This is a genomic window from Roseinatronobacter domitianus (assembly GCF_023336755.1).
Taxonomy (GTDB): domain Bacteria; phylum Pseudomonadota; class Alphaproteobacteria; order Rhodobacterales; family Rhodobacteraceae; genus Roseinatronobacter; species Roseinatronobacter domitianus.
This window is the reverse complement of sequence record NZ_JALZWP010000003.1, coordinates 1-110940: the sequence shown is the minus strand read 5'-3', so window position 1 is coordinate 110940 and position 110940 is coordinate 1. Positions and strand designations below refer to the sequence as shown.

The following is a 110940-nucleotide window of genomic DNA, read 5'->3' as shown; positions in this document are numbered from 1 at the left end:
ACTGTCAAGGTGCCGCGCGTTTGTAGGTCTTCGGTTAGGCCAGCACGATAAGAAGCGTCCAGCCCATCAGAGACCCAGTAGCTGTCCAGCCGGTCGGGCAGATTAGCGGCCCAAGCGAAGATTGTTTCAGGCTTGGCAGCGAAAGGGGTCGGGGCCAATGCGCCAACGCGTTCGGCCCAAAAGCGCGCATCCCGCAGCGGCAACGGTCCTTCGGGAAGGTCGGTCAATGCCACAACGGCCACGGGCCGGTCGGCGCGTTCGGCCTCTGCCAGCAGCTCGCCCACCCGTTCGGCACGGCGCGGCCAGTCGCGGGCGCTGGCCCAGCTTGCGTCCATCACAATCAGAAGCGGCGCATCGCCGGTGCGTGCGGCCTGAGGGTTCAGCATGGGGCCAGCAAAACCCACGATCAACGCAGCTACCGCAAGGGCGCGCAACAGCAACAGCCACCACGGCGTCTTGTCGGTCTCCGTGCGCTCATCGGTCAGGCCAAGCAATAGCGCCACACCGGGAAACCGGCGCACAACCGGCGCCGGTGGCACAGCGCGCAACAGCCACCACAGCAACGGAAGCGCGATCAAGGCCGCCAGCAGCCACGGGGTAGAAAAACCGACCGCGCCCATCATCGCCCCCCATCCAGCGCCTGCCACAGCGCCATCAGGGCTTTGGCTGGCGGTTGGTCGGTATGGTGGGTCAAAACCTGCCAGCCACTGTGACGCGCCAAGGCGGACAGCGCGTCTTTGCGCGCCGCCAGGCGATCACGGTAGCGGGTCTGCAAGTCATTCGCGCGCAGGGTTTCGTGACGTATAATACCGCTCATGGATTCGAAAATAGAGCGGCCCTGATAGGGAAACTGTTCTTCCACCGGATCAAGGATCTGCACCAGAACACCGCCAACCCCTTGCTCGACCGCCCGTGCGATAGCCTCTTCCAGCCCCTCGGTCGGGCCAAGGAAATCCGACAGGAACACGGCTTGCGAGCGTGCAGGCATCGCTGCCGGCGGGGGGGTGCCAAAATCGGTCGCGTCATCCGTGGCCAGCGACAGCGTCAACGGCTCCAACTGCGCGCGCCCCATCCGCGGCGGCAGGTCGGGCAACAGGCCCACACGCTCGCCGCCCTTCAGCAGCAACACAGCCAAGGCCAGCCCCAAAAGCCGCGCGCGGTCGGCTTTTGGGGCGCGATCCTTTGCGCCGGAAAACGCCATCGCCTGTGCGCGGTCCACCCAAAGCGTGACTGCCTGCGCCGCTTGCCATTCGGTCTCGCGCACGAAATGTGCATCGGCACGCCCAGAGCGCCGCCAGTCTATCCGCCCCGCACCATCGGACGCGGTGGCGGGGCGATACTGCCAGAACTCATCGCCTTGCCCGGCACGCCGACGTCCATGCGCACCGGGTAGCACAGACGCAGCCAAATGCTCTGCCTGCGCCAAAAGCGCGGGCAGGGGGGCGGCAAGCCCTTCGGCCCTTTGGCGCAGATCGGCCGTCACGCAGCCGCCGCCATGTCGGTGGCTTGGGCGGCGACCGTGTCGATAATTTGACCCAGATCGGCCCCCTGCGCGCGGGCGGCAAAACCCAGCGCCATACGGTGCGACAGCACCGGGCGGGCCATAGCGGCGACATCGTCCAGCGATGGCGCAAGCCGCCCCTGCAACAGCGCCCGTGCGCGCACTGTCAGCATCAGCGCTTGCGCCGCGCGCGGGCCGGGGCCCCAAGCAACCATGCCCTGCACGGCGTCATGAGCCTCAGCTTCACCCGGACGGCAGGCGCGCACCAGATCAAGGATGGCATCCACCACCCGTTCACCCACCGGCATGCGGCGCAGAAGCCCTTGCGCGGCGATCAATTCGGCGGCGCTGAAGACCTCATGCGCGGTGTCTTCGGCAGCCCCGGTGGTTGCAATCAAGATGTCGCGCTCGGTGTCGCGGTCGGGATATAGAACATCGATCTGCACCAGAAAGCGGTCAAGCTGCGCTTCGGGCAGCGGGTACGTGCCTTCCTGTTCCAGTGGGTTTTGCGTGGCCAGCACATGGAAGGGTGCGGCCAGCTTGTGGTGCTGGCCCGCGACTGTGACTTCGCGCTCTTGCATCGCCTGCAACAAAGCCGCTTGTGTGCGCGGGCTGGCGCGGTTGATCTCATCGGCCATCAGAAGCTGGCAGAAAATCGGCCCTTCGATAAAGCGAAACGCGCGTTTGCCGCTGTCATCCACGTCCAGCACTTCGGAGCCCAGAATATCGGCGGGCATAAGGTCGGGGGTAAACTGCACGCGGTTGCCGTGCAGCCCCATCACGGTCGAGAGCGTATCGACCAGACGTGTTTTCCCCAAGCCCGGAAGGCCGATCAGCAACCCATGCCCGCCGCAGAGCATGGCGGTCAAGGTCAGGTCCACAACGGTTTCCTGTCCGATAAAACGCCGGTTGATACTGGCGCGCGCCTCTGCCAATTTTTCCCCAAGGGCTTCGATCTGCTGGGGAAGGTCGGTGACATCTGTCATAGGGCGCGTCCTTTTGCCTTTGGGTTTCGCCCCGCTTCGGGATGAAAACTTGCGAAGTCATGTTACGTTACCCTCAGACATATCGCAAAGGCAGCCAATGGCAAAAACACCGATGCAACAAAATAACGTGACACCTTCGGCCAATGCGCTGGCAGATGCGGCGCGCGCTGCCAGCAAAGAGCGCGGATTGCCGCCGGTGCACCTGTGGAACCCGCCCTTTTGCGGCGATCTGGACATGCGCATCGCGCGCGATGGCACATGGTTTTATGAAGGCACGCCCATCGGGCGGCCCGCGCTGGCGCGGCTGTTTTCGACCATCCTGAAGCGTGAGGGTGACAAGTTTTTCCTTGTCACCCCGGTTGAGAAGGTCGGTATAACTGTCGAGGACGCGCCGTTCGTCGCGGTAGATTTTCGGGCCAAAGGGACAGGCGATGCGCAAGACCTGACCTTCGTGACCAATATGGGCGACGAAGCATTGGCCGGGCCGGACAACCCCCTGCGGGTGGAGCGCGACCCGGAATCAGGCGAACCTTCGCCTTATGTGCATATCCGCGCGGGGCTAGAGGCGTTGATCGACCGCAAAAGCTTTTACCGGCTGGTGGAGCTTGGCACCCATGCCGAGCGTGACGGCGTGTCATGGTTTGGGCTCTGGTCTGGTGGGCAGTTTTTCCCGATAATCCGGTCGGAAGAGTTGGTCTAGGCGCGCGACGATATCCGGTCTTGTCTTGCATATTGGCAGGTCGGGCGCGACACTTGCGCCAACCGGATGGAGGGGCGATGCTTTACCAGGATCTGATCGCCTTGAAACGCGACGGCGCGGCGCTGTCGTCTGACCAGATCGCGACCCTTGCGCGCGGGCTCAGCGACGGCAGCCTCTCTGACGCACAGGCGGGCGCGCTCGCCATGGCGATTGTTTTGCGTGGCATGGATGCTGCCGAGACAGCCGCCCTGACCTTGGCGATGCGCGATTCGGGGCAAAAGCTGCACTGGGATACCGGCCCTGTCATTGACAAGCATTCGACCGGCGGGGTGGGCGACACGGTCTCAGTCGTGCTGGCCCCGGCACTTGCCGCCTGTGGGGCGGTGGTGCCTATGATCTCTGGCCGGGGATTGGGGCATACGGGCGGCACACTGGATAAGCTGGAAGCGATACCGGGCTACATCGTTAACCCGGACCCGACGCGGCTGCGCGCGGTGGTTGCAGGTGCCGGATGCGCCATTGTGGGGGCCAGCGCCGAACTGGCCCCGGCGGACCGGCGGCTATATGCGATCCGCGATGTGACCGCGACCGTGGCGTCGCAACCGCTGATCGTGGCCTCTATCTTGTCAAAGAAACTGGCGGCGGGCGTCCAAGGGTTGGTGCTGGATGTGAAAACCGGCTCTGGCGCGTTCATCTCCAACCCGTCCGACGCACGGACTTTGGCCCAAACCTTGGTCGATGTGTCCACGCGCGCAGGCTGCCCGGCCCGCGCTGTGCTGAGCGATATGAGCCAACCTCTGGCACCGGCGGCGGGAAACCTTGTGGAACTGACTGTCGCGCTGGAGCTGTTGCGGGGCAATGCGGCAGCGGCACCGCGACTGCACGAGATGGTGCTGGTTCTGGGGGGCGAGGCGCTTACGCTTTCCGGGCTTGTGCGCGACGCCGCCGAGGGACGCGCGCGGATTGCGGAAACGCTTGGTTGTGGCGCTGCGGCAGAGCTTTTCGGGCGCATGGTCGCGGGCCTTGGCGGGCCTAACGACTTTGTCGAGCGTAGCGCTGTCTATCTGGAGCGCGCGCCTGTCATCCGTGCAATCCCAGCAGCCGTTGCGGGCCGGGTCGCGGGCTATGATACCCGCGCCATTGGTCAGGCGGTGATCGGCTTGGGTGGCGGACGGCGCGCGGCCAGTGACAAGATCGACCCCCATGTCGGCTTTTCCGCGATTGCGCCCATCGGAGCAGATCTCAGCATGGGCGATCCTCTCGGCATGGTTCATGCCGCAACCGATGCCGATGCTCAGACAGCCAGCGCCGCGTTCCAAACCGCCTGCCAGATTGCCCGGCAGGCGACCGAACCCGTCCTTGTGTCAGAGATTATCTGAACCGACGCGCAGCGGCTAAACTGACCGCCAGCAGCACAAGCAGCGCCCAGATCGGCACATCCCCCCAGCGGGCATAGGGCGTGGGCGGCAGGGCAGGCGGCAGCGCGATGTCGATAAACCCGTCCTCCCCCAAAACAAGCTGGCCAAGCGGTTGGCCATACCCATCAAAACCGGCGCTGACCCCGGTATTGGCGCTGCGTAACAAGGGCAGCCCTTGTTCGACCGCCCGCAACCGCGCTTGCGCCAAATGTTGATAAGGCCCGGAAAACGTGCCGAACCACGCATCATTCGTTACCTGCAACAGCCAATCGGGGCGGGGAGCGATGCGACTGTGGCGCGGAAAGATCGCCTCGTAGCAGATTAACGGCAAGGCGCGGCCCAAGGGGCCAAGGTCCAGCGCGCGTGGGCCGGGGCCGGGGCTGTAGCCTTGCAGGGCTTGGCCCGCCAAGCCGCCAACGGGGCTATCCGCGATCCACTCTGCAAACGGGATGTATTCGCCAAAGGGAACCAGATGATGTTTGTCATAGACCTGACCGACCTGCCCCTTGGTATCCAGAATCGCGAGACTGTTGAAATAGCGCCCGGCGTCCAGCCGTTGCACCCCGAAACCGATCTGCGTGTCGGGGCCATGTGTGCTTGCGGCATCCGCCATCATTCCAAAGGCCGCGCCCGGATAGTCCAGCAGGAACGGGACCGAGGTTTCGGGCCAGACAATTAACGCGGGCGGGTTTTGCGCGGGCGTCGCGGTCTGATCCAGCATCCGCTCGAAGAAGAACAGCGCGCGCGCCTGATCCCATTTCTCGGTCTGAGGCGCATTGGGCTGCACCAGCCGAACCACCGGCCCTGTTTGGGCCATGTCGGACGGGCCGCGCGCTGCGCCCCAAACCCATGCCGCCGCCAAAACCGCGATCATCACGCCGCTGCCCAGCATCCGCCCGCGCCATGTCTGCGCCAAGCCCAGCAGCGCCGCGACACCCAGCACAATGCCAGAGAGCAGTCCCGCGCCGCCAAGGCTGGCCAGTTGCACCAGCGGCGTATCGATCAGAACATGCCCCAGCATGGCCCACGGAAAGCCCGTCAGCACCCAGCCGCGCAGCAGTTCCAGTGCAAGGAATATAACTGCGACCAGCACCGGACCAAACCGGGCCGCCAGACCCGCGCCCGCCCAGAACAGCGCCATGCCACCGGCCATGAAGGCCAGCGCGAAAGGGGCCATCCAGCCATGAACGGCAGGGTTGATGAAGAAGGGCTGCACGATCCAGACAAGTGCCAACCCAAAATACCCAAGCCCGCCAAGCCATAGCCAGCGTGTCGCGCCGCGCGGGGTTGGGGGCATTAGGCTGAACAGCGCGGTCGCAGCCAGCAGCGTTGCCCACCACCAGCCGAGAGGGGCGTGCCCCAGCGCCATGACCGCGCCCAAGGCTGGCGCGGCAAGCCACTGGGGCGGCAGTCTCATTGGGGGGCGCTTTGCAGGCCTTCGGGCAAATGCACGCGCAAACGGCGGATGCGGCGTGGGTCTGCCTCGATCACCTCGAACTCCAGGCCAGAGGGGTGCTCTACCATCTCACCGCGCACCGGAACATGGCCCGAAAGCACGAAGACAAGACCACCCAACGTGTCGACCTCCTCATCCATGTCCTCATAGGCGAGGGTCATGCCCAGCACCTCTTCCAGTTCTTCTAGCGGTGTGCGCGCATCGGCCATGTATGTGGCCTCATCCACGCGTTGGATGGTGACTTCTTCTTCGGTGTCGTGTTCGTCCTCGATCTCTCCCACGACCTGTTCCAACAGGTCTTCGATCGTGACCAGCCCATCCACCCCGCCATATTCGTCGATGACCAGCGCCATATGCGTGCGGTCCGCCTGCATCTTGCGCAGCAATACGGAGAGCGTCATGGATGGTGGAACATACAGGATCGGGCGCAGCAAGGGTGCAAGGTCAAGGTCGTGATGTCCGTTGAACCCGTAGTGCAGCGCAAGATCCTTCAGCAGAAGCAGGCCCAGGGGCTTGTCGAGCGTGTCTTCGTAAACCGGTATCCGGGAATAGCCTGAATTGCGGAATTCCTGAACAATGTCCTTCAGGTCCGTGTCGACACTAAGCGCCACGATTTCCGCTTTGGGGACGGCCACATCCTCGACCCGCAGTCGTTGCAGATTTGCCAGCCCGGGAAGTGTTCGTCCCAGTCTTTCGCTCTGGCCCTCGACCTCGTCCGGGGAAAATGCATCGAACAGGCGGCTAAACAGCCCGCGCGGTTCGGTTCCGGTTTCCTCTTGCGCGCCATGCGCCGCGCTAGATCCGTCTGTTGTGTCGCCCATTGGTCCTTTCCGACATTAAAGAGGCATCTCGGCCCCGCCCTCATATGGGTTCGGTAGCCCCATGCTGGCAAGTATCGCGATTTCTGTTTCTTCCATCAGCGCGGCATCTTTGTCACGGATATGGTCATAACCCAAAAGATGTAACACCGAATGAACGATGAGATGTGTCACATGCGCGGAAAACGGTTTGCGTTGTTCTTCCGCCTCGCGGGCGCAGGTTTCAAAGGCCAACGCAATATTGCCCAGCGATTCGGGGTCGTCTACGTCGCCCTCTGGCGGCAGGTCGGGCGTATCGCCCTCGGTTGCGGCAGACAAATCCCATGCGGGCCAGCTTAGCACGTTCGTCGGTGTCGGTTTTCCGCGAAACTGCGCGTTAAGGTCTGCGATCCGCGCGTCATCGCAGGCCAGCAGCGCGATTTCATACTCGGCTGCGGGCAGGTCGACATGCGACAGGGTGGCGCGAGCCGCAGGTTCTGCCAAACCGTGCAAGGCGGATAAGTCCCAGTCTCCCGCTTCATGAACAAGGTCCAGCAGGTCAGCCACTTGTTTCCTCGTCTTTTTCGTAAGCGCGGATAATGCGGGCCACCAGCGGATGGCGCACCACGTCGGACGATGTGAAATAGCTGAAGCGAATGCCGTCTACCCCGTCCAGAATCCGTTCCGCCGCACGCAGGCCCGATTGCACGCCACGTGGAAGGTCGATCTGGCTGCGGTCGCCGGTGATGACCATGCGCGAGCCCTCGCCCAGACGGGTCAGGAACATCTTCATTTGCATTTCTGTCGCGTTCTGCGCCTCGTCCAGCAGAACAAACGCGTTCGAGAGCGTCCTGCCGCGCATGAAGGCCAATGGCGCAATTTCGATCCGGCGCTCTTCCATCAGCTTTTGCAACTGCTTGCCGGGCAGAAAATCATTCAGCGCATCGTAAAGCGGCTGCATGTAGGGGTCGACTTTTTCCTTCATGTCGCCGGGCAGGAAGCCCAGCCGCTCACCCGCTTCCACGGCGGGGCGGGATAGGATAATCTTGTCCACATGACCATCGGCAAACATCTGCACGGCGGCGGCAACGGCGATATAGGTCTTGCCGGTGCCCGCAGGGCCGATCCCGAAATTCAGCTCTGCGTCCAGCAGGGCGCGGGTATAGGCCTGTTGCGCTTCGGTGCGCGGGATGATCGTTTTCTTGCGCGTCCGCAGTTCCAGACGGCCCGCGCGGAACATTTCCATCTGTTCGGGCGCGGCCTCTTCGGGGTTGCCCAGCCGGATCAGCGCGGCAATATCGCCGTGATCCAGCGAACGCCCTTCTGTCAGCATCTGATACATGGATTGCAGCACTTCGCCTGCTTCGGCGCGCGCATCCCCCATGACGGCCAGTTGGTTGCCCCGCCGCACGATCTGCACGCCGAGCTGGCTTTCGATCTGTGTCAGGTTGCGGTCATACTCGCCACATAACTCCACCAGCAGGCGGTTATCGGCGAATTCTAGATGCACACTGGCATCGTCTGCCCCGGTAGCCGGGGTCATGGTGCTGATACCCAAGCGGGTCTCCCATTCATGGCGTTTGGCCTTGCATAATGCTGCCAAGCGTGCCGCCCAGTTGCAAGCACTCTTTCTGCGACGCGCAGGGTTTTGCCCACCAGATGGAAGGTGCGGCTATCGGTGCGCCCCAAGATGTGGCGCTACCATGTAAAACGCGCGGCCCGGTTGGGCCGCGCGCGTCATGTCGTTCTGTGATGGCTTATTCCGCCGGGACGGGCGTGGCACCGTTGGATGCGCTGAAATGGCGACGGTTCAGCAGCAGCACCAGCCAGATCATCGCGACTTGTGCTGCAATCGCCAGCGCCGTGATGGCCCAGAAAGCAATGCCAAACTTGTCCAAGATTCCGGCCTTGACCAACCCGTTATTCAGGAAGAATTGCAACATGACCGACAGCGCCACACCGGGGCAGACAAGCGCATAAGCACCGGCAGAGTTTTCCGACCCAAAGAGGAAACGGCCTGCATAGCCCTGCTTGACCAAGACCAAACCACCAAACAGCAGGATGGCGACTTGCGTGGCCAGCAACTTAGAGGTCAAAGCCAGCGTGGCCCCGGCGCCTTCGTCAATGCCGAAATGCACCCCGAACCCATGCGCTTGGCGCAGCATCAGAATGCCCAGCACTGTCAGAAGCGGGACGATGATAAGCAGCGTCGGCGCGGTTTCGGCATTTGCACCGTTTTCCATCATGGAACGCAGACCAAGGAACATGGCAACCACCGCGATCAGCGCGCTTGTCATCAGGAAGAAGGTCGAGATGGCAATTGACGTGCCGGCAACCGTGGCGCTTGTGCTCATCGCCGCAGGGGCGGACAGGCCGACACCAACCATGGCAAAGGCGAACGCGGGCAGGATTTGGCCAAAGTTATTGTTGGCCGCGCAGTTGAAGCCGCCTTCCGTCAGCACGCGGCCCAGAAAGCCACCATATTGTTTCAGGGCCAAAACACCGATGGCCATAAAGGCAACCATTGCCAACGGGAACAGGTATTCCACGATCGACCACAGGCCCGGAACAAAGACGAGACCCGCGATGAAGCCGCCATTGACGGCCATGGCCAGTGCCAAGGGCAGCGCCAGCATCTGGCTCTGCGCGTTGGTCTTGGCGAATGCCGCGAAGGCGTCGGTTTTGCGCCATGCGCTGTAGCGTTGCAGGTTCCAGATCAGGAACTTGATGTTCTGAAAGGCAAAGAACGCGATCCCGGCCACGGCGGTCACGATCATGGCTTGGGTCATGGGGGTGCCGCTGGCGAATGCGGCCATGATGTCTTCGAACACCGGGACGGTTTTGCCGGGATGCGGAATCCAGAACATCAACCACATGAAGAATGTCACCGTCAGGCCACCGGCGCCGACAGAGGCGAGGAAGTAGAGCGGCGAATAGGTATCGGATGGTTTGCGGGTCGACATGATGCCCTCCTATCATATTTACAAATATGAATATGAATATTTAAGGGGCAGAATGCACTGCGACGCACGGTCGCAGGATGCGTTTTTCGCAACGGTTCCGCACCGCTTTTGCGCGTTCATGCGTTCAGGGCTGCCGATGCGCGTCCACGACAAGACGTATTAGAGCCTTAGGAGGGCTGGAAACTGGGGCTTGCCCATTGAATTGAATGGAACAGAGAAAGCGCTCGCGCTGATCGCAACGTAATGCGCCGATAGTGTCGCCGTGGCCGAACGAATCGGTTCCGGGTCTCGGAGCCAGACCAAACCCGAAGGGCAGGTGTTCTTTAGCGGCCCTCGAAACTGGCGGGGCGCTTTTCCAGAAATGCCAGCACGCCTTCCTTGAAATCGCGGGTCTTGCCGGCTTCTGCCTGCAAGCGCGCTTCCAGCTCCAGTTGCGTGTTCAGCGGGTTCGACAGGCTGTCGCGCAGCGCGCGGCGGATGTTGCGATAGGCCACTGTTGGTCCATCAGCCAACATGCGTGCCCGTGCCATCCAGAGTGTCTCAAACGCGCCAGCGGGGGCGGTTTCCCAGATCATGCCCCAGTCCACGGCCTGTTGCGCTGTGATCCGTTCTGCAAACAGCATGGCCCCCATGGCGCGGGCAAAGCCCACCTGTCGTGGCAAGAACCATGTGCCGCCTGCATCCGGGATCAGCCCGATCTTGGAAAATGCCTGAATGAACACCGCATCGTCTTGCGCAATGACCACATCCGCCGCCAGCGCCAGATTGGCCCCTGCCCCTGCCGCTGCGCCATTCACCGCACAGATCACCGGCACAGGCGCGTCATAGATCGCGCGCAGCATCGGTTCGTATTCTTCGCGCAGCGTGCGTTCCAGGTCGATATCGGCGGCGCTGCCGCCATCGCCCAGGTCTTGCCCAGAACAAAACGCCCGACCTTCGCCGGTCAAAACCAGCACGCGCACCCGGCTGGCCAGGTCTTTCAGCGCATGGGTCAGTTCGGCCCGCATTTGGCGGTTGAGCGCGTTCATCATGTCGGGGCGCGCCAGCGTGACAATGCCGATGCCGCCGTCTTCGCGGGTTGTGATCGTCTGGTAATCCATGATGTCCTCACGCCTGATCTGGCGCGATAGTGGCGCAAAGCCGGGGCAGGTGAAAGCCCGGACCTTGCGTTAGTCGTTCAGCAACTCATTCAGCCTTTGCTTTTCTGCGTCGCTCAGGTCGGTAGTGTCGGGCTGTTGCCGGGCGCGGTTGCGAAGGTAGATCAACGCGCCACCCAGCGCGAACAGGAACAGCGTAGGCGCCGCAATCCACAAGATCACGTTGCTGCCTTCGGTGGTCGGGCGTAGCAAGACATATTCACCGAACCGATCCACCAGAAAGGCGACAACCTCATCATCGGTGTCGCCTGCGACAAGCCGTTCGCGCACCAAGATGCGCATGTCACGGGCCAGATCGGCATTCGATTCGTCGATGGATTCGTTGCGGCACACAAGGCACCGCAGCCCCGATGACAGGTCGCGCGCCCGCTGCTCCAGCACCGGATTGTCCAGAATTTCATCCGGCTGCACGGCCAAGGCTGGCCCGTTCAGGGCCAGCATCAGCGCAACGGCTATGAGATGCAGCGCCCTCATTCGGCAGGCACCGCGTTGGGCCCGACCCGCTTTTTGGCACCGGCAGCCACCCGGTAGCGGCGGTCGCTCAGCGACAACAAGCCCCCCAGCGCCATAAGCGCGCAGCCCATCCAGAGCCAGTTGGCAAATGGCTTGATATAGGTTCGCACGGCCCAGCCACCATTATCCTGCGGATCGCCCAGCGTTACATACAGGTCGCGGTGGATTTTGTAATTGATCGCGGCTTCGGTCGTGGGCATTCCGGCAATCGGGTAGAACCGCTTTTCCGGGCGCAACACAGATACGGGTTCACCGTCGCGCGTGGCCTCTATGATCCCCATGGTCGAGGTATAGTTCGGCCCTTGCACGCGTTCCACGCCAGCCAAGGTCAGTGTGTAGCCGCCTTTGTCGAAATTCTCGCCAATCTGCAACACGCGGATATCTTCGCTTTGCCACCCCTCTAGCGCGGCAACGGCAAAGACGGTCATGCCCAGCCCGGCATGCGCCGTGGCCTTGCCCCAATCCGCGCGCGGCAGGCGGGTCAGACGGGCCAGACGGTTCCCGATGCCCCCGCGCCCGGTGCGAAGCCACAAATCAGCGGCTGCTCCCATCACAACCCAAAGCCCCAGCGCGACACCAACAGGCACGATCGCAGAGTTGCCGGTCTGCATGGCCCAGACCAATGCGCCCATGGCCAGCGACAACGCAGCCAGCCCCCAAAGCGGGCGCATCACCCGCGACAGGTTGCCGCGTTTCCAAGGCATCATGGCACCAATCGGCAGGATCATGGCCAACGCGACCGCGAAGGGTGTGAAGGCGGCGTCAAAGAAGGGCGGACCGACCGACAACACACGGTCGAACACCATTTCAGACACCAGCGGCCACATCGTCCCGATGAACACCACGAAGGACGACACGGCCAGCAAGACATTGTTCATGACCAAGGCCGATTCGCGGCTGATGGTGGAAAACACGCCCTTCGCTTCCAGTTGTTCGGCGCGGAAGGCAAATAGCGTAAGCGCACCGCCCAAGAAGGCCGCCATGATCAGCAGGATGAAGATCCCGCGATCCGGGTCTGTGGCGAAGGCGTGGACAGATGTCAGCAACCCCGAGCGCACCACGAACGTGCCCATTAGCGAAAAACCGAAGCCCAGAATTGCCAGCAGGATTGTCCAGCTTTTCAGCGCCTCGCGTTTTTCCACCACGATGGCAGAGTGCAGCAATGCTGCCGCGAACAGCCATGGCATAAGACTGGCGTTTTCCACCGGGTCCCAGAACCAGTAGCCACCCCAGCCCAATTCATAATAGGCCCACCACGACCCAAGCGCGATGCCGATGGTCAGAAACACCCAAGCGGCCAGCGTCCAGGGACGCACCCAGCGTCCCCAAGCCGCATCGACCCGGCCTTCGATCAGGGCGGCCACGGCAAAGCTGAACGCCATAGACAGCCCGACATAGCCCAAATACAGAAACGGCGGATGAAACGCCAAACCAGGGTCTTGCAGAAGCGGGTTCAGGTCGGTGCCGTCAAAGGGTGGCTGGGCCAAACGGGTGAAGGGGTTTGACGTAAAGATGGTGAAGGCCATGAAGGCCGCCGTCACCGAAGATTGAACCGCCAACACCCGGGCTTGCAGGCTGCGTGGCAGGTTGCCGCCGAACCATGCGGCGGAGGCCCCGAACAAAGTCAGGGTTAACACCCAGAGCAGCATCGACCCTTCATGATTGCCCCAAACGCCCGACAGCTTGTATAGCAGCGGCTTCAGCGTGTGCGAATTATCCACTACAAGCTTGACGGAGAAATCCGATACGATGAAGGCGTATGTCAGCGCAGCGTAGGAGAGCGCGGTCAAAGTGAATTGAACGCTGGCCATGGGGGCTGCAACCCCCATCCAGGCGCGCCAGCCTTTATGGGCGCCGACCAACGGGATCACGGTTTGTGCCAATGCCACGGCAAAAGCAAGTATGAGGGCGAAGTGTCCGAGTTCTACTATCATGGGTCCGGTGATAACCTATGCGATGAAGCTAGCAAACAACTGATAGCATATGCGGATGCGGTCAAGGGTCACAGGCGCGTCAACGCAGGCTTGTCCAATGGTCGCAAGCGCCATGATCCAGTCTTGACCAAGCTCCAGACCCGCGCCAGCGTGATCCAAACCTTGGCACAAGGACGCCGCATGACCGACAATCCCAGCAGTATCGACGCCACGCAGACCCTGCTTGCCGGGCAATCCTATCTTGCCGACCGTGCGCTGGCGACCGTTCTGTTTCTGGCGCTCAAGCTCGGTCGACCTATTTTTCTTGAGGGTGAGCCCGGCACCGGCAAGACCGAAATCGCCAAGGCTCTCGCCTCAGCCCTCGGTCGTCGCCTGATCCGGCTGCAATGCTATGAAGGGCTCGACGCGGCCTCTGCGGTCTATGAATGGAATTTCGCAGCCCAGATGCTCGCCATTCGCAGCGCCGAAGCCTCTGGCGACAAGACCGACCTGCACGCGCGTCTTTTCGGCGCCGACTACCTGATCGAACGCCCCCTGCTCGAAGCAATGCGTCCGCAGCCCGGCGGTGCGCCGGTGCTGCTCATCGACGAAATCGACCGAACCGACGAACCGTTCGAAGCCTTCCTGCTCGAAGCTCTCTCCGATTTTCAGGTCACGATTCCCGAATTGGGCACGATTCAGGCCGCGACCCCGCCGATCGTCATTCTCACCTCGAATCGCACGCGCGAAGTGCACGATGCGCTCAAGCGCCGCTGCCTCTATCACTGGGTTGATTACCCAAGCTTCGACCGCGAGCGCGCCATTTTGCAAGCCCGCGCCCCCGAGGCCTCGGATACCCTCTCGCGTGAAGTCGTTGCTTTTGTGCAGCGCCTGCGCACGGAAGACCTGTTCAAGAAACCGGGTGTGGCTGAAACCATCGATTGGGCGAAATGCCTGCTCGCACTCGATGTGCTTGAACTCTCGCCCGAAACCATCGCCGACACGCTGGGTGCGATCCTGAAATATCAGGACGACATTGCCCGCCTGCAAGGGTCGGAAGCGAAGAAGCTCCTCGACGAAGCTCGCCAATCCCTGACCACTGTATGAGGTTCATCCTTGCTCAAATATCCCGGGGTGAATGGTCCCGCAGGGACCAGAGGGGCAGCGCCCCTCAACCCTGCCGGGGCGCAGCCACGGCCCTCGTAAAGGCATGGGGCGCAGCCCCTCCGCTGGATTAGCCATGGCGGAATATACCGAACTGGCGCTGCCAGAGGACGGCAAGCTTCTTGACAATATCACCCATTTCGCGCGGGCCTTGCGGCGAGCGGGTCTGCCGATCGGGCCGGGGCGGGTCCAAACCGCCATTCAGGCGATTGCAGCGGCAGGGTTCGACCGCAAGGCGGATTTTTACTGGACGTTGCACGCCGTTTTCGTCAACCGCCCCGAAGAGCGTCAGGTCTTCGCGCAGGTGTTCCGCCTCTATTGGCGCGATCCGCGGTATCTGGAGCATATGATGTCCATGATGCTGCCGGCGATCCGCAATGTGTCCGAAGAAAAAGCCGCCGCTGCCGCTGCCAAACGCGCCGCCGAGGCGCTTTTGGATGGGGCAGAAGCGCCCGATTTGCCCAGCCAGCCCAAGGACAGTGACGAGACAGAGATCGAGATCGACGCGTCACAAACGGCCTCGACCGAGGAACGCCTGCGCAGCCTCGATTTCGAACAGATGTCGACTGACGAAGCCGCGCAGGCCCGCCGGATGCTTGCGCGCTTGACCTTGCCGGTGAAACCCATCGCCACGCGTCGCCATGCGCCGGACCCGCGCGGGCGCAAGCCCGATTGGCGGCGCAGCCTGCGTGCCGCCGCGCGGGCAGGGGGCGAGTTGCGGCATCTGCACCGCCAGACGCCACGCACCCGATGGCCTGCTTTGGTTGTGCTGTGCGACATTTCCGGGTCGATGTCTCAGTATTCGCGCATGGTGCTGCATTTCGTCCATGCGGTCGCCAACCGTCAGGGCCAAGGCTGGGCCAAGGTCCACGCTTTCACTTTTGGCACACGGCTGACCAATATCTCGCGGCATCTGAAAACCCGCGACGTGGACAGCGCCCTGAACGCCGCCGGGGCAGAGGCGCAGGACTGGCAGGGCGGCACCCGAATCGGTGGCTGCCTGCGCGCCTTCAATGTCGATTGGTCGCGCCGCGTGTTGGCGCAGGGCGCAGTCGTCTTGCTCATCTCTGACGGGCTGGACCGCGACGATCCGGCCCTTCTGGCACGAGAGATGGAGCGGCTGCACTTGTTCGCACGTCGCGTCATCTGGCTGAACCCGTTGCTGCGTTGGGACGGTTTCGCCCCCCGCGCGCGCGGTGTGCGCGCCATGCTGCCGCATGTCGACGCATTTCGCGCCGCGCATTCCATCGCCTCGCTCGAAGCCTTGGCCGATGCGATATCCGACCCGTCCGACCATGGCGAGAAAGCCCGTTTGATGGCGACCCTCTCTGATTAGGCCGAGCTTGAGCGTCTTCGTCACGCAAGGGCTCTTTTCCTTTGTGGCTGTTTGCGTCACGATCCCTGCTATGATGCGCGCGTTCCTTGGCCTTGAAATTCCCCCGCATATCGGCGCGCAGCTTTTGCTGCAAAGCCACAAACTGCCCGTGGCGCGCAAGCAACCGCCAGAGAATTATCACCTGACACTGGTCTTTCTGGGGGAGCAGCCGTTCGACGTGTTGGAAGAGCTTGACCTTGCCTTGCAAGAGTTCCGCGCGCCCGCCCCAACGGTTCAACTTGCGGGGCTGGGGCTGTTTGGGGGCGCAAAGCCGCACAATCTGCACGCGGGTGTTGTGCCGAACCCGGCCTTGGCCCATCTGCAAAAGCGGCTGGAAACACTGGCGCGCGGCTTCGGGATGGACATCCCCCGCCGCAAATTCACCCCGCATGTTACGCTGGCCTATCTGCGCCCGGCGGATTTTGAGCTTGGTGAGTTGGAAATGGCGCTCGCGCGCGGGATGGGTTTTGCCAGTGATCCCTTCACGCCAGATGCGCTGGCGATGTTCCGTGTTCACCAAGGAAAACACGGCAACCGATACGATGTTGCTGCGGATTACCCGTTGTCGAACCGGTAGCTGTGCAGTGTCGCCCCGTGGCTGCGCAACCATGCGCGATGTGCTGCGTAATCCGGCATGATCCGGGCCACAGTGGCCCAATAGGCGCGCGAATGGTCCATGTGAACAAGATGCGCGGCCTCATGCGCGGCAACGTAGTCCTGCACGATGGGCGGGGCCATCGCCAGCCGCCAGCAGAACATCAGCCGTCCTTGCGCCGTGCATGACCCCCAGCGCGAGCGCGTGTCGCGCAAGGACACCGCAGCCACCGTGCGGCCCAGAGCCTGTGCATAATGGTCGGCCATCGGCACCAACCTGTCGCGCGCGCGGGTTTTCAGAAACGCCGCCACGCGCGCACCGGCGGGGCCAGTTTCCGGGACCAGCAGGCGGTCGTCCTTAAGCGTAACACTGCGGACCGGGGCAGGTGTCACCCGGTGCAAAATGCCGTCCACCGGCACCAGCCCGCCCGGTGCAATCGGCTGCACGCCCGGCGCGCGGGCGACAGCGGCGCGCAGCCAGCCTTCTTTCTCGGACAGGAATGCCAAAGCGTGCCGGTGCGCCAGCCCGCGCGGCACGTTCAGCGTGATTTTGCCATCCAGACCCGATACGCGCAGCGACATCTGCCGTGCGCGGGCCGATGCCTTTATCTGCACGCGCAGCGCAGGTTCCCCCGGCAAAACAACAGTTTCGGTTAGTTGCGGCATGTCGCACCGTTCAATAATCGGTCATGGGGCGCGCCAGAGGGCTTTACAGGCGCGCATCCTTATGGCACGGCACGCCCTTGCACGAAAGACTCGCATTCGAAGGGGCAACCTCATGACTAATCCTGACTGGGGCGTAAAGCGCATTTGCCCGGAAACAGGCAACAAGTTCTACGATATGAACAAGAACCCGATCATCAGCCCCTACACCGGCAAGACCGTGGTGATCGAAGCGCAGGAGCGCCGCGCAGACGAAGGCAATGCCGCGCTGAAAGCCAAGGCCAAGAAAGCCGCCGAGGATGACGATGATTCATTGCTGGTCGATGATGACGATTCGGCAGATGTCAGCGACGAGCTTCTGGAAGATGATGACGACGACACGGTCGCGCTGGATGATCTGGCCGATGTTGCCGAGAATGACGACGATTAATTTGTCGAAACCCGCGCGGGGTTACGATTTTCCGCTTGCACTGACAAAGCGGCTTTCGTAATACCCGCGCATCAAGGCAATGGCCTTGGTATTGGGGCCTTAGCTCAGCTGGGAGAGCGCCTGCATGGCATGCAGGAGGTCAGCGGTTCGATCCCGCTAGGCTCCACCAATTTTCTATGAATTTTAGGTTCTAGACCGCAGGCCGACGCAGTTTCGGCTTCGTCTGGTTTAGCCAATTCGCCGCGAAAATCACCGCGCCTCCAAGGAACACGAACGGATCCAGCGCTTCGGAATATAGCGCCATCCCGACCAGCGCGATGATGGGCAGGCGGAAAAATTCCATCGGGGCGACGATGGTGGCTGGGGCCAGCCCCAGCGCCGATGTCAGGCAGTAATGCGCGCTTAAGCCTGTCAGCCCCACCAGCACGATCCAGCCCCAGATTGCTGGGCTGGGCCATGTAAATCCACCCCACTGCGCCAAGGCCAGGCCGAACAGGGTTTGCAAAGCCGTCATCCAGAATAGCACGCATAGAACGTTGTCATGACGCATGATGCGTTTGGTCAGCAGCAGGTTCATGGCAAAAGCGATTGCGCACAGAACCCCCGCCAAATGCCCGCTGCTCAGCGGTTGCACGCCCGGTTGCGCCACGATCAAAATGCCGCTGAAGCCCAGAAGCGCGATCCATAAGCGGCGGCGGGTGAATATCTCGCCCACCACCAGCGGGGCCAGCACCGCCACCCAGATCGGAGAGGTGAATTCCAGCGCGACAAGCTGCGACAGTGGAATGACCATAATCCCATAAAACCACAGGTTTTGGCCGGTGAAGTGAAAGATGTTGCGCGCCAGATGCAGGCGCAGGCTGGTCGGGCAGATTGCGGACCAGATCGCGCCACGGTGCAGTGACAAGACCAGTGTGCCGATGATCGCAAAGCCGATCAGCGACCGCCAGAACATCAGCTCGAAACTGTTCAATTCTACTTGGATCGCGCGGCCCGATATGGCCATCAGCGTAAAGGAAGCTATCGCCCCGCACATCCACAAGGCGGCCTTGAAGGGCTGGGCTTCGGGCAGGGGCGGGGCTTGGACGGTCATGGCCGCCAAAAGCAGACAAATCCGCGCCGTCGTCAAGGGTCAGATGGACACTTCCGCCAGCAGCTTCTCGCGTGTCACTTGGGCAGCAGGGGCGGCAAGCCGCACTTCGCCCCGGTTTATCGCGACAAACTCATCGGCCAGATCATAAGCGAAATCGAAGAATTGCTCGACCAGCACGATGGCGATTTCGCCTTCATCGCGCAGCAATTTGATGACCTCTCCGATCTGCTTGATGATGTTGGGCTGGATGCCCTCTGTCGGTTCGTCCAGCAGCAGCACGCGGGGTTGCGCGATCAGCGCGCGTGCGATGGCAAGCTGTTGCTGTTGCCCGCCCGACAAATCGCCGCCGCGCCGCGTGCTCATCTGCTTCAGAACCGGGAACAGCTCATAAATGCGCTGCGGGATGCGGTGTTGATCCTTCGGCAAGCAGGCAAAGCCGGTTTCCAGATTCTCTGTCACCGTCAGCAGCGGGAAAATCTCGCGCCCCTGCGGGACATAGGCAATACCGGCCTTTGCTGCTTGGGCTGCGCTCAGATGGCGCAATTCCTGCCCGTCCAGCGTGATCGTGCCGCCGGAATAAGGGTGCCGCCCTGCAATGGCCTTTAGCAGACTTGTTTTGCCCACACCATTCGTGCCCATCACTGCCGTGACCGCACCGGGCCGTGCCACAAGGTCAATGCCATAAAGGATCTGTGACGCCCCGTAATGCAGCGTCAGGTTTTCCACGTTCAGCATGGCTTACCGCCCCAGATAGACATCGATCACCTCTTGGTTTTGGGTCACATGGTCCAAGCTGCCCTCGGCCAGAACTGACCCTTCATGCAGCACCGTGACCTTGCAATTCAGCCGCCGGATGAATTCCATATCATGCTCGATCACGACAACAGCGCGGGTTTTCGCCGCACGGGTCAGCAATTCTGTTGTGTGTTCACGTTCTGCCGGGGTCATGCCCGCCGCCGGTTCATCGACCAGCAAAAGGCGCGGGTCTTGGGCCAGTAACATCCCGATTTCCAGCCATTGCTTTTGCCCGTGGCTCAGATCGCCCGCGCGGCGGGGCAGGGCGTCGGACAAGCCAATTTCATCGGCCAGTTCGGCAATGCGCGCGCGCGCCTGCCGGTTGGTCTTGTAAAACAGTACGTTGAGCGGCCCGCGCTTGTTGCGCAGCGCCATGGCAAGGTTCTCGCGCACGGTCTGATCTTCGAACACCGTGGGTTTCTGGAACTTGCGGCCAATGCCCGCGCGGGCGATGGCCGACTCAGACATGCCCAGCAGGTTCTGCGATGCCTCACCCCATAGAACGCGCCCCTCATCCGGCCGGGTCTTGCCCGTCACGATGTCCATGAAGGTGGTCTTGCCCGCGCCATTGGGGCCGATCACCGCGCGCAATTCCGGCTCTCCGATGGAAATGGACAGGTTGTTGATGGCGCGGAACCCGTCGAAGGTGACAGATACGCCAGAGACTTCCAGAAGCGCACTCATGGTTTCCTCACCAGATAGTCAAACAGCCCACCAATGCCTTTCGGGAAGAACAGCGTGACCGCCACGAACCCAAGGCCCAGCAGCACAAGCCACCAATCGGTCCAGACGATTTCGTAAAAACCAAGGTTGATATTCGGCGCACCACCGCCGGTAAACCAGCTGGAGAGCAGGCTGACCGAAGCCGCGCCAATGACTGCGCCGTAAAGCCGCCCCCGCCCGCCGATGGCGACCCAAACGGCAAGGTAGATAGAGGTAATGGGTGCAATCTCGGCGGGGTTGATGATGCCCGCTTGCGGGTAATAGAGCGCGCCTGCAATGCCTGACACGATGGCGGTCGCGGTGAAGACCACCAGCTTGTAGCTTTCGACATGGTAGCCAAGGAAGCGCACGCGGCTTTCGTTGTCGCGGATGGCACGCACCACGGACCCGAACTTGCCCGACACCAGCCACGCAAACAGCAGATAGCCAAGGCCAAGCGCTAGCGCAGAGGCCCAGAAGAACCAGAGCGCAATGGTCGATTGCGGCAGGTGCAACAGGCCAGGAATGTTCTGCAAGCCCGACAGGCCGTTGTTGCCGCGCAGGCCAGTGTCGTTCTGGAACAGGTAAAGCGACAGCGCCAGCGTCATGGCTTGCGTCAGGATCGACAGGTAAACCCCGGTCACGCGGCTGCGGAACGCGAGCCAGCCGAACACCAGCGCCAGCAGGCCCGGCACCAGAACGATCAGCAGTAGTTGCAAAGTCAGGCTATGCGCAAACCCCCAGATGAAGGGCAGTTCGGTGCTGCCGACCACGCTGAAAATCTGGCTGGCGATGGCGTCCCGCACTTCGCCCTCGGTGGCGGGGATCGGGGCGTTGGCGAGTGAGTCCCGCACGATTCCTTCCGTGCGGGCATACATCAGCCACATGCCAATGCCGTAGCCACCCAAACCAAAGAACGCGAAATGCCCAAGGCTCAGGATGCCGCAATAGCCCCAGACCACATCCATCGCGACCGCGATCAGGCAAAGGCACAGCGTCATGCCCAACACTTTCAGGAAAGAGGTCGAGATGACGCCCGCGCCAAAGCCCTCAGCGAGCGCGCTGACGATTACCGTGAACAGCGCCAGTAGCCCCAGAAACCGCAACACCGAGGGGTTTTCGGCCAGAAAGCCTTTGCGCGGGGCGAGTGTTGTCTTTGCCATGGCGTCAATCCCCCGCCGCGCGGCCCTTGAGGGCGACAATGCCCTTGGGCCGGAACTGGATGAACAGGATCACGAACAGCACCATGAAGGTTTGCGCCGCCAGCGTGTTCGAGGGGTTAAACCACTCGATCCCCTTTTGCAGGAACCCGATCAAGGATGCGCCTGCAAGCGTGCCCCACACATTGCCCACGCCGCCGACAACGACCGTCATGAAACTTTGGACAATGTAGCTGGACCCCATTTCAGATGTGACCTGCGCGTATAGCCCGATGGCCACGCCCGCGATCCCGGCAATGCCCGACCCAAGCCCGAAGGTCAGCATGTTGATGCGGTCGGGATTGATGCCCATGCTTGCCGCCATGCCGGGGTTTTGGGTAACGGCGCGGACCTCTAGCCCCAGCCGTGTGCGTTTCAGGATATACAGCAGCAGCGCCAGAAAGATCAGCGCCAGCACGAAGATCGCCACGCGAATCGTGCTGATGCCCACAATGTCGTTGAAGCGCAGCGCCCCGCCCAGCCAGTCGGGTGCGGTCAAGGGGCGGGCTTGGGTGCCAAAGATGTTCTTGGCAAGCTGTTGCAAAGCGATGGAAATGCCGAAGGTCGCCAGCAGCGTTTCCAGCGGGCGGGTATACAGATGGCGTATCACGCTGCGTTCCATCGCCACGCCTGCACCGAATGTGACCAGAAAGGCCAGGGGCAGCGCGACCAGCAGGCTGATTGTGTAATCGGGGATGAACAGTTGCACCACATAGCCGGTATAGGCGCCCATCATGATGAACTCGCCATGCGCCATGTTGATGACACCCATAACCCCAAAGGTGATGGCGAGGCCAATCGCCGCGAGGAAAAAGATTGAGGCAAGTGACAACCCGTCCAGCACAAGGTCGGCGACCTGATAGCTGGCGATCAATTGGCTGGTGCTGTCGAGCGCCTCTTGCGCTGCGGTGGTGATCTCTGCGTCGTTCAGCGTGTAGCGTGTGTAGAACGTATGGGCGGCTAAGGCTCGCGCGGCCTCGTCCGGGGCGGCGCGCGGGGGAACGGTGCCCGCGGCTTCCAGCGTCTCATAGGCTGTGATCCGGGCCGCAGGATCGCTCAGCCGCCCGATGGGAACACCACCCACGCGGCCGTCCACGATGTTCTGCGCCAGAACCTCGCGCAGCATGGCTGGGGTTTGGGCGGGTTCGGCTAGCCCGGCGCTCACCAGCAGGTCATAGGCGGCGCTTTCGGTCAGGTCTTCGCCAACGGTTAGCACGCGCGCGACATTCACGCTTTCGGGCAATTCAGGGGCCACTTCGGTCACGGTTGCGGTCAGGCGGTTCAGCACCCCGCGCGCTTCAATGCTGGTATCGCCGCCAAGGGCTTGGATCGCGGCCAGTTGCACGGTGCGGTCTTCTGCGAATTGGGCCTGTAGAAGCAGTAGCAGACGTTCCTTGCGGCTCTGCAACGCGGCCTCGGTTTCGGTGGCAATACTGTCGAAAAGCGGCGTGATCTGACTGGCATCGGGGCTACGGCCAATGGCATCAAGCGCTGCCAAACGGCGCGCAGGGTCCGGAGCGTTCAGTTCCAGGGGAACAAGCGCGGCCGCAATCACGCGCTGCACACCCGAATTGGTGCGGATTTGCGTCACATCGCGGCTGGAAACTTCGGCCACGGCCTCACCGCTGTCAATGTCGGTCAAGCGCACAAGGTCACCCGCATCCTCTGCATAGAAGAACAAACCATCTTCGGGGCGCTGCACGACCTCTCGCTCGCTGTAGCGGCGGAGAAACTCGCCGATATTGGGATGGTCCTGCGCGATCAGCGCAGTGACAACGCTTTCGATGGTCCGCCGCGACGGGCTGGCAAGGTCCTCGGCAAAGGCTTGCAGCGCGGGTTGCAGCGTCTCTTGCGCGCGGGCATTGCCGGGCAGGGACGCAAAGGCCAGCGCGGTCAAGACCAACGCGCGGAAAATCAGGATGCGGAGGGGCATTGAAGGTCCATCAACTTGCAGGACGAAATCGGGCGCGCAGGGACAATCCAGCGCGCCCGCAGGGTTTTAGTAGTTCGAGGTCAGCTGCACGCAGGTCGAGGTTGCGGTGTTATACATGCCGCAGCCCAGTTCCTGCCAATCGCTTGTCAGAACAGCGCTTTCCGGAAGGAAATCGGTCCATGCGTCGCCTGGCACTTCTGTTGTCTGGCTGATGATGTCGAACTGGCCGTCTTCGCGGATTTCACCGATCAGAACGGGCTTGGAGAGGTGATGGTTGGGGTTCATCACCGCCATGCCGCCGGTCAGGTTGGGGAATTCCTGCCCCCACATGGCTTCGCGCACAGCATCCACATCGGTGGTGCCAGCCGCTTCAACCGCGTTCACCCACATATTGAAGCCGATGTAATGCGCTTCCATCGGGTCATTGGTCACACGGTCTTCGCCGGCAAACTCTTTCCAAGCGGCGACGAATTCGGCGTTGATCTCTGTGTCAGCAGACATGAAGTAGTTCCACGCGGCCAGATGCCCGGCCAGTGGCCCGGTATCCAAACCCGACAGTTCTTCTTCACCGACAGAGAAGGCAACGACGGGAATATCATCTGCGCTGACGCCTTGCGCGCCCAGTTCGGTGTAGAAGCCGACATTCGCGTCGCCGTTGATGGTCGAGATCACACCGACCTGCTTGCCGCCTGCGCCAAGTGCCACCACGTCCGACACGATGGTTGACCAGTCGGAATGGCCAAAGGGCGTGTAGTTCACGAAGATGTCTTCGGCCGCGATGCCTTTGTCGAGCAAATAGGCTTCGAGGATCGCATTTGTTGTGCGCGGATAGACATAGTCGGTGCCAAGAAGCGCGAAGCTCTCGACGCCAAGTTCTTCAAGGAAGTAGTCCACAGCCGGGATGGCCTGCTGGTTCGGCGCGGCACCGGTGTAGAACACGTTGCGCGAGGATTCCTCGCCCTCATACTGGACGGGGTAGAACATCAGCCCGTTCAGTTCTTCCAGCACGGGCAGCGCGGATTTGCGGCTGACGCTGGTCCACGCGCCGAAGATCACGTCGACCTCATCGACTGTCAGAAGCTGGCGGGTCAGTTCGGCGAATAGCGGCCAGTCAGAGGCTGGGTCGACGACCACCGCTTCCAGTTGGCAGCCGAGCACGCCGCCTGCGGCGTTTTGCTGCTCGATCAGCATCAACATCACGTCGCGTAGCGTGGTTTCGGAAATCGCCATGCTGCCCGAAAGCGAGTGCAGCACACCAACCTTGATCGGGTCGGCACAATCTTGGGCAAGGGCGGGGGCCGCGACCAGCGCAGTGCTGGTGGCAAGGGCGGCAAGCAGGGATCTGGAAGTCATGAGGGGCAGCGCTCCTATGTCAGGGCTATCGTGCCAAATCAGCTTTCGGGCATGGCCCGATTCCGCTATGCTGGCAAAACAGCATTTATTGTTGTCGCCGTCCGGTGGGCTGTGATCTGCCGAGATGTGGTCCACTGGGCGGTGTTTGACCCGTGTTTGGGCTGTCACTATGCAAAACGGTCTTGGGGCAGGTGCCAATGAGTCGCATTTGAGCCTGTGGTCTGACACGGTGCTGACGAGGCGCTTTGAATAAAAATTAGCCTTCGTGCACAATTACTTTGCACATGCAGAATTTGGTGCTGCATCGCAGTATGATTGGCGGATCTGCGGGGCGAAATGCAAAAAGCCCGACCAAGACGGCCGGGCTTTGCATGTGGGAAATTGCTGTAGGTTACACGACGTCTATATAAGAGCTAAGTTGCGCCGTGTTGGTCACGCCCATCAGCGTTACAATGTCGCCCCCCCCAAAGTCGAGCACAAGGTCGCCACCGATGACAGTGCCGTAGGTTGACAGCATTTGCGACACGGTCAGACCGCCGCCCCAGAGCCCATCGTCCAACTCCAGCCGGTCGTTTTCAGTGAAGTCAAAATCCTCAACGGTCAGGCCCTCATGGCCGTCCATGAACACGAAAGTATCCGCGCCGTCAAAGCCGCGCACAGTGTCATCTCCGGTGCCGCCGCTAATGCGATCATCGCCCAAGTTGCCACCGATATTGTCATCTCCGGCGCCGCCATAGATTGTGTCGTTGTCGATGCTGCCGTAAATCTCGTCATCACCGCCATTGCCGTAAATCGTGGTTTCGCCCAGGAAAATGCCACCATAAATCGTGTCGTTCCCAGCGCCGCCATTGATGGTATCTTCCCCGCCGCCGCCGCCGATGCGGTCGCCATTGTCAGACGCGTTCAGCACATCGTTGCCACCCATGCCCCAAATCGCATTCGAGCCGCTTTCGGCATGGATCGTATCATTGCCTGCACCGCCATACATGGTGTCATTGCCGGTGCCGCCGTAGATGAGGTCGTCATCCGCGCCGCCGCCTATGATGTCGTTATCCGCGCCGCCTAGCAGCGTGTCATTGCCCGCGCCACCCCAGAGGACGTCATCCCCGGTGCCACCCGTGATACTGTCAGCGCCATCGTTTCCGCGGATGGTGTCGTTCCCGCTTTCGCCGTTCAGCGTGTCATTCCCATCGCCGCCGATAAGGGAATCGAACCCGGCCCCGCCATCGACACTGTCATTGCCGGAGCCGCTATCGATAAAGTTGCCGGCGTAATTGCCTTGGATGGTGTCGTGGCCCGTGCCTGTGACCAAATCCTCAATGATCGTGCCGCGCGCGATGGCAAGGTTGCCGATCAGGCCGCCCACATCAGAGAAACTCTCTGGTCGCATGTCGATATTCGCACCACTCGTCAAATATGACAGGTCCAGCGTATCGTGACCGCCTGTGTCGGCAATGGTCAGCGCCATACCACCGCCATTGTAGATGGATGTAGACCCTTCCCCTGCCATTTCCGCAAAGACAGCACCAATATAGCCGCCAAGGTTGGAATTCGCGCCCCAAGTGGTGTTTCCGGCGGTTTGTGTGCTTGCGCCATACAGGTTTTGAATGGCCAGAATATCGGCCATCATTGGCGTAAGAAGCCGCGCAAAGGACGCGTTCACGGACGTGTTTTGAGTTTGATCGAAATACGACATGATGGACAATTGCCAACTGTCGTTCAGGAACGTTTCGTCGCTGCCATATGTGGCGTTGCCGTTGTAATTGCCCTGATGCCCCAATCCGAGCGCGTGCCCGATTTCATGCACATAGGTCTGGAACGAATAGCTGTCGATCGTGGTTCCGGAGGTGGCCAGCCAGTTGGTCGAGACGTTCACATCGACCGAGTCAATTGTCGTGCCGATGGTGAAGATCTGGGCGTAGGCGCCGGTGTCGTTGTCATCAAAATTGATGTCGGCAGAGCCGTTGACCACCACGAATTCCAGATCGGCCACCAGTTCCCAGGCTTCCATAGCCCAAAGCGCAAGCTGTTGCCCGGCAGATGTCAGACCGGTGATATTCGCCGTGATCTGGTTGTCGGATGCCGTGTCAAAGCTGCGTTCCGAACGGCCTGAATCGTTCCAGTAACCGTGGGTCAAATAGGTTGCCAATTCGTCCAGTGTGCCAAGTGAGGCTGGTTCCGCTTGGGTGAACGACAGTTGGTAGGTCCCGGTTACACTGTCATTCCATGATCCGGCGCTGAGGTAATACGTCCCGCTGGTTGTCGCGGTATAGGTCAACAGTGAATCAAGGCCAGCGCCACCATCATCATTGAACGTTATGAACGATCCGGACCCATCGTAAAGCCGCAGGAGGGCGTCAGATAGCGTTCCTCCTCCGCCCCCGCTCCCGGAGAGCGAAATCGCGTATGTCTCGCCGGCCTCGAAAGTCACGGCGACCCAGTCGCGATCCCCTGCAAAGCCGAGCGTGCCCGAAAACACATCACCAATGCCAATGGAATAGGGCGTGCTTGTGTCGCTCGGCGCATCTACCCCTTCGAAGATTGCTGCGAAATCCCCCCCATCGGGGTGGCGTGTCGGGTCGAAAGTCTGCGTCCCTGCACAAATCTGGCACATGTTTAATCCTCCGGGGGTAGGGCGGTCTCAATGACTTTTGCCTGTCGTCTAATTCGAAAGCAGCGCCATAATGGCGGCATCTGCGCGGATGAGGTTTTTGGCGTATCGTTCATACATTTGCGGCGTCAATGCGGCATCCATCACGCTTAATTCCAGGCTTGGCCCTTCGTGACGTTTACCCTCTGGCCCCTGTTGCCAGTCCAGATGCGCGGCGATCCAGTCCTGACCGCGCCCGTCTAAAACCACGGTCACCACCAGGTCGCCCTCACGATCTGGGGTGGCACCGGACTGCCTCAAAACGCGGATATCATAGCGCCCGCCCGAATACTGGGCGATGGATTGCGCCACGGATCGACATAACTCCTCAGGAGCCTTGCCGCAGGCCAGACCCAGAACAGGTGGGTTTTTAGAATGGGCATCAGCCATGTTGGGTCCAATCCAAAATGCAACAATAAAAGGCATGGCGAAGAGCACCCGCAGCGAAATACGAGACCGCCGCGGTGCTTGCCTCGTCCGCAATAGGTGAAACCCCTTTGCGGGCCTCGTGCTTGGTGGCTTTGCGACGCGCTGCATTCGATACCTTTTTTAAATCAGAAGAAAATTCGCATACGCGGCAAAGCTGTTCAAGCGCTTTAATCCTTTGACAGGATGTTTGGCTCTATCCTGCGAAGCCGCATCAATTGACAATTCGACGGTGATGTAATCCCTTGTCCCAGGGACGTCGCATTGCCTTACCTTTGGGGCAGCATAGGGCAAGTATCGTGGAGCAGTCGGGACCAAGCGTGATGACCGCAGAACGCAGGCACGCGTCTGGACAGCCTTCGTCCGCGAATGGGCCAAGCCCCGCTGGCAGTGTCACTTGGCGGCTTTTCATAGTGGTCGGTCTGGTCAGCATTTTCACCAACCTGCTGATGCTGACGGGGCCGGTTTTCATGTTGCAGGTCTATGACCGGGTGCTCTCCAGCCGGTCCGAAGCGACGCTTGTTGTGCTGTTCGCACTTGTGGCCTTTCTGTATGTGGTGTTCGGGGTGCTGGATCACGCCCGCGCGCGGATCGCGGCGCGGGCCGGGGCGCAATATCAATTGCATCTGGACGCAAAGGTGTTTCGCGCGGCCTTGGCAGGGGCTGTTATGCGCGGGACGTCGCGCCATCTGCCGGTGCGCGCCACGCAGGATGTTGCGTTGTTGCAGCAGATCACCGGCAGCCCTGTCTTTCTGGCGCTGTTCGATTTTCCCTGGGTGCCGTTGTTTATCGGCGTGATCGCGCTGTTGCACCCGCTTCTGGGCCTGTTTGCGGGTGGCGCGGCGCTGGCCCTGGCCGCGATGAGCTTTGTCAACATGCAGCGCAGCCGGGCGCGGCAGGACAATATTTTCGCCTCGCAACAGCGGGCAGAGGCGTTGGGCCGTCAGATCAGTTCCGAAGCGGGGCAAATGCGCGCCCTTGGTATGCAGGCAACTGCTTTGGACCGCTGGGTCGCGCTGCGTCGTCATGCTTTGTCAGAAGCCGTCGCAGGAAATGACAGCAGCGGCGGTTTCAGCGCTTCGGCGCGCGCGATGCGTTTGTTCTTGCAATCTGCCATGCTGGCGCTGGGCGCATGGCTGGTATTGCGCGCGGAATTGTCGCCGGGTGGGATGATCGCGGCCTCTATTATCCTTGGGCGCGCGCTTGCGCCGCTGGATCAGGTGATATCGGGTTGGCCGCAAGTGCAGGCGGCCCGCGCCGCCCGCGCACGTTTGCGCAGGCTGATGGCCGCCGCGCCGTCCGAAGCCCCGAAAACCATGCTGCCAAGGCCCAAAGGTCAGTTGGCCGTCAAAGGTCTGGCCCTGCGTATTCCGGGCTCGGCGGGGCGCAGCGGGCTCATTTTGCGCGATGTCTCTTTCGGGCTGCGGCCCGGTCAGGCCCTGGGCGTGATCGGAGATTCGGGTGCAGGCAAATCCAGCCTTGCAGAGGCCCTTGTGGGTATTTGGCCACCAGCCATGGGGGAAATCCGGCTCGACGGTGCGTTGCTGGAGCAATACGATGCCGCGCAACTGGGGCGCGCTATTGGGTATTTGCCGCAAAAGGTGTCGCTGTTCGCGGGCAGCTTGCGCGACAATATTGCCCGGCTGGACCCGGACGCGACCGATGAACGGGTCATTGCCGCCGCACAGGCTGCGGGCGCGCATGAGGTTATCCTTGCGCAACCCAATGGCTATGACACGATCATCGATTCCGACGGCGGCGGGCTGTCTGGCGGGCAGATGCAACGGGTCGCGCTGGCCCGTGCGTTTTACGGCGACCCCGCGCTTCTGGTGCTGGACGAACCGAATTCCGATCTGGACGATGCCGGGTCACGGGCGCTGAATTTGGCCATCCGCAACGCCAAGGCGCGCGGCGCGACCGTCATCATCATGACCCATCGGCCAAGCGCCATTGTGGAATGTGACGTTGTGTTGCGGCTGCTGGCCGGGACTGTCGCCGCGTTCGGCCCGATGGAAGAGGTTTTGCGCAAAACCACGCGCAACAGCGGTGCGATCCTGGGGCAGGGCGCGGGCGCTGCGACGACTGCGGCCTCCCCTGCTGCTGCTCTGGGGGCGGGACCGGCAAAACCACTCGTGGCCCGCTTCCCGTGGGACACAAGCGGGACGGGCGGGGCATGAGCGCGCGCGACCCATTTTCGCCAAGACGCCACCTGTTGCTTGCGGCGCTGACCCTTGCCGTGCTGGTCTTTGGCTTTGGGGCTTGGGCGGTGCTAAGCCGGATCTCCAGTGCAATCATCGCGCCCGGACAGCTAGAGGTCGAGCAGAACCGCCAGATCGTCCAGCACCCCGAAGGCGGGGTGGTTGCGCAGATCAATGTTGTTGAAGGCGCGCGCGTTGCGGCGGGCGATGTCATGTTGCGGCTGGATGGCACAAACCTGCAATCAGAGCTGAACGTGGTCGAAAACCGCCTGTTCGAATTGCTGGCCCGCCGCGCCCGACTGGAGGCCGAGCGCGACGATACCGCGACCATAACCTTCCCAGCGGAATTGCATGCAGCCAGAGCGGAGCGACCGGACCTTGCCACGCGGATCGAGGGTTTGATGAACGGGCAGCGCAGCCTTTTGGCCGCGCGCCGCGAAACCCGCGACGGGCTTATTACGCAACTGCAACAGCGTGCGGCCCAGATCGACACGCAGGTTGAAGGAATTACCGCGCAGATTGGCGCCACGGATCGGCAGATCACGCTTGTTGGCGAGGAGCGCGCGACGCAGGCTGACCTTCTTGAACGCGGGCTGGCACAGGCCGCCCGCGTTCTGTCGCTTGACCGCGAAGCCGCGCGGCTTGAGGGCGCACGCGGTGCCTTGCTCTCTGAACGCGGCTCTGCGGCAGAGCGTCAGGCGGAAATCGCGCAACAGATTTTGTCGCTTGGTGCGCAGACCCGCGAAGAGGCGCAAACCGAGCTGCGTGACATTGCTGCGACAGAGGTCGAACTGTCCGAACGCCGGCGCGCATTGCGTGAACAGGTCGCACGTCTGGATATCCGCGCCCCGGTGTCCGGCTTGGTCTACGGGTTGCAGGTGACGACCCCGCGCGCTGTGCTGCGCGCGGCTGAACCGGCCTTGTTTGTTGTGCCACAAGACCGGCCGCTTGTGATTTCGGCACGGGTCAACCCGTCCGATATTGACCAGGTCCGCGCGGGTCAGGACGCCGTTGTCATGTTCTCGGGTCTCAATCTGCGCGATCTGCCGCAACTCGGCGCGCTTGTGACCAAGGTTTCTGCCGACGCCTTCACCAATGCCGAATTGGCGCAAAGTTACTACCGGATCGAGTTGGAATTGCAGGACGAAAGCCGCGTGCTTCTGGCGGACCAGACCTTGCTCCCCGGTATGCCGGTAGAGGTGTTCTTGCAAACCGGTGATCGCAGCCCGTTGCAATACCTGACAGAACCGTTCCTGTCATATTTCGCGCGCGCGTTGCGCGAAGGTTAGGCGCTGGGGCCGAACCGCTCCAGCATGGCGCAAAACCGCTCTGATGCGACCGTTTCGGACATGGCCAGCAGGGAAAAGGCGGTGTATTCAGCGCGCCAGTGTTTCCCCAACCGAAGGCCAAGATGCAGCCCGTCATCGCCCTTGACCACGGACCGCGCGCCCGCCCGGCGCTGTTTACCCGTCCGCGCGACTTGCTTTTGGCATGGTCCCGCGCCGAGGTCGCCAATGTGCTGGACCGCGCCGAAGCCGCGCGCCGTGCGGGGGCGTGGGTGGCCGGATATATCGCCTATGAGGCAGGCTACGCCTTCGAGCCGCGGCTGTCCGGCATTCCGCATCACGACCCGCGCGCGCCGCTTGTGGCCTTGGCCGTGTTCAATGCGCCCGAACCTGCCACCGCGTTTCATGCACAGGCAGACGCGCAAATGGGCAGCCTGTCGCCCATTCTGCCCCGAACCACGCGCGGCGATTACGCGCGGTCTTTCGGACGGCTGATGGAGTATATCGCGGCAGGCGATTGCTATCAGGTTAACCTGACCTTCCCTTTGGCCGCGCACCTGACATCTGGCACAGGGCAGGGGCTTTATGGGGCGTTGCGGGCGCGGCAGCAGGTGGGTTTTGGCGCCTATCTGGACCTTGGCGCGGGGCCGGTTGTGCTATCATGCAGCCCAGAGTTGTTCTTTACCTTGCAAGATGGTGTGATCGAAAGCCGCCCCATGAAAGGCACCGCCCCGCGCGGGGCCACAGCCGATGCCGACCGCGCCCTGCGCGACGGGTTGGCGGCAAGCGACAAGGTGCAGGCCGAGAACCTGATGATCGTGGACCTTCTGCGCAACGACATCGCCCGGATTTCTGAGATCGGATCGGTCAAGGTGCCGGAACTTTTCACCATCGACAGTTTTGCCACCGTCCACCAGATGAGCAGCCGTATTCGTGGGCAGTTGCGTGCCAGGCTGGGCCTGACAGAGATCATGGCGGCGTTGTTCCCCTGTGGGTCCGTTACTGGCGCGCCGAAAATCCGGGCTATGCAGATTATTGCAGAATTGGAACAGGTGCCGCGCTCGGTCTATTGCGGGGCGATCGGCTGGGCCGGTCCGAACGGCGATCAGGCGTGGTCCGTGGCGATCCGCACCCTGCGCCTGTTCGGCGGCGGTATGGTCGAAGGCAATGTCGGCGGCGGCATCGTGCAAGACAGCACAGAGGCCGGAGAATGGGAGGAAGCCTTGTGGAAAACCCGCTTTGCCAAGGGGTTGCGCCGCGCGGCCTGACCCTGATTGAAACAGGCTATTGGGATGGCAGGGCATTGCGGCACGAGGGCTTGCATCGCGCGCGCTTGCAGGCGGGGGCTGCGGCCTTGGGCTGGCACGTGCCCGCCTTTGCCTTCTCCGGCCCCGACCATCCCGCGCGGTTGCGGCTGACGCTGAATGCTGTGGGCGTGATCCGGCAGGAACACCACCCGATTCCGCCGGCCATCGACACATGGCGCGTGGGCCTGTCCGACTTGCGATTGGCCTCTGATGACCCTTGGTTGCGCCTGAAATCCAGCCAGCGCGCAACCTATGACGCGGCGCGCGCGGCCTTGCCTGCAGGGTTGGATGAACTGATCTTGTGCAACGAGCGCAATGAGGTCTGCGACGGCACCATAACGACCGTGTTTTTCGACCGTGGATCGGGGATGCGCACGCCGCCTCTGTCCAGTGGCCTGTTGCCCGGCGTTTTGCGCGCGTCGCTGGATTGCCCGGAAGAGGTGCTTCTTGCTCACGATTTGCCGCATGTCCGCCTGTGGTTGGGCAATGCGTTGCGCGGTCTTAGCCCCGCGCGGCTTATCCCGTGAGGCGCGCGAGGATTGCGCGGAACATTGCCAGCCCCGGCGCGATCAGCGCGTCTGGAAAGTCATAGGCCGGATCGTGCAAAGCGGGGTGGGCTTCGCCCGCGCCAAGGAAAAACAATGCGCATTTGGCTTGCGCGCTGAAGGCGCCGAAATCCTCTGAGGGGCGCATGGGGAAGTTGAACGCCGCCTTTTCGATACGCAACTCGTCGCGCGCCGCTTCGACATGCGCCGCCGCCTCTGGGTCGTTCAGCGTGGCGTTGAAATGGTCGTGTCGGGTGATGTCGAGTGTCAGCCCGCCTGTATTGTCTGCGATCCAGTTGCGCAGATCATGTTCCAGCGCCTCTAGGCCGGTGTCGGACGCTGCGCGTAGGGTCACATGGGCCACCGCCTGACCGGGGGCGATGCCGAAGGCAGGCGCGCCCATGTTCAGATGGCAGATCGTGGCGGTGCTGACGGGCAGGCTGGCCAGATGTTGCACCAATCGCGCCAAGACGGGCGCCGGGGACTGCCCGGTTTCGGGGAAGGCGGCATGCGCTTCGCGTCCCCGAACGGCAATTCGCCAGCCAACTGACGCGCAACTGGCTGGCCCTGCTGCGACCGCTACCGCACCCAAGGGCAGACCGGGCATGTTGTGTAGCGCGAAGGCGAAATCCGGGCGTAGCGCGGCGAATGTCGGATCTGCCAGAACCGCACGCGCGCCCGCGCCGGTCTCCTCTGCGGGTTGAAACAGCAGCACCAGCCGCCCGCGCGCGGGGCGGGTTCCCGCCAGCCCCATCAGGATGGCCATATGTCCGTCATGTCCGCATAGATGCGCCATGCCGGGGCGCTGCGACGCATGCGCCACGCCAGAGGCCTCTGCAATCGGCAGCGCGTCCAACTCGGCGCGGAACATAACGGTCGGGCCGGGTTGGCCGCTGTCGTAAACGGCGGCAACGCCGTGCCCGCCCAGATCCGTCACCAGCAGGTCGGCTGGGGTGCTGCGCAGCGCCGTGGCGACCATATGGGCCGTGTTGCCTTCGTCCCCGGAAATATCGGGGTGGCGGTGCAGCGCATGGCGCAGGGCGATCAGGTCTTGGGTCATCCGCAAGGGATCGGATAAAACCGGCGCTCTGTCCAGTGGCCTTAGCCCCAGGGAAGCGGCTGCACCGCGTAGCCGATATAAAGCGGGTGTTTCGGATGCCCGTCTTTGCTCAGGCCCAGATGATGCAGCGCGGTGCCAGACTTGCGCAGCATGGCTTCCACCTGCGCGCCGCGCGCTTGGTATGCACCATGTGTGCCCCAGGCGCAGATCACCCGGTCTGCCCAAGGCAGGCTGTCCAGAATGGCCGCATCATTCGCGGGGCCAACCGGGTCGGCGGCGGCCCGCATCACGCGCGGGTCGGTCGCGCGAAAGGCAAAGATGTTGCACACCCGGAATGCACCAAAGCCAAGCGTCCGTGCGCGCCGCTCGCAACGCTCGACCGTGGGGTCGTTCTGCACCTCTGTTGCGGTCGATGGGTTGAGCATGATGAACAACACACGCCCTTGCTGTGGCGCCCATTCACGGGTCAGCAGGTAGCGGTAGCTTTCGCAAGGTGAATACACCGCCACCGATGGCGCGTCGCCTTTGATATGGCTGCGGGTTATCAGGCCAGCTTGGGTCATCCGTCGCGGTTGAACACGCGGCTGGGGTGCAGTTCGCCAGCCTTGTAGCGGCCCACGGCAATGGCTTGGCCGTCAAGGCTGGCCCATGCTTCGGCGCCGTAATCGACATGCGAGGCCAGCACCATGCCGGGGTTGCCGTTGCGCAACCGTGCCGCGCCCTCTGGTGTGGCGGGCAGTTCGGGCAGGTCGGCCAACCCCATTTCCAAGGGCCGGATATGAGTGTCCAGATCGGGGCTATGGGCCATGGCGTCGATCTGCTCCATGCTCAGACCTTCGGCGGCGTCGAATGGCCCGGACCATTCCCGCCGCAACCACGCGACATGGCCCAGACAGCCCAAGGCCGCGCCCAGATCGCGCGCGATCGAGCGCACATAGCCGCCCTTGCCGCAGACCATTTCAAGATCAACATGGTCGGGATCGGGGCGCGCCAATATCTCCAACTTTTCCACCCACAAGGGGCGCGCGGCCAAATCCATCTCCTCGCCTGCACGCGCGATGTCATAGGCGCGCTCGCCCTCTACCTTGACGGCAGAGAATTGCGGGGGCACCTGCATAATCTCTCCACGAAACGCGCCAAGGGCGGCCGCGATGTCATCATCTGACGGGCGCTGGTCTGACGTCTCGATCACCGTGCCCTCGGCATCATCCGTTGTTGTGGATTGCCCCAATCGCACGCGAAAGCGGTAGCATTTCAGAGCGTCGGTAATATAGGGCACGGTTTTGGTGGCCTCGCCCAGGGCAACGGCCAAAAGCCCCGTCGCCGCCGGGTCCAGCGTGCCGGCATGGCCCGCCTTTTGCGCCTGTAGCGCCCAGCGCACCTTGTTCACCACGGCGGTAGAGGTCACGCCCGCGGGCTTGTCCACCAGCAGCCAACCCGAAATGGCGCGACCCTTGCGCTTGCGTCCCATGCTACCCTCTTGAAGTTCTATCAAGTCGGTGCTGCTACTGTCTGGCGCTGGGCGCGTCAACAACCTTGCCGATGATCGGTCCCAAGGGCAGGCCCCAATCCGACCGGCCAAGCGCGGGCGCGTGCAACCGCGAAACCCGCCCGTCTATATAGAGCGCCTGCGACAACCCCAGATGATCGCGGAAGAAGCGCGCGAATTCCCACAGGTTTACCGCGCTGTCAGAGATGACAAATACCGCGCGTTGGCCATCGGCAGAGACGCCGACACCATTGCGGATCAGCCGCGAATCTGAGTGTTCTACGAAACGCGGATGATACACGCCGTCAATCACCAGCATTGGCCCCGATTGCGTGGCATGGCGGCACGCGGGGCGGGCCAGCGCGAACGCTCTGCTCTCGATAATGGTCAGCCGCGTCTCTTCGATGCAGAATACGCCATTTGGCAGCAATCCGAAATTGCCCGGACCTTCCGACAGGATCAGTCGTGCCGCTTCGGTGTTATCCTCAATATAAAGCCCGACGGGTGCGCGATCAGGGTGATACATGCCGCCATTCATCGCAAAGGACAAAACCTTGCCGTCCCGCGCCAAAGCGGTGTCTATCGTAGCAAAGCTGCCATAGGTCTGCCCGTCACCGTCACGCAAAAACAGCCGCAGGTCGTCGCCTGCCGTTGCTTCGCAGATGGTAAACCGCTGATCCAGGTAGTTCGTGCGGCTGCATTCGGCCTGCGCCGGGGCGGCCCAGAACAGCAGTGCCGCGATTGCGCTAAGTGTCCGTGCCATCGGGGTCGGTCCCGCTGACAATGTCGCGCTGCACCGTTTCGTCACTTAGCAAGCGGCGGGTTTCGTCCATCCGGTCGAAGCTTTCATCCAGCTTGAACCGCAGATCGGGCGCGTATTTCAGGGTCATCTCGCGGCTGACAAGATGGCGCAGTTCTGCCTTGTTGCGGCGCAAGGCCGCCAGTGCGGCCTCTTGATCGCGTCCGCCAAGGGGCATGACATAGACCGTCGCGATCTTCAGGTCGGTCGAGGAGCGCACCTCACTGACCGTGATCGGAATGCGGTTCAGGTCCGGGTCATGCACATCGCCGCGTGTCAGCACATCCGCCAGAGTGCGACGCAGCAATTCGCCAACGCGCAACTGACGTTGCGACGGGCCGGAAGCGGTGGAAGAGCGATGGTTCGACATACGCCCCGTTTAGGCCAAACGCTGCGCCCGCGCAACGAGCCTTTGCCAAGTCGGCGGCATTTGGCTATGCCGCTTGCAGTTTGCGCAGGAAAGGAACGGGTCATGCGGAAAATTGCGGTTTTTGGCGTATCAGGGCGCATGGGGCAGATGCTGGTGCGCGAAGTGGACGCGCATCCCGGCGCGACCCTGTCGGCGGCGGTAGAGCGGGCTGGCCATGAATGGATCGGCCAGGATCTGGGGCAAACCATGGGGGGCGGGGCGCGTGATTTGCTGGTAAGCGATGATATCGACGCCGCGCTTGCCGCCAGCGATGTCATTATCGACTTCACCGCTCCCGCCGCCACCGTGGCGCTTGCTGCGCGTGCTGCGAATGCCGGGGTTGGGCATGTCATCGGGACCACGGGCTTCGAGGAGGCCGATCTGGCCGCGATTGCGGAAATCGGCACGCGCGGCCATATTGTCCGCGCCGGTAACATGAGCCTTGGGGTCAACCTGCTGGTCACGCTGGCGCGGCAAGTGGCGCGCGCGTTGGGCGACGAGTATGACATAGAGATTGTCGAGGCGCATCACCGTCACAAAGTCGATGCCCCGTCTGGGACCGCGCTGATGCTGGGCGAAGCGGTGGCCGAAGGGCGCGGTGTCAGCCTATCCGACATGGCCGATCGGGGCCGCGATGGGATTACGGGTGCGCGCCGCGACGGCGCAATCGGGTTTCATGCCATCCGTGGCGGCGATTTCATTGGCGAGCATGATGTTATCTTTGCCGGGCCGGGCGAACGGGTCACGTTGCGCCATGTTGCCTCTGACCGGGCATTATTCGCGCGGGGCGCTTTGCGCGCGGCGATGTGGCTGGAAGGGCGCGGCCCCGGCGAATATTCCATGTTGGATGTTCTGGGTTTAATCGGGCGCTGACATTTTTTTAAACCAATCTTGGTATCTGCTCGTATAATTTGAAGACCACCAAAACGAGGTTGCCATGATGAGATTTGCGATTGCTCTTGCCACCGCGCTGACCACTGCCGCGCCCGCGTTGGCGGATTTTGAACCCGTACGCGATGAAGGAAATTTTCGGTCCTTGGTCGAGGGGCGTGAGTTGACCCGCTTCGGCATTCGTTTGCAAGTGCTACCCCAAGGCGAGATTCGCGGGCGCGGATTTGGCATGGATGTCGGCGGAATCTGGGAATGGCGTGACGGGTATTTCTGTCGCACGCTGGAATTCGGCGGCTCTGGAGATGGCTATAACTGTCAGTTGGTGCTGCGCGATGGCGCCACTCTGCGTTTCGTGTCCGACCAAGGGCAGGGGGATTCGGCCGATCTGCGGTTGCGCAACCCGGGCTAAGCGCTTGTCAGGCCAGCGCTGAAGTGGCTTAGTGGGCCCAACTTTCCGAAAAGGTCCGCCATGACAACGCCGCGCAAACGCATCTGGGGCTGGTGGGCCTTTGACTGGGCCAACCAGCCGTATAACACCCTGCTGCTAACCTTCATTTTCGCGCCCTATTTTGCGTCTGCCGTCGCTTCGGACCCGGTAACGGGACAAGCGCTTTGGGGTTGGATGCTGGCAATTTCGGGGCTGCTGATTGCTGTGGCTGCCCCCGTGATGGGGGCGATTGCCGACAGTTCCGGGAACCGACGCTCTTGGTTGTTGCTGTGGTCCGCGCTTTACGCGCTTGGCGCGGCATCGCTTTGGTTTGCTGTTCCGAATGCAGACCCGGTGACAATTGCTTTGGTGTTGCTGGCCTTTGCGATAGGCTTGGTTGGGTTGGAATTCGGGATCGTCTTCACCAACGCCACCTTGCCAGATCTGGGCACACGCGAGGATCTGGGCCAGATATCGGGCACTGGCTGGGCGCTTGGTTATGTTGGCGGTCTGGTGTCATTGGTTGTCATGCTGCTGTTTCTGGCGGAAAACGACCAAGGCGTGACGTTGATCGGCCTCTCCCCGCTCCTTGGGCTTGATGCGGACGCGCGCGAAGGCACGCGCTTTGTCGGGCCGTTCACTGCGATCTGGTATGCGATATTCGTCATTCCGTTCTTCCTGTGGGTGCCGATCAAATCGGCCAGCGCGCGCGCGACAGGCGCGGTGCGTCGGGGCTTGAGCGAATTGCGCGACAGCCTGCGCGCTTTGCCCGGACGGCGCAGCCTGTTTGCCTATCTTGGGGCATCGCTGCTTTATCGTGACGCGCTGAACGGCATCTACGCGTTCGGGGGTATTTACGCGGCAGGCGTGCTGGGTTGGTCCATTGTGCAAATCGGTGTCTTCGGGATACTCGCCGCTGCCGTGGGCGCGGTTGCGTGTTGGCTGGCGGGCAAGTTGGACACGCGTTTCGGCCCCAAGCCCGTGATTATCGGATGTGTCGTGCTGCTAATGGCGGTCTGTGTCATTATCGTCGGCACCGACCGCAGTATGGCCGTGTTCTTGCCGGTGGCGGATGGGTCGAGCCTGCCCGACATCACATTCTACATCTGCGGCGCGCTGATCGGGGCCGGGGGCGGCAGCCTGCAATCGGCCTCGCGCACCATGATGGTGCGCCAAGCCGACCCCGCGCGCATGACCGAAGGGTTCGGGCTATACGCGCTGTCGGGCAAGGCGCTGGCCTTCCTCGCGCCCGCCTCGGTAGCGCTGGTCACAACGCTGACCGACAGCCAACGCCTGGGCGTGACCCCGTTGATCGTGCTTTTCATGGCGGGGCTTGTGCTGCTAATCTTGGTAGACCCAGAAGGGGAGCCCGAATTCAGATGCGCGCCGTCCTGACTGCCCTTGCCCTGCTGCTGGCCGCCCCGGCCCATGCGCAACAGCTTGCCAACCAGCTTTTCGGCGCCCATGCCTATGGATCGTTGCAAGCGCCAGAGCCCATCGGCAGCTATTCCAATGGTTGCGCGGCAGGGTTGGTGCGACTGCCCGAAACCGGGCCGACATGGCAGGCCATGCGCCTGTCGCGCAATCGCAACTGGGGCGATCCCAGCCTGATGGAATTCGTCCAGGACCTAAGCCGCGAAGCCACGCGCCATGGTTGGTCGGGGCTGTATGTGGGCGATATCAGCCAGCCACGCGGCGGGCCGATGACCTCGGGGCATGCCAGCCACCAGATCGGGCTGGACGTGGATATCTGGATGCTGCCCGCGACCCGGCTGAACCTAAGTATGGCGGAACGCGAAAACCTCAGTTCCATTTCCGTCCGCACCCATGATCAGTTGCGCGTCAACAGCAATTGGACCCAGTCACATTACAACATTATGCGTGCCGCCGCGTCTGATCCGCGCGTGGACCGCATTTTCGTTGCCGCCGCCGTGAAGCTGGAAATGTGCAAAACTGCGCGCCCTGCCGATACGGGGTGGCTTCAGAAAATCCGCCCTGCGGCTGGGCACAATTACCATTTTCATGTGCGACTTAAATGCCCGCGCGGCGCGCGCAATTGCGAAACGCAAACGCCGACCGTGGCGGAGCTGTCCAAGGGTGGCAATGGCTGCGACGAAACCTTGCAATGGTGGGTCACAGATTTCCTGAATCCGCCCCCGCGTGATCCCAACGCGCCCCCGCCCGAACGCCGTCGACACCCGCGTGAGTTCACGATGGCTGATCTTCCGGGCGCGTGTCGGGCTGTTCTGGCATCTCAATGATCTAAGCCCGCCAAGCCTATTGCCAAGTTGCGCGGTGTGGCTAAGCTGAAATGGCAAAGGTGTCATCAAGCCGTAACAGAAGCTTGGCACGCCATGTCTTGTCCGCCGCGACAGCGCGGCCACCAACGGGGATGCGACCATGACCAACACTCATCTTGACCGCCGCGGCTTTCTAAGCCTTGCCGGGGCCACGCTGGCATTGACCGGCGCGGGCAGCTTCACCATGCGCAGCGCACAGGCACAGTCGGGCTTTTCACTGACCGTGCTGCATATCAACGACATGCACAGCCGCATCAGCGAGATCAGCAGCTTCAACTCATCTTGCTCGGATGACGCTTCGGCCGAAGGCAAATGCTTTGGCGGCTCTGCCCGACTGGCCACCGCCATCCGTGACCGCCGCGCGAGCCATGAAAGCGCAGGCCGCCCGGTGCTGACGCTGGATGCGGGCGACCAAAGCCAGGGCACGCTCTATTACACGACCTATGGCGGCAAGGCCGAGATCCAGATGATGAACGCCATCGGCTTCGACGCGATGGGCGTGGGCAATCACGAATTCAACCGCGGGCCCGAAAGTCTGGCCGAGATGATCGCGGAGGCGAATTTCCCCGTTGTGTCCGGTAATATCATCGTAGCAGACGGTAGCCCGCTGGCCGGGCGTATTCAGCCCCGCGCGGTGATCGAGAAGGACGGCGAACGCATTGCGATCCTCGGCGTGACCACGCCGGATACCGAATTCCTGTCCTCGCCCGGACCAGATGTCACCTTTCAGGACGAGATCGCGTTCCTGCAAACTGCCGTCGCCGATTTGCAGGCCGAGGGCATCAGCAAAATCCTTCTTCTCAGCCATGTCGGCTATAACCGTGACCAAGAGATCGCCGCCGCCGTGGACGGCATTTCGGCCATCATTGGCGGCCACAGCCACACCCGCATGTCCAACACCGAAGAGGGCGCGGTCGCATATGCCACGCTGGTCGCCAGCCCTTCGGGCCGTGCGGTGCCGATCGTGCAGGCTTTTGCGTTCTCGCGTTACCTTGGCGAATTGCAACTGGACTTTGCCGATGATGGCGCGGTCGTCGCGGCAAATGGCGACACAGTGCTTCTGGATGCAAGCTTCGCCCCGGCCGAAGATATCGAAGCCTTGATCGCGCCCCTTGCCGAACCCATCGAAAGGTTGGTGCGCGCGCCCGTAGCTGAACTCGCAGCCCCCATCGACGGGGCCCGCGAAAACTGTCGCGCGCGCGAATGCGAAATGGGCAATACCGTGACCGATGCCATGCTGGCCGAAGTGGCAGACCAAGGCATCACCATCGCGCTGGCCAATGGCGGCGGCTTGCGCGCGTCCATCGGGGCGGGCACGGCCACGCTTGGCGATGTGCTGACGGTGCTGCCCTTCCAGAATACGCTTTACACGCTCGAAATCCCCGGCGCGGCGTTGGTTGCGGCGCTGGAGCATGGCGTGAACGACGTCGAAAACGGCGCAGGCCGGTTCCCGCAAGTGGCGGGTATCCGGTTCAAGCTCGACCCGTCTGTGGCACCCGGCGCCGGCCGTGTGTCGGATGTCGAGATCAGCACTGGCGACATCTGGACCCCGATCGATCCTGCCGCCATGTATGGGCTTGTGACCAACAACTTCATGGCCGGAGGCGGCGATGGTTACGCGATGTTGCGCGAACAGGGCGTGAATGGCTACGACACCGCCATCGACCTCGCCGAAGTGCTGGCCCGCTACCTGTCGGCAAATGAACCCTTCGCGCCGCAGATCGACGGCCGCATTCTGCAATAACCCCAACAAAGGGCGGGGCCAGATACCCCGCCCCCATTCATCCTTGCAAAAATATCCTGGGGGAGGCGCGCGCAGCGCGACGGGGGCAAAGCCCCCCGCGAGGCTGGCCCTAAATATCGACGGCTGTCGTCTGCACCACCCGCCGCAGCGCGAAAGAAGATTGCATCTGCGTCACGCCCGGCAAACGCGATAGGTAGCGCCGATGAATACGTGCGAAATCCTCGGTGTCTATGGCGATGATCTTCAGCAGGTAATCCGCGCTTCCCGCCATCAGGTGGCACTCCAGCACATCGGGGACCCGCGCGACCTCGCGCTCGAACCGGTCGAGCAAGTCGTCGCTCTGACCTGACAAGGTGATTTCCACGAAAACCGTGGTCGGCCGACCAATGCGCTTCAGGTCCAGCAGCGCCACATATTCCGCGATGATCCCGTCGCTTTCCAACCGCTGCACCCGCCGGTGACAGGCCGAAGGCGACAGGTTAACCTGTTCCGCCAGTTCCGCATTGGTCACACGTCCTTGGCGCTGCAATACCCGCAAGATGCGGCGATCAATATCGTCTAGCTGCATTGCAGCGCAATCCTTGTGCATAATTTGGCGAAATTGCCGAAGAATTTGTATAGATTACCCGAATGGAACGAATATTCGCAAACACATTTCATGCAATACAGATCATCCTGTTTTCACCGCGAAAAGGAGGATCGCCATGCTTGTCGGATGCCCGGCCGAGATCAAACCGCAGGAATACCGCGTTGGCCTGACGCCCGCTGCCGCGCAAGAACTGGTGCGTGCGGGCCAAGAGGTGTTGGTGCAGACCGGTGCCGGCGCAGGTTCCGGGTTCGAGGATGCGCAATACATGCAGGCCGGTGCCACGCTGGCCGAGACTGCCGCAGAGGTGTTTGCTCGTGCCGATATGATCGTCAAGGTCAAAGAGCCTCAGGCGGTCGAACGCAAGCAGTTGCGCGCCGGTCAGGTGTTGTTCACCTATCTGCACCTTGCCCCCGACCCCGAGCAAACCCGCGACCTGCTGGATAGCGGCGTGACCGCGATTGCCTATGAGACCGTCACTGACCGCGCAGGTGGCCTGCCGCTGCTGGCGCCGATGTCCGAAGTGGCTGGCCGTCTGGCCCCGCAAATGGGCGCATGGACGCTGCAAAAAGCGAATGGCGGACGTGGCGTGCTGATGGGCGGCGTGCCCGGCGTTGGTCCGGCCAATGTCGTGGTTATTGGCGGTGGCGTGGTCGGCACCCATGCCGCCCGCATCGCCGCCGGTATGGGCGCGGATGTGACCGTGCTGGACCTGTCCTTGCCCCGTCTGCGCTATCTGGATGACATGTTCAGCCAGCATTTTCGCACCGGTTATGCGAGCGCCGCGCGCACCGCCGAACTGGTCGCGCAGGCTGACATGGTTATTGGTGCGGTGCTGGTGCCGGGGGCAGCGGCGCCCAAGCTGCTCAGCCGCGCGCAACTGGCAGATATGAAACCGGGCGCGGTGCTTGTCGATGTGGCTATCGACCAAGGCGGCTGTTTCGAGACCTCGCGCGCCACCACCCATGCGGACCCGATCTATGTGGTGGACGGAATCATGCATTATTGCGTTGCCAATATGCCGGGCGCGGTGGCGCGAACCTCGACGATTGCGCTGGGCAACGCGACCATGCCCTTCATGTTGGCGCTGGCGAATAAAGGCTGGCGGCAGGCTTGTGCCGATGATCCGCATCTTCTGGCCGGGCTGAACACCCATGCAGGCCACCTGACCTATGGCGCGGTCGGCAAGGCGCTGGGGCTTGACGTTATGGCCCCGGAGGCGGCGCTGAAAACCGCCTAATCCCGCAGCGCGGGGCAATCATCCATTGCCTCGCGCCAGTGGCGGCGGCAGAGCGCGACATATGTCTCGTTGCCGCCGATCTGCACCTGCGCGCCATCGCGCAGGGCCTGGCCATAGTCGCCCATGCGCACGACCATCGTGGCTTTCTTGCCGCAATGGCAGATCGTGCGCACCTCGCGCATTTCATCGGCCAGTGCCAGCAGGGTCGCGGAACCGGGAAACAGCTCTCCTCGAAAATCCACACGCAGCCCATAGCACATGACAGGCACGCCCAAATCATCCACCGCGCGGGCCAGTTGCCAGACTTGATCGGGTGTCAGAAATTGCGCTTCATCCACAAAGACGCAGGCGATGGGACCCTGCGCCAACTGCCCGGCCAGCCTGGTAAACAGATCATCCGCCGTGTCGAATGTGTCCGCCTTTGCCCCGATCCCGATGCGCGACGCGATCCGCCCTTGCCCGGCGCGACCGTCCAGTCGTGCGGTCAGCAGATAGGGCACCATGCCCCGCTCGCGGTAGTTATGCGCCGCTTGCAGCAGGATCGTGGATTTGCCCGCGTTCATGGTCGAGTAATTGAAATAAAGCTTGGCCATGCGATTGCTTTAGCCCGTTGCGCAGGGCGCGAAAAGCCCCTTGCGAGGCGCGGAACCTGCGGGCATCTTGCCCCAAATGGAGGCGACCATGACCACGACCATTCTTGGCCTGAAAACCTGTGATACCTGCCGCAAAGCTATCAAAGCCTTGCCAGAGGCGACATTCCGCGACATCCGCACGGACCCATTAAGCCCGCAAGAGCGTGCAGCGCTTCTGGACCAGTTCGGGGATGCGCTGGTGAACCGCGCCTCGACCACATGGCGGGGGTTGTCGGAAGAGGAGAGAGCGCAAGATTTGGACACCCTTCTGGGCACGCACCCGACACTGATGAAACGCCCGGTCATTCGAAACGGCGATGCGTGGTTTCTGGGCTGGAAGGCCGATACGCAAAAGGCGCTTGGGCTGTAAAACTATCGCTGCCAGATGCCCGGCAGCGATCCCATTGAAGCGAATGTGCGGTTACAGCAGATGCAAATCGCTGGCGGATTCGCGCCCATCGCGCCCCGCGCGCAGCTCATATCCGACCTTCTGGTCATCGGCCAAGCCGGTCAGACCAGCCCGTTCGACGGCAGAAATATGCACGAAAATATCCTTGCCGCCATCATCGGGCGCGATGAAGCCGTAACCTTTGGTCGTATTGAACCACTTTACTGTGCCGGTTGGCATACAGCATCTCCTCGTTCTGTCGTATCCCAAGGCGGGATTGCCAAGGGGCGTTCAGCCAGGTCTTCCAGTTTCCGGCTGTCGCAGACGCAAGGGGCCGTGGTAGAAAGTCTGTCATCACAGGAAAATGTTGCCACAGCCGCGCGAAAAGGCAAGGTTTTCGTCTAAAACCCCCGGTTTAGCGGGGTTAATTGCCGGTTTGGCGCGCATATTTGGCGCAATCCGGAACGCTCTTAACATGTTCTGATTCGTTGCCACTTGGCCGGTGCACGGGAAATTCCTTGACTTTTGGTGCCCGGACGCGCATCTGCACCCCAACCGCAAACGTGCCGCGTGAGCACTGACAAGGTTTGCGACTGGGGCTATATGCCTCAAACCAGCTTCCCGACATCACGCGTGGGGGGCGGCGTCCATGTTTGGCGCCCCCAACCGTCCCCAATGGAATGGGGCATTTTTGGCCGCTTTCGCGTGCCATGAGAGGAACTATTTTGACTGATTTCACCATGTTCGGCCTGCGTCCGCTTCTGACCGCTGGGCTTGAAGCTCAGGGGCTGGATAAGCCCACCCCGATCCAGGCGCGCGCCATTCCCTTGGTCATGCAGGGCCGTGACATTCTGGGCTTGGCGCAGACCGGCACCGGCAAAACGCTGGCCTTCGGCCTGCCCATCCTGCACGAGGTGCTGGGTGCGGGCCGTCCCAACCCCAAGACCACCCAAGCCCTGATCCTTGCGCCCACACGCGAACTGGTCACCCAGATCGCGACCACGTTGGACGGCTTCGCGCGCAAATCGCCGATCAAGGTGACGCGGGTTGTGGGCGGCGCGGGCATTAACCCGCAAATTCAGAAACTGGCCAAGGGCACCGACATTCTGGTGGCCACGCCGGGCCGCCTGCTGGACCTGCTGGACCGCCGCGCGCTGACGCTTGCCGAAACCCGCATGCTTGTGCTGGACGAGGCCGACCAGATGCTGGACCTTGGCTTCATCCACGCGCTGCGCAAGATCGCGGCGCTGCTGCCGCGCGAGCGTCAGACGATGATGTTCTCGGCCACCATGTCAAAGCAGATGAACGAGATCGCGGCGGCCTATCTGGACCGTCCCGAGCGGATCGAGGTCTCTGCGCCGGGCAAACCCGCTGATAAGGTCACGCAAGCCGTGCATTTCGTCTCGCAGGGCGACAAGGCCAAGCTGCTGGCCAGTTATCTGGAAAAACACCCGGACGATCTGGCACTGGTGTTCTCTCGGACCAAGCATGGCGCGGAAAAGCTGATGAAGTTGTTGAACACCTGGGGCCATTCGGCGGGGTCTATCCACGGCAATAAAAGCCAGGGCCAACGGGAGCGCACTTTGGCGGCGTTCCGCGCGGGCGAGATCAAGGTGCTCGTCGCCACGGATGTGGCTGCACGCGGCATCGACATTCCCGATATGGGGCATGTCTATAACTATGATCTGCCGGAAGTGCCGGAAAACTATGTCCACCGCATTGGCCGCACCGCGCGGGCGGGGGCCTCTGGCCGCGCACTGGCGTTCTGTGCCCCGGCCGAGATGGAAGACCTGCGCGCGATCGAGAAACTGATGAAGATCAGCATGAAGGTTGAAGGCGGCGTGCCGTGGTCCGCCGATCTGGCTGGTCCTGCGCGCGCTGAACAGCGCAAGCGTGGCCAACCGCAGCAACGTCGCAAGCCGCAAGGCGCAGGCGGCGCGCGGGGCGACAAGCCGAAGGCCAAGGCGCCGGGTGCTGGCGGCGGTCAGAAGCGCCGTCGCTTCGGATAAATCAAAAGAAGGCGCAAGGGCTTCCCCCTTGCGCCTTTTTCTTTACCTTGCCGTTTCGACAGTAGAACCCGATCCGCCGCTGCCCTTCGCCTTAAGCATAAAGCCGTGGTTCCGACCCCGGCGCGGCGGCCCGCGACAACAGGTCGAACATGTATTGCGCGACCGAGCGGAAGCAGACCAGCGTCATTTCGCCCTCGCCCGACACCCAGATCGCTGCGGCCACCTGTGCTGCCCGCGTGCGGCGAATATCGCCCGTGCGCAGCGTGCCGAAATCGACCGGGCAGAGTTTGGCCAAAGCATCGCCCGTCTGCGCGCCGGTCAGCGTAAACACCGCCCGCGCGTCCGATACATTGGCGACCGTGGCAAACTGACCTTCCAGCGCCCTTGCCAGCGACGCGGCCAATCCGGGAGCATCGGCATAGTCGCACAAGATCAGAAGCTCATCAGGCGACATCCAGGCTACCGCTTTGCCGTCTGACGCTTCCACCCGGCGCAGTGCCGGGACCGCGCAGCCCGTGGCATCCTTGACCGCGCCTGCCATGGCCGACAGATCGCCACGCAAAGTAATCATCCCGCGCAGGCCCGCCTCAGTGACCGTGACAAAGCCCTCATACCGTGCGCCGGGCAGGGCGCTTTGTGCCAGCTCAGACATTTTGCTTCGCCCCTTCCTTGTCATAGAGAACCGGGTCCACGATCCGCGCCTTTATGCGGGCGTCATTCGGCCCGGCAAATTCCAACACTTCGCCCATACGGTCGGGACCAAAGCGCACAAGCGCCATGGCAATGCCCCGCTTCAGCGTGGCCGAATAATAGGTCGAGGTGACGCGCCCCTCGGTTTCGGCCTGTTTGTTGGCGTTCTTGCCCCCGGTCACGGCCAGCGCGCCATGGGGCAAAACAGAGCCATCGAGCGTTTCCAGCCCCACCAGCTTCCAGCGGTCGGGGTGGATCATGGCCTCGCGTTCCATGCCGCGCTTGCCAAGGAAATCATCCTTCTTCTTGCTGATCGCCCAGTTCAGGTTCAGGTCTTGCGGAATGACCGTGCCATCGGTTTCATCGCCGATCATGATGAAACCCTTCTCGGCGCGCAGGATATGCAACGCTTCGGTGCCGTAAGGCATGACGCCCAGATCAGCCCCCTCGGCCAGCAGCTTGTTCCAAAACGCACGGCCTTGGCTTGCAGGCACGGCAATCTCGAAGCTTAACTCACCGGAAAAGCTGATGCGGAACACGCGCGCATCGAACCCACCCAGTTTGCCGTCGGTCCATTCCATGAATTTCAGCGCATCGGCGCTCACATTCATGCCGCCCAGCCGTTCCAGAAGCTGGCGCGCTTTCGGGCCGACCACGGCGATTTGCGCGTATTGTTCCGTCAGGTTGACGGTGTGAACCTTCCAGTCCCACCATTCGCATTGCAGCCAGTCTTCCATCCAGCCATGCACATGGTCCGCCCCGCCCGATGTGGTGTGCACCAGGAACGCATCCTCTGACAGCCGCGCCACGACACCGTCATCCATCAGGAAGCCGTTTTCGTTGCACATCAGCCCATAGCGGCATTTGCCGGGTTTCAGATTGCTCATCATATTGGTGTAGAGCATATCCATGAACCGCCCCGCATCCGGCCCGCTGACAAGGATTTTGCCAAGGGTAGAGGCGTCGAGCAGCCCGATATTCGTGCGTGCATTGGTGACTTCGCGGTTGACCGCCTTGTGCCGATCTTCGCCCGCGCGCAGGAAGGTATAGGGGCGGCGCCAATGGCCTACGGGCTCCGGGTCTGCGCCGTTCTGCTCATGCCAGTCTTGCAATGGCGAGCGGCGCAGCGGTTGGAACGTGCTGCCCGTTGCCTCACCCGCGATCGCGCCAATGGAAATGGGCGTGTAGGGCGGGCGGAAGGTGGTGGTGCCTGTGGCGGGAATGGGCTGGCCCAAAGCATCCGACAGAATTGCCAGACCGTTGATATTGCTTAGCTTCCCTTGGTCCGTGGCCATGCCCAAAGTGGTATAGCGTTTGGTGTGTTCCACGCTCTGATACCCCTCGCGCGCCGCAAGTTGCACGTCCGACACCTTCACATCGTTCTGGTAGTCCAGCCACATTTTCATGCGAAGATCGTATTCGGCATTGCGCGGCATCATCCAGACGGCGTCCATCGGGACCATGTCAGGGGCGTTGTCGGTGGCCGGGGTAGGGGCGTTGCCTGTGGCCCCGGTGGCTTTCGCCGCGACTACGCCCGCGTCATGCGCGCCATGCAGCACCGCGCCCAGATCGCCATTGGCCGCGCCACACACCGTCACGAAGCCCGTGCCATCCACGCCCAAGGGCGGGCGGTTGGCATCGGGGCGAAAGAAATGATGCGCGTCGTCCCAAAGCAATTTGCCGCCGCAATGCGACCACAGATGCACGACCGGCGACCAACCACCCGACATGGCGACGGCGTCGCAGTCGAAGACCTCGGTAAAGGCTGTGCCCTTGCTGTCGATGCGGCAGATCTCGACGCCCGTCACGCGTCTGCCGCCCTTGACCTTGCGAATGCCCTTGCCGGTCAGCACGGTAATGCCCGCCGCGCGCGCCTCTGCCACCAATGGGCCGTTCGCCTCTGCGCGGGCATCGACCACGGCAGGCACGCCGATTCCGGCGCGGCGCAGCGCTATGGCGGTGCGGTAGGCATCGTCGTTATTCGTGACCACGACCACGGATTGCCCCGGCGCGACCGCATAATTCACGACATAGTCGCGCACGGCGCTGGCCAGCATCACGCCCGGCAGGTCATTGCCCGCAAAGGACAAGGGGCGCTCTATCGCGCCCGTGGCCGTCACGATCTGGCCCGCGCGCATCCGCCACAGGCGGTGGCGGGGGGCGTCGATGTTTGGCGCGTGGTCGGACACACGTTCATAGCCCAGCACATAGCCATGGTCATGCAGACCCGCGCCCATGCAGCGCAGGCGTAGGTGGACGTTGTCCATGCCTTCCAGCCTGGCGACGGTCGCGGCAATCCATGTATCCGCATCCTGTCCGTCAATGGTCACGCCATCCACAGGCGCGCGACCGCCCCAATGCGCGGTCTGCTCCCATAGGGCCACGCGCGCGCCGGCCTCTGCCGCCGACAGCGCCGCTTGCAGGCCCGCAATCCCGCCGCCAATGACCAGCACATCGCAAAACGCGTAAAGCTGCTCGTAACGGTCGGGGTCGCGCGCGTCATGCGCGGGGGCTTTGCCAAGGCCCGCTGATTTGCGGATGATCGGCTCATACACATGCTTCCAGAACGCGCGCGGGCGCAGGAAGGTTTTGTAATAAAACCCGGCCGTCAGGAATTGCGGCACAAGGCTGTTCACCGCCAGCAGGTCAAAATCCAAGCTCGGCCAGTGGTTCTGAGTCTCGGCACTCAGCCCGTCGAAAACCTCGGTTGTGGTCACGCGCTGGTTCGGCTCATAGCGGTCGCCTTTGCCAAGACCTACAAGCGCGTTGGGTTCCTCGGCCCCGCTGGCCACAATCCCGCGCGGGCGGTGGTATTTGAACGACCGGCCCAGCAGGGTTTGCCCATTGGCCAGCAGGCTGGCCGCGAGCGTGTCGCCCGCATGGCCCTTCATATGCTTGCCGTTAAAGGTGAATTTCACATCACGGGCGCGGTCAATCAACCGGCCGCCGGTGGCAAGACGATGGCTCATGCGAACCCCTCCCAGTCAGGGCGTTTTGCCTTTATGGCGGCGACAATCTCGGCGGGCGGCTCAACTGTTTGCGCGCGGTAGGTGCCGAACACTTCCAGCGTCATGGTGCAGCGCGCGGCCAGAAACCACTTGCCGCAGCCATAGGCATGCCGCCAGCGTTCAAAATGCACGCCGCGCGGGTTCTTGCGGTTGAACATGTAGGATTCGTAATCGGCATCCGAAGACCCCGGACCGAAGCGCTTGAGATGCGCTTCGCCGCCCGGCGCGAATTCGGTTTCCTCGGCAGTGACGCCGCAGCAGGGGCATGTCAGCAGTAGCATGGCGCGCCTTTCATGGAGCGCGCTAGCCTGCGCGCCTTATTCGACGGGGATGGAATAGGCTTGTGGGGCGCTGGACAGGTTGCTGTCCGACAGCCCACCGATGCGCGGGGCAAGGACAAGCCCCGCGACCAGAAGCGGGATGAGAATACCAAAGGCAAGGCCGCCCACGCGCTGCGGGTTGCGCAGGATGGCATCGGCAAATCGGGTGATGAAGGTGAAACGCATGGCACTGTCCTCTGTTCCGTCCGGGACATAGATAAGGACGGATGCGGCCATGTCACCCCCAAGGGCGTGGAATTGCGCGGAAAATGGCCGGTCCGCAAGCGTACTCCGCTGACATTTGTGCTATCTAAAAGCTGCATGTGTTCAAGCTCCCAATTTTGAGCGAACAAACGCACCAATCGCCGAAGCCCCAGACTAGGGTTCCACTGACCAAGAGGTATCCCTCAAAAGGTGTTAGATAGCTTCTTTGTGCAGCGTGGTTCATGTTGTCTATGTTGTCAGCACTCAAAAAGGTGAAAAAGCCGGTCCATTGCGAAACAAAGAAGAGCAGAACCACAAGAAATACGGAGAGGGCCCCAGCACGCACAAAGAACTCAGTGTTATGAACAAGGTCCGACCAAAGTGCAGCGATGTAAACCAAAGATGCCATCAGCACCGACGTCCAAGCGATTGCCTTGAGAGCTTTTGGAATTTGTTTGCTCTGGTTCATCAGTGCGCCACCCCCGCCGCCACGCTTTCATCAATGAAGCGCCCTTCGCGGAAGCGATACATGCTGAACGCCTCGGCCAGCGGTCCCGGTTCACCCTTGGCAACCAGTTCGGCCATGGCATAGCCTGACCCCGGCGTCGCCTTGAACCCGCCCGTGCCCCAGCCGCAATTGATGAAGCAATTGCCCAAGGGGGTTTTGGAAATGATGGGCGAGCGGTCGCCGGTCATGTCCACGATCCCGCCCCATTGGCGCAGCATCTTGAGCCGTGAAACCATCGGGAAGGTCTCGACCAAGGCGCGCACGGTTTCCTCTATGTGGTGCCACGACCCGCGCTGCGTGTAGTTGTTGAACCCATCCGCGCCGCCGCCGATGACCATTTCGCCCTTGTCGGATTGCGACATGTAGCCATGCACGGTGTTGGCCATGACGACCACATCCATGCAGGGCTTGATGGGTTCCGACACCAGCGCCTGCAACGCCACCGATTCCACCGGCAGGCGGAAGCCCGCCATGTCAGCCAGCGCGCCCGAATGGCCCGCGACCACGATGCCCAGCTTTTTGCAGCCGATGGTGCCCTTGGTGGTGTTGACTGCCGTGACCTCGCCGCCCACGGATTCGACGCCTGTGACAGCGCATTGCTCTATCACATGCATGCCCATGTCAGAGCACGCCCGCGCATAGCCCCATGCCAGCGCGTCATGCCGCGCGGTGCCCGCGCGCGCTTGCCAGAGCGCGCCCAGAACCGGGTAGCGCGGGCCGTCAAGGTTGATGATCGGCACCAGCTTTTTCACCTCGGCGGGCGAGATGAAGCGCGTGTCCACGCCTTGCAGCGCATTGGCGCGTTCGGTGCGCAGGTAGCCGCGCTTTTCGTGTTCCGTCTGCGCCAGCATCATCACGCCGCGCGGGCTGAACATGACGTTGTAGTTCAGGTCCTGCGACATGGTTTCAAACAGGCTGCGCGATTTTTCATAGATCGCCGCTGATGGGTCTTGCAGATAGTTCGAGCGGATGATTGTCGTATTGCGGCCCGTGTTCCCGCCGCCCAGCCAGCCTTTTTCAATGATCGCCACGTTCTTGATGCCGTAACGCTTGCCAAGGAAATAGGCCGTGGCCAAGCCATGCCCGCCCGCGCCGACGATGATGACATCATAGGATGCGCGCGGTTCCGGGCTGGCCCAGGCGCGGCCCCAGCCGGTGTGCTGGCGGAACGCCTCTCGGGCGATGGCAAAGGCGGAATAGTGTTTCATGGGCGGGCACTCCGAGCTCTTGCTGTCTTCTGGACCAGCGGCGCGCCGCGCGGTTATCCAGAAACGTCATGTTCAGGGCGAAAACCGAAATCGCCCCTTTGGCGCGGCGCATGGTCGCAATTGGGGGGCTGCTGACGCGGCTGTGACCCGTTTTCGCTTTTGCGCGGCCTTCTGTAAGGTTACAGAACCCTAGAAGAAACGTGAAGGGCGACCACATGACAATTGGCCAGATCGCAGGTTTCGGGGTGATGGTCCTGATGGTTGGTATCGTGTTGTGGCGCGCGGTGCTGCGCGCGGGCAATCAAAGCGATACCGCCAATGGGTATGAGCGCGCCATGCGGGTGTACCGCGACCAGTTGACGGAAATTGACCGCGACCTGGCGCGCGGAATCATCGTGGCGGACGAGGCCGAGCGCACCAAGCTGGAAGTGCAGCGCCGTGTTCTGGAACTGGACCGCACGGCACGTGGCGACCTGGGCAGCGGTGAAGCCGGTCCGCGCATGGTTGCGATGGGCGTCGTGGTGCTGGCCCTGATCGGGGGCGCGCTGCTGTATTTCAGCGTTGGGTTGCCAACATATCGCGACATGCCGTTGATGGAACGCCACGCGCAGGCGCAAGACGCGCGCGCGAACCGTCCCGGACAGGCAGAGCTGGAAGCCAGCTATGCCGAAGCCTTCCCCGGCCCGTTCGATTTTGAGGGCCGCGACCAGTTGGAACCTATGGTGCAACAGTTGCGCGAGGCGCTTGTCACCCGGCCAGAGGATGTGAACGGCTTTCGGTTGCTGGCGCGGAACGAGGTGCGGCTGGGCAATTTCCGCGCCGCTATTGAAGCACAGATACGCGTGGTGGACTTGTCGGGTGAGCGCGTGCCGGTGGACGAACTGGCTTATTTGCTGGACCTTATGGCGCTTGGAACGGGGGGGATTGTTTCGCCCGAGCAGGAAGCCGTGATTGAGCGTATCCTGCGGAGCGATCCGGAAAACCCGATAGCGCTTTACTATTCCGGGCGGCTTTACGCCCAGACGGGGCGCCCCGATCTGACCTTCCGCCTATGGCGGCGCCTGCATGATGTCAGCCCGCCCGATGCGCCCTGGCTGGAAGAAATTCGCGCGGCGCTGCCGGAACTTGCGCAGATTTCGGGCGCGCCCCGCTATCAGTTGCCACCGCCCCCCAGCCCGCGCGGGCCGTCTGCCGAAGACATAGAGGCCGCGCAGGATATGACGCCGGAAGAGCGTCAAGAGATGATCGCGGGCATGGTTGATGGCATGTTGGCACGTCTGGCAAATGAGGGCGGTAACGCGCAAGACTGGGCGCAGCTTCTGCGCGCGATGGGGGTTCTGGAGCGGCGCGAACAAGCCACGGCCATCCTGCAAGAGGCGCGCACGATCTTTGCGGCAGACGCGCAGGCGCTGGCAATGATAAATGACGCCGCCCGCGCCGCCGGGCTGACCGCAGAGTGAGCACGCTTTTCGACGACATGACCGAATTTGCCGCTGCATTGCCGCCCATGCGGGCGCTCGCGGGGCTGGACTTGGGCGACAAGACGATTGGTGTCGCGGTGTCGGACCGCATGCTCTCTATTGCCTCGCCCTTGCAGACAATCCGGCGCAAGAAATTCGGGCTGGATGCCACGGCATTACTCGACATTCTTGAGGCGCGCGAGATTGGCGGGATTATCCTTGGACTGCCGCGGAATATGGACGGGACCGAGGGACCGCGCTGCCAATCCACGCGTGCCTTTGCGCGCAACTTGTCGCGCCTGACCGATCGTCCCATCGGGTTCTGGGATGAGCGCCTGTCCACCGTTGCCGCCGAGCGCGCGCTGCTAGAGGCCGACACGTCCCGACGTCGCCGGGCAGAGGTGATTGACCATGTTGCCGCCGGAGTCATCCTGCAAGGCGCTTTGGACCGTCTTGCAGTGATGCGGAGCGGGTAAGGGGTTTCTTTTTCACGGTCGCGGTCTTACGTCGATCTAACCACAATTTCAGGGCCGCCCCATGACCGACCACATCTGGAAACGCGACGAAGTGCAAAGCCCTTGCGTAAAAATTTGCATCATCCATCCCGAGGCGCGGCTTTGCACTGGGTGCCTGCGGTCTTTGGATGAAATTGCCGGATGGTCGCGGATGGCTCCTGCCGAGCGCCGTGCGATCATGGATGAATTGCCAAGCCGCGCGCCAGAGTTGAAGAAACGGCGCGGCGGTCGCGCGCGCGTGCGTTCTCTGGATTGAAAAACAGCGCGAGGGGCAGTCCCTCGCGCAGTTTGTCTTACGCGGCACGAAGCTGTGCGTCGCGTTTTGATTTGGCCTTGCTGGTCTGCTTGCTCTCACCCTCTGTCACCAAGGCGTCATGCAGCGCCTTGATCGCGGTGTCCATCTGGTCGCGCGGCAACAGGAATTGCACTTCGATCCGGCGCAAACCCTGCTGGGCGGCCAAGGGGCGCAGCCCGGCAGTTTCCAGCGCCTGTAATCCGCGCGACAGGACCAACACTTCTGACAGGTCCGAGCCAATAACCGCAACCATGGCCAGCGCGCGGGTGCTTATCTCTGCATTCGGATAGGCTTTCTGCACCTCTTGCTCGGCGCGCCGCAGGGCTTTCAAAGACCCGTTAATGTAATGCGTGATCGTGTTCGCGTTCGACTGTTTCGAAACGATCCACAGGTTATGCCGCGTCAGCGCCGACAGGATGGTCGCGTCATAGCCTTTGACGCCAACCATGTCCGGCTCATGCACTTCAAACCCTTGGACAGGCAGCCCTGTCACCATCTCGACGCGATTCGCCTCGCCGCCTTCCGGCCCGATCAGCGTGCCCGGATCGTCGGGCTCGAACGCGTGTTTCACGCGCAACGGCACATCGGCACGGCGCAGCACGCGCGCTGCATTGGGGTGGATCGCTTCCATGCCCAAATTCGACAATTGGTCGGCCACGTCATAGCTGGTGCGGCCAATCTTGCGCACGGCATCGACCCCGACGATCTTGGGGTCGGCAGATGACAGGTGGAATTCCTTGTGGATGATCGCCTCTGCGGCGGCGGTCTGCGCCGCCAGATGGGCGAACACCACTTCGGAATAGCCCCGGTCATATTCGCGCATCAGCCCTTCAGAGCATTGCGCGTAGCCAGTCACGATGGGCAATTCGGCAGACAGGTCTATCCCCGCCATTGCCTGCGTCAACCGCTCAGCCAGCGAGGGGTTGCCCTCATCCCGCCAGCCCGACAGATCCACGAAACGGGCGTTCACGCCGTTGCGTTGCAGCAAAAGCGTGGTGACAAAGGCCGAATGCGCCTCACCCATGCCTGACAACAATTCCCGGAGCGTCATCATTTGCTGGTCAATGCGGAAATGCCCGTAGCTGCCAAGGCGCTGCAAATCCAGCATACAGGCGCGTGCGCCTTCCATGCGGTCGCGCACGAAGGCATCGGCGCGTTCACGGTCGCCGTCATGGGTCAGAATGCCCGCGTGGGTCGCGCACATGCTGTCAGCGGTGTCGCGCAACGCATCCACCCAACCCGCGCCGCTATCATCAACGGCGAAGCGTGCGTAAATGCCGGGTGATCCGGTTTTCTTGTGTTCCAGCAGCTTGTTGGTGATGCCACCAAAGGCCGACACCACGAAGACGCGATTATAGATTGCGTCCGCGTCATGCAGGAACAGGGCGTCCACCAATTCGGTGGCGCGGCTCATGCAGGTGCCGCCGATTTTCTCGACTGTATGGGTCATGGATATGTTGGCGGGTGGCTTTTCACCCCCGCCACCTGTTTTACGAATTTTCCAGCGCGTAGGAACCGTCTTCGCGGTGCACTTCGTTGCCGGTGATCGGCGGGTTGAAGCAGCAGGCAAAGACCATTTCCGTTTTGCAGCGCAGTGTGTGCTTGTCGTTCTGATCCAGCGCATACATCACGCCGGGGCTCAGTTCGTGCACTTCGCCGGTGGCAAGGTCTTCGATGCTGCCTTCGCCAGAGATGCAATAGACGCTCTCGAAATGGTTCTTGTAATGGAACGTGTGTTCCGACCCCGCCTCGATGGTGGTGATGTGGAAAGAAAACCCCATTCCGTCATTCGCCAGCAGCAGGCGGACGGATTCCCAGCGCTCTGCGCCAACACGGCGCTCGGTGGTTTTTTCCTTGTGAAAGTCACGAATTATCATGCGCGTTACTCCGCTGCAATTTTTGTTGCCGGACGATGAACCTGCACTGCGGCTTCCAGCACGTCCAGACCTTTGGCGAACTGGTCTTGTGGGATGGTCAGCGGCGCAAGCACCTTGACCACCTCATCATGCGCGCCAGAGGTCTCGATAATTAGACCGTGCTGGAAACAGGTGGCGCAGATTGCCGCCGCCATCTCGCCGCAGCCAACATCTATACCTTGCATCATGCCGCGCCCCTTCAAGCTGGCACCGGGGATAACATTGGCTATCCTGCGCAGGCGCTCGGTCAGGAAAGCGGCCTTGGCCTCCGTTTGCTTCTGGAACGCATCATCGCTCCAGAACTTTTCCAGTGCCACACGGGCGGTGACAAAGGCATGGTTGTTGCCACGGAAGGTGCCGTTATGCTCTGCCGGTTTCCACACGTCCAGATCAGGGCGGATCAGCAGCGCCGCGAAGGGCAGGCCCATGCCCGACAGCGATTTCGCCAGCGGGATAAGGTCTGGCTGGATGCCCATGCCTTCAAAGCTGAAGAACGGACCGGTGCGGCCAATGCCTGCCTGGATGTCGTCCATGATGATGAGCGCACCATGTTCGCGGGCAAGCTCTTGCAGGCCTTTCAGAAACTCGGCAGAGGCCGCGTTCAGGCCGCCTTCGCCCTGCACAGGTTCGATCAGAAAAGCCGCAGGCGCGTCGATGCCGCTGGACGGATTGGCCAGCATTTCCCGGATAAGCGCAAGACTGTCGACACCTTCCATCGCGCCTTCATAAGGCATACGCACCACACCCGACAGTGCCATGCCAGCGCCGCCACGCTTGCCGGCATTGCCGGTCGCGGCAAGTGCGCCCATGGTCATGCCATGGAACCCGTTGGTAAAGGCGACGATGGTTTCGCGCCCGGTGGTTTTGCGCGCCAACTTCATCGCAGCTTCGACCGCGTTGGTGCCAGTCGGGCCGGTGAACATGAATTTGTAATCCATGCCGCGCGGTTCCAACACAATCCGCTCGAACGCGTTCAGGAAATCTGCCTTCGCCGTGGTGTGCATGTCCAGCCCATGCGCCACGCCATCGGCCATGATATGCTCCAGCAGAGCGGCTTTCATGTCGGTGTCGTTATGGCCATAGTTCAGCGACGAACATCCGGCCAGAAAGTCGGTATACTCGCGGCCATCAGCATCGGTCAGGGTGGCGTTTTGCGCCTTGGTAAAGCTGACCGGAAACGAGCGGCAATAGCTGCGCGCTTCAGATTCGCGGCGGGTGTAGATATCGGTCATGGCTGCATCAGTCATGCTGTGTCCTTTCAGAAATGTTGGTTCAGAGGCTAGGGGCGGGGGCGCAATGCGCGCCCCTCAGGCGACTAGCCGCAGCCGCTTGCGCGGCAGGTCAATAGAGACCAGATGTTCGGTCGCGTGTTCACCATTCAGATGCGCGTCGCGCTCGTAATGAGGTGCGTCCGACAGCGAGGCACCCCTGTCGCGAGCAAAGCTGCGGAACAAACCCCAGCTTGCGTCATTGCTGCGGGTGATCGTGGTTTCCAGCTTGGTCACATTCGCACAGGCAGGGCGCTGCAACAGCGCGCGCAGCATCCGCTTGCCAAGGCCAAGGCCCCGCGCATCGGCATGGACGGCAACTTGCCACACAAAGATCGTGTCAGGTGTTTCAGGGGGTATATGGCCGGAAATCCAGCCCAGCACCTCGCCACCGCGTTCGGCCAGGATGCAGGTTTCTGCAAAGTGGTCACACTGAACCAGGTTCATATACATTGAATTCTGATCCAGCGGCGCACATTCCGCCACCAACTGCCAGACGGATGCACCGTCAGCTTTGGTCGGCTTGCGCAGATGCAGAAGATCCTGCGTGTCGGCTTGATCGAATGTCACGTCTTTCGCCATGGAAATGCTGACCCCTGTTATTTCGTTCTGCATAACATATGGTATTGAATTTAATTTATCAACCCGAAGTATGTGGGGTGCTTTTCGAAACTTAAAATATTGAAATAAAATCATAATTTAAGAGAATGGCGCGAACTAGAGTTCGCAAAGCAAAGTTTTTTCTCAGCAGTGAAAAATTGTTAAGAAAACTAAATTTTAGGTGGTGACTTGTCATTCGCGCCGGCTAAGGGCATTATCAACAAGTGTTTTTCTGGAGGCTGTGGTGATTGAACGCTCATCCGATACCTTGATCGCGTTGCGGCGCATCTTGCACACGTTGGAAGGCAATGAGCGTGCCATGGCGCGGGCGTCGGGTTTGACGCAAGCGCAACTTCTGGTGTTGCACACGCTACGCCGTAAGGGACAGGAAATGCCGCGCGACATTGCACGCGCGCTGGGCGTGGGGCAGGCGACGATATCGGTTCAGATTGACCGGCTGGAAGCACGCGGATTGGTCCGGCGCGAGCGGCGTCAGGCCGATCGTCGGGCGGTCTGGGCTATCCTGACCGATGCCGGGCGCAGCTTGCTGGAGCAGACGCCAGATCCGTTGCATGACCGTTTCACCAAACGCTTCGAACAACTGGCCCCGTGGGAACAAGCAATGCTGCTTGCGGCAACGGAGCGGCTCTCGATGTTGTTCGATGCGGAAAACACAGTGCCACTTCCCGCGGCGGAAGCGGCCGCAGATGGAACTGCGCGCGCCTCCTGACGCGGCAAAACCTGCCTTACAGATTTGCTATTGCAGATATTGCATCGGATCGACGCTGTCCTGCCCATTGCGCACTTCGAAATGCAGAAAGCTGGGATCGCCCGCAGCAACCTTTGCAATCGTCTGTCCGCGTGACACGCGCGCGCCCCTCTCAACGGCCAGCGTGTCGATGTTGGCGTAGACTGTCAGCACGTTGTTGGCATGACTTAGCACAAGGATATTCACCCCGGTCGTGGTCTTGGTGATGGCGGCGACGGTGCCCGACTGCGCGGCGCGCACATTGGTGCCTGCGCTGGCCGCAATCCCGATCCCGTCGTTGCGCCCCGGCGCATAAGCCCGGATGATGCGCCCATCTACCGGCATGGCAAAACTGGTGGCCGCCGCAGGTTCGGTGCGTTCCTGCGCCAATTGCGGCGAAGGCGGGCGCGCGTCTTCGGCCTCTTGCGCCGCGACTTGGGCCGGTGGCGCTGGTTCCGGCATTGGGGTAGAGGCCGAGGGTGGCGGCGGTGTTGGACTACCGCTGCCCGGCTGCGTCACCGGCGCGACAGCCGGCGCGCGATCCAGTTGCGCCGCGACCGGGATCATCAGAACCTGCCCCTCGCGCACCTCCATTTCGGGGCTAAGCCCGTTCCAGTCAGCCAGCGCGCGCGGGCTTACGTTATACAGTCGGGCGATTTGGAACGCCGTTTCGCCGCGTTCGACCCGGTGGCGTGTCGGCTGTGGGCCGTCTGTTCGGGCGGCCGGAGCGGGAGACTCGGCGCCGCCTTCTGCGCGGTTGATCGCTGTTTCGGCAAGCGTGGTTACAGCAATCCCACTGTTCGTCTCAAGTTTACGAGGCAGGGCAAGGATCTCACCCGGGCGCAGTTTGGTGTCTGGGGTCAGCGCGTTGTAACGCGCCAGATCCACCGGGTTTTCGCCCAAGCGCTGCGCCACGGTCTGCACCGTGTCGCCGCCGCGTGCAACCACGACTTGATAATCGGGATAAGTGATAATTCCGCGCGCGTCGGCCCGTGGACGGTCAGCACTTATCTGCCGCGCGGCATCGGCGGTCGAAAACCCGTTGGCGGCGCTGCGCATGTCCATGTCGAAATCGGAACATGCGGTCAGTCCCAAAATGGCGGTTGCGGTCAGTATCAAGACCGGGCGTGTCTGTTGCATGTCCCAAAACCTTCTGCTCTGACGCGATGGCCGTTCCGGCTCTGATCGTGGCGGGGTCAACCCAGCCCCTCGACAAGAGGGACAAATCGCACGGCGCGCAATTCCTCATACTCGAATCCAGTGTCTTGTCTATGCACACGGATCAAGTTCTGAACTGTGTCCGACTGACCAACCGGGACGACCATGATACCGCCAATTTTAAGTTGCGCCAAGAGAGGGCCGGGAGGGTCCTCTGCCGCCGCGGTCACGATGATGCGATCAAATGGCGCCTGGTCGGGCAATCCGTGCGACCCGTCGCCCACGATGCAGGTGATATTCACCAACCCAAGCGCATCGAACACGCCTTGCGCCTGCCGGGCCAAGGCCCGATGCCGCTCGACCGTGTAGACGCGCCGTGCCAATTGACTGAGGATCGCGGCTTGGTAGCCCGACCCGGTGCCTACTTCCAACACCTTGTCGCGCGGTCCGAGGTCCAGCGCCTCTGTCATCAGCGCCACCACAGAGGGCTGGCTTATGGTTTGCCCACAGGCAATTGGCAGGGGCGTGTCTTCATAGGCCCGCTCGCGGAACAGGCCGGTCAAAAACGCCGAGCGGTCGATCTTTTCCATCGCGGTCAAAATACGCGCATCGGTCACACCGCGAGAACGCAGGGTGTAGATGAAACGCATCCGCGCTTCCATCTGGTCGGGCGCGTCATTCATTCAAGCGCCTTTCGGACATCGTCCAGCGCATCTTCCGCGGTCAGGTCGGCGCGCATGGGTGTGACAGAGATATACCCGTCCAGATTGGCCGCCGCATCGGTTTCCGGCGCCGTGGGCATGTGCTGCGGGCCGCCCTTGATCCACAAAAACCGGCGGCCAGAGGGCGACATCTGCGGTTCCACCCCGAAAAACGTGTCCTTGCGGTAGCCTTGGCGAACCACCTTGGTGCCTTTGACCGCATCGCGCCCGATAGGCGGGAAATTCACGTTGTAGAACAGGCGATAATCCTGCTCGTCCCACGGTGCTTTGTCCAAAAGTGCGCGCACCACGGCCTCGCCATGGCCGATCGCGGCGTCGAAGGGCGTTGGCAGGTTTTCCGTCTCTGGCCCCATGAATTGCGACAAGGCAATCGCGGGGAGGCCCTGTAACGCGGCCTCCATAGCGCCGCCGACCGTGCCGGAATACAGCACGTTTTCAGCTGCGTTATTGCCCCGGTTCACGCCCGACAGCACCAGATCGGGGCGCGCGCCTTGCAACACGTCGTAAAATCCGGCCAGCACACAATCGGCGGGGCTACCTTCGGCAGCATAGCGGCGATGCTCCAGCTTGCTCAGCAACATCGGGTGCGTATAGCTGATGCAATGGCCCACGCCCGATTGCTCGAAAGCAGGGGCGACGACCCAGACCTCTCCCTCTGGCCCGGCGATGCGTCCCGCGATATCTTCCAGAACCTTCAGGCCGGGTGCATTGATCCCATCGTCATTCGTCACCAGAATTCGCATCTTCGCCCCGTCTTTGCGCCTGTTTCTTGCTTAGTGCAGGCCGGGCGGGGCGACAAGGGGTGTAGGCCATTGACCAAGCCGCGCGCGCGGCATATGCGCAACCCCGATGCGGATGGCTGGATGACCGCGGAGGTGCAAGCCTTCGAGGAAAGTCCGGGCTCCATGAAGCGACGGTGCCGGGTAACGCCCGGCCGGGGCAACCCGAGGGATAGCGCCACAGAGAACAAACCGCCATGCATGCATGGTAAGGGTGAAACGGTGGGGTAAGAGCCCACCGCGGGACGGGCAACCGGACCGGCACGGCAAGCCCCACCGGGAGCAATGCCGAATAGGGACTTCACGCGGGTCCGGTCCCTTTGGGATACCGCCGCAGGGCCGCTTCAGCCCGAGGTCCGGGTTGGCAGCTTGACCCTCGTGCGCAAGCACGGGGGCAGATGAATGGTCATCCAGGGGGCCTTGGCCCCCGGACAGAACCCGGCTTACAGGCCATCCGCATCTTTACGCGTTCTAAACTTGATAGCTTTAGGATGGTCCGAAACATTACGTTCGGGCACTCATGCAAGAATTACCGTCTGGTTCACTGGGTTTGGGTGCAAAGCCACTTGGTATAGCGTGCTGGCGCATCACGCCTGCTCGTTTTGTGGCACTCGCTTGGTCGCTTGAATGGGCTTTGGCGCTTGCAGCTATGGTCGTTGCGGCCTTCGCGTTCGGTCTTGCTGATATGGCGCTCGCAAAGGCCGGTCCGGCTCTGGCGCTTGGGGTATCGGGCCTGTCGTTGGGCTTTATGTCCGCACGCCCCGACCCGGCAGCGCCGTTGGGTGGCTATGACACCCAGAAGGGTGCCCGGCTCTGGGCCATGCTGGCGGCGTTTGCGGCGGGCGGGTGGATGACCCTGCATGTGCCGGGGTTTGCCATCTGCGCCGCTGGGGCAAGCATGGCGGCAGTCTGGCGACTCGGGCTTTTGCCGTTGTCACGGGGCGGCGTGCTGCGGGGGCGGATCGGGTTGCGCGTGGTGATCGCGGGGGGCGGTGCCGAAGCGCAACCGACACTCGAACATCTGGCCCGATTACGCCGGCAGGGCGTTCGGGTGCTGGGGCTGTTCGATGACCGCGATGGCGCGCGCTCACCGCCCTTGCAACTTGGCGTGCCGCGGCTGGGCACCATGGCCGACCTTCCGGATTTTATCGCGCGGCAGGCCGTCGATATCGTCATTGTCACCATGCCGCCCCGCGCCGAAGACCGCATTATGCAAATCCTTGCCCCGCTTTGGGTGCTGCCGGTAGATATCCGGCTGGCCCCACATGACAGCAAGCTGGGGCTGCGCCCGCGCTCGTATCGCTGGCTGGGTGAATTGGCGCTGCTGGACCTGTTCGACCGCCCGCTGCGGGGGCGTGACGCGGTCTTCAAACGCGCCTTCGACCTTGTGCTCGGCGTGCTTCTGACCTTGCTGGCGCTTCCGCTGATGGCGCTGCTTGCGCTGGCCATCCGGCTGGACAGCCCCGGCCCGGTCCTGTTTCGCCAGCGCCGCGAAGGCTATGTCGGCGCACCCTTTACAGCGCTCAAATTCCGTAGCCTGCACCATGCCCAGCGTGATGACCGCGCGCTCGTCCCCGTGGCCCGTGCAGATGCCCGCATCACCCGTGTCGGTCGGTTCCTACGCCGCAGTTCATTGGACGAATTGCCGCAACTTTTCAATGTATTGATTGGTGATATGTCGCTTGTCGGGCCACGCCCACACGCTGTCGGCGCGCGCAGCCACGATCTGGAATTCGCCGCTGTGGCCGCAGGCTATGCCGCCCGTCACAAGGTGAAGCCGGGCCTGACCGGCCTTGCACAGATCCGGGGTTTCCGGGGTGCGGTTCTTCGGCCCGAAGATATCCGCCGCCGCCTTGCCTGCGATCTGGATTATATTGACGATTGGTCGCCTTGGCTTGACATACGCATCCTTGTTCTGACGTTGCCCGCAGTTCTGGGCGGTGAGAACGCGTATTGACTCAAGCTTCCCCCGATAAGAACGGCCCAAGCCGGGACAGGCCAAAGCCTCAACGGATGATCACATCATCCGGGCGCCCCAGCCCCAGAACATCGCGCGCGCGCTCGTCAAGCAGGTCCAGATCCAAAAAATCATCCGACAGCCGCGTGGTCTTGTTCTGAAGCTGCGACAGCTCCACCTGCAACCTGTCACGACGTTGCACCAATTCGGAACTCTCCGCCTGCACCTGAACACGATTGAACAGCCCAAAGCTGCCTTGCACCGCCGCAAAAGTGAAATATAGCGCCAGAACAAGCGCAGTTCCGAAAAAGAAGAGCGCCCCGATGGCCGGGCGTGGTTTGCGCATATGTTATCCTGCTCGTCCGTAAGACTGCGCCGGTTCTTAACCGGCCCTTTTCCGCCATTATGCCACAGGACGCCGCGCGCGGGAATCCCTCAGGACAGGAAAATTCCCGCAACCACCATCATCAACCCAAGGGTCGACACGGCCAGCGCGGCAAAATTCACCAGCACGGCTTTTTGCATCCGCGCCCGCATCGTAGCCTCGTCAAGGGTCGCGCGGCGCAGGCGGATAACATACAGAATGCACCAAACCAACCCGGCAACCCCGGCAAGCGAGACGACCGCGCCGGCCCAGACGATCATGTCCATAGCTCAGTCCTCCAAGGCGGCGACGCCGGGCAAGGTCTTGCCTTCCAGCCATTCCAGGAACGCGCCCCCGGCGGTTGAAACATAACTGAAGCGGTCTGCCACACCTGCTTTGTTCAAGGCCGCGACCGTATCGCCACCACCCGCAACCGAGACAAGATGCCCGGCTTCGGTAAGCTCTGCCGCAGCGCGGGCGGCGGCGTTGGTCGCCATGTCGAAGGGCGCGATCTCGAATGCGCCCAGCGGTCCATTCCAGACCAAGGTCCGGCAGTCGCCCAAAAGCTTGGTAATCGCCGCGACAGTGTCAGGCCCGGCATCCAGGATCATGGCGTCGGCCGGGCACTCATTGATCGGCACGGTTTCGTATGCGGCACCGGCGGCGAATTCGCGCGCGACGACAATATCGCAGGGCAGATGGATTGTGCATCCCTGCGCCGCGGCGCGGTCAAGAATGTCGCGCGCGGTGTCGGTCATATCGCGCTCTGCCAGCGATTTGCCGATCTCGACATCTTGCGCCACCAGAAACGTGTTCGCCATGCCGCCGCCGATAATCAGGTGGTCCACCCGTCCAATCAGGTTTGACAGCAGGTCCAGCTTGGTCGAGACCTTGGCCCCGCCAACCACCGCAGCCACCGGGCGTTCCGGCTTGTCCAATGCTTTTTCCAGCGCTGTCAACTCGGCTTCCATCAGGCGACCGGCGCAGTTCAGCATCAACTCCGCCACCCCCGCGGTAGAGGCATGCGCGCGATGCGCAGCCGAGAATGCGTCATTTACGAAGACATCCCCCAGCGCCGCCATGCCGGCCGCCAGCATCTTGTCGTTCTTTTCCTCGCCCGCGTGAAAGCGGGTGTTCTCCAGCAGCAGCACATCGCCGGGTTCCATGGCCGCGACCGCTTTCTTGGCAGGTATGCCTATGCAATCCTCGGCAAAGGCCACGGGTTTTCCCAACGCCGCTTCCAGCGCCGGGCGAACCAGTGACAGCGACATTTCGGGCACGCGCTGGCCCTTTGGCCGGTCGAAATGCGCCAAAAGCACCGCCTTGCCGCCCGCTTGCGTGATGTGTCGGATCGTGGGCAAAATACGCTCGATCCGTGTTGCGTCTGTCACGCGGCCATCGGCCATCGGCACGTTGATATCAACGCGCACAAGCGCCGTGCGGCCAGCGAAATCTATGTCTTCAAGCGTTTTGAAAGCCATCTTTACCCCCGGCAAACCTTTCGGCCTATGTGGCGCGAAAGCAGGGGGCGGGTCAATGCCAGACGCCCGTTGAATTGGGGGTGGAAGGTGGGCGGATCGCATGGTCTGACCCCGTATATTGCCCAGCCGGGCAATCTAAAGACCCCGGCCATTCTGACCATCACGTCCACGCCGGAGCGTCGCAACAGGGCTTTCCATGCCTGCTCTCGCGCATTAGGTTGCCCCCATATCTGCAACAGGAGCGCCCAGATGGCCGAAATCAAAGACCCCGAAAACACCATCCTGATGGAATTGAAGGACGGCACCGTTATCATCGAATTGCTGCCCGATGTGGCCCCTGGCCATTGCGCACGCATGAAGGAACTGGCCCGTGCCGGCAAATACGACAACGTGGTGTTTCACCGGGTGATCGACGGGTTCATGGCGCAGACCGGCGACGTGGCCAACGGCAATACCGAGGTTAACTACACCCCCGGCCGCTGCGGCACCGGCGGGTCGGACTTGCCAAACCTGAAGGCCGAATTCTCGGGCGTGCCGCATGACCGGGGAACGCTGGGGGCGGCGCGGTCGCAAAATCCAGACAGCGCAAATAGCCAGTTCTTCATCAATTTTGGCGATAACCACTTCCTGAACCGCCAATACACGGTCTATGGCCGCGTGATATCGGGGATGGAACATGTCGATGCCATCACGCGTGGTGAACCGCCTGCAAGCCCCGACAAGATGCTGTCGGTCAAGGTGGCCGCCGATGCGTGACAAGCTGATCTTCGCGGGGCTTTTCGCGGCGGGTCTGGCGATTTTGGGCGCGTCGTGGTGGAACCTGAACGCTGTCAGCGCCCAGACCGCCGAAGTGCCTGCCGACCATGACGGTCCGGTCATGGTGATAGAGGTGGCGGGTGAAGCCAGTGGCACCATGCGCATTGCCTTGCGCGACGATCTGGCACCTGCGCATGTGGAACGCATCGTGACGCTGGCAGAGCGCGGCGATTATGACGGCGTGGTGTTCCACCGTGTGATTGAGGGGTTCATGGCGCAAACGGGCGACGTGGAAAATGGTCGCGCTGACGGGAATCCCCGGTTTTGGGGGATGGGCGGGTCGGACCTGCCCAACCTGCAAGCCGAGTTCTCGGACCAGAATTTCGCACGCGGTGTGGTCGGCATGGCACGTTCACAAAACCCAGATTCTGCAAATAGCCAGTTCTTCATCATGTTTACGCCAGCGCCGCATTTGAACGGGCAATATACCGTGGTTGGCCAGTTAATCGATGGGTATGATGTTCTGGATGCCATCAAGCTTGGCACCGGTGGAAACGGCGCGATTGTGGGTGAACCCGACCGTATGGAACGCGTCACGATCGAACGCTAAGATACTGCGATTGAATTAAAAAGGCCGGGCGTTTTGCCCGGCCTTTTCCGTTTCATGGGCGTAAGATCACTGAGCGGGCGCGCGTTCACGCATCATCGATTCCAGTTGCGCAGCAATTTCCGGGTCAGTGCTGGCGGCTTCGCCGATGGCGACATATTCCTCAAGGCCAATCCCTTCGGCATTCTCGATGGCTTGCACAATCGCAGCATTTGCCTCTTCGATAAGGGCTTGTTGAGCTGTTTCATCTTCAATCGTCTGAAGCTGTGCAACATAGGTATTGCGCACCTCGTCGACGGCCAAAGCGGCCATGACGAAAGAGTCCAGCTTCCCCTCTTCTTGCACAAGTACGGCTCCGTCTGGCGGCGTTTGAGCCAGCACTGCGGGTGCTGTCCCAAGGGCAAGTCCAGAGGCCAGCACTGCGGCTGTAAGAGTCGTTTTGAAGGTCATTTAGTCTCCTGTCCTGCGCGGGTCAGTCCGCGACTGCGAAGGAGGTAGGGGACACGAGAGAGGCATGCAAATACGGGCGGCAGAAAAATGCCGATCTAGCCCAACAGCTTTACGCCGCGGCTAAGGCCATCAAGCGTCATGGGCACCATGCGCCCCTCGAAAATCTGGCCGATCATCTGGGTCGATTGCGTATAGCGCCAATGCGCTTCCGGCGCCGGGTTGATCCACAGGGTGTCGGGCCATTGCAGCCGCGCCCGCTCCAGCCAGACTTGGCCCGCGTCTTCGTTCCAATGCTCATTCGCGCCACCGGGCAGGGCAATTTCATAGGGCGACATGGCCGCATCGCCCACGAAAATGCACTTCCAGTCGCTGCCATAGCTGCGCAGCAAATCCCATGTGGGCAGGCGTTCGGTCCAGCGCCGGGCATTGTCGCGCCAGACGAATTCGTACAGGCAGTTGTGGAAATAGAAATGCTCCATATGCTTGAATTCGGCCCGCGCGGCGCTGAACAGATCTTCAACAGCCTGCACATGGTCGTCCATGGACCCGCCGATATCCAATAATAGCAATACCTTGACCGCGTTGCGCCGCTCTGGCCGGGTTTTCACATCCAGCCAGCCTTGTTCGGCGGTCGCGCGGATCGTGCCGTCAAGATCCAGCTCTTGCGCCGCACCATCGCGCGCCCATTTGCGCAACCCTTTCAGCGCCACCTTGATATTACGTGTCCCAAGCTCGCGGTCACCATCCAGGTCGCGGAACTCGCGCTTGTCCCAGACCTTGACCGCCCGTCTGTGGCGCGAGCGGTCCTGCCCGATGCGGACGCCTTCGGGGTTGTAGCCGTAGGCCCCAAAGGGCGATGTGCCCGCCGTGCCCACCCATTTGTTGCCGCCCTGATGGCGCTCTTTCTGTTCTTCCAGACGTTGTTTCAACGTCTCCATCAACCTGTCGAAGTCGCCAAGCGACTGGATCTCGGCCATTTCCTCGGGCGAGAGCGTCTTTTCTGCCAGCTTTTCCAGCCAGTCGCGGGGCAGGTCCATCGCCTGCACCATGTCGTCGAAGCTGATCGCCTCCAGCCCTTTGAAGCTTGCGGCAAAGGCGCGGTCGAACCGGTCCAGATGGCGTTCGTCCTTCACCATGGCGGCGCGGGCCAGATAGTAGAATCCGTCAATGTCATAGGTTGCCAGCCCTGCCAGAACCGCTTCCAGAAAGCCCAGATATTCGCGCGGGCTGACCGGCACCTGATGGGCGCGCAGTGACTGAAAGAAGGGCAGGAACATGGGGTTAAAGCACCTTTTCAAGCCCAATCGTAATGAACAGCCCCAAAAGCGCCCCGGCGATTGCTCCGACACCTGCGTATTGTGCGATATCCATCCGGTTGCCGCCCAGTTTGCGGGCCTTGCGCCACCCCAAAATCGCCCCAAGAATCATTCCAGCGATCACGATCATGCCTTTGTGCCTTTCAGGTTCATGGCGCGCCCAGCAGCGCGATTTCGTCGCGCCGCGCGGTCGCGGCCTTGTCAGAGCCGAAGCCATACAGCGCGAACGGGGTCGCGTCACGGCGCAATCGCGCGGCCTCGGTGGTATTTCCCTGCGCAGCAAGTGCCTGCGCGCGCAGTAACATGAGTGAGGACAAAAGCGCCCCGTTCTCTGCTTGACGGGCCGCGCGCATGGCGCGCGCAGTCAGGCCTAGCACATCCGAATATTGCTTGACCCCCAGCGCTTGTGCCGCAAGGTGCAGGTCGACATAGGCTTGTGCTTTGGCCCCGTCGGGAAGTGCGCCATATAAATTCGAGGCTTGGATTAACGCTTCCAATGCGTCTGCGCCGCGTGCTGGCGGGGCAAAACGGGCCACAAGAAACAGGCTGAAGGCCAGTCGCGCATCCTGCCAGCCTGCCTCTACGGCAAGGCCCAGTGCGCGGGCCGCTTGCTGGTAGCTGCGCGAGGGGCGTGGCGAGGACAGCGCGTCTTCGATGGCTTGCACCCAGTCGCGCGCGTTCGCGGCAGGGGCGCTGGCCGCCCCGCCTTGCCCGCGCGGGTTCAAGCGGGCCAGAATGGCGGGCAGGCGGCGCGCGACCTCTGCCTTGGTCATCCCCGACCGCAAGGCAGGATCATTCCAGACCCGCAGCACCAACATGTCATAGCCGGTCAGCACGGTCTGGAAATTGTCATCATTCCAGACGGTTCCGGCAATGCGATACAGGTCGTTCAGCGGGCCAAGCGCCTGGCCTATTTCTTCATGCAGGCAATCGCGCATTTCCTGCACGGTGGCATCGGAGGGCGCGACGACCAGAGCGCGGTCGCGCTCTATGATCTCGGCCCAGTTCAGACCCGGTCCGCGCAGCGCCGCGCGAAACTCGGCCCAAGAGGTAATATTCGGCACCACGAAGCAACTGGCCTCGGGCACAGTGCGGCGCATTGTGGCACGCGGCACGAATTCGACGGTAATGTTGGCCGGCTCGGCTTGCCGTTGAATGTCCAGCCCGGCTTCGGTGCGCAGCCGCGTCAACAGGCGGTCGGTTTCAGCAGCGGCCAATGGCGGCAGGCGGCCCGTCAAGCGCAGCGTAATTGGGCCTTCGAAGCGGGACAGGCGCGGGATCTCGCGCCCCGATTCCAGTTGAAAGCCAAGTTCAAGGATGTCTTGCACCATCTGGCCATTGGCCACCTGCGTCGGTTGTGGCTGGGGTGCCCCGAACAGGGTTTGCGAGCTAAGCGCGCGGGTTTGAAGCGCCATGTCGGGCACAGGGCCGTCCACGGAAAGTGGCGCGCAGCCTGCAAGCAGCAGTGCAAAGGCCAGCGCATGCCTCATGTCGGGCGGACATATTTGATAAAGGGTGTCCACTGCCCGACGCGGTCATAAAGCTGGCGCGCGTCTGTATTGAAGTGTTGCGTCGTCCAGTAGACAGAAGGCCGCCCGCGCGCATCCGCCAGCGCGTAGACCGCTTCTATCAACGCGCGACCGACACCCCTGCCGCGCGCATCTGGCATGGTGAAAAGGTCTTGCAGATAAGTTACCCCTTCGGGCCGCCAACAATGCGCGTGGAACACTATATGCGCAAGGCCGAGCAAGCGGCCCCCGTCATCGGCCACCAGCCCGCACATGTCCTTTTCCAACAGCAGCGCAGCAAAGGTTGCATCATAGGTTTCTGGCGGCAGGGTGGTTTCGTAAAACTCCAGATAACCGCGCCAGAGCGCATCCCATTGAGAACGATCAGCTTGTGCCAGCGGGCGAATATCCATCCTTAGCGTCCTTGCCGACGTGCCATGAAGGCCAGCCGTTCGAAGAGATGCACATCCTGTTCATTTTTCAACAAGGCACCATGCAGCTTGGGCAAGGCGCTGGCACCATCGCGGCGCAAATCTTCCGGCGACAAATCCTCTGCCAGAAGTAGTTTCAGCCAGTCCAGCACTTCCGAGGTCGAGGGTTTCTTCTTCAGCCCCGGCGTATCGCGGACCTCGAAGAATTGTGTCAGCGCGGTTTCCAGCAATCGCGGTTTTATGTCAGGAAAATGCACGGCGATGATGGATTTCAGTGTCTCCATGTCGGGAAATTGAATGTAATGGAAAAAGCAGCGGCGCAGAAACGCATCGGGCAGGTCTTTTTCATTGTTCGAGGTGATGATGACGATGGGCCGGTGCCGGGCGCGGATGGTCTCGCCCGTTTCGTAGACAAAGAACTGCATCTGGTCCAATTCCTGAAGCAGATCGTTCGGAAACTCGATATCGGCTTTGTCGATCTCGTCAATCAACAGGACGACGCGTTGGTCGGCCTCGAACGCTTGCCACAGCTTGCCTTTGCGAATGTAGTTCGACACATCCTCGACCCGCGCATCGCCCAACTGGCTGTCCCGTAGCCGCGACACAGCGTCGTATTCATAAAGGCCCTGCTGCGCGCGGGTGGTGGATTTGATGCCCCATTCGATAATCGGCACTTCAAGGCTGCCGGCTATTTGGCGGGCCAGTTCGGTTTTGCCGGTCCCCGGCTCCCCTTTAACCAAAAGCGGGCGTTGCAAGGTGATCGCGGCATTGACGGCCATGGTCAGATCATTGCCCGCTATGTAATCATTTGTAGAGGAAAATCGCATTCGTTGCCCGCCTGCCTGTTTCATGAGCGCAACCTAGCCCGCGGTCATTTCAGCGGCAAGGTCGCAAGATGGGCAAGGCAGGAAAGCGCGTGACAATACCTGCCGCTTGGGGTATCCGGCCCGCGAGGGCACGGAATATGGGTGATGTCATGCACGAAGACCTCAATACCTATGGTTCCGCAGAGCACGGGGAACAGGTGATGAAAACTGAAGTATTTTTGCCAGAAGACTATCGTCCTGCCGAAGACGAACCGTTCATGAACGAACGCCAAGTTGAGTATTTCCGCCGCAAACTTCTGGCTTGGAAAGACGACATCATGAAGGGTAGCGCCGAAACGTTGGCGGAACTGGCCCAAAGTAGCCGAGCGATTCCCGACATTGCCGACCGCGCATCCGAAGAAACCGACCGCGCGCTGGAATTGCGCACGCGTGACCGCCAGCGCAAGCTGGTCTCTAAAATTGATGCGGCATTGCGCCGGATCGATTCTGGCGACTTTGGCTATTGCGAGATGACAGGGGAGCGGATTTCGCTGAAACGCTTGGATGCGCGCCCGATTGCGACCATGACCTTGCAGGCGCAGGAAGCGCATGAGCGTAAAGAACGCGTGCATCGCGACGATTGAGCAATTTGCCACGTTGCATAGCCGCAGCGCTATGCGCATTTAAAGGCATCGGGGCGCGAAAGCGCAGCCGGTGCCTTTGTCGTTGAGAGGGGTTGCATGACGCTTGCGGGCAAATCTGTTGTGATTGTTGGGGGCGGCATTGGCGGGCTGGCTGCGGCAGTGGCGCTGCGAAACCATGGCGCAATGGTCACGTTGCTGGAACAAGCCGGGGCTTTTCGCGAGGTTGGCGCAGGCATCCAGATCAGCCCCAACGGTTCGCGCGTCTGGCAGGCTTTGGGTCTGTCCCCGGTTGGTCTGCGAGCACAAGCCGTGACATTACGCAACTCTTCGGGCGCGCAGGTCTTGCAGATGGGCTTGCCCCAAAACGGGCCGGGATTTCATCTTGTGCACCGCGCCGATTGCGTAGCTGCTCTTGCAGCGCAGGCGCAAGGAGTTGCGATCCGCTTCAACGCGCAAGCCGTTGCGGTCGATGCAATGGCTGGCCGTGTCACCCTGTCGGGGGGCGAAACACTGGACGCCGATCTGGTGGTCGGCGCAGATGGTTTGCATTCGGTCCTGCGCCCGGTGTTGAACGGTGCCCAGCCGCCTTTTTTCACCGGGCAGGTGGCATGGCGCGCGCTGATTCCCGGCACCCCACAGGACCGCGCAGAGACGCAGGTCTTCATGGGGCCGGGCCGGCATCTTGTCAGCTACCCGCTGCGGGGTGGCACTTTGCGCAATATTGTCGCAGTCGAGGAGCGCAAGGCGTGGGCCGATGAAGGCTGGAACCACCCCGACAGCCCCGACAATCTGCGGCGGGCTTTTGCGGGGTTTGGCGGGCCGGTGCCAGGCTGGTTGGAACAGGTGGACCAAGTTTATCTATGGGGTTTGTTCCGTCACAAAGTTGCACCGCGGTGGCATGCGGGGCGCGCTGTGCTCTTGGGTGATGCCGCGCATCCCACGCTGCCTTTCATGGCACAAGGCGCGAATATGGCTTTGGAAGATGCCTTCACCTTGGCGCGTGAACTGGACCGCGCGCCTGATGTGCCGACGGGCCTAGCCGCCTATCAGGCAGCGCGTCGGGGCCGCGTGCTGCGCGTGGTCGAGGCAGCGAATCGTAATGCGCGGAATTACCATCTGCGCGCGCCGCTTGCGCCATTGGCACATCTTGCGCTGCGCCTGTCGCAACGCTTTGTGCCCGATGCGCCATTGCGGCAATTCGGATGGATTTACGATCATGACGCGACCAAGGGGGGCGCATGACCACAGATGACATGATGCAACTGGTCTATCTAAGCATCTGGGGCGCGGTGCTTGTGGGTTATCTTTTGGTCGCGCGTGCCACGAATCTTGGCACCACCCTGCGCCATGCGGTTTTGTGGGGCCTGATCTTTGTCGGGGTCGCCGCTGCTTATGGGCTGTGGGAGAACTTGAATGATCGCCGCCCAAGCGTAACCGGCGACGGGGAAATTGTGCTTCGTGCAGGCAATGACCGGCATTTCAGGCTGGAATTGCAGGTCAATGGCAGCCCGGTTACGTTCATTCTCGACACCGGTGCTTCTGATCTTGTGTTGTCGCAAGAAGATGCCGCGCGTGTCGGGTTCGACCCTGCCAGCTTGCCCTATCTGGGGCAGGCGCGCACCGCGAATGGCATTGTCGGGCTGGCCCGCGTGGAATTGAACGAGGTGGTTCTGTCCGAAGGTGGGCTGGAGTTTCGGGACACCAATGTTCCTGCCTTCGTGAATGAGGGCGCGCTGGATGTCTCGCTTCTGGGGATGGGATATTTGTCGCGCTACGCGCGCATTTCGATAGAAGGCGACCGCCTGTTCCTGCAACGCTGAGCGGTCTTCGGGCTTGTCTGCAAGGGGTTGCAGCGCTAGGACTCTGATAACCCCACAGAGGATATGCGCCATGCCCGATGATCTGATGAATTCCTACATGACCGGACCTGACGAGCAGGGCCGTTTCGGCATATATGGCGGGCGTTTTGTGTCAGAAACCCTGATGCCGCTGATCCTGTCGCTGGAAGCAGAATATGAGCATGCCAAGACCGACCCGACATTCTGGGCCGAGATGGACGATCTGTGGAAGCATTATGTTGGTCGCCCGTCGCCTTTGTATTTCGCAGAGCGGCTGACAGACTATTGCGGTGGCGCGAAGATTTACCTGAAACGCGACGAGTTGAACCATACCGGCGCGCATAAGATCAACAATGTGCTGGGCCAGATTTTGCTGGCGCGGCGTATGGGCAAAACCCGCATCATTGCGGAAACCGGGGCAGGGCAGCATGGCGTTGCAACTGCCACGGTGTGCGCCCGCTTTGGACTGAAATGTATCGTCTACATGGGCGCGCATGATGTCGAACGCCAAGCGCCCAACGTGTTCCGTATGCGCCTGCTGGGGGCAGAGGTGGTGCCGGTGCGCTCGGGTCGCGGTACGCTGAAAGACGCGATGAACGACGCTTTGCGCGATTGGGTCACGAATGTGCGCGACACGTTCTATTGCATCGGCACGGTGGCCGGACCGCACCCCTATCCGGCCATGGTGCGCGATTTCCAGTCAATCATTGGCCAAGAAACCCGCGAGCAGATGATGGAACGCGAAGGTCGCTTGCCCGATACGCTGGTTGCGGCGATCGGCGGCGGGTCGAATGCGATGGGTCTGTTCTACCCGTTCCTGGATGACAAGGAAGTGGACATTATCGGGGTTGAGGCCGGTGGACGCGGCGTCGATGACAAGATGGAGCATTGCGCGTCGCTGACCGGCGGTCGTCCCGGCGTGTTGCATGGCAATCGCACCTATTTGCTGCAAGACGAGGATGGTCAGATCCTGGAGGGCCATTCGATCAGTGCCGGGTTGGACTATCCGGGGATTGGCCCGGAACACGCCTGGCTGAAGGACGTTGGTCGTGCGCAATATGTCAGCATTACCGATAAGGAAGCGCTCTCGGCCTTCCAGACTTGCTGCGCTCAGGAAGGGATCATCCCGGCGCTAGAGCCAAGCCACGCGTTGGCCCATGTGTTGAAGATTGCACCGGAATTGCCACGTGACCATCTTCTGGTGATGAACATGTGTGGTCGTGGCGACAAGGACATTTTTACGGTTGCCAAACATCTTGGGTTTGAAATGGGGGCATAAACTTTCGTTTATGGCCGAAATTTAAACCTCTGCCCGATAGAACCCTGCGGCGTCCCGGCATATTCCGGCAGGTGTTCGATTGTTTCGGACGCTCGTTGTTCACGGTGTTCACGGGCGCTTCTCTGCGCATAGAGCGTGGCGTTTCTTTGTGGTTCAAGAGTGTTGGTGACTGCTACGCTATCGGTTGTGTTTGTTTTGCGCAGGGTAATTCAGGTGTCTGAGTGCCAGTTCATGTAAAGAGTGATATGAGTAATGCCGCACCTCGACATTTGTTCGGGGTGCGGTTTTTTCTTTGGCGCATGGCGCGCCGCTCGGTCGGAACCGTCGGATCATGATTATTGGACGACATCTGAAAATCGCATGTTTTGCACTGTTGCTCACAGTGCAGGCTGCTTTCGGCGCCGAGCGCATCACCCTTGAAATGGTCAGTTCGGCGCTTGAGGCGCAGGGCTATACGGTTGAATCCGTCACGCGCACGCTGCTGGGGCGGATGCGGGTTACCGCTTCGCTGGGGTCTGTTTGGCGTGAAATCGTTCTCGATTCTTCCAGCGGGCAGATTTTGCGCGATTACGCGGTAGAATTTGCACCTACCGACATGCCAGACCCGGAACCGGGTGATATGCCGCGCGGCGGTGAGCTTCTTGAACCCCCGAACGAATTAACATTACAGAATTGAACACAAAATGCGATTTCATCCAGAACGCGACATCAGCGCGCCGTTTTGCAGCAGGAGGGGCGCGTGAAGCTTAACCTTCTAATCTTGCTGATGGTGCTGGTTCAGGCGGTGGGGGCGTTGTTCTTCATCGGCGACATTACCATGTCGGTGCTGGGCATCCCGCGGCAGCCCATCGACTGGCAAACCCGAGAGTTGCTGGAAATCGGTGCGGCCGTTGCGCTGCTGTTCGGGCTGGTGCTGTCCGGCGCGCTGCTGATACAATCGCAGCGCCGCCTTGGGCGCGCCGAAGCCCAGTTGCAGCGCGCGTCCGCCGCGTTCATGGATCTGCTAGAGCAGAACTTCACGACATGGGGTCTGACCCCGGCAGAGCGCGATGTGGCGTTTTTCGTGCTCAAGGGGTTCTCGACACAGGAAATCGCTGGTTTCCGCAAAACATCCGAAGGCACGGTCAAAGCGCAGACAAACGCCATTTATCGCAAGGCCGGGGTCAATGGTCGCGGCCAGTTGATGAGCTTGTTCATTGACGATCTTATCGCAGATTCGCCACCCTGTTCGGAACGCGACAAAACCCCGGATTAAGGCATGTCGATCGCGTAACTCTCCAGAATTTGGAGCGTGACCACCTTCAAGGCGCGTTCATGGGTGGACCGCAGCGCAATTTGCGGCGCGACCCCTTCGCCATGGGCTTGCAGAAACCGCGCGGCACAGAGGCACCAGCGGTCGCCAGGCTTCAGCCCCGGAAAGGCGAATTCCGGGCGCGGCGTAGACAGGTCATTGCCAAGGTATTTCGAATGCGCGAGGAATTCGGCGGTCATGACGGCGCAGACCGTATGGCTGCCATGGTCTTCGGCGCAGGTGTCGCAAGACCCGTCGCGGAAAAACCCCGTCAGAGGTGCGGTCGAGCATGGTGCCAGTGTGCCGCCCAACACGTTGACAGAGGGCAATTTGGTGATCGGCATCGCGAGATCCTTTGCAGCCACTCCCGACAGATAGTCAGTGCTGCGCTTCTGTCCATGCCTTTGGGTCGGGCGCTTGCCAATCTACCCAGGCGCCGTGGAAATCGGCGCGGCCCAGTGTAATTTCGGTCCCTTGAGGCCAAAGCGTCAGCGTCAACCTTGCGCCGGGGCCATCGTCATCAGCTTCCATTGCGACATGGGCCAGCGGTTCATTCGCTTGCAGCCGGGCGCGGGCCATCGCATCGACAATGTTGCGCTGCTGATCGTCGGTCAGATATTGCCAGAACAGGCTATGATAAACCATGTGGCACGCCTGCGGTTGCGGGCGCGACAAGCGGTCGGACAGCCATGCAACCGCGCAGCCTTCATGGACGGGCGGCCTGGCCTCTGCGGCAAGGTCGAGCGCCAGTGCCTGCCGTTCCAGCCGCGTGGTCTGGTCGGCCCAGATATAGCTTTGCAGCCGGGCACGATCGGCAACCGGGTCCAACGGGTGGCGGTCCACCCCGGCGCGGGCGCGAATGACAGGCGGTGCCAGCGGGGGCAGGCTGCCGTACCAGTCGGGCGCAAGCGTGATCGCGGCATCTTGGGGGCCGTAGTGGTGGTCGCCGATCTGAAGCGCGTAGCTGTCCCAGATCAGGTTCAGCCCGGCGCATGTGCCCAGCTCGGACAAGACAAGCGGAAGTCCGAATGCCGCACTCAGCCAATGACCGGCAGCGATAAAGACCGCGCTGCGCGCAACTTCGTTGGTCTGCGGTGCGTGGTTCAGAACCGGCAGGATATCTTCCGCATTCAGCCGCAACACTGCGTCGAGGCTGCGCCACAGTTGCGCATCGTCAATGTCGTCGCGGGTGTAGAACCGCGCGAGCATCGCGGCCTTCCGGGTCAGCACAAGATGGTGCAGCGCTCCGGCAAGCCGCAATGCTACGGCGTCATCCTCTACCCGCTCGGCAGGCCAACCCAGCAGGCGGTCTGCGACAGCATGACCGGGGCGCAGGTGGTCGGCCACCAGCCGCAAGACGCGTGCTGTGTAGGGCGAGCCGAGTTGAGCACAGGCCTCTGCCTGTGCCTTTGCATGGGTCCGGAAACTCATTTGAAGCGGTCCACCAGTTTTTGCAGCGGGTTTCGCGTGTCTTCTGTCGCGGGCGAGGCCGCTGGCGTCGGCGCAGCCTTGGGCTTGGCGGACTGCGTATCGGGCTTGGGCGGTGACATGCGCAAGCCAACCGCATTCGAAAACCGCGCGCCGTCACCCGATGCCAGCGCGGGCGCGCCATCGGCAATGCCGCGCATCAGATCATCCAACCAGTCCCGGTCGGATTTGGCGAAATCGGACAGCACATATCCTGACACACGGTCCTTGTGGCCGGGATGTCCGATACCCAGCCGAACACGGGCATAATCCGGCCCCAGATGCTCGTGGATAGACCGCAACCCGTTATGGCCCGCATGCCCACCGCCTTGCTTAAGCCGCAGCTTGCCGGGGGCCAGGTCCAATTCATCATGGAACACCGTCAGATCGGAGACATCCAGCTTGTAGAAGCGCAACGCCTCCCCCACCGATTGGCCGGAAAGGTTCATGAAAGTGTGGGGTTTCAGCAGAAAAACCTTTTCTGACCCAAGCCGCCCTTCGCTGACCTCGCCCTGAAACTTGGCGCGCCACGGCGCGAATCCATGCGCATCGGCAATCGCCTCTAGCGCCATGAAGCCGATATTGTGCCGGTTGCCCGCGTATTTCGTGCCCGGATTGCCAAGACCTGCAAAAAGTTTCATCATCGCCTACCTTATTCGCTGGAGCAGCATAGTCCCCCATAGGGGCAGAGAAAAGCGCAAGCCGCGCTTGAGGCTTGGTGGAGCGTCTCTTACCTTGGGGAAAAGTGAAAGGATGAACGCATGTATCTGACGATCAACCGGTTCAAGGTGCGGCCGGGGCAAGAAAAAGCCTTCGAAGAGATCTGGCAAAGCCGCGAAAGCAAGCTGCCCGCGATGGATGGGTTCGTGGAGTTCCACCTGTTTCGGGGGGCTTCGAACGAAGAGGCCACGATTTACCTGTCGCACACGTTATGGCGCGACAAGGCAGCATTTGACGGTTGGGCAAGATCGCAAAATTTCCGTGGGTCGCACAAGGGCGTGCGCGATCATGGTGCAATTTATATGGGGCCGCCGGAACTGGAGTTCTATGATTCGGTCCAGTGCATAAGCGCCACGGATTAAACTGCAAAAAGGGCGCCCCAATCGGGACGCCCTTGTCGTTTCCAGGCCCGGCTGAGGATCACTCCTCTGCGGCTTCGGCCTCTTCTTCGTCGTCTGCTGCCGCCAAGGCACGCGGTGCGGCGATGTTGGCGATGACGAAATCGCGGTCGATGGTCGGCTTCGTGCCCTGGGGCAGGTTGATGGCCGAAATCGTGATCGTGTCGCCGACCTTGTAGTCGGACAGATCGATTTCCAGCTTGTCCGGGATCTCACCGGCGAGCACGTTCAGTTCCACTTCCGGGCGCACGATGGTCAGCGTGCCGCCGCGCTTGAGACCGACGCATTTGTCGGCATTCAAGAAATCAACATGGATAAACAGGTTGATCCGGCTGGTGCGGCGCAGGCGCATCAGGTCGACATGGGTTGGCAGACCGTTGACCACGTCACGCTGAACGGCGCGGCAGATCACGCGGACGTCGTCTTGTCCTTCGACCTTCAAGTTGAAGAGCGTGGACATGAAACGTCCGGCCTTCAGCTTGGCGATCAGGTAGTGATAGTTGAAATTGATCGGCTGCGGGTCAACGCCGCCGCCATATACGATACCAGGTACGAAATGCTCACGACGAGCTTGGCGGGCGGCCCCCTTGCCTGTCCCCGCACGTACCTGGGCTGAAAGATCAGGGATCTCTTTTGCCATGGTGTGTGTGTTCCTTATGACATGTGAAACGGCCCGCCTCCAAGGGTGCGGGCCGCAAGTGCGCTGGCTATAGGGCAGATTCGGCGGGAAGGGAAGGGGGCTTTCCAGCCCCCTCTTGCGCCTTCGGCACAATTCACCCCCGGAGGATATTTTTACAAGGATGAAATCAGAGTGGCACGGTCGGGTCGCCAAAGCCTTGTGGGACATACAGCATATGTGGGCCGACATTGCGGATGTCGGTTTCACCACACAGCGCCATGGTCACGTCCAGTTCCTTGTGGAGGACTTCCAGCGCGCGGGTGACACCGGCTTCGCCCATCGCACCCAGCCCGTAAGTAAAGGCGCGCCCGACATAGGTGCCCTTTGCGCCAAGCGCCACGGCCTTCAGCACGTCTTGCCCAGACCGGATGCCGCTGTCGAAATGCACTTCCATACGGTCGCCCACGGCATCCAGGATTGCGGGCAGGGCGCGGATGGAACTGACGGCCCCATCCAACTGGCGACCGCCATGGTTGGACACGATGATCGCATCGGCACCGATATCGGCGGCGCGGCGGGCGTCTTCGGCATCCATGATGCCTTTGACGATCAGCTTGCCGCCCCACCATTTCTTGAATTGCGCGATGCGGTCCCAGTCGAGCGAGACGTCGAACGCCTCGGCGGTCCAGGTTGCCAGCGAAGATGGATCGCTGACGCCCTTCGCATGCCCCACGATATTGCCGAAAAAGCGCCGCTTCGTGCCCAGCATGCCCAAGCCCCATTGCACCTTGGTCATCATGTTGGCCACGGATTTGACCGTCAGCTTGGGCGGGGCCGACAGGCCGTTTTTCAGATCCTTGTGGCGCTGGCCCAGCACTTGCAGGTCCACCGTAACCACGATGGCCGAACACCCCGCCGCGCGGGCGCGATCGAAAAGGCGGCGCATGAAATCATCGTCTTTCAGCGTGTAGACCTGAAACCAGAAGGGTTTGGTGGTGTTTTCGGCCACATCTTCGATAGAGCAGATCGACATGGTCGACAGCGTGAACGGCACGCCGAATTTCTCTGCGGCGCGGGCGGCCTTGATCTCTCCATCCGCGGATTGCATGCCGGTCAGCCCGACGGGGGCAAGCGCCACGGGCATGGAGACATCTTCGCCGATCATCTGCGTCTTGGTCGAACGATTGTCCATATCCACTGCAACGCGCTGTTTTAGCCGGATGTGGCTGAAATCCGAGGTGTTCTCGCGGAAGGTCTGTTCCGTCCAGCTGCCAGATTCCGCATAATCGTAAAACATGCGCGGGGTGCGGCGTTCGTAGATCCGGCGCAGATCTTCGATATTCGTGATGACGGGCATGGCTTCCTCCGCGCATTGGTAAGAAATGTTTACCGGTGGGGGGCGATGAAAGCAAGCATCCTGTCAGGAGCTGAAGGTGCGCTTCAGCCATCCCTTCTTGGGGGCGTCGTCTGGCTCTGCGCTTTCTGCGTCGGGCTTGGGCGGTTCGACCTGCTCTTGAAAGTGGGTGAAGAAATCCTGCGCCATCTTGCGGGCGAACCCATCTACAATGCGGCTGCCAAGCTGCGCCAGTTTGCCGCCGACCTTCGCATCGACAACATAGCTTAGCTTGGTGGCGCCGCCTTCGGCATCTTCCAAGGCCACCCGCGCCTCGCCCTTGGCAAAGCCCGCCGCGCCGCCTTTGCCTTCACCGACAAGCGTGCAGCTTTCTCCTTCGACGACATCGGCCATGGTCACGGCCCCCTTGAAGGTGGCTTTTACCGGGCCAACTTTCTGGACGACGACCGCGTCAAACCCGTCCTTGGCAGAGCCGGTCAATTCCTGACAACCGGGCACGCAGGCTTTCAGCACTTCAGGGTCGAACAATGCGGCCCAGACAGTTGCCCGTGGTGCTGCGATGATGCGATCTTCGGTCAGTTCCATGGTCTGCGTCCCCCTCGAATTTGGGTGCAGCTTACGGCAATGCAGCCGTGTCGGCGACCAAGGCTTTCGTCGCATGGGCAAAGGTCGCAGGCCCGGCTCTGAATTGACCTTGAGCGGTAAATGTGATCACAGTTGTCCATGTCCGATATCTTGACCCGATTGCCATCTGTCCAGCCCGACGCCCCTGTGCAGGCAGCGCATGACCGGGTGTATCGTGGTCTGCGCCAGCAGATCATGCATGGAGAGTTGCCACCCGGACACGCACTTACCTTGCGGGGGATCGGCAAGTCGTTTGGCGTCAGCATGACTCCCGCGCGCGAAGCCGTGCGGCGCTTGTCGGCGGAAGGTGCGCTGACAATGTCGGGGTCGGGACGTGTGACCACCCCGGAACTGAGCAACGACCGGATCGAGGAACTGGCCCAGATCCGGGCGCTGCTGGAACCGGAATTGGGCAGCCGCGCGCTGCGCCGTGCGCATCTGGCGTTGATCGACCGGATGGATGCGATTAACGAGGCCAATGCCCGCGCCGTCAACCGCCAAGACCCGATCAGCTATATTCGCACCAATCTGGAATTTCACCGCACGCTTTACTTGCGCGCGCAAAGCCCGGCTATTCTGGGGCTGCTGGAAACCGTTTGGCTGCAACTTGGGCCGACCATGCGAGAGTTGTATACGCGGTTGCGCCGGACCACGCCGCCACCGCATCACCGGCATATTCTGGAAGCCCTGCGCGCGGGCGATGATGCGGCCCTGCGGCTGGCAATCCGCACGGATGTGACGCAAGGGCTGAAGCATTTGCAGGGCTAGTCAGCCTGCCGCAAGACCGAAGCAGGCCGATAGCTGCGCGCAATGAAAGCCAGCAGGATCGGACACATCATGGCCGAGCGCTTGCGCTTTATCAAAGAACCCGCGTGCAGGCAGGCCACCCGTGGCGCGCCCGACCACAAGCGCCGCGCGTAAGGGGCGGCCCGCTGCCGTGTCCTGCGCCATCAAAGTTTCGAGTGCCGTGGTGAGCCGCGCAATGCGACCCGGCCCGTCCAGCCCAAGGTCAGCGGCCAGTTTGCCATAAGTGATGACGTCGTGTTGCGCGGCCAGCTTTGCCAGCCGCGCCTCTAGCTCGTCGATCACACGTCTGTGCCGTCCTCTGGCGGCTCTGCAACCGCGTCCTCATCGCCGGTTTCGGCAATGCGCGCCACCGACACAACCTGTTCCCCGGCCCCGGTGTTGAACACTTTAACCCCACCCCCGGTGCGGCGCAGGAAGCGGATACCTTCAACCGGCACGCGGATGGACTGGCCTTTCGACGTGGCGAGCATGACCTGATCGGTTGCATCGACCGGGAACAATGCCACCAGCGCCCCGCCGCGCATGGCCTTGTCGGTGGCACCCACACCTTGGCCGCCGCGCGTGGTAATGCGGTAATCGTGGCTGGAGGTGAGCTTGCCCAAACCATTCGCGGTGATCGTCAACAGCAGGTCTTCGGCGGCGGACATTTCGGCATAACGCTCTGTGGAAAGCTGGCCCGCTTCCACGGCCTCTTCGCTCTCGTCGGCGTCCTCTTCGGTCACACCGGCGATCAAGCGGCGCTGGCGGATGAAGGCTTCGCGCTCTTCCGGTGTGGTTTCAAAATGGCGGATCACGGCCATAGAGACCACGCTGTCATCGCCGCCCATGCGCACGCCGCGCACGCCGGTCGAATCGCGGCCTTTGAAGACACGCACATCGGTGGTCGGGAAGCGGATGGCCCGGCCCGATGAGGTGACAAGCATCACATCGTCATTTTCATCGCAGATGCGCGCATTCACCAGCGTTACATCCTCGGGCAGCTTCATGGCAATTTTGCCGTTGCGCATGACATTGGTGAAATCCGACAGCGCATTGCGCCGCACATCGCCTGCCGAAGTGGCGAAGACGATTTGCAGGTTTTCCCATTCTTCTTCCGGGCGTTCGACGGGTAGAATAGCGGCAATGCTGACGCCGGTGGCAATCGGCAGAATATTGACCATCGCTTTGCCGCGTGCGTTTCGCCCGGCCAGCGGCAGGCGCCATGTCTTCAGTTTGTAGACCATGCCATCGGTGGTGAAGAACAAAAGCTGAGTATGCGTGTTGGCCACAAAGAGCGTGGTGACAACGTCATCATCCTTGGTGGCCATGCCTGACAGACCCTTGCCGCCCCGGCGCTGCGCGCGGAAATCGGCCAAGGGGGTGCGCTTGATATAGCCGGCAGAGGTGATGGTTACGACCATATCCTCGCGCTCGATCAGGTCTTCATCGTCCATATCGCCGGCCCAGTCGACGATTTCAGTGCGGCGCGGCACGGCGAATTGCTCGCGCACGTCGCTCAGTTCGGTGCTGATAATCTCCATCACCCGCGCGCGGGACCGCAGGATATCCAGATAGTCCTTGATCTTGGCGGCCAGCGATTCCAGCTCGTCCGTCACTTCCTTGACGCCCATGGCGGTCAGACGTTGCAGACGCAGTTCCAGAATGGCGCGGGCCTGCGTTTCCGACAGGTTATAGGTGCCATCGTCATTCATGGTGTGGCTTGGGTCGTCGATAAGCCGGATATATTGCGCGATATCACCAGCGGGCCACCGCCGCGTCATCAGCTTTTCGCGGGCTTCCGCCGGGTCGGCAGAGCCGCGGATGGTTGCGACAACCTCATCCACATTCGACACGGCCACAGCCAGACCGCACAGCACATGGGACCGCTCGCGCGCCTTGTTCAGCTCATATGCGGTGCGGCGCGTGACGACTTCTTCGCGAAAGCTGATGAAGTTGGTCAGGAAGTCGCGCAACGTCAGCTGTTCAGGCCGCCCGCCGTTCAGCGCCAGCATGTTGCAGCCGAAGCTGGTCTGCATGGGCGTGAAGCGGAACAACTGGTTCAGCACCACATCGGGCGTCGCGTCGCGCTTCAACTCGATCACGACGCGCACACCAACGCGGTCGGATTCATCCGCCACGCCGGAAATGCCTTCAATCCGCTTGTCGCGCACGGCCTCGGCAATGCGCTCGACCATGGTGGATTTGTTCACTTGGTAGGGGATCTCATCGACGATAATCGCAAAACGGTCCTTGCGGATTTCCTCGGTATGCGTTTTCGCGCGGATAATGACCGACCCGCGGCCCTCCAGATACGCTTTGCGCGCGCCGGTCCGGCCCAGAATCAAGGCTCCGGTCGGGAAATCGGGGGCGGGGACATAGTCGATCAGGTCGGCGCTGGTCAGGTCCGGGTTCTCAATCAGTGCCAGGGTGGCATCGATCACCTCGCCCAGATTGTGGGGGGGAATGTTGGTGGCCATGCCGACGGCAATCCCGCCCGCGCCATTGACCAGCATGTTCGGGAAGCGTGCGGGCAGCACAGTCGGTTCCTGGTCGCGCCCGTCATAATTGTCCTGAAAATCGACCGTGTCCTTGTCGATATCGGCCAGAAGTGCTGCCGCCGCCTTGTCCATCCGGACTTCGGTGTAGCGCATGGCGGCGGGGTTATCGCCATCCATGGACCCGAAATTGCCTTGCCCGTCCAGCAGTTTCAGCGACATGGAAAACGGCTGCGCCATCCGCACCAGCGCGTCATAGATCGCGCTGTCGCCATGCGGGTGGAAGGTGCCCATCACATCGCCCACACCGCGCGCGGATTTGCGGTAGGGCTTGTCATGCGTGTTGCCCGCCTTGTGCAGCGCATACAAAATACGCCGATGCACAGGTTTTAACCCGTCGCGCAGATCGGGGATCGCGCGGCTGACGATCACACTCATCGCGTAATCAAGGTAGGAGGTCCGCATCTCCTGCTCGATAGAGATGGTCGGCCCGCTTGGACCTGCGGGCGGCATTTCGTCAATGTTCTCAGGGGTTTCGGGCGTGTCGCTCACTGGACCCTCATGTGCTGTTGGGGCAATCTATATTTGGTTGGGGCTACCGTATCAGATGCACGATATGGGGTGCAATGGCTCGCGCCCCGGCATTTTGGCAGCCGTGATGGTGGGTGGCTAACAATATGTTTTCATTGAAAATTATATTTTGCTTGGCATGATTTCATGATCCAGCGTTGCAAGAGGTTGAAAATGACTGCATCCCCCACCGAATTGATGCTGAAAGGCTATGGGCTGACCACGGCAGAAATGATTTACCGCATGCCCGATCATACTCATGTGCTGAACACGTTTCTGTGGCAGGAGTATGATCTGGCCCCCGACTATCCGCGCCTGTTCGAGTTTATCGAATTCTGGCACGATCAGATCGACGGCCCGCTTCATTCGGTGCGGTTTTCACACCGAAAGCGGATGTCTGCGGGCGAATGGCGGCATGTGGTGGGCGAGTTTGAGATCGGCGGACGCAGCGCCCTGGATATGCGGTTGCGGTTGAATCGTTCCCGCTCGGAGTGATCGCCAAAAGCGCTCGGTTTGAATTTTGCTTGTATGCAAAGCAAGTGGCAGCAGCGCCGACTCAATGCAGCGCAGCCCACGGATTGTGGTGTGGAAAGCATGAACGCCTTGCGCCGATGCGTGAAAGTGGTGGTCCGTGCTTCGGCCAGCATCACCCAGACCTAGAACGCTTCGTTGGACAACAACTCGCGTTGATGCATTATCTGCCTACGTCGACTGGCCGAAGCACAGTTGGACATAAGGGAGCCTGTCATTCATGATCACACTCGACACACCGGTTACTTATCCTGGTCCTTTACCCGCTCAGGCAGACGTTGTTGTGATCGGGGGCGGCGTGATCGGTGTGTGCGCTGCACTTTACGCAGCGCGTGCAGGACACCGTGTTGTGCTGCTGGAAAAAGGACGTGTTGCGGCAGAACAATCCAGCCGCAACTGGGGGTGGATTCGTCAGCAAGGGCGCGATCCTGATGAACTGCCAATCATGGTTGAAGCGAACAAGCTCTGGCATGAGCTATCTGCACAGACCAATGTCGACATTGGCTTGCGTCAGACTGGGACCACGTATCTTGCCACGACCGATGCCCATATGAAGGGCTATGCCGATTGGCTGCCGGCGGCCTATGAAAACGGCTTGGACAGCAAGATTTTATCGACCCAAGAGGTCGCAGCTCAGTTTCCAGATATGCGTACCGCTGGTATCAAGGGAGCCTTGGTCACCCCGTCTGATTTGCGCGCGGAACCGTGGGTCGCGGTGCCTGCTTTGGCGGCGATTGCCGCGCGCGACGGTGTCCAGATTGTCGAAAACTGTGCCGTGCGTATGCTGGACATCGCTGCAGGCCGCGTTGTCGGTGTTATCACAGAGGCAGGCCGGATCGCGGCACCGGAGGTCGTATTGGCAGGCGGCGCATGGTCGTCGCTGTTTTTGCGCAATCACGGCATCAGCATCCCGCAACTGTCGGTGCGCGAAAACGTGGCAGCAACTGAACCACTACCGAATATCCATGACGGTGCTGCGACGACCCGCAAGGTGGCTTTTCGCCGCCGGGCCGACGGCGGCTACACCTTGGCCCCGCCCGGCGCGCCGGAGTTGTTTGTTGGTCCTGATGCGGTGCGCGCCTTTCCCAAGTATCTGGCACAACTGCGCGCCGCGCCGTTTGGTCAGCGTCTGCTGCCCTTTGCGCCCAAGGGTTTTCCGGATGCATGGGGCACCGCGCGGCGCTGGGATGCAGAGCAGACAACCCCGTTCGAGGCAATGCGGATCCTTGATCCCGCACCCAACACGCGCAAGCTTGAAAAGCTGCTGCGCGATTTTCAGCAGTTGTTTCCGGGTTTACCCCCTGTGCGCGTTCAGGCGGCTTGGGCCGGAATGATTGATACAATGCCCGATCTTGTCCCCGTGGTAGACCGCGCCACAACCATGCCCGGTCTGACGATCGGCACAGGCATGTCAGGACATGGTTTCGGCATAGGGCCGGCCATGGGCCGTGTGCTCGCGGCGCTGGCTACGGGCGGGAATGTTGGCCATGATCTACAACGGTTCAGGATGTCGCGCTTTACCGATGGCAGCCCGATGCGCCCCGGTCCCAACGTGTGAAGCTTGCGATGGCAGCCCTTATCGGGAACAGGTCTGCGGCGTCCCGCTGACATGCCGCACAGCATCATAGATGAAGATGCCTTGTCCTTGCAGAACTTCAACCCGACGCCATTTCAGGACGATTTCTTCGTGTTTGCCTCCCGTTTCCGCCGTCTCTTGATCCTACAGAAAAGACATAAACCTGTCCCAATTCGTGGACAATTCTACTGGGGCGCATCACGGCGGGGCTTCAGGCCACGGTGCCGCCGAGGGGAGGGAAGATATCTCGTCGCGTCACAGTCACACGACCCTCGCGGCCTCGTTCAGATGCGCCATTCCGCTTATCCGGGTTGGGTGGATCAGTCGGACATTCCCGCACCTGCGGTATCCATTTTGTCGCGGAGCCTTTCGAAAAATCCTTCTACCTCTGCTTCGGTGGTGCGCTCGATCGCGTCGTCTCGGACCTCAGAGCGTGACCATATCCATGTCGCGGCGGGATCATGCAGCATGGCCCATTTCCCAAACATTCGTTCAGGTACAGTGTGCTCGACATGAACTTGGAATTCTACATGTCTGTCATCGCGCCTGATACGTTCCATGACGTTCCTGACGGCATCTTCCGGACCTTCCAGAAGTTGCAGATAGACGTCTTCGCGGCAGATCAATGCGCCAGTAATGCCAACGCTGGGGTTGGCGTGCTGCGCATGCACCAGAATGCTGTTCAGTGTATTGCTGTCAAAGCCGAATGGGCGTGATGTGTAGATCGCGCGATAAACTGACATGGGTAGGCCTTTTGCTGCTTGTGCGAGCATGGCACATCCCTGTCTACTTGGCACGGATAAAGGCAGATTTCTTGGTCTGCTGACATCGGCCATGAAGCACGTCAGATTTTGCCCTCTACCCAATTCGCCGCGAAGGCACCTGAAACTGCCTGTTCAGCAGCCCGTGCACCGCCCGCCAGGTATAGCCGTTTTGATAGACGTGGTCTGATGCGCCTGTCGGCATGTCGGCTGCGGTGCCCTAGCAGCTTGACCCGGTGACGATAGTTTATTATATCATCGATAATAATAACAAGACACGAGGATATGATGATTGTTGCAGCTTTCAGGGATTCTGATGGCCCAGGGCTTGGGCTTGTCGAAGATGATGTGATCACAGTGATCGCGCGCGGCGATCACGGCCCTTTGTTGCTTGACCTGATCGGGGCCGGCATGTCGGGGCGCGCCTCGACCAAATCCACGTCAAACCGTATTGCCCTGTCTTCGGTCCAACTTGAAGCGCCGGTCGCATCTCGTGACAGAGCCATCATATGTGTGGGCAAAAACTATCATGCCCATGCGAAAGAATTCTTTGGCAGTGGCTTCGATTCGACCGCGCAGGATGAAATTCCACAAGCGCCAGTGATTTTTGCAAAACTTGGGTCCAGTGTTGTAGCCGATGGCACCGCTATTCGGGCGTCGTTGGACCCGACGAACACTGTCGACTATGAGGGCGAGCTTGCGATTGTAATCGGAAAACAGGCGCACAAGGTTTCCAAAGCGGATGCTTGGGATACGATCTTCGGATACACAATTTGTAATGATGTGACGTCGCGCGCATTGCAAAAGACGCATAATCAATGGCTTATTGGGAAAAGCCTTGATAGCTTTGGTCCAGTTGGTCCGTGGATCGTGACCGCTGACCAGCTTCACGATATTGTCGATCAGGAACTGGTGACAACCGTGAATGGGGAAGAGCGTCAGCGTGCGTCAATCCGTGATCTGATCTTTGACATCCCAACGCTGATCGAAACTTTAAGCGCCACCATGACGCTTTACCCCGGTGACATAATCGCCACCGGCACCCCGGCCGGGGTCGGGATTGGCCACAAGCCCCCCTTGTATCTGAAACCGGGCGACACCGTCTCGGTATCGATCTCCGGCATCGGCACGCTGTCAAACCCCGTCGCGTAACGAACGATCTTTTCTTTTTCCAACGTCAGGTAGCACCATGAGCAAACCCGAATTCACCATCACCTGCGTTGCGACGGACCGCACGCGGCTATTCGCTACAGGCGAGGTAGACGTGCCTGGTTGCAAGATCGGGATGAATTTTTCCGAGCCAGAGGCGATCTTTAGAGAAGCACTCAACAATCAAAGCTTCGAATTGACCGAATTGTCGATGTCGAGCCATATCATAACAACAGCACGCGGAGACGCGCATTACATTGCGGTTCCTGTGTTCCTGTCGCGAGCATTCCGACATTCTGCGATATTCATTCGCTCAGGGGCCGGGATTTCATCTTTGGCGGATTTGAAAGGTGCCAAAATCGGGGTCCCGGAATACCAGCAAACCGCTGCTATGTGGGTCCGCGGTATGATGGCCGACGAAGGGGTCGCAGCGTCGGATGTGACATGGCATGTCGGCGGGCTCAATGCCCCGAGTGCGGGAGAACGGATTGCCATAAAGCTGCCAGAAGACATCGTGGTCAAACCCATCGATACAGACGACACCTTGGATGAGATGCTTTTGACCGGGCGTCTGGATGCCATTATCAGCCCGCGCGTTCCGGCCAGTCTGCTGCGCGGCGATCCAAGGATTGCGCGGCTCTACCCAGACCTGCGAGCCGCAGAGGTTGACTATTATCACAAGACCGGTTTCTTCCCGATCATGCATGCGCTGGCATTGCGCAAAGATATCGCCGAAGCACACCCATGGTTGCCCGAGGCGCTGTTCAATGCGTTTTCCAAGGCCAAGCGAATGCGTCAGGACGAAATGGCACTTGGCAATGTGTTGCGAATTTCGCTGCCATGGGCCGCGCATGACTATGCCGATACGATGGCGATAACCGGCGGCGACCCATGGCCATATGGCTTTGAGCGCAACCGCGCCGAGTTGGAGGCGATGACCCGCTACATGCATGCTGATGGCACGGCCAGCCGAAAGGTCGCTCCGGAAGAGCTGTTTCACCCCTCTACATTGCGGCTTGTCGATTAAGCCTCAAACGCGCCAATAACGGAGCAACAGATGACACCGCATGCAGGCATTGGACAATCCATTCCGCGCTCAGAAGATCGTCGCCTGACCACCGGTCGCGGGCGCTATGTCGATGACATTGTCGCAGCGCGTGAAACCTATATGGCCGTGATCCGCGCGCCCCATGCGGCGGCGCGAATTCTTGATATCGACACATCAGAGGCCGAAGGGCATCCGGGCGTGCTGGGCGTGCTGACCGGGAAAGACTTGATCGCGGATGGCATTGGCCGCTTGCACACCATGGTCCAGCGCCACAAGCGCGATGGCACCCCGATGGAGCGCCCGCCCTTTTACCCGCTTGCGATTGAGAGGGTTCGCTTTATTGGCGAAGGTGTGGCGATCGTTGTTGCCGAAACGCGCAATGCCGCGCGCGATGCCGCCGATTTGGTCGAGGTCGAGTATGAGCCCCTTGAGGCCGTCGGCAGCGCGCTGGCCGCGGCCGAGCCTGACGCCCCTGCGGTTTGGCCGGGGCTGGTAGATGATAACATTTCCTTTGTTTTCGAAGCCGGCGACTCTGCGCGAGTAGAAAGTGCCTTTGCCAAGGCCGACCATGTGACCCGTCTGGATTTTCGTGTGACCCGTGTTTCCGCCAATGCGCTGGAGCCGCGCAACGCGCTTGGAAGCTATGACGCGATAGACGACCGCTATACTTTGACATCGGGCGTTCAGATTCCTCACAAAATTCGAAGTGAGATTGCTGAAAACACCTTGGGGATCGACCCAATGCGCCTGCGCGTGATTGCACCCGATGTCGGCGGGGCATTCGGGATGAAGGGCAGCCCGTATCCTGAACATATACTTGTCCTTTGGGCGGCGAAAAAACTGGGCCGCCCTGTGCGTTGGACCGCCACTCGTTCAGAATCTTTCCTGTCGGATTTCCATGCGCGAGACAATTTCACACATGTTGAGCTTGCCCTGGACAAGGCGGGCACATTTCTGGGGCTGAGGGTGCGAACGAAGGCCAATCTGGGTGCTTATCTAGGGTTCAACACACCCCATTCACCGACGAACAATCTGGGCGGGTTATCGGGTGTCTATACCACGCCAGCCATTCATGCCGAAGTTCTTGGCGTGTTCACAAACACACAGCCAACAGCACCCTATCGCGGTGCGGGCCGTCCCGAAGCCACTTATGCCATCGAACGTGTCATCGACCTGGCGGCACAAGAACTGGGCATAGACCCGGTGGACTTACGGCGCCGCAACCTGATCCCTGCCTCTGCAATGCCCTATGATACCGGGTTTCTGTTCGTCTATGATACGGGTGAGTTCGAGAAGAACATGGATATCGCCTTGGACGCCTCTGACTACAAGGGGTTCGAGGCGCGGAAAAAACAGTCTGAAGCGCGCGGAATGTTGCGTGGCATAGCGCTAATCAACGCGATAGAGATCGCGGGCGGCCCGTTTCGCAATACCAATGAAGAAGGCGCGGAAATACGCTTTGACACTGGTGGGGGCGTGACCCTGCTGATGGGCACGCAGAACCATGGCCAAGGTCACGAGACAACCTTTCGCCAGATGGCTGTCGAATTTCTGGGCGTGCAACCCGAAGCCGTCCGCGTAACGTCTGGCGACACTGATCGGGTTATTCATGGGCGCGGCACGTTCGGGTCTCGTTCGGCTATGGCCGGGGGGCTGGCATTGCAGCGCGCTGCGGACAAGGTGCTTGCGCGCGCCAAGGAAATAGCCGCGCATCTGCTGGAAGCCGACCCCGCACAGATTGATTTTGCCGAGGGCACATTCCACGTCCGCGACAGCAACCGCAATATCCGGATCGAGGATGTCGCGCGTGCGTCGTTCATACGCGGCAAGCTGCCGCTGGATTGGGACATGGGGCTGGGGGCGTCGGCAATTGTCGTTCCGCCCGAGGCCAATTTCCCGAACGGCGTGCATGTCTGCGAGGTAGAGTTGGATCCGAAAACCGGCCGGGTAAGCATTGAGCGTTATCTGGTGGTTGACGATGTAGGCACGGTGGTGAACCCCATGCTGGTCAAGGGCCAGATACACGGTGGCGTTGCACAAGGTATCGGACAGGCCGCAGGAGAGGAAATTGTCTTCGACGCCGACTCCGCGCAACTTCTGACCGGGTCGTTCATGGATTATCCAATGCCGCGCGCATCAGATTTGCCCATGATCGACGTTATATCCAATCCGGTGCCAAGCACCAATAATGCCTTGGGCATAAAAGGTGCGGGCGAGGCGGGCGCAGTAGGTGCCCTGCCTGCCTATATGAATGCCGTGATCAATGCACTTGCGCCCTTGGGTATCCGGCATCTTGATATGCCGGCAACGCCCTACAGGGTGTGGCAGGCGATAGAGGATGCGCGCCAGAAATCGGACTGAGCAGGGTGGGCCGCGCGCGTCAAATATGGCGCGCGGCAAAGCCTGCCAGAGCGGTTGCGCAGATCAACCCGCCGCCGACCATCCAGAAACCTGCGGCAATGCCGAAGATTTCGACCAACAGTCCCATTGCCAACGGCAGAGCAAACGCAGCAAGCCGGTTGGCTGTTGCCCGCAGTCCCGCGGCGACACCCTGTTCTTGCAGCGGCAGTCGGGATGACATCAGGTTCAGGATGCCCGGCATGCTGGCGCCGACCCCAAAGCCAAACACGATTGCGCCAAGCAACAGCAGCGGCAACGACGTCAATAAGGGTGTCGCCGCCATCGCGCTTAAGGATAGTGAAATTGCGATTGCCAAGGCACGGCCATCACCGCCCCAAAGACGGGACCAATGCTCTGACAGCATGGACGCAGGCAGGCTGGCGAGGTTTCCAAGACCGACCAGCGCCCCGATTAGACCCGCTGAATAGCCCATATCTTGCAGCAGAACGGGATAAAAACTTTCTTGTATGGTAATTCCGGCCAGGCGCAGCATGCTGAAGATAACCAAATATGCCCCGGCTGCCGTGAACATAAGCCGCATCGCAACGGCATAGGCCGCCGGATCGGGCAAGACAAGGCGGCGAAAGCTGCGCGACGGCGAGGGCTGGGCGGTGTCAGATCCGGGCAGGGCGCGTAGGTATGAAACCGCCAGCAAGGTGCCGGAACCCCACAGGCTGAGCAAGGTGAACCCCGCGATTGCCCCCAAATGCTGCCAGACCAACCCAAACAGCACGGGCCCGACCATTAAACCGGCTGCCGCAGATAAGGAAAACCGCGTCGTGTGCCGGCGGTTGTTGCCCGCAAGTTGCCCGATGGCAGTCTGCGCACCCAGCCAACACATAGCAGAAGTGAATCCCAGAACTGTCTGCAAGACAACCAATGCGCCCGTGTATGGCAGCACGGGGTGCATCAGTGGCAGGATCACCCCGAGCAGCGCTGCAACCCTGAGCACTCGGCGCACGCCCAACCCATCCATCAACGAACCGATATGAATGGAATAGACCAGCGGCAACAACGAACGGGACGCCATTGCCACACCCATAATGGCCGCCGAAAAGCCCAGACTGCCGCCCCAAAGCGGCACTGAAAGCGCGATCATCTGCAAATGGCCAAGGCTGAAAAAAGCGCAGAGACATACGGCGCGCAGAGCAACGGCTTTTTTCAACTCCGACGTGTGGTCCGTGTCATGATCAGATGATGGCATAGGGTTTTGACCGAAGCCTCCGGGTAGGTGATCGGCGGGGCGTCAGGGCATACGGATTAAAGATGCAGCGATTTCATTTGTGCTGCGGGATACCGCGTTCCCGCAGCGGCACCGAAAGAAAACACTTGGTCAAGCTCAGCCAAGGTCTGCTCTGACAGAGTGATATCCAGCGCGGCGATGTTTTGGTCCAGCCATTTGCGTTTGCTGGTGCCGGGAATTGGGACAATGTAATCACCTCTTGTCAGCACCCAAGCCAGTGCAAGCTGCGCTGGTGCACAGCCCTGTTCGCGGGCCAGAGTGGTCAGTGTCGCGATCAACGCGGCATTCGCGGTCATGTTTTCCGGTGCAAAGCGCGGATGGTCGCGCCGCCGGTCATTTTCTGCCAAAGCATCGGGGCTATCAAGCAGGCCGGTCAGAAACCCACGCCCCAACGGTGAATAGGCCACAAACCCGGTTCCAAGGCTTTTGCACAGAGCCAGAAGCTCGGTTTCCACATCTCGGGTCCATAGCGAATATTCGGTCTGGAGTGCGGCAATCGGATGCACCGCATGTGCGCGGCGCAACGTGTCCGGGGCGGCCTTTGACAAACCAAGATGACGAATCTTGCCTTCCGTCTTCAGGTCCACCATCGCGCCGATTGTATCTTCTATCGGAACATTAGGGTCGATCCTGTGGATATAATACAGGTCGATCACATCGGTGCCTAGACGCCGCAGGCTTGCCTCGCAGGCAAGGCGAACATACTCGGGCCTGCCATTCACCGCCATGGTGCCATCGGGGTTGCGCAGGTTGCCGAATTTGGTTGCCAGAACCACCTTGTCGCGCCTGTCGGCGATGGCGCGTGCGATCAGGTCTTCGTTTTTCCCAAAGGCATAGGCGTCTGAACTGTCGATCAGGTCGATACCGTGGTCTAGCGCGTGATGGATCGTGAAGATGGATTCTTGCGCGTCTGGAGTGCCGTAGATGGGGGTCATGCTCATGCAGCCCAGCCCGATAGCAGAGACACTCAAATCTCCAAGATTGCGTCTTTTCATACTGGATTTCCTAAGCTCATGGTGGAAACGAATATAAGAGAGGCCGTGTCACGTCAGCGCGCCCATCCGCTGCTCAGGCGTTGCCCCAAGAGACGAAAAGTTTCTGTATGTCAGTGTTTTGGTTATGCCCGGCGGCAAGCCCAAGCTGTAGCAATAGCCGAGCCTTCAGAGGCCCCAAGGAACCGCCCGGCACAAGGTTGCGTTTCAGCAGATCAATCTCTGATCCGGGAAATCCGTAGGTGTTTTCAAAAACCGGTCCAGTGGCGACGCGGCTGGACAGGACAACAGGGATTGTGTCTGCCAAGATGCCAAGCTCTTCGACAATCGGCTGCGGCACATGCCCTGCACCCATGGCCGCGATCACGGCGCCCTCAAACCCCATTTCGGGTAAATGACGCAGCATGCGACCATCGTCGCCCAGGCCAATCTGTAGCAGCGCAACCGGTGGGATCGGCGTATCTGTATCCAGATAAAGGGTTTGGCCAACTGATCTATGCAAGTATTGCCGAAACTGCCCCTCGAACACATATCCCAAAGGCCCGAACGGTGCTGAGGTGAACGCATCCGGGCGCGCGGTATGCCCTTTGCGAACGTGGCGTGCGGCATGGGCTGTATCGCCCAGCACAACAAGCACACCTGTATTGCGCGCGCCACTGGCCGCAACGATTGCCGAAGCCAGCAGGTTTGCCGGGCCATCGGCCCCTGCGGCTTCTGGCCCACGCATGGCGCCTGTGACCACGACCGGCGCCGAGGTTTCCAGCACGCAATCCAACAAGAAGGCAGTTTCTTCTATTGTATCTGTGCCCTGAACCACGACTGCGCCGTTTGCGCCATTTGCAAGCGCGCTCCGCACTTCGGATGCAACCGCCAAGATATCGGAAATCGTCAGCGACGCTCCGGGCTTTTGCAGGGGCGAATGAACCGCGATGTCGGCCACATCGGTCAGGCCGGGCACAGCCGCCACAAGAGCCGCGCCCGACAGGGACGGTGCGATTGCTCCGGTTTCTCCGCGTGTCATTGCGATCGTGCCACCAAGCGCAAAAACCGCGATGCGGGGTTTGTGTGAAACATCTGCACCGGGCAATTTTTGCGGCATGGAGCCTCTGGTCTTGAGTAGGGTCATAACTATCGGTCAGCCCCGCGGGTCTACGACAACGTCCTGACGCTGTTGCCCCAGCCCATCGATCCCCAATTCAACGACATCGCCGGGTTTAAGAAATTGCGGCGGCTTCATCCCCAAGCCCACGCCCGGAGGAGTGCCGGTCATAACAATGTCGCCTGGATGCAGCGTAAAGAAGCGGCTGAGATAGCTCACAAGAAATGCTGCGCCATACACCATTGTCTTGGTAGAGCCGTCTTGTTTCTTGCTCCCGTTCACGCTGAGCCATAGGCCTAAAGCCTGCGGGTCGGAAACTTCGTCGCGCGTTACCAGCCATGGCCCGACCTGTCCGAAGTTGTCAGAGCTTTTTCCTTTGGTCCACTGGCCTGAATGTTCCATCTGCCATGCGCGTTCGCTGACATCATTTGCCACCGCATAGCCCGCAACATGCGTTAAAGCGTTGTCTTCGCTGACGTAGCGCGCCGTGGTGCCGATAATGATCGCAAGCTCCACCTCCCAGTCTGTTTTCTCAGACCCGCGCGGTATGATGATCGGATCGTTTGGCCCGCACAGTGCCGATGTTGCCTTCATGAAGGTAATCGGTTCCGGCGGCACCTGAGCACCCGTTTCTGCGGCGTGGTCTGAATAATTCAACCCGATGCAGATCACCTTGCCGGTCTGGCCAACGCAAGGCCCCAGCCGGGCATCCTGAGGAACTTGTGGCAGGTTTGCAGTGTCAAGTCCGCGCAGCATTGCAAGGCCAGTATCGCTCAAGACTGGTCCGGCAATATCGGGAACCAGTCCGGAAAGGTCGCGTGCCGTCCCCTGCTTATCCAGTATTGCCGGCTTTTCTTGACCTTTTGGCCCCCAGCGCAAGAGTTTCATAGTGTTCTTCCTTTTTAGTTCAGTTTTTTAGTGTGCAGGGTTCGGCCGTTCTTGCGGCCTGCGCGCTTAAACCGGCGGCAATTTTCGGTGCCAGTCCGTGTCCATCTGGTAAGCGTCGGCGGCATGCAACAAGGTCGCTTCTGCAAAGGGACGCCCGGCAAGCTGAAACGCGGCGGGCAGGCCATTTTCCGTAAATCCTGCTGGCACCGAGATTGCAGGTAGACCAAGAAAGTTCAGGCTGCGCGTGAAAGCGGTCAATGCTGACAGTGAGGCTGCAATGATCTCTGGCGGGCCTTCCGTCGTCTGGGCAATTGTTGGAACGGCAGATGCGAACATCGGAAGGTGCACGAGATCGGCTTGTGCGAAAACGACATTCATATAGTCTTGCAAAACCTGCCGACGGGCGCGCAATGCGTTCATGTATTGCGTTGCCGAAAGGAATAGCCCCGGTTCTATACGGCTGCGAACAACCTCTGCGTAATCATCCCGCCGTTCGGCAAGCCATGGTCGATGGACCGCGGCTGCTTCGACAGCCATCACCGCCTGACCCAGTGCATTTGCAGGCCCCAGATCAGGGGCCGGGCAGTCAATAATCTGTGCTCCGCGTGCGCGCAGCACCTCGATGCTGGCCTCTAGCTTCTGGGCAACTTCCGCGATTAGCGGTGCGTCGTGAAAAGCTCTTGGCACGGCAATGCGCAGGCCCGTCAGGTTGCCGTCGAGCGTGGCCTCATAATCGGGAACGTCGGCCAATGATGCACTTGGGTCCGCTGCATCTTGCCCGGCAATGACCGATAAGAGGCGGGCGCAGTCGCGCGCTGTGCGGGCAATCGGGCCAACACAATCCAGACTTGCCGACAGCGGACCAACACCGAAGCGACTCACCCGGCCCAATGTTGGTTTAAGACCGACCACGCCACAGGCCGCAGCAGGATGGCGGATCGAACCGCCGGTGTCTGTTCCCAGCGCCCCGAATACCATACGCCCGGCGGTTGCAATGGCCGATCCGCTGGAAGACCCACCTGCGATGTGTTTGCTGTTCCATGGGTTGCGGCCAGAGCCGAACCTCCGGTTAAACCCTGTGGGGCTGAACGCGAATTCCGACAACGCCAAAGTGGCGATGTCCAGCGCTCCGGCATTGTCCAGCCGTGTCAGCGCAGTTGCCGTAACGCTGGGCACAAAACCCTCGCGTATAGCTGATCCATATGTGGACACGCGGCCAGCGCGGTAGAACAGATCTTTGTGAGCAAGGGGTATGCCGTGCAACACGCCACACCGGTCGCCCCGTGCGCGAGCCTTGTCGCAGTCGCGCGCCTGCTCCAGTGCGTTTTCGCGGTTCAGCGCAATAACGGCATTTAGCGGTTTGCCGGTTTGCTCCAGCCGGTCAAGCGCAGTGGCCGTCAGCGCCTCGGAGGTGATGTCGCCACGGGCCAGCGCGTCGCTGGCTTCAGTCAGGGTCAAGTCAGAATGCATGGTTTGATGTCTGCGCAAAGCTGTCAAGGAAACCCGAGAATCCGGCGGCTTCGTCTTCGGGCTGTAGCGCCTTGGCCGCCATGTTGATTTGGTCCGAAAGATCAGCCAGAGTTGCCGCATAGGTCAGCAAAGAGCCATCTGGGATTGGACATCTGCCCATATCCTGTGTCAGCTGCGCTTTCATGTATTCAAGGCTCATCGCCATATTGGGTTCCCCTATCGGTGATGGACGTTCGATCACAGCCCCGCCGCGCTGCGGCGTGGCGCGTTGATTTCGGCGGTGTAGAACCACCACCAATCCTTGGCTGAAAACTCATTCTGCTGAATGTGTTCTCGCGCTGTCGGCATGGGATTAACGCCGCCGAAGCGCCGCGCCAGATGGTCCATTTCCAAAAACTGCTCGCGTTGGATTGCGTCGACCAGTGCCTGCTCCAGCGTATCGGCAACAAAATCGGTTCCGTGGCAGGCTTCGTGAACCATGGGCCCATCGCCCAGCAGGTCGATCACATCGCGGCGCACATCAACATCTACAACCAGATCGCAACGCGGGTAGACCGGCAGAGGCCGCAGCGCCACATCAAGCCCCAGACGGGTCATCGGAACCAGTTCGTGGCGCGACAATGCGTAACTGCGGCCATACAGGTCGTGGGTATGCACAATAGCCTGCACATCTGGTCGTTCTGCCAATATCTGCGCGTGGATGAACTTGTAGCCCGGCGGCTTGGGGCCATTGATCCAATTGCCGCGAAGGTCCGTCACGCACATGTCTTCGGGCGCAACCATTGAAAAGTTCTTCGCGGCGCTGATAATCATGCGGTCATCTTCTGGCAGCCTGTGGCTAACGTGTTCCAGAAAGGCGACCAGCGTGTCGCGCTCCCAAAGCGCTTTGCAGGCAATGCTTGCAGATTGCAGAATGTGCTGCCGTTCATCCTGGTCCTGCGTCTCTTTAAGCGACTGCGCGGGGTGGGGCAGGGGGCCTGGGTCCAGCGAGTGAAAGAAATCGACATAATGGTCCCAGCCTGCAAACTGGCGCCACATCTTTTCGGAATCTTCGCGCTTGCAAAGCGTGGTCACGTCCATGTTTGCAATAATGCTGTTCTGTTGGCCTAAATATTCCAGATGATAAGCGGCCAGCAGTGTTTCGAGCAGCGACTCGCCCTTTACCCAAGCGGCAATTCCGGGCTGCTGGACGGCAATGGACCTCGCCAATAGCGCAGCCAGATCTTCTGCGGCTGCGGACGTAACGGCCAGTTCGGCGCAGTTCCAGACATGGGTGTCATAAGAAATGAAGGCTTCCATATGCGTCATCGGCTTCAGTTCGAAGCCCGCTATCGCAGCAGCCATCGCATAGCGTGGTGAAAAGCTGATGCAGGCGCCTGCGCCGGGATCGCGACGGTAAAGCGCCAGATCGGTCTTGGCCTGAATAGGCAATTCGCCCGCACCGTCCACGATATTGCCATCCAGATCGACGACCAGCATCTGACCCGCAGTCAGGCCGCGCGGCCACGCTGTGGTGCCAAAACGCGGGGTCATGAGGATGTGTTCGCTTCGGGGAATACGCATGCTCAGATGCCCCCAAAGGTCAATAATTCGATGCGCCGCAAGAACATGGCAAGCCATCGCAAGATCCGCGCGAATGTCGTGTCCCAGCATCCGTTCAGCCCCTGTTTGCTTTGCGTTTATACGACGATATGCTAGACTATCGATGATTATTATGTCAAGCTAGCTTATAATTTATCATCGACTAAGCCGCGCTGGTGGCGAAGTGGCGTGAAACTAAAAGGAGGGTAGCTTATGGCCGACGATCTTCTGGCGGAAACCCTGCGCGACCGGCTGCCTCGATTGTATGCGGCTGGGGTGGATTACAACGATATCCAGTCGCTGATGCGCGATATTTCGCGGATAGAGGATTGGCCTGCCGCGTGGCAGTCGCTCGCCCTTATGCGTGAGGAGTTGGGCGAGGCGGCCTTGGCGGAAGGTCGGACTGTCTCGGCGGGGGCAGCTTTTCAGAAGGCCGCGCTCTACCACCATTTCGGGCAGTTCGTTTATGTCGATGATCCGGCGGAAAAGCAGCGCATGCAGCGCCAGCAAGTTGCAGCTTACCTGCGCGCCGCGCCATTTCTTCAGCCCCCTGCCGCACAACTAAGCGTGCCATTCGAGGGGATTGAATTCGTGGGCAACCTGCGGCTGCCACTGAATTCATCAGGCCCTGCGCCTTGCGTTTTGCTAAACCCCGGAGCGGATTCGACGAAGGAAGAGTTTCACAGCCTGGAGAACGAGTTTCTGGCCCGTGGTGTGGCAACCTTCAGCTATGACGGGCCTGGGCAGGGGCTGACATGGGCCAACATGAAGCTGCGTCCAGATTATGAAGCGCCGATTGGCGCAGTCATAAATATGCTTTGCGCGCGCGCAGAGATTGATCCGGCCCGTATAGGTTTATGGGGGCGTAGCTTTGGAGCGTATTGCGCCCTTCGAGGGGCGACTGACCCAAGGTTGCGCGCTTGTATCAGCATCGGGGGGTTTTACGACATGGGTGCGATCTGGTCGCGGATGCCGAAAGGGACCACCGATTCCATTTGCTATGCGTTCGGGGTGCGCACATTGGCCGAAGGCGCAGAACTGGCGCGCGAGTATACGCTTGCGGGGGTGCTTGCCAATGTGCGCTGTCCTGTCCTGATCGTGCATAGCGGACAGGATAATGTCTGCCCGGTCGCGGAATCGCAGCGCATGATCGATGAGTTGGGGTCTGATGCAGAGCTGACAGTTTTTGCGGATGGAAACCACGTCTGTGACAATATTCCATATAAGGTGCGCCCGCTTATGGCGGATTGGATGGCTGAGAGATTGCGCGCGCCCTGATCGTGTTTTGTCCGAAGCAGCGCAGGAAATGCGGTCCATTGCATCTACGCGGTGACCCAAACTTGACAATGATGATAATCATCGATAATAATGTAAGTCCTAGACTGTTGGTGAGCGACCAGCAGCGGACCCAAAACCGGGAGGAATTTTCTGAGATGACAAGACCAATACATGCACTGGCTATTGTCGCCGCCATCGTTGCCTTGCCTGCAAGTGCACAAGAGGTGTTGCGTGCCCAAACCGCGCTGCCGACTCAGCACACACTTTCCAAAAGCTTCACCAAGCATTTTGTTGACGTGATCAATGCCGAAGATGGTGCAGTTCAGGTGAATATGCTGGGTGGTCCAGAGGTGAACCCACAGGACCGCGCGGTTGCCGCCCTGGAGCGCGGCTTGCTGGACATCCTATGGATTCCAGCCGCGTTTACCACAGGCACGATTCCCGAAGCGCAGGCCATGATGCTGCAAAATATCGGGATTGATGAATTGCGGGCAAATGGGTCCTACGATCACTTCGCCAATATCTTTGCGGAAAAGGCGAACGCCCATTTCCTTGCTTGGGCAGAAACCAGTGCGGGCTACTATCTGTATCTGGCAACTGAGCCGGCCATGACCGAAGACGGCGTTGTGGACCTCACCGGTCTGTCCATGCGTTCGACCGGGGCTTACCGTCCGATCATCGAGGCGCTGAATGGCTCTCCTGTTGCGATCCCTTCAGGGGATGTTCCGCAGGGTCTGGACCGTGGGGTAATCAATGGTTTTGGCTGGCCGACGGTTGGTCTTGAATCCATCGGGTTGCAGGATTCGGTCAGCTACCGGGTTGAACCGCAGTTCTACAATCTGGCCAATATTGTTCTGGTCAATCAGGATAAGTGGGAACGCCTGAGCGATGAAGCTCGCGATCAACTGAGCCGTGTCGCTCTGGCCTATGAGCAGTTGTCGATCGACGAGATGAACATGATGGGCGAGGCCGATATTGCCGCCGCGGATGCGGCAGGCGTGCAGGCCGTGCGGATGGAAGGTGACGCAGCCGCAAGTTACCTTTCAACCGCCTTTGATGCGATGTGGAACAGTGTGCGTGGCAATGTCGGTGACGACGTGACCGATGAATTGCGCGGCATGATCTATAAAGCTGACTGATCCGTCTGCGATTCGACAGGGCGCGCGCTTAATGCGGGCGCCCTATTCATGTAGTGCAGGAACTGGACTGTAGACCATGCTTGCCATAATCTCTCGGCTGTATCACGGCCTGATCTTCGGACTGGCGGCAATTGCCGCTTTGTTGATCGTGTTCTCAATCGCCCTTGTTGTGCTGAATGTTGCTTCCAGAGCTTTGGGCTACGGGTCTTTTCAGGCCACCATCGCTACAGTCGAATACATCCTGTTATATTTCGCCCTGTTCAGCGCGCCCTACCTGTTGCACACCCGCGGGCATGTGATGGTTGACATGGCCATCGCGAACATGAGCGGCCTGCCACGCCAAATCCTGGAAGCTCTGATCTACCTGCTTGGCATTGCGGTCAGTCTTATCTTCCTGTTTGTCAGCATAGAGATCATGAGCGAAGCCATTGCGCGCGGTCACTTTGATCAACGCTCGGTAGACATGCCCTATTGGTTGCTACATGCCGGCTATCCGCTGACCTTTGGGCTGCTGACCATTGAATTCGGGCGGTATCTTGTCACTCGGCGTAGCCTGTATGGGTCCACCGATGCGAATGAGGGCCTCTGATGATCCTGGAATGGTATATGGCCCTTGCGCTCTTGATTGGGCTTGTCGTCGGATTGATGATGTTGGGGGTGCCTGTTGCGTTTGCCTTCATGGCGACCAACCTGATCTGCGCCTACATCTTTATGGGCGATACGTTCGCGTTTTATCAGGTTGTCGATAATTCGACCTCTTTGATAACCCGTTTCCAGTTGGCCCCGGTCCCGTTTTTCATCCTCATGGGGTCATTGTTCTTTTATTCAGGCATAGCACAGCGCGTGTTCACGACGCTGGATATTCTGATGGGTCGGATTCCGGGTCGTCTGTGCTTTCTGACGGTCGGGGGCGGGGCGCTGTTTTCCACGCTAACAGGGTCCAGCATGGCCAATACCGCTATGCTGGGGTCGATGATGGTGCCGGAAATGGAACGGCGCGGCTATCATTGGCGCATGTCGCTTGGCCCCATCCTGGGCACGGGAGGGCTGGCAATGGTCATTCCGCCGTCAACGCTGGGTGTGTTGCTGGCAACCATCGCGGGCCTGGACGTGGGCGCATTCCTGATCGCGGGTATTCTGCCCGGCGTGTTGCTCGCCGTCCTGTATACTGCCGTGATCGCTGGGCAGGTTTGGTGGAACCCCAAAAACGCACCGCAATATGATGTCCCACCAGTGCCTATGGCGGAAAAGGTTCATGCCTTCATCGTCAATATCATGCCGATGGGTTTTGTTGTGTTCATGGTGGTCGGGCTGATCTTGCTGGGCGTTGCCACACCAACGGAATCCGCTGCATTTGGCGTTGTCTCAATCCTGATCCTGATGGCCGCATTTCGTGTCCTGAGCTACGACGCGGTGAAGCAGGCGTTGATCTCGACGGTCAAGATTGGCGGAATGGTGTTTTTCATCATCTTGAATTCCAGCATTTTCAGCCAGCTTTTGGCCTATTCCGGCGCAAGTTCGGGGATGCTGCGCTTTGCCACCTCGTTCGATGTAAGCACGGTCGTCGTCTTGATTATCATGTTCGTGGCGCTGCTGAGTCTGGGCATGTTCATGGACCCGGTTTCCATGATCCTAATCACCACACCGATCTTCTTTCCGTTGGCGGCTCAATTAGGGATCAACCCGCTGTGGTTTGGCCTGTTCGTGCTGATCAGCCTGGAGATGTCGCAGACGACACCGCCTTTCGGCTTGCTATTATATGTCATGTTGGGTGTGGCTCCGAAGGGCACCACGCTGCGCAGGGTAGCCGTGGCTGCGGCCCCGTATCTTGGTTGCGATGCCGTACTGATCTTGCTGATGTATCTCTTCCCGTCAATCGTTCTATACTTGCCCAGCCTTTTGTAGGTGGATGCAAGACCGAGCTGATCGCATGTCGCGGCCCCGGCCGCGGCGTTGAAACCCAATAAGTGCAAGGATGGATGATGGAACTCTCTGGCACCCGCATAATTGCTGCTGATCGTGCAACGGTCTGGGCGCATCTGAATGACCCCGAAACCCTGCGTGCGGCAATTCCGGGCTGCAAATCTTTGGAAGGGTCGCCCGACGAAGGGTTTGTCGCCAGCGTGACGCAAAAAATCGGGCCGGTGAAGGCAACCTTCAAAGGCAAGGTCACGCTGACTGATATAAACGCGCCGGAAAGCTACCGTATTGTCGGCGAGGGAAATGGCGGGATTGCCGGGTTTGCCAAGGGCGACGCGGTCGTGACCCTACGCGAGGTGCCTGAAGGCACAGAGCTGACCTATGAAGCGACAGCGGCGCTTGGCGGCAAGCTGGCGCAGCTTGGCTCTCGATTGGTTGGTGGTGTTGCCAAACGGCTGGCCGGGCAGTTTTTCGACGCGTTTCAGGCGCATATTGAAAACGGCCCGGATGATGCGACAGAGGGTGCCTGACCCATGAGGCAGGCCATAGGGGCAATGGTCCGAGGTATGGCCAGTGGTGCCGGACTGCGTGCAGTGCTGGTAATATTCCTGAGCGCGGCGCTGGCGCTGGGCTTGCGCATATCCGGCGCACCGCCGCAAATGGCCGATAGTCTTGCGCTTGTGGCGCTGGCCATCGGGTTTTGGGCGTTGGGTGTGCTGCCAGAGGCGTTGACGGGCCTGCTGTTTTTGCTTGGGGCGGTCACGATCGTTGGCCTTGCCCCCCCGGTGGTATTTTCTGGATTCACCACCACGGCGTTCTGGCTAATTTTTGCAGGCGTTATTCTCAGCGCAAGCGCAACCAAAACCGGGCTGTCGCATTGGTTGGCCGCAAGGTTTTTGAATGCGCGCTTTGCCGCGTCCAGCTATGCCGCGCGGGTTAGCCTGATTGTTCTGTTCGCTGCCGCGCTGGCGTTGATCCTGCCCTCTACCTTGGCGCGGGTGGCGGTTTTGTTGCCGCTTGTCATCGCGCTGTGTGACGTGGTGGGGTATCAGCCCGGCAGCAAGGGGCGCACAGGGCTGGTTCTGGCGGTGCCCGTCGGCACCTACATCGTTCCCATCACCTTTTTACCTGCGAACCTGCCGAATATTGTTTTGGCCGGATCGTTGGAATCCCTGCATGATGTAACGCTGACTTTTGGACCTTACATGCTTCTGCATTTTCCGGTTATTGGCCTGGTCAAGGGCGTTGCTCTGGTGTTGATCCTGGTTCATCTGTTTCAACAAGACCCTACGCCTCAAGCAGCGCAGCAAGAAAACGTGGCGAAGCCGCTATCGGGTGCGGGCCTGCGGCTGATAGCGATCATGGGCGCGACACTTCTGCTCTGGAGCCTCGATTTTCTGCATGGTGTTTCGCCCGCCTGGATCGGTTTGGGTGCGGCTGTGTTGTGCCTGATGCCATTCATGCAGATCACCGATCTGAAAGCGATGCCATTCAACACCGCCTTTCCCATGTTGCTCTATATTGGCGCTGTGCTGGGCATAGGCGCGGTTATGACCGTGTCCGGTGCGGGCGATGCGTTGTCGCGCATGTTGGTTGCCAGCGTTCCGCTGCAAGAGGCATCTAACCCGGTGCGTCTGACAATGCTGGCGATTATTGCCGCTGCGACCTCGCTTGTGACAACCATGCCAGTCGCGCCTGCCATGACAGCGCCTTTCTTCGGAGAGATTGCCGCGTCCACTGGCTGGAGCGTAGAAGCCGTGGCCATGAGCCAGGTTCTCGGATATGCCACGCCGCTTATGCCCTATCAGTTGCCGCCGCTGATGTTGGCGATGGCGATGGCGAACATATCCATGCGCGATGCAACCCGCGTGCTGCTGTTGTTGGCGCTAATCACAACACCGATTACCATGATCGCGGCCCATTTCTGGTGGCAGGCGCTGGGCTGGTACTAAGTTGAACGACAAGCAAGGCATGCGCCCTGACGCGGCCAGCTATAGAAGGAGAGACCTGATGCAAAAGATAACCATGACGGTCAATGGTCGGTCTGTCACTGCCGATGTCGAAGGCCGGACACTGCTGGTCGATTACCTGCGAGAGACCCTGAATCTGACCGGCACCCATGTTGGATGCGACACCAGTCAGTGCGGTGCCTGCACGGTCCATGTGGATGGTATGGCGATAAAATCCTGCACCATGTTCGTCGGAGAGCTTGACGGAGCAGAGGTGCGCACCATTGAAGACATGGAAAACAAGGATGGCTCGCTGTCGGCCCTGCAAAAGGCGTTTCAGGACCATCACGGGCTGCAATGCGGCTATTGCACGCCGGGCATGATCATGTCGCTCAGCGCGCTTTTGCGCCACACTCCTAAACCCACAGAGGCCCAGATACGTCATCATCTGGAAGGCAATATCTGCCGGTGCACCGGCTATGCCAATATCGTGAAAGCGGCGCTTGCGGCTTCTGGCCAGATGCCCTCCGCTGACGCCTTTGCGCAATGATGGACGGAAGGAAACGATAAGATGCATGCATTCGACCTTGTCTCCCCCACCACGCTAGAGGATGCGCTGACAGCGTTGGCCGAAGAAGAAGCGCAACCCCTGGCGGGCGGTCAGACCCTGATCCCGACACTGAAATCCCGGCTTGCTGCGCCGTCCAAACTGGTCAGCCTGCGCGCGATCCGCGATCTTCAGGGGCTGCGCGTAACAGATGATCTGTTGTGCATTGGTGCGATGACCACGCATGCAACCGTTGCAGCACAAGCGCGCGATATTTACCCGGCCCTTGCCGATATGGCTGCAAATATTGGTGATCCGGCGGTGCGTAACCGCGGCACCATTGGCGGCAGTCTGGCCAATAACGACCCGTCCGCCTGCTACCCGTCTGCCGTGCTGGCATCAGGTGCCACCATTATCACACCACAGCGCAGCATTGCGGCCGATGAGTTCTTTCAGGGCATGTTCTTCACCGATCTGGAAGAGGATGAGATTATTACCGAAGTGCGGTTCCCGATCCCGGTGTCGGCCTCTTACCAGAAATTCTGGCAACCCGCATCGCGCTTTGCCTTGACCGGCGTGTTTGTTGCCCGGTTTGCAGATGCAGTGCGCGTTGCGGTCACGGGCGCATCTGAAGCAGGCGTCTTCCGCTGGCAGGACGCAGAAGCAGCCCTTGCAGATGAGTTTTCACCCAATTCTGTAGAGGCGTTGGCGAGGCCAAGTGAAGACATGATTGCGGATTTGCATGGCAGCGGCTCTTATCGTGCACATCTTACGCAGGTTCTGACCGCGCGTGCGGTCGCGGCACAGCTTCCCTAGTGCGAGAGCATAACGAACCGCAAAAGGCGGTTGGGGTTCTGGATGCCGAACAATTGCGGAGAGACGAGAACGTGGTGCTTACATATTTCGGCTTGCAAGACGGCATTTTAAGGCATAACGCGCTTGCCGCCAGCAGCGATCCATATTCTGAACAGCGCAATGAAATATTTTTCAGGTCTTGCCGACAGCGGCCGACCTTAGTTTGATGGGGCAAAGTTAATGATAAGTTCAGAATCCAGTTCCACAGACTTGGTGCGCGGCACAGCCAGCCAGTCGACGGTGGAAAGCGTCTATGGCGCCATGAAGGCCGATATTATTTCGGGCAGCCGAAAACCGGGTGAATTGTTGCGCATCGACCGCATGAGCCGGACCTATGGGGTTGGTCCAACACCGCTGCGCGAGACACTTCAGCGCCTGACAGCCGAAAAACTTGTTATTGCGCGTGGTGGGCGCGGGTTTCAGGTGGCGCCACTTTCTGTAGAGGAATTTGTGGATCTCAATATTGCGCGGACCGCTATAGAGACGGCGGCGCTGCGCCTTTCAATTCAATACGGGGGTGAAGACTGGGAAGGCCGCGTTGTCGCCGCTGGCTACATCTTGCAGAAATGGGACGCACAGATGCTGGACGGAAAATGCGACGATGTTGCACGCTGGGAAAGCGCGAATGCAGAGTTTCATGGCGCGCTTCTGTCCGGCTGCCCGTCACAATGGCTGCTGCACAGCCAAGAGGGCTTTGCCAGCAAATGCGACCGTTACAGGCGCGCTGCGGTCGTTAGCTCCGGGGCACCTTACCGCGAAGAGATCGCGCGCGAACATTCCGAAATTCTGGACTCTGTCCTGAAACGCGATGCTGATCGCGGCTGCGCACTGCTTGCCGCGCATTACCAGCGGACGGTAGACGCGTTTCAGCGCGCGGTGCAAAACGGGCAGATTGAAACAGGGGCAGACGCCTGAGCAATCTCGTCCTATATGCGCCATTAGCATGGTCACAGCGGTGACATAAACATGGGCCCGTTGCAGAAATATCGTGATCTGGTCGCGGCGGGTTCTATCGCGCATGACCCGGCACAAGTGCATGTGGTTGAAAAGCTGCAAGCACTGTCAGAGCGTTTGCAAACCCCCGGCCATGGAATGGCCAAGCGCGTCGCGCGTGCGCTATTGCGCCCAGAGCGCGGCCGCGTTGGTGCTGAAACTCGGATGCAAGGGATATACCTGTATGGCGCGGCGGGGCGCGGAAAATCCATGTTGATGGACCTTTTCTTTGACACGGCACCTGTCACGGCAAAAAGGCGCGTTCACTTTCATGCCTTTATGCAGGAAATTCATTCGGGTATTTCAAGCCAACGCGAGCAGGGCGCAACTGATCCCGTAAGACATGTGGCCGATGCGGTGGCCGATACCGCGTCATTGCTGTGCTTCGATGAGATGCAGATCACCGACATTACGGACGGAATGCTGGTGGGGCAATTGCTGAAGCGCCTGTTCGAGCGCGGGGTAGTTGTGGTTGCGACCTCTAACCGGCACCCGGACGAGCTTTATGACGGCGGATGGAACCGCCAAGCGTTCCTGCCGTTCATAGAGGTGATAAAATCGCACATGCAGATGCTGGAACTGCGTCACCCGGTCGATTACCGTCGTGTGCTGGCGCAGGCCGAGCACGCCTACCATGTGCCTGCCAATAACAAAGCAAGTGCGGCAATGGATGCGCTGTGGCTGCGCTTACTGGACGGGGAACCTGAAACAGCCCTCACGATCAGCGCTCATGGCCGTAGCCTGAGCTTGTCGCGCAGCGCAGGTCGCATGCTACGGGCAGATTTCAAAGAGTTGTGTGTCCAGGCATTAGGGTCGGCGGAATATCTGGCCTTGGCCAAGGCGCTGGATTTTCTGATCCTTGAAAATGTCCCGGTCTTGTCACCTGCACGATACAATGAGGCGAGCAGGTTCATCACCCTGATCGACGCACTTTACGAGGCCCGCGTGAAACTGATTATGACCGCCGATGCAGAGCCCGACGCGCTTTATGTTGAAGGCGAAGGAAGTTTTGAATTCGGGCGCACAGCATCGCGGCTAGAGGAAATGCGCAGCACGGGCTGGTGGCAAAGCAGCTAGGGACGATATGCGACCGCAGGCGCAGCTCCATTGCGCGAATTGCCAACCCAAGTTGCGCGCCAGCAAGGGAGTGTCATGAACTTTGTGTATCTGGTCTGGCCCATGCGGGTTTCAGATACGGTTACGCATTGAAGCGATCCTCGAACATTATGGCGAAATGGTTGCGGGCGGCAAACCATTCCCGGACATTTCG

General features: G+C 60.8%; 114 protein-coding genes, 1 tRNA gene and 1 other RNA gene (1 of these 116 only partly in view). 50 read left to right on the top strand and 66 right to left on the bottom strand.

All coding sequences use genetic code 11. The features are described from left to right. The 3 genes in view from M3N55_RS04535 to M3N55_RS04525 are tightly spaced (each overlapping or abutting the next) and all read right to left on the bottom strand, a layout consistent with a single transcriptional unit that may run on beyond the window. Window positions 1-623, bottom strand: the beginning of a protein-coding gene (locus tag M3N55_RS04535; RefSeq protein WP_249056819.1) for a DUF4159 domain-containing protein. It extends 2128 nt beyond the left edge of the window; 623 of the gene's 2751 nt are visible here — the first part of the coding sequence; the start codon lies at window positions 621-623; the stop codon falls past the left edge of the window. Then, entirely contained in the window at window positions 620-1483 is an 864-nt protein-coding gene (locus tag M3N55_RS04530; RefSeq protein ID WP_249056817.1) for a DUF58 domain-containing protein, read from the bottom strand. The genes M3N55_RS04535 and M3N55_RS04530 overlap by 4 nt, the downstream gene beginning before the upstream one ends. Next, on the bottom strand, window positions 1480-2487 hold the full coding sequence (locus M3N55_RS04525; RefSeq protein WP_249056815.1) for an AAA family ATPase: 1008 nt from the start codon (window positions 2485-2487) through the stop codon (window positions 1480-1482). Before M3N55_RS04525 ends, M3N55_RS04530 begins: the two co-directional genes overlap by 4 nt. A gap of 97 nt (window positions 2488-2584) precedes the next feature. Here M3N55_RS04525 and M3N55_RS04520 point away from each other — a divergent pair, with 97 nt between their 5' ends. Beyond that, complete coding sequence (locus tag M3N55_RS04520) at window positions 2585-3187, top strand: DUF1285 domain-containing protein (RefSeq protein WP_249056813.1); 603 nt, start codon at window positions 2585-2587, stop codon at window positions 3185-3187. Window positions 3188-3264: 77 nt separating this feature from the next. Then, window positions 3265-4566, top strand: coding sequence for a thymidine phosphorylase (locus tag M3N55_RS04515; RefSeq protein WP_249056811.1), 1302 nt, complete (start codon window positions 3265-3267; stop codon window positions 4564-4566). Here M3N55_RS04515 and lnt read toward each other — a convergent pair. From lnt to M3N55_RS04475, 8 genes are all read right to left on the bottom strand, one after another. Continuing rightward, window positions 4559-6022: an apolipoprotein N-acyltransferase gene (gene lnt, locus M3N55_RS04510; RefSeq protein ID WP_249056809.1), complete on the bottom strand. Its 1464-nt coding sequence runs from the start codon at window positions 6020-6022 to the stop codon at window positions 4559-4561. The genes M3N55_RS04515 and lnt overlap by 8 nt on opposite strands. Then, window positions 6019-6882, bottom strand: coding sequence for a transporter associated domain-containing protein (locus tag M3N55_RS04505; protein ID WP_249056807.1), 864 nt, complete (start codon window positions 6880-6882; stop codon window positions 6019-6021). The genes lnt and M3N55_RS04505 overlap by 4 nt, the downstream gene beginning before the upstream one ends. 15 nt (window positions 6883-6897) lie before the next feature. Then, the gene (gene ybeY / locus M3N55_RS04500; RefSeq protein WP_428982596.1) at window positions 6898-7425 is read right to left on the bottom strand and encodes an rRNA maturation RNase YbeY; all 528 of its coding nucleotides are present in this window, start codon (window positions 7423-7425) and stop codon (window positions 6898-6900) included. Then, complete coding sequence (locus M3N55_RS04495; protein ID WP_428982595.1) at window positions 7418-8416, bottom strand: PhoH family protein; 999 nt, start codon at window positions 8414-8416, stop codon at window positions 7418-7420. The genes ybeY and M3N55_RS04495 overlap by 8 nt, the downstream gene beginning before the upstream one ends. A 199-nt stretch (window positions 8417-8615) precedes the next feature. Then, complete coding sequence (locus M3N55_RS04490) at window positions 8616-9821, bottom strand: TsoY family (seleno)protein (RefSeq protein WP_249056805.1); 1206 nt, start codon at window positions 9819-9821, stop codon at window positions 8616-8618. Window positions 9822-10144: 323 nt separating this feature from the next. Next, window positions 10145-10921: an enoyl-CoA hydratase-related protein gene (locus M3N55_RS04485; RefSeq protein ID WP_249056804.1), complete on the bottom strand. Its 777-nt coding sequence runs from the start codon at window positions 10919-10921 to the stop codon at window positions 10145-10147. A gap of 69 nt (window positions 10922-10990) precedes the next feature. After that, a complete protein-coding gene (locus M3N55_RS04480; protein WP_428982608.1) occupies window positions 10991-11443 on the bottom strand; it encodes a cytochrome c-type biogenesis protein in 453 nt (150 codons plus the stop codon). 5 nt (window positions 11444-11448) lie between these two features. Continuing rightward, a complete protein-coding gene (locus M3N55_RS04475) occupies window positions 11449-13425 on the bottom strand; it encodes a heme lyase CcmF/NrfE family subunit (protein ID WP_249056800.1) in 1977 nt (658 codons plus the stop codon). A 180-nt stretch (window positions 13426-13605) separates the two neighbouring features. Here M3N55_RS04475 and M3N55_RS04470 point away from each other — a divergent pair, with 180 nt between their 5' ends. The 3 genes from M3N55_RS04470 to thpR all read left to right on the top strand — a co-directional run bounded on the left by M3N55_RS04470 (window position 13606) and on the right by thpR (window position 16520). Then, window positions 13606-14511, top strand: a complete 906-nt coding sequence (locus tag M3N55_RS04470) for an AAA family ATPase (RefSeq protein ID WP_249056799.1) — start codon at window positions 13606-13608, stop codon at window positions 14509-14511. Window positions 14512-14644: 133 nt separating this feature from the next. Then, the gene (locus tag M3N55_RS04465; protein WP_249056797.1) at window positions 14645-15904 is read left to right on the top strand and encodes a vWA domain-containing protein; all 1260 of its coding nucleotides are present in this window, start codon (window positions 14645-14647) and stop codon (window positions 15902-15904) included. Window positions 15905-15974: 70 nt separating this feature from the next. Further along, entirely contained in the window at window positions 15975-16520 is a 546-nt protein-coding gene (thpR, locus tag M3N55_RS04460) for an RNA 2',3'-cyclic phosphodiesterase (protein ID WP_249056795.1), read from the top strand. On the opposite strand, the gene M3N55_RS04455 is transcribed toward thpR, so the two are convergent. Then, window positions 16499-17203 (bottom strand): M48 family metallopeptidase, encoded by a 705-nt coding sequence (locus M3N55_RS04455; RefSeq protein WP_249056794.1) that lies wholly within the window; start codon window positions 17201-17203, stop codon window positions 16499-16501. The two genes, thpR and M3N55_RS04455, sit on opposite strands and share 22 nt — an antisense overlap. A 112-nt stretch (window positions 17204-17315) precedes the next feature. Here M3N55_RS04455 and M3N55_RS04450 point away from each other — a divergent pair, with 112 nt between their 5' ends. Next, window positions 17316-17630 (top strand): TIGR02300 family protein, encoded by a 315-nt coding sequence (locus tag M3N55_RS04450; protein ID WP_249056792.1) that lies wholly within the window; start codon window positions 17316-17318, stop codon window positions 17628-17630. 93 nt (window positions 17631-17723) lie between these two features. Then, window positions 17724-17799 (top strand) — tRNA-Ala (locus M3N55_RS04445). A 21-nt stretch (window positions 17800-17820) separates the two neighbouring features. On the opposite strand, the gene M3N55_RS04440 is transcribed toward M3N55_RS04445, so the two are convergent. The 8 genes from M3N55_RS04440 to M3N55_RS04405 all read right to left on the bottom strand — a co-directional run bounded on the left by M3N55_RS04440 (window position 17821) and on the right by M3N55_RS04405 (window position 27745). Further along, the gene (locus M3N55_RS04440) at window positions 17821-18723 is read right to left on the bottom strand and encodes a DMT family transporter (protein WP_249056791.1); all 903 of its coding nucleotides are present in this window, start codon (window positions 18721-18723) and stop codon (window positions 17821-17823) included. Window positions 18724-18762: 39 nt separating this feature from the next. Continuing rightward, window positions 18763-19458: an urea ABC transporter ATP-binding subunit UrtE gene (gene urtE, locus M3N55_RS04435; protein WP_249056789.1), complete on the bottom strand. Its 696-nt coding sequence runs from the start codon at window positions 19456-19458 to the stop codon at window positions 18763-18765. Between the two features lie 3 nt (window positions 19459-19461). After that, window positions 19462-20202, bottom strand: a complete 741-nt coding sequence (gene urtD, locus M3N55_RS04430; RefSeq protein WP_249056787.1) for an urea ABC transporter ATP-binding protein UrtD — start codon at window positions 20200-20202, stop codon at window positions 19462-19464. Further along, complete coding sequence (gene urtC / locus M3N55_RS04425) at window positions 20199-21383, bottom strand: urea ABC transporter permease subunit UrtC (protein WP_249056785.1); 1185 nt, start codon at window positions 21381-21383, stop codon at window positions 20199-20201. Before urtC ends, urtD begins: the two co-directional genes overlap by 4 nt. A gap of 4 nt (window positions 21384-21387) precedes the next feature. Continuing rightward, window positions 21388-23352 carry an urea ABC transporter permease subunit UrtB gene (urtB, locus tag M3N55_RS04420; protein ID WP_249056783.1) on the bottom strand — a complete coding sequence of 655 codons (1965 nt, stop codon included), beginning with the start codon at window positions 23350-23352 and terminating at the stop codon, window positions 21388-21390. A gap of 66 nt (window positions 23353-23418) precedes the next feature. Then, window positions 23419-24705, bottom strand: coding sequence for an urea ABC transporter substrate-binding protein (gene urtA / locus M3N55_RS04415; RefSeq protein ID WP_249056781.1), 1287 nt, complete (start codon window positions 24703-24705; stop codon window positions 23419-23421). A gap of 391 nt (window positions 24706-25096) precedes the next feature. Further along, window positions 25097-27319, bottom strand: coding sequence for a M10 family metallopeptidase C-terminal domain-containing protein (locus tag M3N55_RS04410; RefSeq protein ID WP_249056779.1), 2223 nt, complete (start codon window positions 27317-27319; stop codon window positions 25097-25099). Between the two features lie 48 nt (window positions 27320-27367). Continuing rightward, on the bottom strand, window positions 27368-27745 hold the full coding sequence (locus tag M3N55_RS04405) for a hypothetical protein (RefSeq protein WP_249056777.1): 378 nt from the start codon (window positions 27743-27745) through the stop codon (window positions 27368-27370). A gap of 359 nt (window positions 27746-28104) precedes the next feature. Here M3N55_RS04405 and M3N55_RS04400 point away from each other — a divergent pair, with 359 nt between their 5' ends. The 4 genes from M3N55_RS04400 (at window position 28105) to M3N55_RS04385 (ending at window position 33099) form a co-directional block, all read left to right on the top strand. Further along, a complete protein-coding gene (locus tag M3N55_RS04400) occupies window positions 28105-29958 on the top strand; it encodes a type I secretion system permease/ATPase (protein WP_249056775.1) in 1854 nt (617 codons plus the stop codon). Next, window positions 29955-31268, top strand: a complete 1314-nt coding sequence (locus M3N55_RS04395) for an HlyD family type I secretion periplasmic adaptor subunit (protein WP_249056773.1) — start codon at window positions 29955-29957, stop codon at window positions 31266-31268. Before M3N55_RS04400 ends, M3N55_RS04395 begins: the two co-directional genes overlap by 4 nt. 122 nt (window positions 31269-31390) lie before the next feature. Further along, window positions 31391-32533 (top strand): aminodeoxychorismate synthase component I, encoded by a 1143-nt coding sequence (locus M3N55_RS04390; protein ID WP_249056772.1) that lies wholly within the window; start codon window positions 31391-31393, stop codon window positions 32531-32533. After that, window positions 32491-33099 (top strand): aminotransferase class IV, encoded by a 609-nt coding sequence (locus M3N55_RS04385; protein ID WP_346429253.1) that lies wholly within the window; start codon window positions 32491-32493, stop codon window positions 33097-33099. The genes M3N55_RS04390 and M3N55_RS04385 overlap by 43 nt, the downstream gene beginning before the upstream one ends. Here the strand turns inward: M3N55_RS04385 and M3N55_RS04380 are convergent. Genes M3N55_RS04380 through rbfA form a run of 5 tightly spaced genes read right to left on the bottom strand, consistent with a single transcriptional unit; the run spans window position 33089 to window position 36835 of the window. After that, window positions 33089-34177, bottom strand: coding sequence for an amidohydrolase (locus M3N55_RS04380; RefSeq protein ID WP_249056771.1), 1089 nt, complete (start codon window positions 34175-34177; stop codon window positions 33089-33091). The genes M3N55_RS04385 and M3N55_RS04380 overlap by 11 nt on opposite strands. 41 nt (window positions 34178-34218) lie before the next feature. Continuing rightward, the gene (locus tag M3N55_RS04375) at window positions 34219-34725 is read right to left on the bottom strand and encodes a DUF1643 domain-containing protein (protein ID WP_249057144.1); all 507 of its coding nucleotides are present in this window, start codon (window positions 34723-34725) and stop codon (window positions 34219-34221) included. Window positions 34726-34736: 11 nt separating this feature from the next. Beyond that, entirely contained in the window at window positions 34737-35648 is a 912-nt protein-coding gene (gene truB, locus M3N55_RS04370) for a tRNA pseudouridine(55) synthase TruB (protein ID WP_249056769.1), read from the bottom strand. Between the two features lie 34 nt (window positions 35649-35682). Then, on the bottom strand, window positions 35683-36429 hold the full coding sequence (locus M3N55_RS04365) for a phosphodiester glycosidase family protein (protein ID WP_249056766.1): 747 nt from the start codon (window positions 36427-36429) through the stop codon (window positions 35683-35685). After that, entirely contained in the window at window positions 36413-36835 is a 423-nt protein-coding gene (gene rbfA / locus M3N55_RS04360; RefSeq protein ID WP_249056765.1) for a 30S ribosome-binding factor RbfA, read from the bottom strand. Before rbfA ends, M3N55_RS04365 begins: the two co-directional genes overlap by 17 nt. A gap of 102 nt (window positions 36836-36937) precedes the next feature. Between rbfA and dapB the strand changes: the two genes are divergently transcribed. The 5 genes from dapB to M3N55_RS04335 all read left to right on the top strand — a co-directional run bounded on the left by dapB (window position 36938) and on the right by M3N55_RS04335 (window position 42236). Next, the gene (dapB, locus tag M3N55_RS04355; protein WP_249056763.1) at window positions 36938-37747 is read left to right on the top strand and encodes a 4-hydroxy-tetrahydrodipicolinate reductase; all 810 of its coding nucleotides are present in this window, start codon (window positions 36938-36940) and stop codon (window positions 37745-37747) included. A gap of 64 nt (window positions 37748-37811) precedes the next feature. Next, a complete protein-coding gene (locus M3N55_RS04350) occupies window positions 37812-38174 on the top strand; it encodes a dihydrodipicolinate reductase (RefSeq protein ID WP_249056761.1) in 363 nt (120 codons plus the stop codon). Between the two features lie 60 nt (window positions 38175-38234). Further along, window positions 38235-39587, top strand: a complete 1353-nt coding sequence (locus tag M3N55_RS04345) for an MFS transporter (RefSeq protein ID WP_249056759.1) — start codon at window positions 38235-38237, stop codon at window positions 39585-39587. Next, the gene (mepA, locus tag M3N55_RS04340; RefSeq protein WP_249056758.1) at window positions 39572-40453 is read left to right on the top strand and encodes a penicillin-insensitive murein endopeptidase; all 882 of its coding nucleotides are present in this window, start codon (window positions 39572-39574) and stop codon (window positions 40451-40453) included. The genes M3N55_RS04345 and mepA overlap by 16 nt, the downstream gene beginning before the upstream one ends. A 139-nt stretch (window positions 40454-40592) precedes the next feature. Next, window positions 40593-42236 (top strand): bifunctional metallophosphatase/5'-nucleotidase, encoded by a 1644-nt coding sequence (locus M3N55_RS04335; RefSeq protein ID WP_249056757.1) that lies wholly within the window; start codon window positions 40593-40595, stop codon window positions 42234-42236. A 109-nt stretch (window positions 42237-42345) separates the two neighbouring features. Here the strand turns inward: M3N55_RS04335 and M3N55_RS04330 are convergent, their stop codons facing one another. Next, window positions 42346-42804 (bottom strand): Lrp/AsnC family transcriptional regulator, encoded by a 459-nt coding sequence (locus tag M3N55_RS04330; protein WP_249056755.1) that lies wholly within the window; start codon window positions 42802-42804, stop codon window positions 42346-42348. Between the two features lie 136 nt (window positions 42805-42940). Here M3N55_RS04330 and ald point away from each other — a divergent pair, with 136 nt between their 5' ends. Next, a complete protein-coding gene (gene ald / locus M3N55_RS04325; protein ID WP_249056752.1) occupies window positions 42941-44062 on the top strand; it encodes an alanine dehydrogenase in 1122 nt (373 codons plus the stop codon). Here ald and M3N55_RS04320 read toward each other — a convergent pair. Continuing rightward, window positions 44059-44655: a thymidine kinase gene (locus M3N55_RS04320; RefSeq protein WP_249056750.1), complete on the bottom strand. Its 597-nt coding sequence runs from the start codon at window positions 44653-44655 to the stop codon at window positions 44059-44061. The genes ald and M3N55_RS04320 overlap by 4 nt on opposite strands. 88 nt (window positions 44656-44743) lie before the next feature. On the opposite strand from M3N55_RS04320, the gene M3N55_RS04315 reads away from it, so the two are divergent. Then, a complete protein-coding gene (locus M3N55_RS04315) occupies window positions 44744-45064 on the top strand; it encodes an arsenate reductase family protein (protein ID WP_249056748.1) in 321 nt (106 codons plus the stop codon). A 51-nt stretch (window positions 45065-45115) separates the two neighbouring features. Here M3N55_RS04315 and M3N55_RS04310 read toward each other — a convergent pair whose 3' ends face one another. Beyond that, entirely contained in the window at window positions 45116-45322 is a 207-nt protein-coding gene (locus M3N55_RS04310) for a cold-shock protein (RefSeq protein ID WP_249056746.1), read from the bottom strand. A 485-nt stretch (window positions 45323-45807) separates the two neighbouring features. Here M3N55_RS04310 and M3N55_RS04305 point away from each other — a divergent pair, with 485 nt between their 5' ends. Next, window positions 45808-47091: a DEAD/DEAH box helicase gene (locus tag M3N55_RS04305; RefSeq protein WP_428982593.1), complete on the top strand. Its 1284-nt coding sequence runs from the start codon at window positions 45808-45810 to the stop codon at window positions 47089-47091. A 91-nt stretch (window positions 47092-47182) separates the two neighbouring features. Here the strand turns inward: M3N55_RS04305 and M3N55_RS04300 are convergent, their stop codons facing one another. From M3N55_RS04300 to M3N55_RS04275, 6 genes are all read right to left on the bottom strand, one after another. After that, entirely contained in the window at window positions 47183-47743 is a 561-nt protein-coding gene (locus M3N55_RS04300) for a sarcosine oxidase subunit gamma (protein WP_249056745.1), read from the bottom strand. Further along, window positions 47736-50750: a sarcosine oxidase subunit alpha family protein gene (locus M3N55_RS04295; RefSeq protein ID WP_249056744.1), complete on the bottom strand. Its 3015-nt coding sequence runs from the start codon at window positions 50748-50750 to the stop codon at window positions 47736-47738. The genes M3N55_RS04300 and M3N55_RS04295 overlap by 8 nt, the downstream gene beginning before the upstream one ends. After that, window positions 50747-51070 (bottom strand): sarcosine oxidase subunit delta, encoded by a 324-nt coding sequence (locus tag M3N55_RS04290; RefSeq protein ID WP_249056742.1) that lies wholly within the window; start codon window positions 51068-51070, stop codon window positions 50747-50749. The genes M3N55_RS04295 and M3N55_RS04290 overlap by 4 nt, the downstream gene beginning before the upstream one ends. Before the next feature lie 36 nt (window positions 51071-51106). Next, a complete protein-coding gene (locus M3N55_RS04285) occupies window positions 51107-51346 on the bottom strand; it encodes a hypothetical protein (protein ID WP_249056738.1) in 240 nt (79 codons plus the stop codon). A gap of 73 nt (window positions 51347-51419) precedes the next feature. Continuing rightward, window positions 51420-51782: a hypothetical protein gene (locus M3N55_RS04280; protein WP_249056737.1), complete on the bottom strand. Its 363-nt coding sequence runs from the start codon at window positions 51780-51782 to the stop codon at window positions 51420-51422. Next, on the bottom strand, window positions 51782-53029 hold the full coding sequence (locus tag M3N55_RS04275) for a sarcosine oxidase subunit beta family protein (RefSeq protein ID WP_249056735.1): 1248 nt from the start codon (window positions 53027-53029) through the stop codon (window positions 51782-51784). The genes M3N55_RS04280 and M3N55_RS04275 overlap by 1 nt, the downstream gene beginning before the upstream one ends. Before the next feature lie 215 nt (window positions 53030-53244). On the opposite strand from M3N55_RS04275, the gene ccmI reads away from it, so the two are divergent. The 3 genes from ccmI to M3N55_RS04260 all read left to right on the top strand — a co-directional run bounded on the left by ccmI (window position 53245) and on the right by M3N55_RS04260 (window position 55260). Continuing rightward, window positions 53245-54489 carry a c-type cytochrome biogenesis protein CcmI gene (gene ccmI, locus M3N55_RS04270; protein WP_249056733.1) on the top strand — a complete coding sequence of 415 codons (1245 nt, stop codon included), beginning with the start codon at window positions 53245-53247 and terminating at the stop codon, window positions 54487-54489. Window positions 54490-54506: 17 nt separating this feature from the next. After that, window positions 54507-54965 (top strand): Holliday junction resolvase RuvX, encoded by a 459-nt coding sequence (gene ruvX / locus M3N55_RS04265; protein WP_249057140.1) that lies wholly within the window; start codon window positions 54507-54509, stop codon window positions 54963-54965. Window positions 54966-55026: 61 nt separating this feature from the next. Next, window positions 55027-55260, top strand: a complete 234-nt coding sequence (locus M3N55_RS04260) for a DUF1289 domain-containing protein (RefSeq protein ID WP_249056732.1) — start codon at window positions 55027-55029, stop codon at window positions 55258-55260. Window positions 55261-55297: 37 nt separating this feature from the next. Here M3N55_RS04260 and M3N55_RS04255 read toward each other — a convergent pair whose 3' ends face one another. From M3N55_RS04255 to ectA, 4 genes are read right to left on the bottom strand one after another with little or no spacing between them, the layout of a single operon-like run. Further along, on the bottom strand, window positions 55298-56749 hold the full coding sequence (locus M3N55_RS04255; RefSeq protein WP_249056731.1) for an aspartate kinase: 1452 nt from the start codon (window positions 56747-56749) through the stop codon (window positions 55298-55300). Window positions 56750-56789: 40 nt separating this feature from the next. Further along, entirely contained in the window at window positions 56790-57176 is a 387-nt protein-coding gene (locus M3N55_RS04250) for an ectoine synthase (protein ID WP_249056729.1), read from the bottom strand. 5 nt (window positions 57177-57181) lie between these two features. Then, window positions 57182-58462: a diaminobutyrate--2-oxoglutarate transaminase gene (ectB, locus tag M3N55_RS04245; protein WP_428982592.1), complete on the bottom strand. Its 1281-nt coding sequence runs from the start codon at window positions 58460-58462 to the stop codon at window positions 57182-57184. 60 nt (window positions 58463-58522) lie between these two features. After that, window positions 58523-59065, bottom strand: coding sequence for a diaminobutyrate acetyltransferase (gene ectA / locus M3N55_RS04240; RefSeq protein ID WP_249056727.1), 543 nt, complete (start codon window positions 59063-59065; stop codon window positions 58523-58525). 262 nt (window positions 59066-59327) lie between these two features. Here ectA and M3N55_RS04235 point away from each other — a divergent pair, with 262 nt between their 5' ends. After that, a complete protein-coding gene (locus M3N55_RS04235; RefSeq protein ID WP_249056725.1) occupies window positions 59328-59813 on the top strand; it encodes a MarR family winged helix-turn-helix transcriptional regulator in 486 nt (161 codons plus the stop codon). A 27-nt stretch (window positions 59814-59840) separates the two neighbouring features. Here the strand turns inward: M3N55_RS04235 and M3N55_RS04230 are convergent, their stop codons facing one another. The 3 genes from M3N55_RS04230 to surE are packed head-to-tail and all read right to left on the bottom strand — an operon-like array spanning window position 59841 to window position 62454. Beyond that, entirely contained in the window at window positions 59841-60971 is a 1131-nt protein-coding gene (locus M3N55_RS04230; RefSeq protein WP_249056723.1) for a peptidoglycan DD-metalloendopeptidase family protein, read from the bottom strand. A gap of 56 nt (window positions 60972-61027) precedes the next feature. Further along, window positions 61028-61672: a protein-L-isoaspartate(D-aspartate) O-methyltransferase gene (locus tag M3N55_RS04225; RefSeq protein WP_249056722.1), complete on the bottom strand. Its 645-nt coding sequence runs from the start codon at window positions 61670-61672 to the stop codon at window positions 61028-61030. Further along, window positions 61669-62454, bottom strand: a complete 786-nt coding sequence (surE, locus tag M3N55_RS04220) for a 5'/3'-nucleotidase SurE (protein WP_249056720.1) — start codon at window positions 62452-62454, stop codon at window positions 61669-61671. The genes M3N55_RS04225 and surE overlap by 4 nt, the downstream gene beginning before the upstream one ends. Window positions 62455-62562: 108 nt before the next feature. Between surE and rnpB the strand changes: the two genes are divergently transcribed. Both rnpB and M3N55_RS04210 read left to right on the top strand, forming a co-directional pair. Further along, window positions 62563-62952: RNase P RNA component class A (gene rnpB / locus M3N55_RS04215), an RNA gene on the top strand. A 142-nt stretch (window positions 62953-63094) separates the two neighbouring features. Beyond that, window positions 63095-64447, top strand: a complete 1353-nt coding sequence (locus tag M3N55_RS04210) for an exopolysaccharide biosynthesis polyprenyl glycosylphosphotransferase (protein ID WP_249056718.1) — start codon at window positions 63095-63097, stop codon at window positions 64445-64447. Window positions 64448-64496: 49 nt separating this feature from the next. Here M3N55_RS04210 and M3N55_RS04205 read toward each other — a convergent pair whose 3' ends face one another. The 3 genes from M3N55_RS04205 to M3N55_RS04195 form a co-directional block, all read right to left on the bottom strand. Next, window positions 64497-64793: an FtsB family cell division protein gene (locus tag M3N55_RS04205; RefSeq protein ID WP_249056714.1), complete on the bottom strand. Its 297-nt coding sequence runs from the start codon at window positions 64791-64793 to the stop codon at window positions 64497-64499. Window positions 64794-64882: 89 nt separating this feature from the next. Continuing rightward, window positions 64883-65098 carry a hypothetical protein gene (locus tag M3N55_RS04200; protein WP_249056702.1) on the bottom strand — a complete coding sequence of 72 codons (216 nt, stop codon included), beginning with the start codon at window positions 65096-65098 and terminating at the stop codon, window positions 64883-64885. Window positions 65099-65101: 3 nt separating this feature from the next. Then, window positions 65102-66292, bottom strand: coding sequence for a phosphoglycerate kinase (locus M3N55_RS04195; protein ID WP_249056700.1), 1191 nt, complete (start codon window positions 66290-66292; stop codon window positions 65102-65104). Between the two features lie 249 nt (window positions 66293-66541). Here M3N55_RS04195 and M3N55_RS04190 point away from each other — a divergent pair, with 249 nt between their 5' ends. Further along, entirely contained in the window at window positions 66542-67048 is a 507-nt protein-coding gene (locus M3N55_RS04190) for a peptidylprolyl isomerase (RefSeq protein WP_249056698.1), read from the top strand. Further along, window positions 67041-67658, top strand: coding sequence for a peptidylprolyl isomerase (locus M3N55_RS04185; protein WP_249056696.1), 618 nt, complete (start codon window positions 67041-67043; stop codon window positions 67656-67658). The genes M3N55_RS04190 and M3N55_RS04185 overlap by 8 nt, the downstream gene beginning before the upstream one ends. 66 nt (window positions 67659-67724) lie before the next feature. On the opposite strand, the gene M3N55_RS04180 is transcribed toward M3N55_RS04185, so the two are convergent. From M3N55_RS04180 to M3N55_RS04155, 6 genes are all read right to left on the bottom strand, one after another. Beyond that, the gene (locus M3N55_RS04180; RefSeq protein ID WP_249056694.1) at window positions 67725-68105 is read right to left on the bottom strand and encodes a DUF4168 domain-containing protein; all 381 of its coding nucleotides are present in this window, start codon (window positions 68103-68105) and stop codon (window positions 67725-67727) included. Between the two features lie 95 nt (window positions 68106-68200). Then, window positions 68201-69382 (bottom strand): vWA domain-containing protein, encoded by a 1182-nt coding sequence (locus tag M3N55_RS04175; protein ID WP_249056691.1) that lies wholly within the window; start codon window positions 69380-69382, stop codon window positions 68201-68203. A gap of 4 nt (window positions 69383-69386) precedes the next feature. Continuing rightward, the gene (locus M3N55_RS04170) at window positions 69387-69551 is read right to left on the bottom strand and encodes a hypothetical protein (RefSeq protein ID WP_249056689.1); all 165 of its coding nucleotides are present in this window, start codon (window positions 69549-69551) and stop codon (window positions 69387-69389) included. Between the two features lie 19 nt (window positions 69552-69570). Beyond that, window positions 69571-70911, bottom strand: a complete 1341-nt coding sequence (locus tag M3N55_RS04165) for a DUF2927 domain-containing protein (protein WP_249056687.1) — start codon at window positions 70909-70911, stop codon at window positions 69571-69573. Next, window positions 70908-71342: a GNAT family N-acetyltransferase gene (locus M3N55_RS04160; protein WP_249056685.1), complete on the bottom strand. Its 435-nt coding sequence runs from the start codon at window positions 71340-71342 to the stop codon at window positions 70908-70910. Before M3N55_RS04160 ends, M3N55_RS04165 begins: the two co-directional genes overlap by 4 nt. Window positions 71343-71344: 2 nt before the next feature. After that, entirely contained in the window at window positions 71345-72187 is an 843-nt protein-coding gene (locus M3N55_RS04155; protein WP_249056683.1) for an AAA family ATPase, read from the bottom strand. Between the two features lie 200 nt (window positions 72188-72387). Here M3N55_RS04155 and dksA point away from each other — a divergent pair, with 200 nt between their 5' ends. The 6 genes from dksA to M3N55_RS04125 all read left to right on the top strand — a co-directional run bounded on the left by dksA (window position 72388) and on the right by M3N55_RS04125 (window position 77182). Further along, window positions 72388-72810: an RNA polymerase-binding protein DksA gene (dksA, locus tag M3N55_RS04150; RefSeq protein WP_249057137.1), complete on the top strand. Its 423-nt coding sequence runs from the start codon at window positions 72388-72390 to the stop codon at window positions 72808-72810. A 96-nt stretch (window positions 72811-72906) separates the two neighbouring features. Beyond that, window positions 72907-74052 carry an FAD-dependent monooxygenase gene (locus M3N55_RS04145; protein WP_249056681.1) on the top strand — a complete coding sequence of 382 codons (1146 nt, stop codon included), beginning with the start codon at window positions 72907-72909 and terminating at the stop codon, window positions 74050-74052. Then, window positions 74049-74630, top strand: a complete 582-nt coding sequence (locus M3N55_RS04140; RefSeq protein ID WP_249056680.1) for a retropepsin-like aspartic protease family protein — start codon at window positions 74049-74051, stop codon at window positions 74628-74630. The genes M3N55_RS04145 and M3N55_RS04140 overlap by 4 nt, the downstream gene beginning before the upstream one ends. A 70-nt stretch (window positions 74631-74700) precedes the next feature. Then, the gene (gene trpB / locus M3N55_RS04135; protein ID WP_249056677.1) at window positions 74701-75927 is read left to right on the top strand and encodes a tryptophan synthase subunit beta; all 1227 of its coding nucleotides are present in this window, start codon (window positions 74701-74703) and stop codon (window positions 75925-75927) included. 292 nt (window positions 75928-76219) lie between these two features. Further along, a complete protein-coding gene (locus tag M3N55_RS04130) occupies window positions 76220-76603 on the top strand; it encodes a hypothetical protein (RefSeq protein ID WP_249056674.1) in 384 nt (127 codons plus the stop codon). Window positions 76604-76666: 63 nt separating this feature from the next. After that, window positions 76667-77182 carry a helix-turn-helix transcriptional regulator gene (locus tag M3N55_RS04125; protein ID WP_249056672.1) on the top strand — a complete coding sequence of 172 codons (516 nt, stop codon included), beginning with the start codon at window positions 76667-76669 and terminating at the stop codon, window positions 77180-77182. On the opposite strand, the gene M3N55_RS04120 is transcribed toward M3N55_RS04125, so the two are convergent. From M3N55_RS04120 to pth, 3 genes are read right to left on the bottom strand one after another with little or no spacing between them, the layout of a single operon-like run. Beyond that, window positions 77179-77562 carry a DUF2237 family protein gene (locus tag M3N55_RS04120; RefSeq protein ID WP_283163871.1) on the bottom strand — a complete coding sequence of 128 codons (384 nt, stop codon included), beginning with the start codon at window positions 77560-77562 and terminating at the stop codon, window positions 77179-77181. The two genes, M3N55_RS04125 and M3N55_RS04120, sit on opposite strands and share 4 nt — an antisense overlap. Window positions 77563-77596: 34 nt before the next feature. After that, entirely contained in the window at window positions 77597-78649 is a 1053-nt protein-coding gene (locus M3N55_RS04115; RefSeq protein WP_249056670.1) for a DUF2332 domain-containing protein, read from the bottom strand. Continuing rightward, window positions 78646-79326 carry an aminoacyl-tRNA hydrolase gene (gene pth, locus M3N55_RS04110; protein ID WP_249056669.1) on the bottom strand — a complete coding sequence of 227 codons (681 nt, stop codon included), beginning with the start codon at window positions 79324-79326 and terminating at the stop codon, window positions 78646-78648. Before pth ends, M3N55_RS04115 begins: the two co-directional genes overlap by 4 nt. A gap of 120 nt (window positions 79327-79446) precedes the next feature. Here pth and hmuQ point away from each other — a divergent pair, with 120 nt between their 5' ends. Continuing rightward, complete coding sequence (gene hmuQ, locus M3N55_RS04105) at window positions 79447-79767, top strand: heme-degrading protein HmuQ (protein WP_249056667.1); 321 nt, start codon at window positions 79447-79449, stop codon at window positions 79765-79767. A 58-nt stretch (window positions 79768-79825) separates the two neighbouring features. On the opposite strand, the gene M3N55_RS04100 is transcribed toward hmuQ, so the two are convergent. From M3N55_RS04100 to M3N55_RS04090, 3 genes are all read right to left on the bottom strand, one after another. Beyond that, the gene (locus M3N55_RS04100) at window positions 79826-80443 is read right to left on the bottom strand and encodes a 50S ribosomal protein L25/general stress protein Ctc (protein ID WP_249056664.1); all 618 of its coding nucleotides are present in this window, start codon (window positions 80441-80443) and stop codon (window positions 79826-79828) included. A 166-nt stretch (window positions 80444-80609) separates the two neighbouring features. Continuing rightward, window positions 80610-81779 carry an alpha-hydroxy acid oxidase gene (locus M3N55_RS04095; protein WP_249056662.1) on the bottom strand — a complete coding sequence of 390 codons (1170 nt, stop codon included), beginning with the start codon at window positions 81777-81779 and terminating at the stop codon, window positions 80610-80612. Between the two features lie 63 nt (window positions 81780-81842). Next, window positions 81843-82361: an SRPBCC family protein gene (locus tag M3N55_RS04090; RefSeq protein WP_249056661.1), complete on the bottom strand. Its 519-nt coding sequence runs from the start codon at window positions 82359-82361 to the stop codon at window positions 81843-81845. Window positions 82362-82499: 138 nt separating this feature from the next. Here M3N55_RS04090 and M3N55_RS04085 point away from each other — a divergent pair, with 138 nt between their 5' ends. Beyond that, entirely contained in the window at window positions 82500-83168 is a 669-nt protein-coding gene (locus M3N55_RS04085; protein WP_249056660.1) for a GntR family transcriptional regulator, read from the top strand. On the opposite strand, the gene M3N55_RS04080 is transcribed toward M3N55_RS04085, so the two are convergent. Beyond that, entirely contained in the window at window positions 83169-83489 is a 321-nt protein-coding gene (locus M3N55_RS04080) for a hypothetical protein (RefSeq protein WP_249056658.1), read from the bottom strand. Further along, a complete protein-coding gene (gene gyrA, locus M3N55_RS04075; protein WP_249056657.1) occupies window positions 83486-86233 on the bottom strand; it encodes a DNA gyrase subunit A in 2748 nt (915 codons plus the stop codon). The genes M3N55_RS04080 and gyrA overlap by 4 nt, the downstream gene beginning before the upstream one ends. A 192-nt stretch (window positions 86234-86425) precedes the next feature. Here gyrA and M3N55_RS04070 point away from each other — a divergent pair, with 192 nt between their 5' ends. Together M3N55_RS04070 and M3N55_RS04065 are read left to right on the top strand one after the other, a co-directional pair. Beyond that, window positions 86426-86746 carry an usg protein gene (locus M3N55_RS04070; RefSeq protein ID WP_249056655.1) on the top strand — a complete coding sequence of 107 codons (321 nt, stop codon included), beginning with the start codon at window positions 86426-86428 and terminating at the stop codon, window positions 86744-86746. A 256-nt stretch (window positions 86747-87002) separates the two neighbouring features. Next, window positions 87003-88340 carry an NAD(P)/FAD-dependent oxidoreductase gene (locus M3N55_RS04065; RefSeq protein ID WP_249056653.1) on the top strand — a complete coding sequence of 446 codons (1338 nt, stop codon included), beginning with the start codon at window positions 87003-87005 and terminating at the stop codon, window positions 88338-88340. Between the two features lie 338 nt (window positions 88341-88678). Here the strand turns inward: M3N55_RS04065 and M3N55_RS04060 are convergent, their stop codons facing one another. Beyond that, entirely contained in the window at window positions 88679-89131 is a 453-nt protein-coding gene (locus M3N55_RS04060; protein ID WP_249056651.1) for a BLUF domain-containing protein, read from the bottom strand. Window positions 89132-89404: 273 nt separating this feature from the next. On the opposite strand from M3N55_RS04060, the gene M3N55_RS04055 reads away from it, so the two are divergent. From M3N55_RS04055 to M3N55_RS04045, 3 genes are read left to right on the top strand one after another with little or no spacing between them, the layout of a single operon-like run. After that, window positions 89405-90271 carry a fumarylacetoacetate hydrolase family protein gene (locus tag M3N55_RS04055; protein WP_249056650.1) on the top strand — a complete coding sequence of 289 codons (867 nt, stop codon included), beginning with the start codon at window positions 89405-89407 and terminating at the stop codon, window positions 90269-90271. A gap of 37 nt (window positions 90272-90308) precedes the next feature. Further along, on the top strand, window positions 90309-91295 hold the full coding sequence (locus M3N55_RS04050; protein ID WP_249056648.1) for an ABC transporter substrate-binding protein: 987 nt from the start codon (window positions 90309-90311) through the stop codon (window positions 91293-91295). A gap of 30 nt (window positions 91296-91325) precedes the next feature. Then, window positions 91326-93677: a xanthine dehydrogenase family protein molybdopterin-binding subunit gene (locus M3N55_RS04045; RefSeq protein ID WP_249056646.1), complete on the top strand. Its 2352-nt coding sequence runs from the start codon at window positions 91326-91328 to the stop codon at window positions 93675-93677. A gap of 19 nt (window positions 93678-93696) precedes the next feature. Here the strand turns inward: M3N55_RS04045 and M3N55_RS04040 are convergent, their stop codons facing one another. From M3N55_RS04040 to M3N55_RS04010, 7 genes are all read right to left on the bottom strand, one after another. Beyond that, window positions 93697-94920 (bottom strand): MFS transporter, encoded by a 1224-nt coding sequence (locus tag M3N55_RS04040; RefSeq protein ID WP_283163869.1) that lies wholly within the window; start codon window positions 94918-94920, stop codon window positions 93697-93699. A gap of 56 nt (window positions 94921-94976) precedes the next feature. Next, entirely contained in the window at window positions 94977-95954 is a 978-nt protein-coding gene (locus M3N55_RS04035; RefSeq protein ID WP_249056642.1) for an aldo/keto reductase, read from the bottom strand. 73 nt (window positions 95955-96027) lie between these two features. Further along, window positions 96028-97050: an asparaginase gene (locus M3N55_RS04030; protein WP_249056640.1), complete on the bottom strand. Its 1023-nt coding sequence runs from the start codon at window positions 97048-97050 to the stop codon at window positions 96028-96030. A 36-nt stretch (window positions 97051-97086) separates the two neighbouring features. Beyond that, complete coding sequence (locus M3N55_RS04025) at window positions 97087-97938, bottom strand: fumarylacetoacetate hydrolase family protein (RefSeq protein WP_249056638.1); 852 nt, start codon at window positions 97936-97938, stop codon at window positions 97087-97089. A gap of 66 nt (window positions 97939-98004) precedes the next feature. Further along, window positions 98005-99396 (bottom strand): amidase, encoded by a 1392-nt coding sequence (locus tag M3N55_RS04020; protein ID WP_249056636.1) that lies wholly within the window; start codon window positions 99394-99396, stop codon window positions 98005-98007. Between the two features lies 1 nt (window position 99397). Then, window positions 99398-99613 carry a hypothetical protein gene (locus tag M3N55_RS04015; protein WP_249056634.1) on the bottom strand — a complete coding sequence of 72 codons (216 nt, stop codon included), beginning with the start codon at window positions 99611-99613 and terminating at the stop codon, window positions 99398-99400. A 32-nt stretch (window positions 99614-99645) separates the two neighbouring features. Then, window positions 99646-101061 carry a class II aldolase/adducin family protein gene (locus M3N55_RS04010; RefSeq protein WP_249056632.1) on the bottom strand — a complete coding sequence of 472 codons (1416 nt, stop codon included), beginning with the start codon at window positions 101059-101061 and terminating at the stop codon, window positions 99646-99648. Window positions 101062-101202: 141 nt separating this feature from the next. Between M3N55_RS04010 and M3N55_RS04005 the strand changes: the two genes are divergently transcribed. From M3N55_RS04005 to zapE, 10 genes are all read left to right on the top strand, one after another. Further along, window positions 101203-102267, top strand: coding sequence for an alpha/beta hydrolase family protein (locus M3N55_RS04005; RefSeq protein WP_249056631.1), 1065 nt, complete (start codon window positions 101203-101205; stop codon window positions 102265-102267). Between the two features lie 155 nt (window positions 102268-102422). Beyond that, the gene (gene dctP / locus M3N55_RS04000; protein WP_249056629.1) at window positions 102423-103406 is read left to right on the top strand and encodes a TRAP transporter substrate-binding protein DctP; all 984 of its coding nucleotides are present in this window, start codon (window positions 102423-102425) and stop codon (window positions 103404-103406) included. Window positions 103407-103482: 76 nt separating this feature from the next. Next, window positions 103483-103995, top strand: coding sequence for a TRAP transporter small permease (locus M3N55_RS03995; protein ID WP_249056628.1), 513 nt, complete (start codon window positions 103483-103485; stop codon window positions 103993-103995). Continuing rightward, window positions 103995-105311: a TRAP transporter large permease gene (locus tag M3N55_RS03990; protein ID WP_346429252.1), complete on the top strand. Its 1317-nt coding sequence runs from the start codon at window positions 103995-103997 to the stop codon at window positions 105309-105311. The genes M3N55_RS03995 and M3N55_RS03990 overlap by 1 nt, the downstream gene beginning before the upstream one ends. A gap of 77 nt (window positions 105312-105388) precedes the next feature. Beyond that, complete coding sequence (locus M3N55_RS03985; protein ID WP_249057132.1) at window positions 105389-105856, top strand: SRPBCC family protein; 468 nt, start codon at window positions 105389-105391, stop codon at window positions 105854-105856. A gap of 3 nt (window positions 105857-105859) precedes the next feature. After that, window positions 105860-107278, top strand: a complete 1419-nt coding sequence (locus tag M3N55_RS03980; protein WP_249056624.1) for an SLC13 family permease — start codon at window positions 105860-105862, stop codon at window positions 107276-107278. 58 nt (window positions 107279-107336) lie between these two features. Further along, window positions 107337-107825, top strand: a complete 489-nt coding sequence (locus tag M3N55_RS03975; protein ID WP_249056621.1) for a (2Fe-2S)-binding protein — start codon at window positions 107337-107339, stop codon at window positions 107823-107825. A 21-nt stretch (window positions 107826-107846) separates the two neighbouring features. Further along, window positions 107847-108638, top strand: coding sequence for an FAD binding domain-containing protein (locus tag M3N55_RS03970; RefSeq protein ID WP_249056619.1), 792 nt, complete (start codon window positions 107847-107849; stop codon window positions 108636-108638). A 219-nt stretch (window positions 108639-108857) separates the two neighbouring features. Beyond that, entirely contained in the window at window positions 108858-109592 is a 735-nt protein-coding gene (locus tag M3N55_RS03965) for a GntR family transcriptional regulator (RefSeq protein WP_249056617.1), read from the top strand. 51 nt (window positions 109593-109643) lie between these two features. After that, a complete protein-coding gene (gene zapE / locus M3N55_RS03960) occupies window positions 109644-110747 on the top strand; it encodes a cell division protein ZapE (RefSeq protein ID WP_249056616.1) in 1104 nt (367 codons plus the stop codon). Window positions 110748-110940: the final 193 nt, after the last annotated feature.

What these genes read in the sequence shown, in the direction of transcription:
- M3N55_RS04525 (WP_249056815.1), bottom strand. Translation starts at nt 2,487, where the DNA reads ATGACAGATGTCACCGACCTTCCCCAGCAGATCGAAGCCCTTGGGGAA.
- M3N55_RS04520 (WP_249056813.1), top strand. Translation starts at nt 2,585, where the DNA reads ATGGCAAAAACACCGATGCAACAAAATAACGTGACACCTTCGGCCAAT.
- M3N55_RS04515 (WP_249056811.1), top strand. Translation starts at nt 3,265, where the DNA reads ATGCTTTACCAGGATCTGATCGCCTTGAAACGCGACGGCGCGGCGCTG.
- lnt (WP_249056809.1), bottom strand. Translation starts at nt 6,022, where the DNA reads ATGAGACTGCCGCCCCAGTGGCTTGCCGCGCCAGCCTTGGGCGCGGTC.
- M3N55_RS04505 (WP_249056807.1), bottom strand. Translation starts at nt 6,882, where the DNA reads ATGGGCGACACAACAGACGGATCTAGCGCGGCGCATGGCGCGCAAGAG.
- M3N55_RS04490 (WP_249056805.1), bottom strand. Translation starts at nt 9,821, where the DNA reads ATGTCGACCCGCAAACCATCCGATACCTATTCGCCGCTCTACTTCCTC.
- M3N55_RS04485 (WP_249056804.1), bottom strand. Translation starts at nt 10,921, where the DNA reads ATGGATTACCAGACGATCACAACCCGCGAAGACGGCGGCATCGGCATT.
- M3N55_RS04475 (WP_249056800.1), bottom strand. Translation starts at nt 13,425, where the DNA reads ATGATAGTAGAACTCGGACACTTCGCCCTCATACTTGCTTTTGCCGTG.
- M3N55_RS04470 (WP_249056799.1), top strand. Translation starts at nt 13,606, where the DNA reads ATGACCGACAATCCCAGCAGTATCGACGCCACGCAGACCCTGCTTGCC.
- M3N55_RS04465 (WP_249056797.1), top strand. Translation starts at nt 14,645, where the DNA reads ATGGCGGAATATACCGAACTGGCGCTGCCAGAGGACGGCAAGCTTCTT.
- thpR (WP_249056795.1), top strand. Translation starts at nt 15,975, where the DNA reads ATGATGCGCGCGTTCCTTGGCCTTGAAATTCCCCCGCATATCGGCGCG.
- M3N55_RS04455 (WP_249056794.1), bottom strand. Translation starts at nt 17,203, where the DNA reads ATGCCGCAACTAACCGAAACTGTTGTTTTGCCGGGGGAACCTGCGCTG.
- M3N55_RS04450 (WP_249056792.1), top strand. Translation starts at nt 17,316, where the DNA reads ATGACTAATCCTGACTGGGGCGTAAAGCGCATTTGCCCGGAAACAGGC.
- M3N55_RS04440 (WP_249056791.1), bottom strand. Translation starts at nt 18,723, where the DNA reads ATGACCGTCCAAGCCCCGCCCCTGCCCGAAGCCCAGCCCTTCAAGGCC.
- urtE (WP_249056789.1), bottom strand. Translation starts at nt 19,458, where the DNA reads ATGCTGAACGTGGAAAACCTGACGCTGCATTACGGGGCGTCACAGATC.
- urtD (WP_249056787.1), bottom strand. Translation starts at nt 20,202, where the DNA reads ATGAGTGCGCTTCTGGAAGTCTCTGGCGTATCTGTCACCTTCGACGGG.
- urtC (WP_249056785.1), bottom strand. Translation starts at nt 21,383, where the DNA reads ATGGCAAAGACAACACTCGCCCCGCGCAAAGGCTTTCTGGCCGAAAAC.
- urtB (WP_249056783.1), bottom strand. Translation starts at nt 23,352, where the DNA reads ATGCCCCTCCGCATCCTGATTTTCCGCGCGTTGGTCTTGACCGCGCTG.
- urtA (WP_249056781.1), bottom strand. Translation starts at nt 24,705, where the DNA reads ATGACTTCCAGATCCCTGCTTGCCGCCCTTGCCACCAGCACTGCGCTG.
- M3N55_RS04410 (WP_249056779.1), bottom strand. Translation starts at nt 27,319, where the DNA reads ATGTGCCAGATTTGTGCAGGGACGCAGACTTTCGACCCGACACGCCAC.
- M3N55_RS04405 (WP_249056777.1), bottom strand. Translation starts at nt 27,745, where the DNA reads ATGGCTGATGCCCATTCTAAAAACCCACCTGTTCTGGGTCTGGCCTGC.
- M3N55_RS04400 (WP_249056775.1), top strand. Translation starts at nt 28,105, where the DNA reads ATGACCGCAGAACGCAGGCACGCGTCTGGACAGCCTTCGTCCGCGAAT.
- M3N55_RS04395 (WP_249056773.1), top strand. Translation starts at nt 29,955, where the DNA reads ATGAGCGCGCGCGACCCATTTTCGCCAAGACGCCACCTGTTGCTTGCG.
- M3N55_RS04390 (WP_249056772.1), top strand. Translation starts at nt 31,391, where the DNA reads ATGCAGCCCGTCATCGCCCTTGACCACGGACCGCGCGCCCGCCCGGCG.
- M3N55_RS04380 (WP_249056771.1), bottom strand. Translation starts at nt 34,177, where the DNA reads ATGACCCAAGACCTGATCGCCCTGCGCCATGCGCTGCACCGCCACCCC.
- truB (WP_249056769.1), bottom strand. Translation starts at nt 35,648, where the DNA reads ATGGGACGCAAGCGCAAGGGTCGCGCCATTTCGGGTTGGCTGCTGGTG.
- M3N55_RS04365 (WP_249056766.1), bottom strand. Translation starts at nt 36,429, where the DNA reads ATGGCACGGACACTTAGCGCAATCGCGGCACTGCTGTTCTGGGCCGCC.
- rbfA (WP_249056765.1), bottom strand. Translation starts at nt 36,835, where the DNA reads ATGTCGAACCATCGCTCTTCCACCGCTTCCGGCCCGTCGCAACGTCAG.
- dapB (WP_249056763.1), top strand. Translation starts at nt 36,938, where the DNA reads ATGCGGAAAATTGCGGTTTTTGGCGTATCAGGGCGCATGGGGCAGATG.
- M3N55_RS04350 (WP_249056761.1), top strand. Translation starts at nt 37,812, where the DNA reads ATGATGAGATTTGCGATTGCTCTTGCCACCGCGCTGACCACTGCCGCG.
- M3N55_RS04345 (WP_249056759.1), top strand. Translation starts at nt 38,235, where the DNA reads ATGACAACGCCGCGCAAACGCATCTGGGGCTGGTGGGCCTTTGACTGG.
- mepA (WP_249056758.1), top strand. Translation starts at nt 39,572, where the DNA reads ATGCGCGCCGTCCTGACTGCCCTTGCCCTGCTGCTGGCCGCCCCGGCC.
- M3N55_RS04335 (WP_249056757.1), top strand. Translation starts at nt 40,593, where the DNA reads ATGACCAACACTCATCTTGACCGCCGCGGCTTTCTAAGCCTTGCCGGG.
- M3N55_RS04330 (WP_249056755.1), bottom strand. Translation starts at nt 42,804, where the DNA reads ATGCAGCTAGACGATATTGATCGCCGCATCTTGCGGGTATTGCAGCGC.
- ald (WP_249056752.1), top strand. Translation starts at nt 42,941, where the DNA reads ATGCTTGTCGGATGCCCGGCCGAGATCAAACCGCAGGAATACCGCGTT.
- M3N55_RS04320 (WP_249056750.1), bottom strand. Translation starts at nt 44,655, where the DNA reads ATGGCCAAGCTTTATTTCAATTACTCGACCATGAACGCGGGCAAATCC.
- M3N55_RS04315 (WP_249056748.1), top strand. Translation starts at nt 44,744, where the DNA reads ATGACCACGACCATTCTTGGCCTGAAAACCTGTGATACCTGCCGCAAA.
- M3N55_RS04310 (WP_249056746.1), bottom strand. Translation starts at nt 45,322, where the DNA reads ATGCCAACCGGCACAGTAAAGTGGTTCAATACGACCAAAGGTTACGGC.
- M3N55_RS04300 (WP_249056745.1), bottom strand. Translation starts at nt 47,743, where the DNA reads ATGTCTGAGCTGGCACAAAGCGCCCTGCCCGGCGCACGGTATGAGGGC.
- M3N55_RS04295 (WP_249056744.1), bottom strand. Translation starts at nt 50,750, where the DNA reads ATGAGCCATCGTCTTGCCACCGGCGGCCGGTTGATTGACCGCGCCCGT.
- M3N55_RS04290 (WP_249056742.1), bottom strand. Translation starts at nt 51,070, where the DNA reads ATGCTACTGCTGACATGCCCCTGCTGCGGCGTCACTGCCGAGGAAACC.
- M3N55_RS04285 (WP_249056738.1), bottom strand. Translation starts at nt 51,346, where the DNA reads ATGGCCGCATCCGTCCTTATCTATGTCCCGGACGGAACAGAGGACAGT.
- M3N55_RS04280 (WP_249056737.1), bottom strand. Translation starts at nt 51,782, where the DNA reads ATGAACCAGAGCAAACAAATTCCAAAAGCTCTCAAGGCAATCGCTTGG.
- M3N55_RS04275 (WP_249056735.1), bottom strand. Translation starts at nt 53,029, where the DNA reads ATGAAACACTATTCCGCCTTTGCCATCGCCCGAGAGGCGTTCCGCCAG.
- ccmI (WP_249056733.1), top strand. Translation starts at nt 53,245, where the DNA reads ATGACAATTGGCCAGATCGCAGGTTTCGGGGTGATGGTCCTGATGGTT.
- ruvX (WP_249057140.1), top strand. Translation starts at nt 54,507, where the DNA reads ATGACCGAATTTGCCGCTGCATTGCCGCCCATGCGGGCGCTCGCGGGG.
- M3N55_RS04260 (WP_249056732.1), top strand. Translation starts at nt 55,027, where the DNA reads ATGACCGACCACATCTGGAAACGCGACGAAGTGCAAAGCCCTTGCGTA.
- M3N55_RS04255 (WP_249056731.1), bottom strand. Translation starts at nt 56,749, where the DNA reads ATGACCCATACAGTCGAGAAAATCGGCGGCACCTGCATGAGCCGCGCC.
- M3N55_RS04250 (WP_249056729.1), bottom strand. Translation starts at nt 57,176, where the DNA reads ATGATAATTCGTGACTTTCACAAGGAAAAAACCACCGAGCGCCGTGTT.
- ectB (WP_428982592.1), bottom strand. Translation starts at nt 58,462, where the DNA reads ATGACTGATGCAGCCATGACCGATATCTACACCCGCCGCGAATCTGAA.
- ectA (WP_249056727.1), bottom strand. Translation starts at nt 59,065, where the DNA reads ATGGCGAAAGACGTGACATTCGATCAAGCCGACACGCAGGATCTTCTG.
- M3N55_RS04230 (WP_249056723.1), bottom strand. Translation starts at nt 60,971, where the DNA reads ATGCAACAGACACGCCCGGTCTTGATACTGACCGCAACCGCCATTTTG.
- M3N55_RS04225 (WP_249056722.1), bottom strand. Translation starts at nt 61,672, where the DNA reads ATGAATGACGCGCCCGACCAGATGGAAGCGCGGATGCGTTTCATCTAC.
- surE (WP_249056720.1), bottom strand. Translation starts at nt 62,454, where the DNA reads ATGCGAATTCTGGTGACGAATGACGATGGGATCAATGCACCCGGCCTG.
- M3N55_RS04205 (WP_249056714.1), bottom strand. Translation starts at nt 64,793, where the DNA reads ATGCGCAAACCACGCCCGGCCATCGGGGCGCTCTTCTTTTTCGGAACT.
- M3N55_RS04200 (WP_249056702.1), bottom strand. Translation starts at nt 65,098, where the DNA reads ATGGACATGATCGTCTGGGCCGGCGCGGTCGTCTCGCTTGCCGGGGTT.
- M3N55_RS04195 (WP_249056700.1), bottom strand. Translation starts at nt 66,292, where the DNA reads ATGGCTTTCAAAACGCTTGAAGACATAGATTTCGCTGGCCGCACGGCG.
- M3N55_RS04190 (WP_249056698.1), top strand. Translation starts at nt 66,542, where the DNA reads ATGGCCGAAATCAAAGACCCCGAAAACACCATCCTGATGGAATTGAAG.
- M3N55_RS04185 (WP_249056696.1), top strand. Translation starts at nt 67,041, where the DNA reads ATGCGTGACAAGCTGATCTTCGCGGGGCTTTTCGCGGCGGGTCTGGCG.
- M3N55_RS04180 (WP_249056694.1), bottom strand. Translation starts at nt 68,105, where the DNA reads ATGACCTTCAAAACGACTCTTACAGCCGCAGTGCTGGCCTCTGGACTT.
- M3N55_RS04175 (WP_249056691.1), bottom strand. Translation starts at nt 69,382, where the DNA reads ATGTTCCTGCCCTTCTTTCAGTCACTGCGCGCCCATCAGGTGCCGGTC.
- M3N55_RS04170 (WP_249056689.1), bottom strand. Translation starts at nt 69,551, where the DNA reads ATGATCGTGATCGCTGGAATGATTCTTGGGGCGATTTTGGGGTGGCGC.
- M3N55_RS04165 (WP_249056687.1), bottom strand. Translation starts at nt 70,911, where the DNA reads ATGAGGCATGCGCTGGCCTTTGCACTGCTGCTTGCAGGCTGCGCGCCA.
- M3N55_RS04160 (WP_249056685.1), bottom strand. Translation starts at nt 71,342, where the DNA reads ATGGATATTCGCCCGCTGGCACAAGCTGATCGTTCTCAATGGGATGCG.
- M3N55_RS04155 (WP_249056683.1), bottom strand. Translation starts at nt 72,187, where the DNA reads ATGCGATTTTCCTCTACAAATGATTACATAGCGGGCAATGATCTGACC.
- dksA (WP_249057137.1), top strand. Translation starts at nt 72,388, where the DNA reads ATGAAAACTGAAGTATTTTTGCCAGAAGACTATCGTCCTGCCGAAGAC.
- M3N55_RS04145 (WP_249056681.1), top strand. Translation starts at nt 72,907, where the DNA reads ATGACGCTTGCGGGCAAATCTGTTGTGATTGTTGGGGGCGGCATTGGC.
- M3N55_RS04140 (WP_249056680.1), top strand. Translation starts at nt 74,049, where the DNA reads ATGACCACAGATGACATGATGCAACTGGTCTATCTAAGCATCTGGGGC.
- trpB (WP_249056677.1), top strand. Translation starts at nt 74,701, where the DNA reads ATGCCCGATGATCTGATGAATTCCTACATGACCGGACCTGACGAGCAG.
- M3N55_RS04120 (WP_283163871.1), bottom strand. Translation starts at nt 77,562, where the DNA reads ATGCCGATCACCAAATTGCCCTCTGTCAACGTGTTGGGCGGCACACTG.
- M3N55_RS04115 (WP_249056670.1), bottom strand. Translation starts at nt 78,649, where the DNA reads ATGAGTTTCCGGACCCATGCAAAGGCACAGGCAGAGGCCTGTGCTCAA.
- pth (WP_249056669.1), bottom strand. Translation starts at nt 79,326, where the DNA reads ATGAAACTTTTTGCAGGTCTTGGCAATCCGGGCACGAAATACGCGGGC.
- hmuQ (WP_249056667.1), top strand. Translation starts at nt 79,447, where the DNA reads ATGTATCTGACGATCAACCGGTTCAAGGTGCGGCCGGGGCAAGAAAAA.
- M3N55_RS04100 (WP_249056664.1), bottom strand. Translation starts at nt 80,443, where the DNA reads ATGGCAAAAGAGATCCCTGATCTTTCAGCCCAGGTACGTGCGGGGACA.
- M3N55_RS04095 (WP_249056662.1), bottom strand. Translation starts at nt 81,779, where the DNA reads ATGCCCGTCATCACGAATATCGAAGATCTGCGCCGGATCTACGAACGC.
- M3N55_RS04090 (WP_249056661.1), bottom strand. Translation starts at nt 82,361, where the DNA reads ATGGAACTGACCGAAGATCGCATCATCGCAGCACCACGGGCAACTGTC.
- M3N55_RS04085 (WP_249056660.1), top strand. Translation starts at nt 82,500, where the DNA reads ATGTCCGATATCTTGACCCGATTGCCATCTGTCCAGCCCGACGCCCCT.
- M3N55_RS04070 (WP_249056655.1), top strand. Translation starts at nt 86,426, where the DNA reads ATGACTGCATCCCCCACCGAATTGATGCTGAAAGGCTATGGGCTGACC.
- M3N55_RS04065 (WP_249056653.1), top strand. Translation starts at nt 87,003, where the DNA reads ATGATCACACTCGACACACCGGTTACTTATCCTGGTCCTTTACCCGCT.
- M3N55_RS04060 (WP_249056651.1), bottom strand. Translation starts at nt 89,131, where the DNA reads ATGCTCGCACAAGCAGCAAAAGGCCTACCCATGTCAGTTTATCGCGCG.
- M3N55_RS04055 (WP_249056650.1), top strand. Translation starts at nt 89,405, where the DNA reads ATGATGATTGTTGCAGCTTTCAGGGATTCTGATGGCCCAGGGCTTGGG.
- M3N55_RS04050 (WP_249056648.1), top strand. Translation starts at nt 90,309, where the DNA reads ATGAGCAAACCCGAATTCACCATCACCTGCGTTGCGACGGACCGCACG.
- M3N55_RS04045 (WP_249056646.1), top strand. Translation starts at nt 91,326, where the DNA reads ATGACACCGCATGCAGGCATTGGACAATCCATTCCGCGCTCAGAAGAT.
- M3N55_RS04040 (WP_283163869.1), bottom strand. Translation starts at nt 94,920, where the DNA reads ATGCCATCATCTGATCATGACACGGACCACACGTCGGAGTTGAAAAAA.
- M3N55_RS04035 (WP_249056642.1), bottom strand. Translation starts at nt 95,954, where the DNA reads ATGAAAAGACGCAATCTTGGAGATTTGAGTGTCTCTGCTATCGGGCTG.
- M3N55_RS04030 (WP_249056640.1), bottom strand. Translation starts at nt 97,050, where the DNA reads ATGCCGCAAAAATTGCCCGGTGCAGATGTTTCACACAAACCCCGCATC.
- M3N55_RS04025 (WP_249056638.1), bottom strand. Translation starts at nt 97,938, where the DNA reads ATGAAACTCTTGCGCTGGGGGCCAAAAGGTCAAGAAAAGCCGGCAATA.
- M3N55_RS04015 (WP_249056634.1), bottom strand. Translation starts at nt 99,613, where the DNA reads ATGGCGATGAGCCTTGAATACATGAAAGCGCAGCTGACACAGGATATG.
- M3N55_RS04010 (WP_249056632.1), bottom strand. Translation starts at nt 101,061, where the DNA reads ATGCTGGGACACGACATTCGCGCGGATCTTGCGATGGCTTGCCATGTT.
- M3N55_RS04005 (WP_249056631.1), top strand. Translation starts at nt 101,203, where the DNA reads ATGGCCGACGATCTTCTGGCGGAAACCCTGCGCGACCGGCTGCCTCGA.
- dctP (WP_249056629.1), top strand. Translation starts at nt 102,423, where the DNA reads ATGACAAGACCAATACATGCACTGGCTATTGTCGCCGCCATCGTTGCC.
- M3N55_RS03995 (WP_249056628.1), top strand. Translation starts at nt 103,483, where the DNA reads ATGCTTGCCATAATCTCTCGGCTGTATCACGGCCTGATCTTCGGACTG.
- M3N55_RS03990 (WP_346429252.1), top strand. Translation starts at nt 103,995, where the DNA reads ATGATCCTGGAATGGTATATGGCCCTTGCGCTCTTGATTGGGCTTGTC.
- M3N55_RS03985 (WP_249057132.1), top strand. Translation starts at nt 105,389, where the DNA reads ATGGAACTCTCTGGCACCCGCATAATTGCTGCTGATCGTGCAACGGTC.
- M3N55_RS03980 (WP_249056624.1), top strand. Translation starts at nt 105,860, where the DNA reads ATGAGGCAGGCCATAGGGGCAATGGTCCGAGGTATGGCCAGTGGTGCC.
- M3N55_RS03975 (WP_249056621.1), top strand. Translation starts at nt 107,337, where the DNA reads ATGCAAAAGATAACCATGACGGTCAATGGTCGGTCTGTCACTGCCGAT.
- M3N55_RS03970 (WP_249056619.1), top strand. Translation starts at nt 107,847, where the DNA reads ATGCATGCATTCGACCTTGTCTCCCCCACCACGCTAGAGGATGCGCTG.
- M3N55_RS03965 (WP_249056617.1), top strand. Translation starts at nt 108,858, where the DNA reads ATGATAAGTTCAGAATCCAGTTCCACAGACTTGGTGCGCGGCACAGCC.
- zapE (WP_249056616.1), top strand. Translation starts at nt 109,644, where the DNA reads ATGGGCCCGTTGCAGAAATATCGTGATCTGGTCGCGGCGGGTTCTATC.